The following is a 113,135-nucleotide window of genomic DNA, read 5'->3' on the forward strand; positions in this document are numbered from 1 at the left end:
GCGCCGGCGCAAGATCACTGTGGCAGAGCTGTGCTGCGTGGGTTCCACTGAAGCTTCTATGCTTTCCCTCGGTGATCGGTGAGACTTGCTGTCCTGTTGGGAGGATGGCTGCTTCATTTTTGGCCGCGGGGATGCCGAGATTGGCGTCGTTACGGGAGAAGCGAGGTCAACGAGTGCTGTCGTCCCTTCGGGGGCGCTGGTCGGGTCTGCTTTCACCGAATCACTTTGGTGATCGGCTTCAAGTGCTTTAGGTGATGTTGCCGTTCTTGCGGCCGAGGCTTTCGGTTTCGACACCGAGTGGATGGAGCGAGAGCCTGGATCATCAACCGTGCGAAACCTATGTGCCTTGAGGTAGTTCAACGCATCTTCGCGACGGATGAAGATGTTCTTTCCTGCACGGCCCTCGTCGATGTGATGCTGGTTGAATGCGATGAGCTTGCCGGACGCGATTTCTTGCTGAAGTGCGAGGCGATGCTTCTCCTGAATCTGGAGTATCTGGTGGCCGTTGGCGGCAACCGTTTCTTCGCTCACAAACACGGGCCTCCAAGGGAGGCGATCAGGATGCTTCAGATAGGCATCCATGAACACCTCTCGCTCTCTTGGGGGCATACCGGCGTGTGGTGGCAGACCTGGCAAGATTCGAAGCAGCGTTGCTCGTTCTGCCGCTGACATATCGGATTGGATCTCTAGATCCGAGGTCGGCAGCTTTACGAGCTTCTTCTGGAGCCAGGCATAGTCTTCGGCTTCTCGCATGCTGGGGCAGATGGACTTGGCGATTAGCCGAGTGAAATCCCAAAGATCGATGGGATCATCGAGGGGAAGTTGGATGTCAGTCTTCTGCACGCCGGGCCTTCTCGAAAAGTTCCTTCCGTCCTTTCGATTGCTCGAAGGGAGGGCGTCGGGCCCTCACTTCAACTGTACCAATCTTGACTTCCAGAAAGGGCGTGGAAGTCAAGAAGACGGCCGCGCGAATTTCCGCGCATGGCGCGAGGGCCGCTACCGCGGTAGCGGCCGACTAGTGCGGGTGAAAGGGCTGCCGCGGCTATCCGGCTGACCATGCGGTTTGGCCGGTCGCCGAGTCCGTACGCGCACGCCTCATTTGCACCTGAGTCGACGGAACATGCCTATCGATATTCGCGGAATACCGCGGGGCGCAAGCAAGGTGCTTAGTCCGACATCGCGTCGCGGAATGGCAACAAACTCGCTCAGCCAGGACCCTCAAGGGATTCGAACCCCAAATTCAGGGGAACGACGAGGGGAACAAGTGTTGCATTGAATGGGTTATCTTCAATCCTCCTGTGATGTAGAAGAATAGATTGGATTCCCTTCACCCGCTCCAGCCAACATTCCTCGGCGCCCGGCAGCCTCTCAATCGATGCCGTGCTGCCGCAGCACCTCGGCCTCATCGCCGGTGATCCAGCCGAACACCTTCGCGCTGTCGCCCTCGAGCCGCACCAGATAGACATTGGTGAAGTCGATCACCTTCTGCGCGCCCTCGACCTTGTAGATCGCTCTCCACGCCACGCGGGCGAGCCCGTGCATGTCGTCGATGGCCGAGATGTCCAGGTTGCGCACGGTCATCCGCTGCACGCCGGTGTCGCGGTAATGCTTGAACCCCTTCGCGGACACGCGCCTGAGTTCTTCATCGTTCTTGCCCGTGAAGACGCCTGCGGGCGAGGCGGCAATGAAGCACGCGGCGTACAGCGCCGCCACGGCTTCGAGGTCGGCTTCGCCGGTCAGTCCCGCATTGAATTCCCGCTCATAGCGGTCGAACAACGCGCGCGTCGCGGATTGGATCGGGTGGGCTTCGGCTCCGTTGAGCATGATGGCGGGCACTCCTTGTCGATGGCGTTTCCGACCGGATGCCCGTCATGCCATGCCCGTATCAAGGTCGAATTTCGGTGACCTTCGCACCCTGCACCGACGCACCAGCCTCCAGGCCCACATTGGTCATCACGAAGGCGACCACGGGTTGCCGGAAGGTGCTGCTGTCGACGACGCCGTTGGCACCGTAGCGTGCCAGCGCCACCGTCGCGTCGACACCCACCGTCCAGCCCCGGCTCTGGCGGAACTTGTCCAGCGCCTCCCTGGAGGTGAACACGTAGAACACGGCCTTCGACTGCGCACCGGCCTGGAAGCCGATGGAGCCGGCGGTCGTGCTGTAGTAGCTCTGCGTGCGGCCGCCGCTGCGCAGGGCACCGCGGCCATAGTCGGCGCCGATGCCGAAGCTTCCGCCCACCACGGACGGGAAGACCAGCACGCCCTGCGCGCCAGCGACGAGCGCGCGCGAACCGGCGACGGTGTCATAGAGGCGGGCCAGCGATGCGTCGACCTGGGCGTCGATGGCCGATGCCGACGAGGCCGGGATGTCGTTCGCTGCGCCGCTGGGGCGGGTGACCGTGCAACCGGTCACGGCGAGGCTCGCCGCGATGGCTGCGGCTGCGAGCAGGTGGAAAGGTGCGACGTGCATGGCAAGTCCTCCAGGAAGAAAGGGAAGGGACAGTGAATCGGGGTGAAGGACCTCGCCTGGTCAGACCTTCTCAGGCCTCGACGGGTTGCGAGATGCCGCACAGCGCCTCGGCGGCCGGCTTGACCTTGGGCTCCTTCACCGCGACATCGGCCAGCGCCAGGATGCCCACCAGCCGCTTGTCGCGGTTGACGATGGGCAGGCGCCGGATCTGGTGCTCGGCCATGAGCTGCGCCGCATGATCGACGGCGTCGTCCTCATAGGCCCAACGGATGCCGTCCGACATGACGTCGCGCACCTTGGCGTTGCCGTCGTGCCCTTCGGCGATGCCGCGCACGGCAATGTCGCGGTCCGAGATCGCGCCGATCATGCGGTCGTTCTCGCCCACCGGCATCATCCCGAAGTCGCCGTCGCGCATGCGCCTGGCGGCCTCCGCGAGGGTGGCGTCGGGACTGATGACCTCGACATCGCGGGTCATCACAGCGTTGACTTTTCGCATCTGGAATCCTTTGAAGAAGAAAAAAGCAGGGTGGGCTACAGGTCTAGTCTTCTGCGCGTTGCGATGTGTAGGACAACCGCCGAAAAGCCGGTGGTGCAAAGGAAGAACGCGCGCATGCCGCAGCCTGGGCGTGTCCCCATGTCGCGAAGGGCATAGGGCTCGCCGGGGTTGATGACCGTCGCTGATGCGTGCCCGCCACAGCGCCCCTGCGGCGGCTGTGACCAATCGCGGCAATATCGTTACGGCCTGTTGAACGCGACGCCGAAGCCGCGTTGTCGACGCCGCGCGCGCAGCGGGCCGCTTCATCGGACCTGGCCCCGTGCGACGCCCGTGGGCCTTCGAGACAAACGCGATCGCGCGCTGTTCCGTGCGTGCCGACACGCCCAGCCCGTGTCAACCCCCACCGCCGCAACACCTATGTAGGACTTCGCCCGGTCCGCGGCCGAAAAGTAGATGTGAAGTTCGCACATCTTGTTTCTCCCGGAAGCAGGGTCGGCCGCGCTTTGGGCGTACCTTTATTGCACCGCAGCACGACAAATCGAGGCGCGGACCGAGGGGTCGGGAGGTTGATTCGAGTCTCTTTCTTCACCAGACGGCATGCCGTTCGCCGGCATGCCGTCGATGTTTCCAAGAGGTGGTTATGCGAGTGTCCAGACCCATTCCTTTTCCGTCGGAACCGGGCCGACCGCGCGCCCCGGGTGCCGGAAGTGCCCGGCGCCAGCGGGGCGCCTTCGTTCCCAAGCTGGCGGCCTATGTGCTGCTGGCCTTCGTGCTGTGGCTGATGGTCGCCACGCTGGTCGAGCCGCTCCTGTCCTCGCAGGCCACGCGGGCCGTGCTGCAGGCGCCGGTCGGCATCGTCACCTCGCCGATCAACGGCGTGGTGACGCAGATGGCGGTGCGCACGCGCGATGCGGTGGCGCCGGGCACGCTGGTGGCCACGGTGCGCAACCCGACCGTCAGCCAGGAGATCCTCACCACGCTGACCACGCAGCGCCTGGCCCTGCAGAGCCAGCTGTCGCAGCTGGGCAACCAGTACAAGTCCGACAGCCAGGAGATGCGCTCCATCGGCCAGCAGGCGCAGGTGACCCGCCAGGCCTCGCTGGCGCAGACCTGGGACGCCTGGGAGATCGCACAGCGCCAGCGCGACGTGGCGCACAGCGTGGTCGCCGAGCAGGAGAACAAGGTGCGCACCAACGAGGCGCTGCTGAAAGAAGGCGCCATCAGCGAACAGGTGATGAACGCGTCCGAGGCCCAGCTGAGCACCGCGCGTGCCAATGCGGCGGTGGCCGAGCAGGCCTTCGCGGGACAGGCGCAGACGGTGGTGAGCGCGGGGCAGGGCGCCTTCGTGGGCACCAGCGGCAACAGCCTGTTCCAGACGCTCGCGAGCCGGCGCGAAGCGCTGCGCAACAGCAGCGACCGCGCGCGCCAGGACGGCACCGCGATCGTCAAGCAGCTCACGCAGATCACGCAGCTCGAGGACGAAGAGCGCCGCCGCGTCGACAAGCTCGCCGCCTACGAGGTCAAGGCGAGCCAGTCCGGCATGGTGCACACGGTGCTGGCGCCCGAGGGCGCGTATGTCACGGCGGGCTCCTCGCTGGTGCGCGTGACCGACTGCAGCCGGATCGGTGTCGTCGCCGTGTTCCCTGCGCGGCTGGCCAAGCGCCTGAGCGTTGGCTCGAAGCTCGACGTGAAGGTGGCCGAGAACGTCGCGGTGCCGGCGCGTGTCGAGCAGCTGCTGCCCGTGGCCTCGGATGCACTGCAGAGCACGTACAGCGTGCCCTTCCCCTTTGCCGAGCAGGGCTCGATCTATGCGGTGGCGCGCATCGAGGCGCCCGAGCCGCCGCCCTCGGAAGACGGCAGCCGCCAGACCCTGTGCGTGCCGGGCAAGGTGGTCTCGGCCAGCCTCGCCAAGGCGTGAGAAAGCATGTCGCGCAGCCCACCGAGAACGCCATGCCGATCCCTTTCTCTTTCCGTGCCGTGGCACGGTGCGCCGCCGCATCGATGGCGCTTGCCGGCGTCGCTGCTGCTGCCGCGCCTTCGCCTTCACCCGGCACCACGCAAAAGGCCCTTGCGCGCGAGAGCTGCGACGGCCTGCGCCGCGCCGTCGCGCACGACCAGGGCGGCGCGACGTCGGGGCCGTTGTTCCTGACCAGCTACCGCCCGGCGAACGCACAGGGCGAGCCGCCGTTCGAGCCCGCGCTGGCGGGCGCCGCCTTCACCTACGACAACGCGCTGGCCGGCATCGCACTGCTGGCGTGCGGCGAGCGCGCCGCCGCGCGGCGCATCGGCGACGCCGTGGTGCGGGCGGTGGCGCACGACCAGACGATGCCCGACGGGCGCGTGCGCAATGCCTACCGCGCCGGGCCGGTCACCGAGGAAAAGCCCGCGCTGCCCGGCCGCTGGGACGCCGGGCGCAAGCAGTGGATCGCCGACGCTTACCAGGTCAGCACTGCCACCGGCAACGTGGCCTGGGCCGCGCTGCTGCTGCTGAACCTGCACCAGGCCGAACCCACGCCCGCCTACCTGGCGACCGCGCGACGGCTGCTGGCCTGGACAGAACAGAACACGCGCGCCCGGAACGGCCCCGACGGCTACAACGGCGGGCGCCACGGCTGGGACCACGCGCAGCGCGCGCAGACCTGGAAGTCGACGGAGCACAACCTGGACATCGCCGTGGCGGCGGCGTGGGCCGCACGGGCCGTGCGCGCCGACGGCCAGCCGGACGGACCCGAGCCACGCCAGGCGCGCACCGCGCTCGACTTCGTGGGCCGCATGTGGAACCCGTCGGAGCAGCGCTTCCACATCGGCACCAAGGAGGATGGCGCCACGATTTCCACCGAAGGCTCCGGCCTCGATGCGCAGCTGTGGCCTTTGCTCGCGGCGCCCGAGGGCTCCTGCGCCTGGGTGCGCAGCCTCGACTGGGTCGAGAAGCACCACCGCGTCGGCGCGGGCTACGGTTTCTCGCGCGAGCCCGACGGCATCTGGACCGAAGGCAGCGCGCAGGCGGCCGCCACGCTGGTGGCCCGCAAGGGCGCGGCGCCCGAGGCGCTGTGGCAGCTGCTGGCCTCGCAGCGCGCCGGCAACGGCCTGTACTACGCCACGCCGAGCGCGCGCATTGCCACCGGCCTGGCCATCGGCCCCGATTCGACCGGTGCCGATTTCTTTTACTACCGCTGGCCGCACCTGGGCGCGACCGCCTGGATCGCCCTGGCCGCCACGGGTTTCAACCCCTTCACCGGCAAGACCGCCGCATCGGAAGTCCCCTCATGTCCAGCCTGATCGCCACACCGGAATTCCAGCTCAACGCCCTGGTCGGGGGGCTCGCCTTGCTCCTCATGACCTGGGCCAGGGTCGAGCGCATCACCCACCGCGTGCTGTTCGGTGCGCTCACCGCGTTGCTGCTGCTGCGCTACGCCGTCTGGCGCGTGGTCGCCACGATGCCGCCTTCGGACCTGGGCTTCGAAACCCTGTTCGCCTGGGTGTTCCTGGGCTTCGAGCTCACGGCCATCGTCTACACGCTGATGTCGATCCACATGCTCATGCGGCGCCGCGACAACCGCGCGCAGGCCGACCGGGGCGAGGCCGCGCTGCGCGAACGCCATGCGCGTGGCGAGGAGGTGCCGGCCGTCGATGTCTTCATCTGCACCTACAACGAAGAGCTGGCCGTGCTCGAGAAGACCATCATCGCCGCGCAGGCCATCGACTATCCGCGGCTGAACGTCTGGGTGCTCGACGACACGCGGCGCGACTGGCTGCGCGAGTACTGCGAGCGCCGCGGCGTGCACTATGCGCGGCGGCCCGACAACCGCCACGCCAAGGCCGGCAACCTCAACAACGGCCTGCGCCTGTCCGCGGGCGTGACCGACGCGCCGTTCATCCTCGTGCTCGACGCCGACTTCGCGCCGCAGCGCCAGATCGTCTACCGCATGCTCGGCCTGTTCGAGGACCGCCGCGTGGGGCTGGTGCAGACGCCGCAGTTCTATTACAACGCCGACCCCATCCAGCACAACCTGCGCGCCACCGACAGCTGGGTCGACGAGCAGCGCGTGTTCTTCGACGTGCTGCAGCCCGCCAAGGACGCGGTCGATTCGGCGTTCTGCGTGGGCACCTCGTTCATCGTGCGGCGCGACGCGATCACCGAGGCCGGCGGGTTCCCGGTGGGCAGCGTGTGCGAAGACATCCACACCACCTACCTGCTGCTGCGCCACGGCCGCATCACGCGCTGGCTGGGCGAGCGGCTGTCCAATGGGCTGTCGGCCGAGAGCATCATCGACTACATCAACCAGCGCAGCCGCTGGTGCCTGGGCACCGTGCAGCTCGCGCTGCTGCCCGACGGGCCCCTGCGCGGCCCGGGCTACAGCCTGTCGGCGCGGATGCACTTCCTGCACGGGCTGCTGCACTGGCTGGGCAAGCCCTTCATGGTGCTGGTGCTGCTGGCACCGGCGCTGTACTGGTATGCCGGCGTCTCGGCCTTCCATGCCACGCCGCAGGCCTTCGCGGCCTACGGCCTGCCGTCGCTCGTGATGTTCTGGGCCTACAGCTACTGGGTCAGCCAGCGGCGCTGCCTGCCCGTGTTCAGCGAGGTGAGCCAGCTGGTGGCGGCGATGGCCGTGAGCGGCACGCTGGCGCGCGCGATGCTGAAGCCCTTCGGCCATCCGTTCAAGGTGACGGCCAAGGGGCTGGACCGCTCGCGCACCGTGGTGCACTGGAAGCTGGTGGCCGTCTTCGGCGGCCTGCTGGTGGCGCTGCAGGGCGCGGCCGCGATGGCGGCGCTGGGCGGCGAGGCGCTGACGCCGGGCGACCAGCTCAACCTCGTGTGGACCGGCATCGCGCTGGTGCTGTGCCTGAGCGCGCTCATGGCCTGCGTCGACCTGCCGCGCCCGCAGCAGGAAGAGCGCTTTCCCTGGCGTGCGCGGGCACGGGTGCGCACGGCGGCGGGCGAGGGTGAGTCGCGCTTCGTCAACATCGCGGCCGACGGCGCGCTGCTCGAAGGCCGGGGGCCGCTCAAGCGCCTGCGCGTCGGGCAGCCGCTGGAGGTGCACGTCGAGCCTGTGGGCTGGCTGCCGGCCCACCTTGCCGCGCGCGGCAGGGCGGGTGCCGAGCTGAAGTTCGCCGCCACCGAGGCGCAGCGTGAAGACCTGGTGCGCCACGTCTTCAACGTGCCGCCGAGCCACGTGGCCGTGCAGGTGCGGCCGTGGCAGGCGGCGTCGGCGCTGTTCGCGAGTGCGGGCATGCGCGCGCCGGGCGCGGGCTTTGCGCGCCTGTCGCTGCGCCTGCTCTTCGCGGTGCTGGCGGTGTGCATCGTGCTGGTGACGACCGGGTGCAACCTCACGCCGCCGCTCAAGAACCCCGACCTGTCAGTGCCTTCGCAGTGGCCTGCGGGCACGACGGCGCCGGGCGCGCAGCCCGTGGACTGGCGCAGCTTCGTGCAGGACGAGGAGCTGCGCGGCCTGATCGCCACGGCGCTCGAGCAGAACCGCGACCTGCGCGCCTATGCCGCGAAGGCCCGCGAGGCGCGCGCGAACTATGCGGGCAACCGCGCTTCGCTGTTCCCGGCGCTGGGCCTGTCGGCGCATGCCCAGCGCGCGCAGACCACGCCGCAGGGCTCGCTCAGCCCGGTCGGCAACCTGCCGTCGGACGGGCGCGTGTCCAACAGCTTCGACGTGCAGGCGGGCGTGATGTCGTACGAGCTGGATTTCTTCGGCCGGCAGCAGAGCACCGCGCAACAAAGCGGCGCGCTCGCCGAGGCCGGCGACAAGGACCACGCGGCCGCGCGCATGAACCTGGTGGGCGAGGTCTCGAACGCCTACCTCACGCTGCGCGCCGACCGCGCCCTGCTCGCGCTGGCCGAGTCCAACGAGGCCGCGCTGAACGCCAATGCCGACACGATCGGTCGCGCCCGCGCCGTGGGCGGCGCCGCGCAGCTCGACGTGTACCGCGTGCAATCGCTGCTGCAGACCGCGCGCGTGCGGCAGGAGGAATACCGCATGCGTGTCGCGCAGGACCTGCAGTGGCTCAACGTGCTGGTCGGGCGCCCCGTGCCGCCCGAGACGGGCAGCGCGCGGCCCTGGCCCGAGCGCTCCACGGCGCAGGTCGCGGCCGGGTTGCCGTCGAGCCTGCTGCAGCGCCGGCCCGACCTGCTCGCGGCCTATGCGCGCGTCGAGGCCGCCAACGCCGGCGTGGGCGCGGCCAAGGCCGCGATGCTGCCGACCATTTCGCTCACGGCGCTGGCCGGCGGCGTCAGCAAGGAGCTGTCGACCCTGCTCAGCAGCGGCAACAGCAGCTGGGCCGGTGTGCTGGGCGTGTCGCTGCCGATCTTCGACTGGGGCCGCCGGTCCGCCAACGTGAGCGCCAGCGAAGAGCGGCTGGCCGCCGCGATGGCCGGCTACGAATCGGCGGCGCAGGTCGCCTTTCGCGAGGTGGCCCATGCGCTGATCGCCAGCGACCACCTGCAGCCGCAGCTGGAGGCACAGCAGGCGCGCGTGCAGGTGCTCGAGAAGGTGGCCGGCATTTCGCGCACGCGCTTTCGCAGCGGCATGGAAGACTACTTCTCGAGCCAGGATGCGCAGCGCGAGCTCTACACCGGGCAGCAGCAGCTGATCGAACTGCAGCTCAAGGCGGCGGTGAACACCGTGAACCTGTACAAGGCGCTGGGCGGGGGCTGGGGCAGCGCGTAGTGCGTGGCGTCGGCGAAGAGCGGCGATTCAGTTCACTGCACCTCGTCGCACCACACCCTGAACCCATCCAGCTCGTTGGGCCCGAAGGTGTTGGACAGTGCGACGTCGCTGGCGTCGCGCCCTTGCGCGATCAGCACGCGGCCGATGCGGGGCACGTTGTTGCGCGCGTCGAAGGTGTACCAGCGGTCGCCCAGGAAGGCCTCGAACCAGCCCGCGAAGTCCATCGTGCCGTGCGGCGGCGGGGTGCCGACATCGCCGAGGTAGCCGCTGCAATAGCGGGCCGGAATGTTCAGGCAGCGGCACAGCGTGATGGCCAGGTGCGCATAGTCGCGGCACACGCCTTGCCCTTCCTTGAAGGCTTCGAACGCCGAGCGGGTGCGCCGCGCATGCGGGTAGCCGAACTCGATGTGCTGGTGCACGAAGTCGCACACCGCCTGCACGCGGCCCCAGCCGATCGGGCCGTTGCCGAAGCGCTGCCAGGCGAAGTCGGACAGCAGGTCGGTTTCGCAGTACCGGCTGCCCAGCAGGTAGAGCAGGGTGGACTCGGGCAGGTACTCCACCGGCACCTGCGGCGCCGAGGGCACGACGATGTCGGGTGCGCCGCTGTCGTGGACCACGGTGTCGGTGCTCAGCACGAAGCGGCCCGCGGGGGCGACCAAGCGTGTGCACCAGTTTCCGAACAGGTCACGGTACGCGGTGGTGGGAACGGCCGGTTTCGTGAGCAGATGGTCCGGACGCAGGAGGTCCGAGGCGCGCGAGTAGTGAATGCTGAGGGCCAGGATCATCGGCGTCGGCCGGGGAAACTGGTAGGCGATCTCGAAACCGAGCTGGATGTTCATCGGCCCATGATGCGCCTTCATTTGCGGGCGCGCTGGAATTCGCGGTGCGATGCCAGCGCGCGGCGGCTTTCAGGGGGAGTCGCCGGACCCCGACGTGGCGTGGCGCTGCTCGGCATAGGCCTTCAGCGACCGCATGGTCCGGGGCAGCCCCTGTCGGACCTGCTTGGCGACGCCCGGCCCGAACAGGAAGGCCAGGGCGCCGGTGAACCACACGCGGTGCACCACGTCCGAGCCGCTGTCCGTTGCGGACACCGTGTGCTTGAAGTGCATGCGGAACAGGGGGATGTAGCCCTGCGCGGTGAATGACTGGCCTTCGGAGCGCTCCGTGACCACCATCGGAACGCCCATGCCTTTTTGCGGAACGATCCGGCCCTTGGTGCCCACGGCGAAGGGGCCGTCGAGTCGAGCTTCCTTGGTGTCCGGGTCCCACAGGTGCCATCGGTCGACCTCGCTCCAGATGCGGTCGATGACCCGGGGCGGGACGGCGATGTGGATGCGTTCTTCGATGTGCATGGGAGGAGGGGGTGAAGGGATCGTGGAGCCTAACGCATGCCTTGCGGCTTCAGTCGTCAGCGCTCCTTGCGCAGGATGGCTTCCAGCGCCTCCATGGCTTGCGACGCCGAGGGACTGAGGTAGCCGCCGGCGCGCCGCACGATGCCCACGCGGCGGGTCGATCGCCATCCGCCGACGGGGCTGACCGGCACGAACTGCGCCGCGACCGGCGGCTCTTTCAGCACCGAACGCGGCACGGGCATCAAGGCGCCCAGCGAGCGCACCAGCGCCAGCTCGCGCTGGGACGAACGCGAGGTGCCCACCGGCGCGGGCGGGTCGAGCCGGTGCGCGCGGAAGTTCGCTTCGAACTCGGTGTGCGTCGAGGTGCCGGGCGCCATGACGATCCACCGCGCCTGCGCGAGTTGGTCCCAGCCCACCTCGCGCCGGGTGCGCGCCATCGGATGGCCGATCGGCGCCATGGGCAGCAGAGGGTCGTCCCGCAGGCCTTCCCATGCCAGCACGGCCGCCGGTTTCTTGTGCAGGCCGGTCAGGGCGAACTCCAGCTCGCCCATGGCGACGGCCCGCGTGAGCGAGTCGGAGTTGCCACCCGACAGGTCCACGCGGATCCCGCGCTCGATGAGCGCGGCCACCACCGGCAGCACCCAGCGGTCGGGAATGCCGTCGCCGACACCGCAGCGCAGCACGCCGGCGCGCGCCTGCCGCAGGTCGCGCAGTTCCGCATGCAGGTCGGCGGCATCCAGGTCGATGCGCTGCGCCCGCTTCAGGAAGGCCTGGCCCAGCTCGGTGGGGCGCATGCCCCGGGCCAGCCGTTCGAACAGCTTGACCTTGGTGGCGCGCTCGAGCCGCGTCACGGCCTTGCTCAGGGTGCCCGGTGAAATGCCGAGGCAGGCCGAGGCATGGCTCAGGCCGCCTTCGCGCGCGATCACCACGGCCAGATGGAGGTCGTTCAAGTTCATGGTTTTCCAAAGTGGAAAAGGTCGCCACGGAATGTAGGTTGCTGCGCGCCGGGCGGCAACCTATCGTTCAGCCTGGACACCACCAGGAGACACACCCATCATGCTTCGCAGTTCATTCTTCCTGGGCGCCCTGTGGGCCCTGGGGACTGCTTCGGCCTGCGCACAAGCGGCCTATCCTTCGCGCCCCATCACGCTGGTGGTTCCGTTCGCCGCGGGCAGCGGCACCGACATCGGCGCGCGCGTGCTGGCCAAGGACCTGACGGACATCCTGAAGACGCCCGTCATCGTCGACAACAGGCAAGGCGCCAACGGCGCGCTGGGAACGGCGACCGCAGCGCGCGCGAAGCCCGATGGGTACACATTGCTGATCGGCTCGGCCACGACCAACGCCGTCAATTTCTCGTTCTTCCCGGCCAGGCTCGGCTATGAACCCGGGTCGTTCGAGATGGTGGCGGGCCTGGGCACCAGCCCGATCTCGCTGTACGTCGCGGCCAACGCCAAGTGGCGCAACCTGGCCGACCTGATGACCTACGGCAAGGCCCATCCGAATGCGCTCAGGTGCGGCAGCGGCAACGCCGTGACGCAGGTGGCCTGCGAGATTTTTCGCAAGTCGGCGGGCATCGACGCCGTCACGGTTCCCTACAAGTCGAACCCGCAATCGCTGGCGGACCTGGCCGGCGGGCACATCGACTTCGCGTTCTCCGACGCGTCGGTGGCCAAGGTCTTCATCGACGGGAACAAGCTGAAGCCGCTGGCCGTGGCCGCCGCGCGGCGCTATCTGGCCACGCCGGACGTCGGCACGTTCCGCGAACAAGGCATTGCCGATTTCGAGATCACCGGATGGACCGCCGTGTTCGTGCCCGCGGGCACGCCCGCGCCCATCGTCGAGACGCTGCATGCGGCCATCCGCAAGTCGTCGGCGTCGCCGGAGTCGGTGCAACTGCGCGCCAGCAGCGGAACGCAGCCGCTGGCGTTCAATCCCGAAGAGGGCCGCCGCTTCGCCAGGGAAGAGATCGCCCGCTGGGCGCGCTATGTGAAGAACAGTGGCGTCAAGCCGGAGTGACGTGATGACATCGACCCCCACACCCCTGGCCGGCTTGCGCGTCATCGACTGGACCCACGTGCTGGCCGGCCCCTTCGCCGGCTACCAGCTCGGCCTGCTCGGCGCCGAGGTGATCCGCATTGAGCGCGCCGACGGCGACGACATGATTCGCGCCAAGGGCCTCGATGCCGAACTGACCGCGCTCGGACTGGGCGAGACCTTCGTGACGCAGGGCGCGGGCAAGCGCTCGCTGGCCATCGATGCGCGCGACCCGCGGGCCAAACAGGCGCTGGCCGAACTGATCGGCAGCGCGGATGTGCTGCTGGAGAACTTCCGGCCCGGCAAGCTGGCGGCGCTCGGCTTCGATCCGCAGCAACTGATCGCGCGCCATCCGCAGCTGGTCGTCTGCTCGATCACCGGCTTCGGCCCTGCATCGGACCGGCGCGCCTACGACCACGTGATCCAGGCCGCGAGCGGCCTGATGGCGGCCAACGCCGACCGCGACGGCAAGCCGCAGCGCGTGGGTTTCCCGCTCGTCGACTACGCCGTGGGCCAGCAGGCGGCGCTGGCGGTGATGAGCGCGCTCTACCGGCGCGACCGGCCGAGCGGCGAGGCGCGCACGCGCGGTGAATGGCTCCAGGTGTCGATGATGGGCGCGGCGCTCACGCTGATGGCGCCCACCTACGCCGGGCCGCTGGTCAGCGGCATGGAGATGCCGCGCAGCGCATCGACCGCGTTTTCCGGCAGCCCCCTGTCGGGCACTTTCGAGGTGGCCGACGGCCAGCTGGCCATCGTCTGCAATGCGGCCGACCAGGCAAGGGGGTTGCTGAACGCGCTGCGCGAAACCGGCACGGACGCCTCGCTGCTCTCGTCGCTGCACGAAGCCGCCGAGCTGCGCGACGTGCCGCGCGCGCAGGCGCTGCTGGGCCAGGCGCTGGGTGGACGGAGCACGGCCGAATGGGATGCGCTGCTGACCCGCCACGGCGTGCCCGCCACGCCGGTGGTGCGCCCCGCACAGGCGGCGGCACAAATGGCGCGCGACTGGCCGTACGTGGAGCTGCCCTTGCCGAACGGCGCGCGGCGGGTGCTGGTGCCAGGCATCGGCTTCACGTCCAGCGAGCCGCTGACGCCTTCGCTGCGCGCGCCCGTGCGTCGTGGCGCGGACACACGCCGCCTCCTGGCCGAAGCCGGGCTGGAGGCGCCGACCATCGCGGCCATGCTCGCCGACGGCGCGGCGAGCGAGCCTGCGGACTGAGCGCCGCGGTGGTCCCGCCGGGGCTGCGGCGCGTCCCGATTCAGCGCGGAAAGTGTGGCAAAAACGCCGAGAAAAATATTTCTCCAGGTTTTTCAGCGTCGCTGCCTGTTTCGCAGGCACCGTGTTGCAGGCCCCGCCAGGCAAGGGTTTCGCGCGCTGCGCACACGGTTTTCCACAACATTGTCCCCATCGGGATTGGAAAACCCGTCACTTCGATGTGCTAGGGGCGCGAACCGGGCAGGGGCAGCCGCAGCCAGACGGTCGTGCCGGCACCGGGGGTGCTGTCCGCGCCCAGGGTGCCGTTGTGTTTCTGGACCACCGCGCGCACGACGGAAAAGCCCAGGCCCATGCGCCGCGTGCCCGTGCCCTTGGTCTCGCCGGGGGCGGCTTCCGGCGCGGTGGGCGCGCGCCGTCCGCGCGGTGCGTGGAGCAGGGCGTCGAGCTGTCCGGGCGTCATGCCCGAGCCCTGGTCGCTGACGGAAATCCGCACGCTGGCCGCGTCCGCGCCGTCGGCGCCGGGTTCGATGGCCATGCCCAATTCCACGCGGCGGCCGGACGGGCTGTGGCGGATGGCGTTGTTCAGCAGGTTGACGATGGCGCGGGTCAGCAAGGCCCCGTCGGCGCGCAGGATCGTGTCGCCGGCGGCGTCGTCGATGCGGGCTTCGACACGCACGCCATGGGACTGCGCGTAGTGCCACACCTGGTCTCTGGCATCGAGCAGCACGGCGCCGACATGCGTGTCCGCAAAGCGGTAGTCGTCCGATTCTGCGAGCGCGAAATCCATGAAGCCCTCGGCCATCGCGAGGGTGCGCTCGGCTTCGCGGCCGATGGCCGAACGCATGTCGGCATCGGCCGTGGGATGCATCGACAGGATGCTGAGGATCGTGACCTGCGGGCTGCGCAGGTCGTGCGACAGGAACTGGCGCCACTCGTCGCGCTGGCGCTGCGCTTCGCGCTCGGCCGTGAGCTCGGGCAGCATCACGACCCAGCCCCGGTCTTCGGGCGCGTCGCCGCTGAAGGCCGCGGCCTCCAGGCGGAACACGCGCGCGTCGGGGGTCGCGTATTCGCCGTGCAGCCGGTCGGTCCAGTGGGCGGCGTCCGTGCGGGCCGGCGCGCCGCTGGCGGGCGGCACGGCCAGCGGCGCGATCAGCTCGGGCAGGCGCACGCCGCGCAGCGCGGGCGGTGCCATGCCATCGTCCTCGTGCGATGGCATGGCACCGGCGCCCAGCAGCCGGAAGGCCGCGGCGTTGCCCGACCCGATGCGCCCCTCTTCGTCGCAGATCAGCATGGCCACGGGCATCGCCTGCATGGCCTTGTCCATGAGCTGCTGCATGCGCCGCAGGCGTGCAATGGCGCGGTCGAGCGCCTGCTTGGGATGCTCCGCCGGATCGGCGGGCGCCGGCGAGCGGGCCGGCATGACTTCGAAGGTGCCGCCGGGGAGGGCGTCGAGCACCTGCGCGCGCTTGCGCAGATAGACGAACTGCGATTCGAGGCGGCGCCAGCTCCACAGCAGGTAGAGGATGGCCAAGCCGAGCATCGGCGCGACAGGCGGCAGCCAGTGGTGCCACGCCAGCATGGCGACGCTGCTGATCAGCAGGCACGCGCTCGCGAGGCCGGCGGCGATCGGCAGTGCGTGCCGGCCCCGACGGACCAGCAGCCACAGCGCGAGCCACAGCGGCACCACGGTCCAGGCCGCGTGCCACAGCGGCGGCGACACGCTCACGTTGCGCCCGTGCATCAGGTTGTCGATGGCATTGGCATGCACCTCCACGCCGGGCAGCACGCCGCGGATGCCGGCGTTGGGCGTGAGCGTCTGGTCGCCGAGGCCGGGCGCGGTGGCGCCCACGAGCAGCAGCTTGTCGTGCAGCAGCTCGGCGGGCACTTCGCCGCGCAGCACGCTCACGTAGGGCACGGTGCGGTAGCTGCCGCGCGGGCCGGCGAACAGCAGGCGCAGCGGGCTCTGGCGCAGCCAGTCGACCGGCGTCGCTTCGGGGTCGACCACGGCCGGCGGGACGCGATGCGCCATCAGCGCGCCCACGTAGGGCTGCAGCTGGTTCGGATAGCCCTCGAGCAGGTACAGCGTGCGCGCCACGCCGTCGGTGTCGGGCGCGAGGCCGGCATGCCCCACGCCGCGGGCCTGGGCGGCAAAGTCCGGCAGCGGCGGCAGGAAGCCCGGCCATTCGTGGCTCGTGAAGGCCAGGGGGCTCGCATGCAGCAGCGGCAGGTACACGGGCAGCAGGCCCATGGCCTGCGCCAGGTGCGCGTCTTCGCGCGGGTCGGCGCTCGGCTCGGTCAGGAAGAGATCGAGCAGCACCGCGCGCGGCGCCGCCGGCGCGAGCCGCTCGAGCAGGCGCGCGTGGGTCGCGCGGCTCCAGGGCCAGCGCCCGAGTTCGCGCAGGCTGTGCTCGTCGATGGCGATGATCAGGATGTCGGCCGACGCCCGGTGCGAGGCCAGGATCAGCAGGCGGTCGTGGATGTACGCATCCATCTGCAGCAGGCCCGGGCGGTGCGCCAGGCCGAGCATGGCCAGCGGCAGCAGCAGCGCCATCAGCAGGCGTTCGACGACGAGGCGCATGCGCGTGGCCCCGCTTCAGCGCACCGGGATGTCGAAGCTTCCGCCGAAACCGGTGGCTGCGGACGCAGCACCGTCGGGGGTGGCCTGGCGCGCGCGCCAGTGGTAGCGCCCGCCGAGCGCGAAGGGGCCGACCGTCATGCCGGTGGCGTAGACCGCGGGCTCGTTGACCAGCAACACGGCGAAGTCGGGGCTGCGCGAGAGTTCGAAGGTGTAGCGCTGGCCCGCGATGCCCGGCCAGCGGACCTCCACGCGCCCGTCGGGCAGTGCGGTCGACGTGCTCTGGCCGCCCGCGCCGCCTTCGACCGTGGGCAGGTAGACCGTGCCGTCGCCCGGCAGCCCTTCGAGCCGGGCGGCATCGAAGGCCGTGAGGCGCAGCTGGTACAGGCCCGATGGCAGTTCTGCCGGCACCGTGAAGGAAGGTCCCGGGCCGCGTTGTTCGTACACCGGCAGCAGGAAGCGCTCGTCGCGCGCCAATTGCAGGCGGTAGGTTTGCGCGCCCGCAACGGGCGTGAAGCGGAACGTGCGGTCGTTGCGCGCCGTCGTTTCGGGCACCAGCTGGGGCGCCGGCAGCAGGCCCTGCGCTTGCGACGGGCCGCTCTCCAGCAGCACCGCGCCGCGGCCTTCGCGCAGCACGAGCGGCGGTTCGGCCTGCGCGGTGCGCTGCACCACCACTTCGCCCGAAATCACTTCGCCCGTCAGCACGCCGTCTTCGTCGCGCACGCGAAAGTGCGTGCCGCGCACGCCCAGGCCCATCGACCGCGCGCGGATCTCGAACTGCTGGTTCGGCTGCTGCTTGTGCACCTGCGATTCGACGCGGCCTTCGATGAGCCGCAGCCGCACCGTATTGGCATCGATGGCCAGCACCTCCAGCGCGCTGCGCGAGGGCAGCACGACGCGGCTCCCACCGGCCACGCCCAAGGTCACGAAGGCATCGGTGCCAGTGATGAGCGTGTCGCCGGCCTGGATCGGCAGGCCGGGCGTGAGGACCTGTTCAGGCACACCCGCGCGCTTGCGCGAGGCCCGGCCTTCGACCGCAGTGACCACTGCCGAACCCTCGGGCACGAGCCGGCCATCGGCAAAGTACAGCACCGTGCCCGGTTGCAACAGGCGCGGCTCGCCCACCTGGTTGCGTTGCTGCACTTCGGGCCAGCGCAGCGGCGTGTCCAGCTGCTGGCCCGAGATGCCCCACAGGGTTTCGCCGGGCTTCACCACGTGCGGCGACTGCGCACCCGCCGCCGTGGCGACGAGCAGCGCGGCGCAGGCCAGGAGGCGGTGCAGGCGGAACGGGGGGGGGTGCGTCGTCGCCATCAGGAATCCGCCTGCGGTGCGTGTTGCGTGGCCTCGAGCCGGTAGCCGCGGCCGTACACCGTGCGCAGGCTCAGTCCGCTTTCGGCTTCGAGGCCGAGCTTGCTGCGCAGCCGGTAGATGTGGCTGTCCAGCGTGCGCGAAGGCAGTTCTTCGTTGCTGTAGCCGGCGCTTTCGAGCAGATGCGCGCGCGACACCGTGTCGCCCATGTGCTGGAACAGCGTCAGCGCGAGCTTGAATTCGCGGTCGGTGAGGGCATGCCGCTGCGGCGCGGCGTCGTCGCCCGGGGCCGGGTGGATCAGGACGCTTTGCGACACCCGTTCGAACTCCCAGCGGCCGAAGCGCTCGCCGTCGGACGGCGCGAGCGGCACGCGCCGGGCCATCAGGCGCTGCACGCGGGCGCGCAGTTCGAGCGGTCGGAAGGGTTTGACGATGTAGTCGTCGGCGCCGAGGTTCAGCGCCTGCACCACGTCGTGCTCGGAAGCGCGCGAACTCAGCATGAGCACCGGCACCTTGTCGGTCTGCCACTTGCGCAGCCACTGCAGCAATTCGACGCCGGCCAGGCCGGGCACGTTCCAGTCGAGCACCAGCAGATCGAAGCTTTCGCGCCGCAGTGCCTGTTGCAAGGTCGACCCGTTCGAAAACGTGATGCACGTCACATTCGTCTCGCCAATTGTTAACAGCTGCTCGAGTGTCCGCACGAGATGCGAGAGCTGGTTCGGGTCGTCTTCAAGGATGGCGATGCGCATGGACTCCAAGGGTGGCGGCGGCAATTTTGACAGTGAATCCACACCCGAAATCTGACGAATTCCGTAGCGTGAACGTTAGCAACATTGTTGGCGATGGTTATGAAGTAGTAAAGAAATTCACAAATGCAGCCTAAAGCTGGCTGCAAATCTGACCAAACCTCACGCCGGCCCTTCGACCCTCGAAGGCCGTCGACATCATCCGCCCCCTGTAGCGCCACCCGGCGCTCCGATCACTCCACATCTCCGGTCATCTCCGCTCGCCATGTCGCGATCCTGCGGGGTACAGCCGGCTTGCATCCGAGGAACAGGGGAAATGAACAAGTCTTATCGATCCATCTGGAATGAGGCGCTGGGCGCTTGGGTTGCCGCGTCGGAAATTGCTTCGGCCCGAGGCAAGAGCTCCCGCAGCAAGAAGGTGCTTGCTGCTGTCTCGTTGGTCCTGGCCGGCATGTCGGGGGCCGCTCTGGCGGAGTTTTCGCAGGGGCTCGAGGGACAGTTCTGCAGCCGCCCTGTCAGGGGCTCCGGCACATGGACCTGCAATGTGCCCAACGCTACCGGCGGCTTTGCCACGGTGAGCGGTGTTCCCGACCTGGGGCCCAACCCCGATTTCACCGCCCTGACGGCCTGGGTGTCCGCCAACCTGGGTGCGAACGCCATTGCGCTCGGCTCGCAAGGGACGAAGGCCAGCGGCGCCAATGCCATCGCCATCGGTACCGACGCCGTTGCGATGGGCGACGGATCGACCGCGATCGGCTATGGCAGCAGCGCCAAGTATGCGAATGACGTTGCGGTCGGTCGCGCCAATGTGGCGGTCGGGAATTCCATGAATACCGTCAGGCCGGCCGTTGCGATGGGTTTCAACAACAAGGCGCTCCAGACAGATGCCGTGGCGCTCGGCTCGGGGAACAACGCCTGGGGAGAGAGCGGTGTGGCGGTCGGCCACAGCAACGCGGCGGGCAACGCCGGCTCGGCCTTCGGGTATGGGAATGAAGCGACAGGTGACTTGACGCTTGCCATGGGCGTGTTTTCCCGCGCGACGAACCTCTATTCCATGGCGGCCGGGGCGCAAAGCGTTGCGGAAGGCGTCTACGCGACCGCGCTCGGCGGAGCCAACGTGGCTCGCGGCGACAACGCCACCGCAGTAGGTACGGGCAATGCCGCCGACGGCGAGTCAAGCACCGCCGTGGGCAAATGGAACACTGCCAATTCAAGCAGCGTGGACTCCACCGCCATCGGCTCCGGCAACACGCTGGGCTTGTGGAACGGCGGCGGCACGCTGCCCGAAGGCGGTGAGCGCTCCACTGCCGTCGGCTATGGAAACACCGTGAAGGCCAATGAGGCCGTCGCCCTCGGCGCGAACAACACCATCGACCAAGGCGCGGACCGGGCGGCGGTACTGGGGTCGAGCGCAACGGCCAAGGTGGCCGACGGCGTGGCACTGGGCTCGAGCGCGGTGGCCGACACCAAGTCCTTCACCGACGATGCGACCCGCGCGGGTTACGTGCCCGCTGGCGCAACTGCGGCTCAGAAGACGGCCATCAATGCGACCAACAGCACGTTGGCGGCGGTGAGCGTGGGTGACGCAGCCAACGGCAAGTACCGCCAGATCACCGGTGTGGCAGCCGGCACCGAGAACGGCGATGCGGTGAACGTGGCGCAGTTGAAGGCAGCACAGGCAGCCGCGACCACGCATTACTACAGCGTGAACGACAACGGCACGCCGGGCGGCAACTACGACAACAACGGCGCCACCGGCACTAACGCCATGGCTGCGGGCGTGAACGCCGCGGCCAACGGAGCCAACACAGTCGCTGTCGGCGTGGGCGCCCAGGCCAATGGCCTCAACTCGCTCAGCGTGGGACCGAATGCCGGCCGGGGCTCGAGCGGTGCCTTCAACGCCGCGTTCGGGAGTCAGGCGGGAAGGAACGTGACCGGAACTAGCAACGTCGCTCTAGGTGGCAACGCGGGCAACCGCGTCACCGGTGACTTCAATCTCGGCGTGGGAGAAGGCGCGGGTGGGGACGTGCAAGGTGCCTATAACACCGCACAGGGCTACTACGCCGGTGTTGGCGTCGAGGGCCAGATGAACCTCGCTTCCGGCTTGTTTGCGGGCGCGTTTACCAAGGGCGACAGCAATGTGGCGCTGGGCTCCGTGGCGGGCCTCGGTGTCGAAGCCAACGACACGGTGAGCATCGGCAGCGCCGCGGTGGCCGGCGCCGAACGCGGCATCGCCATTGGCAAGGAGGCGCTGGCCGGTGCCCAGGGCAAGTTCGACTCGATCGCTATCGGCACCAGCGCCGTCAGTGGCAACGATGCCATAGCCATTGGCGGCGGAGCGACGGCTTCCAATGACCGGGCGATCGCCATCGGCATGAATGCAGGCCAAGCCGCAGGTGCTGGAGTCAACCAGCTTTTCATCGGCTTGAACGCAGGAGCGAATTCGTCAGGCGATGAGATCGTTGCGATCGGGCAGGGCGCAGCGACAGATGCCGTTGGCTCTCAAAATGTTTCGGTTGGTTCGCAGGCCGGGACGCGGATGAAGGGCAAGGACAACGTCAACGTTGGCATCAATGCAGGGGTTGGATTAACGGGCGACGAGAACGTCAATACAGGCGTCCTCTCGGGTTATGGCGCCACAGGGAGCGGCAATGCCTATGTCGGGTGGGAGGCCGGGCGGTCAGCCAAGGGCGACGACAACGCAGCGGTCGGCCGTCAAGCCGGCTATGGTGTCCGGGGAGACGCCAACGCCGCCAGCGGTTACGGGGCGATGTACGCGGTGCAGGGCAACCAGAATGCCGCTTCGGGTGCGATCGCAGGAGCCTACAGCGTAGGCAACAACAATGTAGCCTCCGGCAGTGCAGCGGGGGTTGCGATTGCTGGCAACAACAATGTGACGATTGGACAGTCGGCGGGGACCGGCTATGTTGTTGACACCACGGCTCGGACGTTCACTGATCGCAATGGCAATGCCGTCACGGCTACGCCGAGCACTCTGGCGCTCAACGATGTCGTGGCCATTGGCAACAGGGCCATCACCGACGCCGATCGCACAATCGCAGTGGGTAAAGGTTCGACGGCCAGTGCTGTGGATGCCATCGCCATTGGCAGTGGCGCTAAGGCTGTCGGTGCTCAGTCGATCAGCATCGGCACCGGCAACGTCGTCAACGGCAACAACAGCGGCGCCATCGGCGACCCGACCGTGATCGACGGCGCCAACAGCTACAGCGTGGGCAACAACAACACGCTGGGCGCTGCGGCGAACAACACCTTCGTGCTGGGCAACAACGTCAATGTCAACGTGGCCAATGCCACGGCACTGGGCGATTCGACCAGCGTGACGGTGGCTGATGGCGTGGCGCTGGGCAGCAAATCGGTGGCGAGCACGGACAAGGGCGTGGCGGGCTTCGACCCGGCCACGGGCCTGGCCTCGACGGACACCTCGGCCACGTGGAAGAGCACGCTGGGTGCGGTGAGCGTGGGCGGCAATGGCCAGACGCGGCAGATCACGAACGTGGCGGCGGGCACGCAAGCCACCGATGCGGTGAACGTCGCGCAGCTGAAAGCGGGACAGACGCACTACTACAGCGTGAACGACAACGGCGTGCAGGGCGGCAATTACGCCAACGACGGCGCCACCGGCATCAACGCACTGGCGGCGGGCGTGGGCGCCCAAGCCAACGGCGAGCGCAGCGTGTCCATCGGCTACCAGGCCGGCGTGGGTGCCAGCGCCGGCCTGGCCGGCCAGAACAACGTGGGCATCGGCACCGAAGCGGGTGGCGGTGTCGTGGGGTCCAGCAACACCGCCGTGGGGTCCGCTGCGGGCAAGGACGTGGCGGGCAGCTCGAACGCGGCGTTCGGCATCGCGGCGGGCCAGGGCGTCCAGGGCGACTACAACCTGGCGATGGGTGTCTACAGCGGCATCGGGACCAAGGGCACCTACAACACCGCGATCGGCGGCAGCGCGGGCCAGGCCGTGAACGGCAACGACAACATCGCCATGGGCGACCTGTCGGGCTCCTCCGTCGTCGGCGATGCAAACATCGGCATCGGTGCCCTGGCCGGCGCTGGAACAACAGGCAGCAGCAACATCGCCATCGGCAGCCTGGCAGGCATCGTCGACACCGCGACGTTTGCCGGCATCACTGCCAACAACACGGTGAGCATCGGCAACAGCGCCGTGGCCAGCAAGGACGACGGCGTTGCCGTCGGTCATGGCGCGCAGGCTGCCGCCGTCAACAGCGTGGCGCTGGGCGCGGATTCGAAGGCGACGCAGGACGCAGCCGCACTGGCGCTCAAGAACGCCTATGTGCCGGCAGGCGCGACGACCGTGGCCGGCACCGCGCCGGTGGGCGAGGTGTCGGTGGGCAGCGCGGGCAAGGAGCGGCGCATCACCAACGTGGCAGCCGGGTCGGACGACACCGACGCAGTGAACGTGAGCCAGCTCAAGGGCGCGCAGACGCACTACTACAGCGTGAACGACAACGGCACGCAGGGCGGCAACTACGACAACAAGGGCGCCACCGGCCTCAATGCGATCGCGGCAGGCGTGGATGCCGTGGCCGCGGGCGTGGGCACCGTGGCGGTCGGCAACTTGGCCGGCTCGGGCAGCACGGCGGCTGGCAACTCGCACAACACCTTCGTCGGGTACGCCGCGGGCCGGCAGGTGGCGGGAGCGGACAACACGGCCGTCGGCAACAGCGCCGGTGTGTCGGTGGCGGGCGGGAACAACACCGCGCTCGGGTTGAGCGCGGGCGCCCGCGTCACCGGTGACTCCAACATCGGCATCGGCGTGAACGGCGGGGCGGTCACGACCGGTTTCTCCAACGTGGGCATCGGAAGTTCCGCGGGGCAGGGCACCAACGGCGCCTTCAACGTGGCGCTGGGCGGTCTTGCCGGCGGCGGGGTCCAGGGCAGCGCCAACGTCGCGATCGGCTTGAACGCGGGCGAGAGCGTCAGCGCCAGCAACACCGTCGCCATCGGCACCCGTGCCAAGGCCACGGGCGAGAGCGGCGTCAGCATCGGCACCGATGCCAGCGCCACCTACGCGAACGCGGTGGCACTGGGTGCCAACAGCACCACGGCCTCGGACCTGGCGACGTTGAACGCGAACGCGGCCTACGTGCCGCCGGGCGCAACGTCGGTCGCCGGAGCGGTGCCGGTGGGCGAAGTGTCAGTAGGCGGCGTGGGTGCCGAGCGGCGCATCACCAACGTGGCGGCCGGCGCGGTCGATACGGATGCGGTGAACGTGAGCCAGCTCAAGGCCGTCGATGCGACCGCCAACGCGGGATGGAATGTGGCTGCCAACGGTGAAGCCACGGGCGGCAATGTCGCACCGGGCGCCAAGGTCGACTTCAGCAACTCGGACAGCAACATCGCGATCACGCGCACCGGCACGGATCTCGACTTCAAGCTCGCTGACGATGTGAAGGTCAACAACAGCGTGACGGTGGGCCAGAGCGTGCTCAACACCACGGGCCTGACGGTGAACGATGGAACGACGACCACGGCCGTTGCGGCCGGTGGCGTGACCAGCGGGACGGTCAAGCTGAGTGGGGTGACGAACGACATTCAGGGGCTGAGCAACAAGACGCTGACCGATCCGAGCTTTGCGACGGTGGGCCGTGCGGCCACTGAAGAGCAGCTCAAGATCGTCAATGACACGGCCAGTGCAGGTTGGAACGTGGCGGCCAACGGCGAGGCCACGGGTGGCAATGTGGCGCCTGGCGGCAAGGTGGACTTCAGTAACTCCGACAGCAACGTCACGATCACCCGCAGCGGTACGAATCTTGACTTCAAGCTCGCTGACGACGTGAAGGTCAACAACAGCGTGACAGTGGGCCAGAGCGTTCTCAACACCACGGGTCTGACGGTCAACAACGGCACGACCACCACCGCGGTCGCGGCAGGCGGCGTGACCAGCGGGACGGTCAACCTGAGTGGCGTGACCAACGACATCCAGGGTTTGAGCAACAAGACGCTGACTGATCCAAGCTTTGCGACGGTGGGCCGTGGGGCTACGGAAGAGCAGCTCAAGATCGTCAACGACACGGCCAGCGCAGGCTGGAACGTGGCAGCGAACGGTGAGGCCACGGGTGGCAATGTGGCGCCTGGCGGCAAGGTGGACTTCAGTAACTCCGATAGCAACGTCACGATCACCCGCAGCGGTACGAACCTCGACTTCAAGCTGGCGGATGACGTGAAGGTCAACAACAGCGTGACCGTGGGCCAGAGCGTGCTGAACACCACCGGTCTGACGGTCAACAACGGAACGACCACCACCGCGGTCGCGGCAGGCGGCGTGACCAGTGGCTCGGTCAACCTGAGCGGCGTGACGAACGACATTCAGGGTCTGAGCAACAAGACGCTGACCGACCCGAGCTTTGCGACCGTGGGCCGTGGGGCCACGGAAGAACAGCTCAAGATCGTCAATGACACGGCCAGCGCAGGCTGGAACGTGGCGGCGAACGGCGAAGCCACGGGAGGCAACGTCGCACCGGGCGGCAAGGTCGACTTCAGCAATTCGGACAGCAACGTCACGATCACGCGAAGCGGTACGAACCTCGACTTCAAACTGGCCGACGACGTCAAGGTCAACAACAGCGTCACGGTGGGCCAGAGCGTGCTCAACACCACGGGCCTGACGGTGAACGACGGCGCGGGCAACGTCACGACGACGTCGGCGACGGGCACCACAGTGACCAACGGCACGACCACCACGACGATGGCTGCCGGCGGTGTGACCAGCGGGACGGTCAGCCTGAGTGGCGTGACGAACGACATCCAGGGCTTGAGCAACAAGACGTTGACCGACCCGAGCTTTGCGACGGTGGGCCGTGCGGCCACTGAAGAGCAGCTCAAGATCGTCAACGACACGGCCAGCGCAGGTTGGAACGTGGCGGCCAACGGCGAGGCCACGGGTGGCAATGTGACGCCTGGCGGCAAGGTCGACTTCAGCAACTCCGACAGCAACATCGCGATCACGCGCACCGGCACGAATCTCGACTTCAAGTTGGCGGACGATGTGAAGGTCAACAACAGCGTGACCGTGGGCCAGAGCGTGCTCAACACCACGGGCCTGACGGTGAACAACGGCACCACGACCACCGCAGTGGCCGCAGGCGGCGTGACCAGCGGCAGCGTGAACCTCAGCGGTGTCACCAACGACATTCAGGGTCTCAGCAACACGACGTTGACCGACCCGAGCTTTGCAACCGTGGGGCGTGCGGCCACTGAAGAGCAACTGAAGAAGGTCAACGACACCGCCGGCGCAGGCTGGAATGTCGCAGCCAACGGCGAAGCCACGGGCGGCAACGTTGCACCGGGCGCCAAGGTCGACTTCAGCAATTCAGACAGCAACATCGCCATCACGCGAAGCGGTACGAACCTGGACTTCAAGCTGGCCGATGACGTCAAGGTCAACAACAGCGTGACCGTAGGCCAAAGCGTGCTCAACACCACGGGCCTGACGGTCAACAACGGCACCACGACCACTGCGGTGGCCGCAGGCGGCGTGACCAGCGGCAGCGTGAGCCTCAGCGGTGTCACCAACGACATCAAGGGTCTCAGCAACACGACGCTGACCGATCCGAGCTTCGCGACGGCGGGACGTGCAGCGACCGAAGAGCAACTGAAGAAGGTCAACGACACCGCCAGCGCAGGCTGGAATGTCGCGGCCAACGGCGAAGCCACGGGCGGCAATGTCGCTCCTGGCGGCAAGGTCGACTTCAGCAACTCCGACAGCAACGTCACGATCACGCGCAGCGGCACGAACCTCGACTTCAAGCTCGCTGACGACGTGAAGGTCAACAACAGCGTGACGGTGGGGCAGAGCGTGCTCAACACCACGGGTCTGACGGTGAACGATGGCACGACCACCACGGCTGTTGCAGCCGGCGGCGTCACCAGCGGCACCGTCAAGCTCAGCGGCGTCAACAATGACATCCAAGGCCTGAGCAACAAGACACTGACCGACCCGAGCTTCGCGACCGTGGGCCGCGGGGCCACGGAAGAACAGCTCAAGATCGTCAACGACACGGCCAGCGCGGGTTGGAATGTCGCAGCCAACGGCGAAGCCACGGGCGGCAACGTCGCACCGGGTGGCAAGGTCGATTTCAGCAACTCGGACAGCAACATCGCCATCACGCGCACCGGCACGAACCTCGACTTCAAGCTGGCCAACGACGTGAAAGTCAACAACAGCGTGACCGTGGGCCAGAGCGTGCTCAACACCACGGGCCTGACCGTGAACGACGGCACGACCACCACGGCCGTCGCGGCGGGTGGCGTCACCAGCGGCACCGTCAAGCTCAGCGGCGTCAGCAATGACATCCAGGGCCTGAGCAACAAGACGCTGACCGACCCGAGCTTCGCGACTGTGGGCCGTGCTGCGACGGAAGAGCAACTGAAGCAGGTCAATGACACCGCCAGCGCAGGCTGGAACGTGGCGGCCAACGGCGAAGCCACCGGCGGCAACGTCGCGCCGGGCGGCAAGGTCGACTTCAGCAACTCGGACAGCAACATCGCGATCACGCGCACGGGCACGAACCTGGACTTCAAGCTCGCCGACGACGTGAAGGTCAACAACAGCGTGACGGTGGGCCAGAGCGTGCTGAACACCACGGGCCTGACGGTGAACAACGGCACCACGACCACCGCGGTGGCCGCAGGCGGCGTGACCAGCGGCACCGTCAAGCTCAGCGGTGTCAGCAACGACATCCAGGGCCTGAGCAACAAGACGCTGACCGACCCGAGCTTCGCGACCGTGGGCCGCGCGGCCACCGAAGAGCAGCTCAAGCTGGTCGACGCCACGGCCAGCAAGGGCTGGAACCTGAGCGCGAACGGCGAGGCGACGCCGCAGAACATCGCGCCCGGCGGCACGGCCAACTTCGCCAACGGCGACAACATGGTCGTCACGCGCAACGGCAACACGCTGACCGTGGCCACGGCCAAGGACGTGAAGTTCGACAGCGTGACCACCGGCGACACGGTGATGAACAACGCCGGCGTGACCGTCGGCCCGAACGTCACCCTCGGCGCCACCGGCCTGACCATCGTCGGCGGTCCGAGCGTGACCACGGCGGGCGTCGACGCGGGTGGCAAGGTGATCACGAATGTCGCGCCTGGCGTGGCCAACACCGACGCGGTGAACGTCAGCCAGCTCAAGGACACGGTCGCCGAGAGCAAGACCAAGTACTACAGCGTGAACTCGACCGGCGGCGGCAACGAGAACAACGACGGTGCCACGGGCGCCGACGCTATCGCCGCAGGCAAGGACGCGCAGGCAACGGCCGTCAATGCTGTGGCGATGGGCACGGCGGCGCAGGCCGCGGGCATCGGCGCCACGTCGATCGGCAATGCCGCCTGGGCGATGGGCGACCGCAGCACGGCGGTCGGCTACTTCTCGACTGCCGACGGCATCGACAGCGCGGCCTTTGGCGCCTGGGCGCGGGCTGCGGGCAACGGCAGCGTGGCCGCGGGCGCGGCCTCGAACGCCTCGGGCGTGGCAAGCGTCGCGATGGGCGCGGCGAGCGCCGCGGTCGGCGATGTGAGCGTGGCAGTGGGTGCAGGCAGCACGGCCACCGCGACGGGTGGTGCGGCATTGGGCGCAGGCTCGGTGGCAGACCGCGCGGCGGGCGTGAAGGGCTATGTGCCGCCAGAGGCGACCGCGGCACAAGCGGATGCCATCGCGGCCACCACCAGCACGACGGGTGCGGTGGGCGTGGGCGACGCGGCCAACGGCGTGTTCCGCCAGATCACCGGCGTGGCCGCCGGCTCCGCACCGAGCGACGCCGTGAACGTGGCGCAGCTGCAGGCGGTGGCCAGCCAGGCCGCGGCGGCGGGCAGCAAGTGGATCACCGGTTCGCCGACGACCTACGTGGCGCCCACGTCCACGGGGACCGACAGCACGGCGGTGGGTTCGGGCGCGGCCGTCAAGGCCGACCAGGGCGTGGCCATCGGCACGGGCGCCGTGGTCACCACGAAGAACAGTGTCGCGCTGGGCAACGACTCGACCACGGCCGAGGCCAAGCCCACCAAGGAGGTCACGCTCCAGGGCACGACCTACCAGTTCGCCGGCGCCAAGCCGGTGGGCGTGGTGAGCGTCGGCTCGAAGGACGCGGAGCGCCAGATCACCAACGTCGCGGCCGGCGAGATCAGCGCCACCAGCACCGACGCGGTGAACGGCAGCCAGCTGTACGCGACGAACCAGGCGATCAACAACATGACCACCGGTGGCGGCGGCATCAAGTACTTCCACGCCAACTCGAAGGCGGCCGACTCGAACGCCGCCGGCGCCGAGAGTGTGGCCATCGGGCCGAACGCGGTCGCGCTGGGCAACAACGCCATCGCCACCGGCAACAACGCGCAGGCCAAGGCGGCCGGCAGCATCGCGCTGGGTGCCAACAGCACGGCCAGCTCGGCCAACAGCGTGGCGCTGGGCGATGGCGCGGTGGCCAATCGCGCGGGCATGAACGGGCAGCGCGAGATGTTCTCGAACACGGTGGTGCAGTCGGCGCAAGGCGCGGTGTCGGTCGGTGCGGCCGGCAACGAACGCCAGATCACCAACGTGGCCGGCGGCACGCAGGCCACCGACGCGGTGAACGTGCGCCAGCTGCAGGCCGTGCAGCAAAGCGCGGTGCGCTACGACACGAACGTGGACGGAAGCGTCAACTACAACAGCGTGACCATGGGCAACGGGGCCTCCACCGGCCCGGTCACGGTGCAGAACGTGGCGCCGGGCGTGGCGCCCACCGACGCGGTCAACGTGCAGCAGCTGAACCAGGCCGGCGCCGCCGGCATGGCCTACACCGACGCGCGCACCAACGCGCTGGGCAACGAGCTGCGCAACACCGCCAAGAACGCCTATGCCGGCGTGGCCGCCGCCATGGCCGTGCAGATGCCGGGCACCTCGGTGCCGGGCAAGACGGTGATGCGCGTGGGCTACGGCACGTTCAAGGGTGAGAGCGCGGTGGGCATCAGCTTCCGCCGCACGGCCGAGAACAACGGCTGGAGCGTGACCGGCGGCGTGGGCATGAGCCGCGCCGGGGCCGCGGCCACGGTCGGCGCCGAGTGGGTCTTCAATTGAAGCGGGAGAGAAAAAGAATGAAGCAGATGAATCGAACCCTGTCCGCCGTCGCCCTGGCGGCGGTGCTTGCGGCCCTTCAAGGCTGCGCCTCGCCCGGCGCCGCCATCGACAAGGACGCGCAGGCGCGCGCCGCGGCCGAGAAGCCGGCGCCGCCCAAGCCCGAGGAGTTTCCCGACCTGGGCAGCGCCAAGTGGAAGCAGGGCGCCTTCCCCAGCGTCGACAAGTTCCAGCGCGTGCGTCCCGGCATGGGCAAGGACCAGCTGCGCGAGCTGCTGGGCTGGCCGCACTTCAGCGAAGGGCTGTGGGGCGTGCGCGAGTGGAACTACATCTTCCACTTCTATACGGGCAAGGGCAGCGACTACACCACCTGCCAGTACATGGTGCGCTTCAACGGCAACGAGCTGATGACCGGCGGCTGGTGGAAGAACCCCGACTGCGCCTTGCTCGCGCAACCGCCGCTGGCCACGCCGATCCCGGCCAGCACCAAGCTGGCACCGCCGCAGAAGGTCACGCTCAATGCAGACGGCCTGTTCCGCTTCGACGGCGCCTCGCTCACCGACCTGCAGCCCGCAGGGCGCACGCGGCTGGAGCACCTGGCCGTCGAGCTGCGCAACAACTTCCGCTCGCTGCACTACATCGTGGTGACCGGGCACACCGACCGGCTGGGCGGCGACGCCTACAACGAGGCGCTGTCGCTGGAGCGCGCCAACACCGTGCGCGACCTGCTGGTGCAGCAGGGGCTGGACCGCAAGCTGATCCGCACCGCGGGCATGGGCAAGCGTCAGCCGGTGGTGTCCGACTGCGAAGGCAGCCGCAGCACGCCGGCGCTGCTGCAGTGCCTGCAGCCCAACCGGCGCGTCGAGCTCGACATCGCAGGGGAGCAGTGACGATGAACGCGCCTGCTCCCTCGGGGTACCGGATCGCGCTGGTCGATTCCGACGCCTTGCAGCGCGCCTGCACCGGCAACTCGCTGACGGCGCTGGGGGCCGACTTCATCCCGTTCGTGCGCATCGCCGACCTGATCCAGGTGCTGGAGGTGGGCCAGCGCTTCGACGGGGTGATCGTGGGGCTGCACGCCGACGCGCAGAAGACGGTGGCGCGCGTGCCCGCGATGCACCAGGCGGCCGACTGGATGCTGCCGCTGCTGTACCTCACGCACCGCTCGGAGCTGGAGAGCGTGGAGTCGGTGCCGGTCGCGGTGCGCGCGCAGCGTTCTTTCGAGCTGCTGCTGACGCCCGTGTCGAACGAAGACCTGGGCGCCTGGCTGGCGTCGCTGGACGGCCGGCTGAAGCCGGCGCGTCTGATTCGCGTGGGGGCGGACGCCTGACGCGCGCCCGGGGCCCGGCCCGATGCAGGGCCGGGCCTGTCAGCAATTCACGGCAAGGGCGGCATGGCGTGGCCGGCCTCTTCGTGTGAACTCCCTCTCCTTGACGGGTTCGCGCCCAGGCAACACCGACACCAGCCGGTAGCCCTGCTTGTAGACCGCGCGCAGCTCGTAGCCGTTCGCGGCGCACAGGTCCAGGCGCTTGCGGATGTTGGCCGCGCACACGTCCAGCACGCGCGTGCCTTCGTAGGGCGTGGTCTTGTCCCAGATCGACTGCCACAGCCACTCGCGCGTGATCACCTGCCCGGCGTTGCGGAACAGCGTGACGGCAAAGGCGTACTGGCGCGGCTGCAGGCGGATGCGCCGCTCGTGCAGCAGCACCGTGTGGGCCATGTCGAGAAAACGGTAGGGGCCCCAGCTCGCCGCGCCGAGGCTGGCGGTCTGCGCGGCCTGCCGGGCGCGCAGCAGCAGGGTGCGCATGCGCCAGGCCAGTTCGTTGATGGCGTCGTCGATGCCGGCGCCGTGCAGCTCGATGAAGTCGTCCCAGCCCGGCGCGTCGCGCCAGGGCATGAGCTGCTCCCAGCGCCTGTCGCGCACGATGAGCAGCGTCGGGATGTTCAGCGCCCGGCAGGCGGCGAAGAGGCTGCGCGAAGCCAGCTCGTTCTCGACCACCAGGAGCAGCAGGTCGATCGGCTGGCCGCTGTCCAGCAACGCAAAGAAGTCGCCCGCACTCGAGAACCGCAGGGTGTCGTAGCCCAGGCGGGGCAGGCTGTGCAGCAGCTGGGGTCCGGTGGTGCCTTGCGGGTCGAGCAGGGCCACGCGCGTGGTCACCGGCATGGCTCAGGACGCCTTCTTGCCGTCCCGGACCGCCAGCACCACGATGCCCACGGCGCACGCCGCGAACAGCACGCCCGTCGGCACGGCGCCCAGGGTGCCCATCAGCCAGCCGTACAGGTCGGTCAGCATGGCGATGAGCCGGTTGCCGCGGGTCTGGCGGCTCAGGTCGTTGGCAATGAATGCGTTGAACGACAGCACTGAGAAAACCAGCGCCACAAAGCCAGCCACGATCCACTTCACGATGTTTTGCTCCCTTGGTCCCCGGCGCGGCGCAGGCTGGCCGCCCGGGTCGTTCGATGCTAGCGGGGGCTTCGGGATGGGAGTCTGATGAATTCTTTCAGCGCCGTTCGGAGCGGCGGTGGACCGGTCTCGGAGGGGAAAGCGGGCGGGAAAAATATTTTTCCGGGTTTTTTACCTTCGCTGCCTCTTTCGCAGGCACCGCGTTGCAGGCCCCGCCAGGCAAGGGTTTCGCGCGCTGCACACACGGTTTTCCACAACATTGTCCCCACCGGATTGGGAAAACCCGTCATGGCGATGTGGTAGGGCGACGGTCGGCCCGGTGGCGGGCAAAAAAATACCCGCCGGAGCGGGTATCTCGAGGGGCCCCCGAAGGGGCGCGCTCTAAGGCAAACAGAGAGCTCTTCTTTTGCGGCCCTGTTGCGTGACAGCAAGTGCATCCTCGGCGAGGACGCGCGCCCAGCATGTCAGCTGAAAAATGTCGTAACCGTAGGACAAGTTAAAAAGTGTGAAGAATTTGGCACTTTTTCGAGCTTCGGGGGATACCCTCGGTCCGAACGATCGTGCAGAACTGTCGGTGTTGTCCGACAAGCCGGGGGCGGTCCGGGCCCTAAATTTTGCGGACTCGCTTCAAGTGCGGGTTCTCTGTGCGTGACAGCAATCCAGAGATTCAGCCCAGCATCGTGCTGGGTTTTTTTTGCGCGTTTTCCGGCGTTTTCTGGGGTTTGGGGCCCGTCAGCGCAGGAAGACATGCTCCATGAACTGCCGGATCGGGTACTGGATCACCGTCTGCACCCGCGCCGGCAGCTCCAGCGGCCGCATCAACATCTTCAGCGTGGCGCCGGGGCTCAGGTGGGTGCGGATGGTGCGGTTCATGTGCGCGCTCAGCTGCTGCACGTAGGCCGCGTCGCCGGCGCGGTGCGGGGCGCGGGCCTGCAGCACGTGGCGGACGGCGCAGTCGGCGTCCTCGCTTTTCAGCTCCAGCGTGCGCCGGCCGATGGTGCCCATCACGCGGAAGCGGTTCAGCCGCTCCTGCGCGCGGTAGCGGCGGAAGAACCGGTAGAAGTGCTTGTAGTGGTTGACCTCGTCGGTCGCGATGCGCGTGGCCAGGTCGCGCAGCACCGGCTCGGTGGTGCTGCGGGCCATGGCCCGGTAGTAGGTGGCGGTGCCGGTCTCGACCACGCAGCGGGCCGTCATTTCCAGGGCGCGGGTCGGGGCCAGCAGCTCGACCTTGCAATACGTGGCGTACTCGTCGAGGAAGCCGCGGTAGGCGGTTTCCCAGGGAAATTCGGGCCAGACGTGGTCCACGTAGGCGCGCAGGGCCCGGCCGTGCTGCAGCTCTTCCTGCTCCCAGTGGTTCGACAGCCACTCGGTGACCTCGTCGTCGCCCCGGAAGAAATCGACCAGGTTCTGCGTGTACAGGTCGGAGCCGCTCTCGATGAAGGAGGCCGACGCCACCAGGTAGAAGAGGTTCTCGTCCGTGCGCACCTGCTCGCGTGCGATGCGGGAGAAATCGAGGTCTTCGATCTTCCAGTGTTCCGACGCCTGACCCGCCATGCGTGCTCCTTGATTCATGTTGCCGATGAAAACAGGGAAGAAACAGGCTGCAGCCGGGGAGGGCGCGCACCGCTTCAGCCGTCCATATTAGCCCCGGCTCCCGGATCGCGCGTGCGCAAGGCCCGCGGCGGGCCCGGGCACCATGCGCAAACCTATAATCGATTGTTCAAGCAAATCAAGCAGTTAGGCCGGTTCAACGCAGTGGTTTCGACGCAGGGTCGCCATCGCCAGGCCGCCCCCGACAGCAGACGAAATCCAAAGATGAGCCAGCCCACATTCACGGTCGCGGACATCCGCAAGACCTTTCTCGATTTCTTCGCCTCCAAGGGCCACACGGTGGTGCCTTCGAGCTCGCTGGTGCCGGGCAACGACCCGACGCTCATGTTCACGAACTCGGGCATGGTCCAGTTCAAGGACGTGTTCCTCGGCGAAGACAAGCGCCCCTACGTGCGCGCCGCCTCGGTGCAGGCCTGCCTGCGTGCCGGAGGCAAGCACAACGACCTCGAGAACGTGGGCTACACCGCGCGCCACCACACCTTCTTCGAGATGCTGGGCAACTGGAGCTTCGGCGACTACTTCAAGCGCGACTCGCTGAAGTGGGCCTTCGAGCTGCTGACCCAGGTCTACAAGCTGCCGGCCGAAAAACTCTGGGCCACCGTCTACATCGAGGACGACGAGGCCTACGACATCTGGACCAAGGAAATCGGCCTGCCGCCCGAGCGCGTCGTGCGCATCGGCGACAACAAGGGCGGCCGCTACATGTCCGACAACTTCTGGATGATGGCCGACACGGGCCCGTGCGGCCCGTGCTCCGAAATCTTCTACGACCACGGCCCCGAGATCCCCGGCGGCCCGCCCGGCTCGCCCGATGAAGACGGCGACCGCTACATCGAGATCTGGAACAACGTGTTCATGCAGTTCGACATGCAGCCCGACGGCTCGGTCAAGAAACTGCCGGCACCCTGCGTCGACACCGGCATGGGCCTGGAGCGCCTGGCGGCGATCCTGCAGCATGTGCACAGCAACTACGAGATCGACATCTTCGACGCGCTCATCAAGGCCGCCGGCCGCGAAACGGGCACGCAAGACCTGTCGAACAACTCGCTGCGCGTGATCGCCGACCACATCCGCGCCACCTCCTTCCTGGTGGCCGACGGCGTCATTCCCTCGAACGAAGGCCGCGGCTACGTGCAGCGGCGCATCGTGCGCCGCGCCATCCGTCACGGCTACAAGCTGGGCCAGAAGAAGCCCTTCTTCCACAAGCTGGTGCCCGACCTCGTGAAGCTCATGGGCGACGCCTACCCCAAGCTGGTGGCCGACGAGAAGCGCATCATCGATACGCTGAAGGCCGAAGAAGAACGCTTCTTCGAAACGCTGGCCAACGGCATGGAAATCCTCGACGCGGCGCTGGCCGGCGACGCCAAGGTGCTGCCGGGCGACGTCGCCTTCAAGCTGCACGACACCTACGGCTTCCCGCTCGACCTGTCGGCCGACGTGTGCCGCGAGCGCGGCCTGAGCGTCGACGAAGCGGGCTTTCATGCCGCGATGGAAAAGCAGAAGGCCGCGGGCCGTGCCGCCGGCAAGTTCAAGATGGACCGCAACGTCGAGTACACCGGCGCGGGCAACACCTTCACCGGCTACGACCACCTCGAACAAAACGCCAAGGTCGTCGCGCTGTACCTTGAAGGCGTGGCCGTCGACGCGCTGAAGGAAGGCCAGAGCGGCATCGTGGTGCTCGACACCACGCCCTTCTATTCGGAAAGCGGCGGCCAGGTCGGCGACCAGGGCGTGCTCGTGGCCGAAGGCGTGCAGTTCGGTGTCGACGACACGCAGAAGATCAAGGCCGACGTGTTCGGCCACCACGGCACGCAAACGCAAGGCACGCTGAAGGTCGGCGATGCAGTCAAGGCCGCGGTCGACACCGCGCGCCGCGCCGCCACCATGCGCAACCACTCGGTCACCCACCTGATGCACAAGGCCCTGCGCGAAGTGCTCGGCGACCACGTGCAGCAGAAGGGCTCGCTGGTCGACGCCGACAAGACGCGCTTCGACTTCGCGCACAACGCCCCCGTCACGCGCGAGCAGATCCTCGAGATCGAGAAGCGCGTCAACGCCGAGATCCTGGACAACGCGCCCACGCAGGCCCGCGTGATGGACCTCGAATCGGCCCAGAAGACCGGCGCCATGATGCTGTTCGGCGAGAAGTACGGCGAGACCGTGCGCGTGCTCGACATCGGCACCAGCCGCGAACTGTGCGGCGGCACCCACGTGGGCCGCACGGGCGACATCGGCCTGTTCAAGATCGTGAGCGAAGGCGGCGTGGCCGCCGGCGTGCGCCGCATCGAGGCCGTCACCGGCGCCAACGCGCTGTCGTACCTGCAGGACCTCGAATCGACCGTGCACAGCGTGGCCGCCACGCTCAAGTCGCCGGCCGCCGAGCTGCAGGGCCGCCTCTCGCAGGTGCTCGAGCAGGTCAAGACGCTCGAACGCGAAGTGGGCGCGCTCAAGGGCAAGCTCGCATCGTCCAAGGGCGACGAACTCATCGCGCAGGCGGTGGATGTCAACGGCATCAAGGTGCTCGCGGCCAAGCTCGACGGCGCCGACGCCAAGACGCTGCGCGACACCATGGACAAGCTCAAGGACAAGCTGAAGACCGCCGCCATCGTGCTGGCTGCCGTCGACGGCGACAAGGTGCAGATCGCCGCCGGTGTCACGGCCGACAGCATCGCCAAGGTCAAGGCCGGCGAGCTGGTCAACTTCGTGGCCCAGCAGGTCGGTGGCAAGGGCGGCGGCAAGCCCGACATGGCCATGGCCGGCGGCACCGACGCCGCGGGCCTGCCGGCCGCGCTGCAATCGGTGCAGGCCTGGGTCGCCCAACGGACCTGAGGTCCTTTCCGCTCACCACCCACACAGCACTTCATGTCCGACGCGATCCCCGGTGAAGTGCTCGTGATGGGGGCGGGCACCATCGGCTGTTTCATCGGCGGCAGCCTCGCGGCGGCGGGCGTGCCCGTCACCTTCGTCGGCCGTCCCCGTGTGCTCGACAAGCTCGCGCGCCACGGCCTCACGCTCACCGACCTCGACGGCGCCAGACACAAGCTCGCGGCGCCCACGCTGCGCCTGTGCGAGCAGGTGCCGGTGGGCGCTCGGCCCGCGCTGGTGCTGCTGTGCGTGAAGAGCGGCGCCACGGCCGAGGCGGCGCGCGAGCTGGCCTTTGCCTTGCCGGCCGGCACCACGGTCGTCTCGCTGCAGAACGGCATCTCGAACTGCGCCGCCGCGGGGCAGGCCGGCCCGTCGCTCAACATCCGCGCCGGCATGGTGCCGTACAACGTGGCCGAGATCGACGACGGCGCCTTCCACCGCGGCACGCCCGGCCGGCTGGCCGCGGAAGACGACCCCGCGCTGCGTGACTGGCTGCCCGTGTTCGAGCGAGCCGGCGTGCCGCTCGACCTGCATGCCGACCTGCTGCCGGTGCAGTGGGGCAAGCTGCTGCTCAACCTCAACAACCCGGTCAACGCACTGTCGGGCCTGCCGCTGCGCGACGAGCTCATGCAGCGCGGCTACCGCCGCTGCTTCGCGGCGCTGATCGACGAAACGCTGGGCGTGCTGCGCACCGGCGGCATCGTGCCCGCGCAGGTGGCGGCCGTGCCGGCGCGGCGCTTGCCCGGACTGCTGCGGTTGCCCGACTGGCTGTTTCGCATCGTCGCGGCGCGCATGCTGCGCATCGACGCCAAGGCGCGCTCCAGCATGGCCGACGACCTCGCATTGGGCCGTCGCACCGAGATCGACGCACTGAGCGGCGAGGTGGTGCGGCTCGCGCAGGAGCACGGCCTGAGCGCACCGCGCAACGCGCGCATGGTCGCGCTGCTCGAGGCCTGGCCGCAACAACCGAAGCGCTGGACGGCGCGCGAACTGCAGGACTCGCTGGGCCTGTAAGCGCCGACCCTGTACTCTCAGGCCCATGGCGGCTTTCAAGAGGGAGGGGTTGTCATGCAGGTCCTGATTCTCGGCAGCGGTGTCATCGGCACCTCGGTGGCGTACTACCTGGCGCGCGCCGGGCACGCGGTGACGGTGCTGGAGCGCCAGCCGGCGCCCGCGCTCGAAACCAGCTTCGGCAACGCGGGCGAGGTGTCGCCCGGCTATTCGGCGCCGTGGGCCGGGCCCGGCGTGCCGGTCAAGGCGATCAAGTGGATGCTCATGCAGCACAGTCCGCTGGTCATCAAGCCGATGCTCGATCCGGCCATGTGGCGCTGGGGCCTGTCGATGCTGCGCAACTGCACGCAGGCGCGCTACGAACTCAACAAGGGCCGCATGGTGCGGCTGGCCGAATACAGCCGCGACTGCCTGAAGGCGCTGCGCGCCGACACCGGCATCCGCTACGACGAGCGCATGCAGGGCACGTTGCAGCTCTTTCGCACGCAGGCACAGCTCGACGGCACCGCGAGGGACGTCGAGGTGCTGAAGGCGTCGGGCGTGCCCTACCAGGTGCTCGACCGCGACGGCTGCGTGTTGCATGAACCCGCGCTCGGCGCCGTGAAGGACAAGTTCGTCGGCGGCCTGCGCCTGCCGGGCGACGAGACCGGCGACTGCTTCAAGTTCACGCAGGCACTCGCCAAGCTGGCCGAAGCCGAGGGCGTGCAATTCAGATTCGGCGTGAACATCCAGGCCCTCGAACACGAAGCGGGCAAGGGCGTGACCGCGGTACGCACCGACCAGGGCCCCTTCACCGCCGACCGCTACGTGGTCGCGCTCGGCAGCTACTCGCCCGCGCTGGTGCGGCCCTTGGGCATCGACCTGCCGGTGTACCCGGTCAAGGGCTTCTCGATCACGGTGCCCATCACCGACGCGAGCGGCGCGCCCGAATCCACCGTGATGGACGAGACCTTCAAGGTCGCCGTCACGCGCCTGGGCGATCGCATCCGCGTGGGCGGCACGGCGCAGCTCTCGGGCTTCGACCTGGCGCTCGACGCGCGGCGGCGCGACACGCTCGAGCACGTCGTGACCGACCTGTTCCCGCGCGGCGGCCCGGTGCGCGACGCGTCCTTCTGGACCGGCCTGCGCCCCATGACGCCCGACGGCACGCCGGTGATCGGCGCCACCCGCGTGCCCAACCTGCTGCTGAGCACCGGCCACGGCACGCTCGGCTGGACCATGGCGGCCGGCACCGGCCGCGTGATGGCCGACCTGGTCGCGGGCAGGGCGCCCGAAATCGAGATGGAAGGCCTGACCGTGGCGCGCTACGGCGGGTAGCCGCTCCACGCTTTCCCCCTCGAAGGGCGGCCCGAAACGGCCGCCCTTTTTCGTGGGCCACGCACCCCGGTGTCACCTCAACTAGGGTTTTTACCTAGTCATGAAGTTGTCTTCGTCGGTATTCTCGCGGTGTTCCATTAATAAATCGTTGTTTCTTTAGTGAAACAAACCACCGATTCCACGGACCCTCGATGACACACACTCGCCGCCTCGCCATCGCCGCTGCCGTCTCCCTGGCCGCCGCTTGCGCTTCCGGACTCGCCTGGGCAGACACCTACCCCAGCAAGCCGATCACGCTGGTCGTTGCCTATCCGGCGGGTGGCGACACCGACGCCCTGGCGCGCCTGTACGCCGAAAAGCTCTCGGCCCGCGTCGGCCAGCCCGTGGTGGTCGACAACCGGCCCGGTGCCAGCGGCATCATCGGCAGCGCCTACGTGTCCAAGGCCGCGCCCGACGGCTACACGCTGCTGCTCGCGCCCAGCACCTTCTCGATCGCGCAGCTGGTGCTCAAGACCGGCAGCACCTCGGGCTACGACGTGCTCAACGGCTTCACGCCGATCGTGCAGACCGGCAATCTGCCGCTCTTCCTCGTGGCCAGCGGGGCCAAGGGCTACACCGGCCTGAAGGACGCGGTGGCCGCGGCCAAGGGCGGCAAGTCGCTGAGCTACGCCAGCCCGGGCAGCGGTTCGCCGATGCACATCCTGGGCGAAATGTTCGCCCGCGCCTCGGGCACCAGCCTGGCGCACGTGCCCTACAAGGGCGTGGCGCCCGCCGTCAACGACGTGCTCGGCGGCCACGTGCCGGTGACCTTCATCACGCTCGGCCCGGTGGCGCCCTACATGCCCAACGGCAAGATGGTCCCGCTGGCGGTGGCCTCGCGCGAGCGCTCGCCGCTCGCGCCCAAGGTGCCGACCTTTGCCGAGCTGGGCTACAAGGACGTCGAGCTCACCGCCTGGAACGGCCTGTGGGGCCCGCGCAACCTGCCGCCCGAGATCGTGAAGACGCTCAACGGCCACTTCAACGAGATCCTGAAGATGCCCGAGATCGTCGCGCGCATGGCCGTGCTGGGCACCACGCCCGTGGGCGGCGACGCCGACGTGCTGGCCAAGACCAACGCCGCCGACTTCGCGCGCTTCGGCAAGGTCATCAAGGAACTCGGCATCCAGGCCGACTGAACTTCACTGAGACGCCCGCCATGACCGACCTCAAAGCCATCGCCGATCCCTCCAGCCTGCAGTCGCTGCTGGCCGAGATGCCCGCCAACCTGCTGGCCGGCCGCCGCGTGCTCGTGACCGGCGGTGCGCGCGGCCTGGGCCTGGCGTTCGCGCAGTGCGTGGCCGCGGCGGGCGCGAGCGTGGTGCTGGCCGACATCCTCGGCGAGCTGGCCGAGACCGAGGCCCAGGCGCTGCGCGAGGCCGGCCGCACGGCGCACGCGCTGGCGATCGACCTGTCGGACCCGGCCTCCATCGAGGCGGGCGCCGCCGAGGCGGTGCGCCTGCTCGGCGGGCTCGACGGCCTCGTCAACAACGCCGCCATCACCAATTCGGGCGGGCGCGACGCGCACCAGCTCGAGATCGACATGTGGGACCGTGTGATGAACGTCAACGTGCGCGGCAGCTGGCTCATGGGCCGCGCCTGCCGCCCCGCGCTGGCGGCCAGCGGCCGTGGCGCCATCGTCAACCTCGCGTCGGACACGGCGCTGTGGGGCGCGCCCAACCTGCTGGCCTATGCCTCGAGCAAGGGCGCCGTCATTTCCATGACGCGCTCGCTGGCGCGCGAGTGGGGCGGCGACAACATCACGGTGAACGCCGTGGCGCCCGGCCTCACGCTGGTCGAGGCCACCGAGTACGTGCCGATGGCGCGCCATCAGAAGTATCTCGAAGGCCGCGCCATCCCGCGCGAACAGCAGGCGGCCGACGTCTGCGGCGCGACCGTGTTCCTGCTGTCCGGCCTGGCGCGCTTCGTCACCGGCCAGCTGCTTGCCGTCAACGGCGGCTTCGCGATGCACTGAACCCGTCACCACCGACCGAATTTCCCGACCAAGGAGTAGACCCATGAGCGATTTGTCCGAACAGCAGAAGATCAACAACACCCTGGCGCAGCCCGAGGGCAGCAGCCTGGCCGAGTGGATGAACACCCGCATCGCCCGCTACGAAACCCGCAAGTACGACTGGGACGCGCTGAAGTTCCAGGCCGACTTCGACCCCAAGTTCCGCCGCGCGCAGATGCGCTACGTGGGCACCGGCGGCACCGGTGTCGCGGCCGACACCAACACCGTGCCCTCGGAGCACTTCACCTTCTCGACCATGGTGATCCCGGCCGGCCACGAAGGCCCGCCGCACATTCACACCGACGTGGAAGAGGTGTTCTTCCTGATCCGCGGCAAGCTCAAGGTCGTGATCGAGAAGGACGGCGAGCGCTTCGAAACCATCATGACCGACCGCGACCTGATCTCGGTGCCGCCCGGCGTGTACCGCGAAGAGATCAACATCGGCGACGAAGACGCGCTGATGTGCGTGATGCTCGGCGCCAAGAAGCCGGTCACGCCGACGTACCCCGCCGACCACCCGCTGGCCAAGATCAAGCGCTGAGCGAACCAGCGAGCGAACAGGCCATGAGCACCGTCGACATCTCCGCGCAGACCCTGCCGGCTTCCGAGCTGGCGCGGCTCGACGCGCGCTTTCCGGCCCGCGACGTCGCGGTGGGCGGCGGCGCGGTGGTGTCGGTGCGCGAATGCGGGCAGGGCCCCGTCATCGTGTGCCTGCACGGCATCGGCTCGGGCGCGGCCTCGTGGCTCGACACCGCGGCGCTGCTGGCGCCGCAGGCCTGCCTCATCGCCTGGGACGCACCGGGCTACGGCCGCTCGACGCCGCTGGCCTCGGCCGCGCCGACCGCCGCCGACTACGCCGCGCGGCTTGAAGAAATGCTCGACGCGCTGTCGATCCGCTCCTGCGTGCTGGTCGGCCATTCGCTGGGCGCCATCGTCGCCGCGTCGGCCGCCCGCAGCGAGTCGAGCGCCAGTGAGCGCATCCGCCGCCTCGTGCTCGTGAGCCCCGCCATCGGCTACGGCGCCGCCGCGCGCATCGACGCCCGTGCCAAGGTGCGCGCCGAACGCCTGGCCACGCTCGACGACCTCGGCATTGCCGGCATGGCCGCCAAGCGCGCGGGCCGGCTCGTGTCCGACGGTGCCAGCGAACACGCCCGCCAGTGGGTGCGCTGGAACATGGCGCGCCTGAACGACCACGGCTACCGCCAGGCCGTCGAGCTGCTGTGCAACGCCGACCTGCTGGCCGACCTGCCGCCGCCGATGCCCGTGCGCGTGGCCTGCGGCGCGCTCGACGTCGTCACGCCGCCGGCTGCCTGCGAAGAAGTCGCGCGCCGCTGCGGCGTGCCCCTCGAATTGGTGGACGATGCGGGTCACGCCGGCTATGTGGAACAACCGCAGGCCGTCGCCGCCTTGCTGCGCGAATCGCTCGCCGGCTGACCCGACACGAACAAGACAACCGAGAGGAATTCCAAGATGGCCACCGACAACGAAGTGATGGAAGAGGGCGCAGACCGCTACAACGTGCCCGCGCTGGAGCGCGGCCTGCGCGTGCTGTGCGAGTTCAGCCGCGAGAGCCGCACGCTCTCCGCGCCCGAGCTGGCGCGCCGTTTCGACCTGCCGCGCTCGACCGTCTTCCGCCTGCTCACCACGCTGGAGAACATGGGCTTCCTCGAGCGCGCCGAGGGCGGGCGTGACTACCGCCTGGGCCTGGCCGTGCTGCGCCTGGGCTTCGAATACCTGGCCTCGCTGGAGCTCACGCAGCTGGGTACGCCGCTGCTCAACCGCCTGTGCGACGAGCTGCGCACGCCCTGCAACCTGGTGGTGCGCGACGGCCGTTCGATCGTCTACGTCGCCAAGGTGGCGCCGGCCACGCCGTTCGCCAGCTCGGTCACGGTGGGCACGCGCCTGCCGGCCCACGCCACGGTGCTGGGCCGCATCCTGCTCGAAGACCTCACGCTGCCGCAGCTGCGCGCGCTGTACCCCGAAGACAAGCTCGAGACCTTCTCGCCGAGCACGCCCAAGACCGTGAACGAGCTGTTCGACATGGTGCAGGCCGACCGCCAGCGCGGCTATGTGCTGGGCGAGGGCTTCTTCGAATCGAACATCTCGACCATCGCCGCACCGGTGCGCGACCACAGCGGCCACATCGTGGCGGCACTGGGCGCCACCATCACCTCGGGCCACATCGACGAGAACCGCATGGACGAGATGGTGCAGCGCGTGCGCGGCACCGCCGACGAGATCTCGGGCCTGCTCAATTACTCGCCCGCGCGCACCAGCAAGGTGGTGCCGCTGCGCAGCGCCTGACGACTGATTTGCGATCGACCATGACGACCTTCGCCCCTTCCTCCTCTTTCTTCGCCGCCGACGCACTGGCCGGCCGCGTGGCCGTGGTCACGGGCGGGTCGTCGGGCATCGGCCTGGCCACCGTCGAGCTGCTGCTGGGCTGCGGCGCCGCCGTGGCGCTGTGCGGTCGCAATGCCGAACGGCTCGATGCCGCCGTGGCCGGCCTGCGTGCCCAGTACCCCGACGCCAAGCTGTTCGCGCAGACCTGCGACGTGCTCGACGCCGCCTCGGTGCGCGCCTTCGCCGCCGCCAGCGAGGCCGCGCTCGGCCCGGCCTCGATGCTGGTCAACAACGCAGGGCAGGGGCGTGTCTCCACCTTCGCCGACACCGACGATGCGGCCTGGATGCAAGAGCTGAACCTGAAGTTCTTCTCGGTCATCCACCCGACGCGCGCCTTCCTGCCGCAGCTCACGGCGCAGCGCTCGGTGCTGGGCGATGCCGCCATCGTCTGCGCCAACTCGCTGCTGGCACGCCAGCCCGAGCCGCACATGGTCGCCACCTCGGCCGCGCGCGCGGGCCTGCTGAACCTCGTGCGCTCCATGGCCACCGAGTTCGCGCCGCAGGGCGTGCGCGTCAACGGCATCCTGATCGGCCTGGTCGAGTCGGGCCAGTGGCGCCGCCGCTTCGAGGCGCGCGAGGACAAGTCGCAGGACTGGGCTGCCTGGAGCCGCCAGCTCGCCACCACCAAACACATCCCGCTGGGTCGCCTGGGGCTTCCGACCGAAGCCGCGCGCGCGATCCTTTTCCTTGCTTCACCGCTCGCGTCGTACACGACCGGCAGCCACATCGACATCTCCGGAGGCCATTCCCGCCATGCATAACCCCAACAACACCGTCACGGTCGGCGCCGTCGTCGCCGCGTTCCTCGAGCAGTGCGGCGTCAAGGCAGCCTTCGGCGTGATCTCGATCCACAACATGCCGATCCTCGATGCCTTCGCGCAGCGCGGCACGGTGCGCTTCATCTCGGCACGCGGCGAAGCCGGCGCGGGCAACATGGCCGACGCCTATGCGCGCTCCACCGCCAGCCTGGGTGTGTGCATCACCAGCACCGGCCCGGCCGCGGGCAACATCGCGGGCAGCATGGTCGAGGCGCTGACCGCCGGCGCGCCGCTCTTGCACATCACCGGCCAGATCGAGACGCCGTACCTGGACAAGGGCATGTCGTACATCCACGAGGCGCCCGACCAGCTCACCATGCTCAAGGCGGTGTCGAAGGCCGCGCTGCGCGTGCGCAGCGTCGAGACGGTGCTGGGCACGCTCAAGCGCGCGGTGCAGCTCGCGATGACGGCGCCGACCGGCCCGGTGAGCGTGGAGATTCCGATCGACATCCAGTCGGCGCTCACGACCATGCCGGCCGACCTGTCGCCGCTGCCCATCGAGCGTCCCGTGCCTTCGGCCCCCGGCCTTGATGCACTGGCCGCGCGCCTGGCCACCGCCAAACGCCCGCTGCTGTGGGTCGGTGGCGGTGCCCGCCATGCGCGCAGTGCGATCCAGCGCCTGCAGAAGCTGGGCTTCGGCGTGGTCACGACCACGCAGGGCCGCGGCACGGTGCCCGAGGACGACGCCGGTTCGCTCGGCGCCTACAACATCCAGAAGCCCGTCGAGGCCTTCTACCAGACCTGCGACGCGATGCTCGTGGTCGGTTCGCGCCTGCGCGGCAACGAGACGCTCAAGTACGAACTGAAGCTGCCGCGCCCGCTGTACCGCATCGACGCCGATGCCGCCGCCGAAGGCCGCTGCTACGCGTCCGAGGCCTTTGTCTGCGGCGATTCCGCGCTGGCCCTCGACGGCCTGGCCGATCGCCTCGAAGCCGCGAAGTACCAGGCCGACCCGCAGCTGCTGGTCGACCTGCGCGCCGCGCACGACCAGGCGGTTGCCACGCTGCGCGACGGCCTCGGCCCGTACGCCGAACTCGTGCGCCAGCTGCAGTCGGTGGCCGGCCGCAAGTTCAACTGGGTGCGCGACGTCACGGTGTCCAACAGCACCTGGGGCAACCGCGAGCTGCGCGTGTTCGAACCCAGCGCCGGCGTGCATGCCACGGGCGGCGGCATCGGCCAGGGCATGCCCATGGCCATCGGCGCGGCCATCGGCGCGGCGGTGACGGGCTCGGGCCGCAAGACCTTCTGCCTGGCCGGCGACGGTGGCTTCATCCTGAACCTGGGCGAGCTGGCCTGCATGGTGCAGGAGAAGGCGCCCATGGTCATCGTGCTCATGAACGACAAGAGCTACGGCGTCATCAAGAACATCCAGGACGCGCAGTACGGCGGGCGCCAGTGCTACGCCGAGCTGCACACGCCCGACTACGACCTGCTGTGCAAGTCGATCGCGCTGCCGCACGCCCGCGTGAAAGACCTGGCCGACCTGCCGGCCCAGCTCGACCAGGCGCTCGCCGCCGACGGCCCGTTCCTGCTGGAGATCGACATGCTGTCGATCGGCGGTTTCAAGACCAGCTTCGCCGGCCCGCCGACCAACACGGTCACGCAGATTCCCGCGCTCGGCGCGGCCAAGTGAGCGAACGCGGAGCCCCACGCATGACCACTGCCATCACGCGCATCGCACTCGTCGGCTGCGGAGCCATCGGCACCTCGGTGCTCGAACTGCTGCGCGGCGATCTCGCCCTGAAGGTGGTGGCCATCGTCGTGCCGGCCGAAGGCATTGCCGCCGCACAGAAGGTCGCGCCCGACGCGCAGGTGGGCAGCGCCGTGCCCGCCGACGGCATCGACCTCGTGGTCGAGACCGCCGGCCATGCCGCCATCGAGGAGCACGTGCTGCCCGCGCTGGCGCGCGGCACGCCTTGCGTGGTGGCGTCGGTGGGCGCGCTGTCGGCCACGGGCTTCGCCGAGAAGCTCGAAGCCGCCGCCGTCGCCGGCCGCACGCAGGTGCAGCTGATTCCCGGCGCCATCGGCGGCATCGACGCGCTGGCCGCGGCCCGCATCGGCGGCCTGGACAGCGTGCGCTACACGGGGCGCAAGCCGCCGCAGGCCTGGAAAGGCACGCCGGCCGAGCAGGGCCGCAACCTGGACACGCTGGCGCACGAAACCATCATCTTCGAAGGCAGCGCGCGCGAAGCGGCCTTGCTCTATCCGAAGAACGCCAACGTGGCGGCCACCGTCTCGCTCGCGGGCCTGGGCCTGGACCAGACGCTGGTGCGCCTCATTGCCGACCCGGCCACCACCGAGAACGTGCACACCGTCGAAGCCGAAGGCGCCTTCGGCAGCTTCGCGCTGACCATGCGCAACAAGCCGCTCGCGGCCAACCCCAAGACCTCGGCCCTGACCGTGTACAGCGCCGTGCGCGCGCTGCGCAACCGCGTCGCGCCGCTTGCCATCTGACCTTCCGAGTCACCCCATGATCTCCACCGAACTCCTTCCGATCTGCATCGCCGGCGAATGGCGCCTGGGCGGCGGCGACGTCTACGAAAGCCTGTACCCGGCCACCGGCGAGCCCATCGCGCGCCTGAAGGCCGCGAGCCTGGCCGATGTCGAAGAAGCCATCACGCGCGCCGACCACGCCTTTCGCACCAGCGGCTGGGCCCAGCGCCTGCCGCACGAGCGCGCCGCCGTGCTGCACCGCGTGGCGCAGCTGATCCGCGAAGAGGGCGAGTCGCTGGCGCAGAAGCAGCGCCTGGACAACGGCAAGCCGATCAGCGAAACCCGCAACCTCGTGGCCAGCGCCGCGGGCACCTTCCAGTTCTTCGCCGCCGCGCTCGAGACGCTCGAAGAAACCATCACGCCCTCGCGCGGCGCCTTCGTCACGATGAGCGTGCACGAGCCCATGGGCGTGGTCGCGGCCATCACGCCGTGGAACTCGCCGATTGCCAGCGAAGCCCAGAAGCTGGCGCCCGCGCTGGCGGCCGGCAACGCGGTGGTCGTGAAGCCCGCCGAAGTCACGCCGCTCATGGCGCTGGAGCTGGCGCGCATCTGCGAGCTGGCCGGCGTGCCCAAGGGCATCGTGAGCGTGCTGCCGGGCAAGGGCTCGGTGATCGGCGACGCGATCACCAAGCACCCGCTGGTCAAGCGCGTGTCGTTCACCGGCGGCACCACCACCGGCAAGCACATCGCCCACATCGCGGCCGACAAGATGATGCCGGTGTCGCTCGAGCTCGGCGGCAAGTCGCCCACCATGGTGCTCGACGACGCCGACCTCGACCATGCGGTGAACGGTGTGCTCTACGGCATCTTCAGTTCGTCGGGCGAGTCGTGCATCGCGGGCTCGCGCCTGTTCGTGGCGCGCGGCATCTACGACGAGTTCCTCACGCGGCTGGCCGAAGGCGCCAACGCACTGCGCGTGGGCGACCCGGCCTCGGAGCGCACGCAGATGGGGCCGCTCATCACGGCCAAGCACCGCGAGGGCATCGAGCGCTACGTGGACCTGGGCGTGTCCGAAGGCGGGCGCATCCGCACGGGCGGCGTGCGCCCGCACGGCGCCGACTACGACAAGGGCTACTTCTACCAGCCGACGATCCTCGAAGGCCTGACCAACAACGCCCGCATCAGCCAGGAAGAAATCTTCGGCCCGGTGCTGGTCGCGATGCCCTTCGACAACGAGGAAGAACTGATCGCGCAGGCCAACGACAGCGTCTACGCATTGGCCGCCGGCGTGTGGAGCCGCGACTTCAAGCGCGCCTGGAAGCTGGGCCGCGCGGTGCAGGCCGGCACGGTCTGGGTCAACACCTACAAGCAGTTCTCGGTCTCGACGCCGTTCGGCGGCTGGCGCGACAGCGGCCTGGGCCGCGAGAAGGGCCGCGAAGGCATCTTCCAGTACATGGAACAGAAGAGCATGTACTGGGGCACCAATGAACAACCGCTCCCGTGGGCGAACTGAACAGGAGCACACGATGAGCGTACTTGGCATCGACCAGATCACCTACGGCGCGGACGACCTGCCCGCCTGCCGCCAGTTCTTCCAGGACTGGGGCCTTTCACTCACGTCCGAAGCCGCCGACGAACTCGTCTTCGAGTGCCTCAACGGCTGCAAGGTGGTCGTTGCGGCGTGGGACAAGCCCGGCCTGCCGCCCGCGATGGAAGAGGGCCCGACGCTGCGCGAAGTGGTGTGGGGCGTGGAAAGCGACGCCGACCTGGACCGCTACGCCGCCGCCATCGCGCAAGACCCGGCCTTCACCGACACAACGGTCGACGGCGCACGCCGCATCGGCTGCACCGACCCCAACGGCCTGGCCGTGCGCCTGCAGGTCAGCCGCAAGCGCGCGGTCGAGGTCGATTGCGGCGCCATGAACACCTGGAACGCCAAGCCGCGCGTGAACCAGCCCGCGCCGATCTACGAACGCGCCACGCCGATCGAGGTCGGCCACGTCGTGTTCTTCGTGAGCGACGTGAAGGGCACGAGCGCGTTTTATGCGCAGCGCTTCGGCTTCGTGTCGTCCGACGGCTATCCGAACCGCGGCGCCTTCATGCGCTGCGCGCCCGAGGGCGGCCACCACGACCTGTTCCTGCTGCAGATCCCGTCGGGCAAGCGCGGGCTCAACCACGTGGCCTTCACCGTGCGCGACATCCACGAGGTGTTCGGCGGCGGCCTGCATTTCTCGCGCTGCGGCTGGGACACGCAGCTGGGCCCGGGCCGCCACCCGGTGTCGTCGGCGTACTTCTGGTACTTCAAGAACCCGGCCGGCGGCCTCATCGAGTACTACGCCGACGAAGACCAGCTCACGGCCGACTGGCAGCCGCGCGAGTTCGAACCCGGCCCGACCGTGTTCGCCGAATGGGCGGTCGATGGCGGCCTCGATGGCCACACGCGTCGCCAGAAGAACGCGGAAGGCCCGAAAGGTGCTTTCCTGACCGAGAAGAAATGAATCCGGTGACCCTCATGCAACGACGTTTTTCTTTCTCCCTGCTGGCCGCTGCGGCGCTGGCCATCGCCTTGCCCGCGCACGCACAGAGCGACGTGCACAAGCAGCTGTCGAGCGACCGCTTCACCATCGTCTCGCCGTTCCCGCCCGGCGGCCCGGTCGACACGCTGGCCCGCATCCTGTCGGACGGCCTGGCCAAGCGCTACGGCCAGGCGGCCGTGGTCGAGAACATGGTGGGCGCGGCGGGCAACATCGGCATCGACAAGGTCAAGCGCGCCAAGGGCGACGGCCACACGCTGCTCGTGGTGCCGGCCGGCAACCTCACGATCAACCCGACGCTGATGCCGAACTTCCCGTTCAACATCGAGAAGGACTTCGTGCCCGTCACCATGCTCGCCAAGGCGCCCAACGTGCTGGTGGCGTCGCCGGCCTCGGGCATCAAGAGCGCGAAGGAGCTGGTGGCCATGGCCAAGGCCAAGCCCAACACGCTGTCGTACGCCTCGCCCGGCGTGGGCAGCGGCCTGCACCTGGCGGGCGAGCTGTTCAAGCAGCAGGCCGGCATCGACCTGCTGCACGTGCCCTACAAGGGCACGGCGCCCGCGCTCAACGACGTGCTCGGTGGCTCGGTGCCGCTGATGTTCAGCAACCTGCCCGCGACCATGCCCTTCATCAAGAACGGCAAGCTCGTCGCGCTGGGCGTGACCGAAGCCAAGCGTAGCGCCGCCGCGCCCGACATCCCCACGCTGGCGGAGCAGGGCATCCAGGGCGTCGCCGTGACCTCGTGGTACGGCCTGCTGGCCCCCAAGGGCACGCCGCCCGCGGTGGTCGAGCAGCTCGCCAAGGACGCGGCCGAGATGCTGGCCCAGCCCGACGTGCGCGAGCGCCTGAAGGCGCAGGGCATGACCGACGCGGCCATGAAGCCCGCCGAGTTTGCCGCCCACATCCGCGATGAGACGGCCGTCTGGGCCCGGATCATCAAGGCCCGCAACATCGTGGCCGAGTGAGCCACCCCCAAGAACAAAGAGAGACAGAGACCATGCAGACAAGTGAATCCACCATCGGCATCGTCGGTGCCGGTATCGGCGGCCTGGTCGCCGCCATCGCACTGCGCCGCGCGGGGCACGACGTGGTCGTGTTCGAGCAGGCGAAACAGTTCGCCCGCGTCGGCGCCGACATCAACCTCACACCGAACGCCGTGCGCGCACTCGACGGCCTGGGCGTGGGCGACGCCGCCCGCGTGACGGCGGCACGCCCGTCGCATCGCATCAGCCGCACCTACGACAGCGGCGAAGAAACCTCGCGCCTCGAAATGGCCGACTCGGCCGAACAGCGCTACGGCGCGCCGCAGCTCACCATCCATCGCGCCGACCTGCTGGCCGCGCTGGCCGACATGTTCCCGGCCGAGCGCGTGGCGCTGGGCAAGCGCGCCGAGACCATCGCGGCCGACGACAACGGTGTGACCCTGTCGTTCAGCGACGGCACCAGCGCCCGCGTGGGTGCGCTCATCGGCGCCGACGGCATCCACTCGGGCGTGCGCACCGCGATGTTCGGCGCCGAGAGCCCGCGCTTCACGGGCATCGTCGCCTACCGCGCCGTGGTGCCCGCCGAGCGCGTGGCCGGCGTGCCCAACCTGGGCGCCTTCACCAAGTGGTGGGGTCCGAACCCGCAGAGCCAGATCGTCACCTTCCCGCTGAACCGCGGCAAGGACATCTTCATCTTCGCCACCACGCCGCAGGACACCTGGCACCTCGAGTCGTGGACCGCGCCGGGCAGCGTCGACGAGCTGCGCGAGCAGTACGTGGCCTACCACCCCGAGGCGCGCGCGCTGCTCGACGCCTGCGACACGGTGCTCAAGACCGCGCTGTACGAGCGCGACCCCATGCCCGCCTGGGCGCAGGGCCGCATGGCGCTGCTGGGCGATGCCGCGCACCCGATGCTGCCCTTCATGGCGCAGGGCGCCGGCATGGCGATCGAAGACGCCGTGGTGCTGTCGCGCCACCTCGACGGCGTGGCCATGGCCGGTATTCCCGCTGCGCTGCAGGCCTACCAGACCGCGCGTATCGAGCGCGCCAGCCAGGTGCAGCTCGGCTCGCGCGGCAACAACTGGCTGCGCGAAGGCGGCAACGCCGACTGGGTGTACGCCTACGACGCCTGGGCCGTGCCGCTGGGCGTGCCGGCGCAAGGCGCTGCTGCCGCTGCCGTCTGAAATTTTTCCCCTCGCTTACGGAGGCTCACGATGCAACAAGACCGCTTTCTCCAACCGCACCAGGCGCGCCAGCGCCCCGCGACCACCTACGAAGACCTGCTGGGCGACGTGATCGAACGCGCCTACGCCGACGGCATCCACGACCTGCCGGGCCTGGTGCAACGCCTGAACGACAGCGGCCTGGCCACGCCGGGCGGCCTCGCATGGACCGAGGCGCTGTACCGCAAGGAAATGGCCACGCTGGCCGCCTGAGGAGAACCATCATGACCATCGCCATCCATCCCGTCGCACCGGCCCCTGCCGATCCGGTCGACCACCTGCTCGAGATCGGCCTGAAGGACCTCTGGTACCCGATCTGCCCTTCGCACTTCATCAAGGAGAACCCCATCTCCCTGCGCCGCCTCGGCCGCAAGATTGCGCTGTGGCGCGACGGCGAAGGCGTGCTGCATGCGCTGGAAGACCGCTGCCCGCACCGCGGCGCGCCGCTGTCGCAGGGCGTGGTGCTGGGCGACCGGCTCTCGTGCCCGTACCACGGCGTCGAAGTGCGCCACGACGGCGTGGTCACGCGCGTGCCCGGCAGCCCGGGCTGCAAGCTCGAAGGCTCGCGCGCCACGCGCCACTTCCATGTGCAGGAGCGCGCGGGCGCCGTGTTCCTCTACAACTCGAAGGAGCCGGTCGACGTGCCGCCGCCGCTGGTGCTGCCCGAGCAGCTGACCGACGAGGCCGAGTACTCGAACTTCCTGTGCTACACGGAGTGGAAGGGCGACTACCGCTACGTGCTGGACAACGTGATGGACCCGATGCACGGCACCTACCTGCACAAGCAGTCGCACTCGATGGCCGAAGGCGACTCCAGCGCCAAGTTCGGCGTGCGCCCGACCGACATCGGCTTCGTGTTCGAGAAGGAAGGCCAGCGCAACGTCAACTTCGACTGGACCGAGTGGGCCGACACCGGCATCCACTGGATGCGTCTGGAGATCCCGTACCCGAAGACCGGCGGCCCCGGCGGCAACTTCATCATCATCGGCGCCTTCTCGCCCATGGCCAACGGCATGACCGCCACCTTCTTCTGGCGCGCGCGCAAGCTGGCGCCGGGCTGGGAGCGCGACACCTGGCGCTTCCTCTACAAGAACCGCCTCGAGGCGCGCCACTGGCACGTGCTGGAACAAGACCGCGTGATGCTCGAAGAGATGGAAGCCGACGCCAACCAGCACGAGAACCTGTACCAGCACGACCTGGGCATCGTCCGCCTGCGCCGCCACATGCGCAACCTCGCGCAGGCGCAACTGGCGCAAGCCGAGGCCGCCACGGCCTGAACTGAAAGCAAGCGAGCATCGCCATGTCTTCTCCCACGCTGAACGCCCTCGTGCACACCATGCGCTACGAGGCCGACGGCATCGTCAGCGTCGAGTTCCGGCCGGCCACGCCGGCGGTGGACTTTCCCGCCTTCGAGGCCGGCTCCCACATCGACCTGCACCTGCCCAACGGGCTGGTGCGCAGCTACTCGCTGTGCAACCCCTCGAGCGACCGCCAGCGCTACGTGGTGGGCGTGCTCAACGACCGCAAGAGCCGCGGCGGCTCGCGCTACGTGCACCAGCAGCTGCGCGTGGGCATGACGCTGCCCATCTCGGCGCCGCGCAACAACTTCAAGCTGGAAGAGGGCGCCGAACGCTCGGTGCTGGTGGCCGGCGGCATCGGCGTGACGCCCATCTGGTGCATGCTGCAGCGGCTCATCGCCATCGGCAAGCCGGTGGAGTTCGTGTACTGCGCGCGCACCCGCAAGGAAGCCGCCTTCTGCGACGCCATCGAGGCGCTGGCCACCGAGAAATCGGTGCAGCTCACCTGGCACTTCGACGACGAGAAGGGCGCGCCGCCCGACCTCGCATCGATGCTGGCCGGCAAGGGCGTCACCAGCCACTACTACTGCTGCGGCCCCACGCCGATGCTCGACGCCTTCGAAAAGAGCTGCGAGCAACTGGGCTACGCCAACGCCCACATCGAACGCTTCGCCGCCGTGCATGTGGAGGCGCCCAGCGCCACGCAGACCTGCGTGGTGCAGTGCGCAAAGAGCGGCAAGAGCGTCGAGGTGCCTCCGGGCAAGTCGATTCTCGACAGCCTGATCGACGCTGGCCTCAACCCCGACCACAGCTGCAAGGAAGGCGTCTGCGGCGCCTGCGAAACGGCGGTGCTCGAGGGCGAAGTCGATCACCACGACGGCATCCTCACCAAGATCGAACGTGCGTCCAACAAGACCATGATGATCTGCGTCTCTCGCTGCAAAGGCGAGCGGCTGGTGCTGGATATCTGAGCAACAAGGCCACAACCGACAAGACGGCCGAGAAGAAAACCAACCGAGACATTCAATGAAAAAGTACTTGATCGCGATGGCTGCGGCCACCGCGGCTGGCGGAGCGCTGGCCCAATCTTCCGTGACGCTGTTCGGCGTCGTCGATGCCTCCGTGGTCTACACGCGCGGCAGCGGCAACGGATCGGCCCACAAGACGCAGCTGGGCAACAGCGGCAACATGTTCAGCCGCCTCGGTTTTCGCGGCACGGAAGACCTCGGCGGCGGTTACTCGGCCAACTTCTGGCTCGAGATGGGCCTGCAGAACGACAGCGGCACGGGCTTTCCGTCGAACTCGAACAACCAGGCCAGCGGCAACGGCACGCCCGGCGTGCTGAGCTTCAACCGCCGCTCGACCGTGAGCCTGGCCGGCCCCTTCGGTGAAGTGCGCCTGGGCCGCGACTACGTGCCCGCCTTCTGGAACACCGCGATCTTCGACCCCTTCGGCACCGGCGGCGGCATCGGCGCCAACCAGATCTACTTCTCGGGCCTGGGCGGCCTGGTGGCACCCACCGGCACGCGCGCCTCGAACAGCATCGGCTACTTCCTGCCGGCCAACCTGGGCGGTTTCTACGGCCAGGTGATGTACGCGATGGGCGAGAACGATTCGACCTCGGTGCTGCCCGGCACCCAGGTGTCGAACAAGCGCGACGGCCAGCACACCGGCGCGCGCTTCGGCTACCAGAGCGGCGGCCTCAACGTGGCGCTGGCCACCGGCCGCACGCGCTACGCCGCCGGCGACCTGCGCGTGACCAACCTGGGCGCGTCCTACACCTTCGATGCGGCGCTCATGAACCTCAAGCTCACGAGCGAGCTGTACAAGGAATCGAAGGGCAGCACCGATGCCAAGGGCGTGCTGGTCGGCTTCCAGCTGCCCATCGGACCGGGCGAGATCAAGGCCTCGTACGCGCGCTACAAGCTGGAGCCCGCCAACGCGGTGCGCGAGCCCACGTCGTCGAAGCTGGCCATCGGCTACGTGCACAACCTGTCCAAGCGCACGGCGGTGTACGGCACCATCGCGCGCATCAGCAACAAGAACGGCGCGACGCAGGCCCTGGCCGGCGCCATCACCATGCCCAACCGCGCCTCCAGCGGCGTCGAGTTCGGCATGCGGCACATGTTCTGACGCGGGAGGGCCGGCATGCGCGCAACCCCCGTCTGGCCGCAGGTGCGGCGCCTCGCAGCGCTGGCCCTCGGATCGCTGCTCGTGGCCGGCTGCGCCGGCATGTCGCCGACCGCGCCGCCCGCGCCCGGCCAGCTGCTGCTGGCCAGCCCTGACAAGCTGCACGGCCTGCCCGACGCAGGGCGCAACTGGGTCATGTCGTACGCGTCCACCACCTTCGACGGCGCGAACGCGGTGGTCGTCGGCCAGGTGGCGCTGCCGCGTACGCCCGCGCCCGCCGGCGGCTATCCGGTGATCGCCTGGGCCAACGGCTCGACCGGGCTCGCGCCGCAGTGCGCGCCCTCGCTGGTCGTGAACCGCGAGCGCGATGCCTACCTCAACGCCTGGGTGCAGCAGGGCTATGCCGTGGTGCGCACCGACTACGCAGGGTGGGGCGCCTTCGGGCCCGTGCCCGACCTGCACAGCCGCAGCAACGCCGAGAACCTGGCCGATGCCGTGGCGGCCGCGCATGCGCTCGACGGCACGAAGCTGCGCCCCGACTGGATCGCCGTGGGCCACAGCAAGGGCGGCGGCGCCGTGCTGTGGGCCGCCGGCCTGCCGGACCGCAGCGCCGGCCGCTACCCGCTGCGGGCGGCGATCGCCATCGCGCCCACGGGGCCCGGCGTGCTGCGGTTCATGGACAGCGTGGTGCGCGGCGAAGCGGTCGCCGTCCCGGCGCTGCCCTTCGTGTCGCTGACCGTGATGAGCGCCAAGGCGATAAACCCGGCCATCGACGTGCAGGCCCTGGCCTCGCCCGCGCTGCGCCCGCACCTCGACGCGATGGGTTCCGCCTGCCTTTCGGGGCTGTTCGCGATGCCGCCGCTGCCGCCGGGCCCGTACCTGAAGCCCGGCGCGGCGTACGACGCGATGGCCCGGCTGCTGGCCGCGCAGGATGCCTCGTCGCTCACGATGCGGGTGCCCGTGTCGGTCATCCAGGGCGAGAAGGACGAGACGACGGTCACGCCCGACACCACGGCGGCGATGGTGCGCAGCCTGTGTGCGCGCGGCGCGACCGTGCAACTGAAGCAGTACGCCGGACAGACCCACCGGTCGGTCATCGGCGCCTCGCAATCCGACGCGTTCGGGTTCGCCCGAACGGTCCTCGACGCAGGCAGGCCGGCGAGCGACTGTCCCTGAAGCCGCACCGGCCCCCGTGCAACCCACCTGAGAAGAATCCCATGTCATCCAAGGCCATGCGCTGGTACGGGGTCGTCACCCTGTTCGTGATCGTCGCGATCTCCTACGTCGACCGCATCAACATCGCGGTGCTGATCACCGATGCGGCCTTCCTGAAGCACGTGGGCATCGACGCCTCCGACCGCGTGAGCCAGGGCCTGCTGGCCACGGCCTTCATGCTGGGCTACGGCATTTCGGCCTTCGTGCTCACGCCGTTCTGCTCGGCGCTGTTCGGCGTGCGGCGCAGCCTGATCTACGGCCTCGTGCTGTGGGGCGTGGTGACCTGGGCCTCGCCGATGTTCAACAGCTACGGCCTGCTGCTGGCCTCGCGCGTGCTGCTGGGCGTGTCGGAAGGGCCGCTGTTCTCGCTGGCCTCGTCGTACATCAAGGCGCACTTCCAGAGCCATGAGAACGGCAAGCCCAATGCGCTGGTGAACATGGGCACGGGCCTGGGCCTGGCGGTGGGCTACCCGCTGGTGGGCTACCTGCTCACGCAGTTCGAATGGGACAGCTCGTTCCACGTGCTGGGCGTGCTCAACATCGTGCTGGGCATTCCGCTGGTGCTGGCCTTCGTGCGCATGCCCGCGGGGCACGGCGACGGCATCAAGCCCTCGTCGCTGGGCGATGCGATGGCGCGCGTGGCGGGCATCGTGAAGGGCGCGTTGCACACGCGGCACCTGTTCCTCATCACGCTGCTGACCTCGGCGGCGCTGGCCTATCTCTGGGGCAGCAGCAACTGGCTGCCGACCTACCTGCGCGAGGCGCGCGGCTTCTCGCTGCGCGAGATGGGCTGGATCGCCTCGCTGCCGCAGTACGCCACCGTGCTCGCGGTGTTCACGGGCGGCGTGCTCATCGACAAGCTCGGGCGCGACCGCGTGCCCTTCATCTTCATGGGCGCGAGCGCGGGCGTGGCACTGTCGGTGCTGCTGGCCATCAATGCGCGCGACCCGTACATGGCCGCGACCTGCCTCGTGGCGGCGAACTTCTTCTGGGGCCTGCAAAGCCCCGCCATTCCAAGCACCGTGCAGCACTGCTCGCGGCCCGAGCACACGGCCAGTGCCTTCGGCGTGACCAATGGCGTGGGTAGCCTCGTGGCGGGCTTCATGCCGGCGCTGATGGGCGGCGTGATCACCGCGGTGTCGCACAGTGGCGGCGCAGCGCACACAGCAGTCACCGCGGCCTCGTCGGCGGCGGGTTTCTTCGCGGGCTTCGCACTGCTCATCGGCACGCAGGTCGTCGTGTTCGCATGCGGCTTTCTGCTGTGGTGGCGCGAGCGCGCGCAACGCACTGCTGCAGTCTCTGGTTCACAGCTTTCGTAGCCTTGGTCGCAGCTTGAACCTTCGTACTGTGGCCGCTTCGTCACAGTGAAGGCCCCGTGTTTTTGTCATCTGCGTGAGCAGGTGTTTCGCGCGCAGAACCATCTTCGTATCGCATGGCACGCGTCGCGTGCCATGACGCCATTCGGCCTATCGCGCGCGAACAATTGGAGAGAGAAAAGTTCCGCGGATCGTTGAGCTCATTGCATCGATCAGCTACAACTGCGTGCACTTCAACGGACGAGGGAATGCGCGTGAAATCAACCACAAGAGCCGCAGCCAGTCTTGCCGTCGCCATCGCTTTCGCCATGGCCCCGGCCGTTCACCTGACGGGTGAACGCATCGCGTCAATGCACGGGCACTGAGCCCGGCCCGCGACACCCCACCGCGTTCACACGCTCCCCCCCAACACCCCGCGTCCTGACGGGAATGGCGCCGCTCGCCCCGCGCATTCTGGGACCACCGCAGCACATGCGGTGCGGTCCGGCCTGAGCCTGCGTTCCTGACGAACGGTTTGTTCGCCGGGAGGGCGCTGTGCTGCCCGCATTTCCTGTTGATCTGTCGTTCCACTCATCCCGCGCGCGTCACGTGCATCGCCGGCTATCCGCCGGTGCCTGCGGTGCGGCGCATGTTCCTTACCAAGAGTACCCAGAGGCGATCATGAAATCACTGAATACACCTGTCGTTCATTGCCTGGCCCTCACGGCCGTGACCCTTGCCGCGCTGACGGCCTGCGGCGGCGGCGGAGACAGCGGCGGTGGCGCATCCTTCGGCGGCTCCGGCCTGAACGCGCCGTCGCTGGCCAACGCGCCCGCGGCCGACGGCGGCGACACCACCAAGAAGACCCCCGACGACGGCGTGCCCACCGCACGCGATTCGGCGGCGGCTGCGGTCGACCGCTCGGCCCGGCCGATGGAACTGCCCGACACGGTCTGGCCCGTGAACTACAAGCTGTGGTTCCGCCCCGATGCGGCGCTCAAGACTTTCGTGGGCCGCGCCGACGTGGAGATCGACGTGCTCAAGCCGGTCGACGCCATCGTCGTCGCCGCGCACGACCTCAACTTTGCGCGCGGGCGCACCACGCTGCGCAAGGTGTCCAAGCCGGGCGAGGTGATCCCGCTGATTCCCACGCCGCAGACGCGCGGCGACTTCGTGCAACTGCGCCTGAACGACGGCCAGATCGCCAAGGGCAAGTACCTGCTGCACATGGAGTGGGACGGCAAGATCCAGTTCTCCGATGCCGAGTACTGCACGCCGGAAGTGATGGCGAAGAACCCGCTGTGCTCGGCCGCGTCGGGCATCTTCAAGGTGGGCCTGTCCACGCCCGAGGGCGTGAGCAGCGACGCCATCGTGACGCAGGGCGAAACCAACTTCGCGCGCCAGTGGTTCCCGGGCTGGGACGAGCCGGCCTTCCGCCACACCTTCGAGATCTCGGCCGAGGTGCCGGGCGACTGGAAGACCGTGTCCAACGGCGCGCAGACCGAGGCCGTGAAACTGCCAGACGGCTACCAGCGCGTGGCCTTCGAGAAGACGCCCTCGATGCCGATGTACCTGGCCTTCTTCGGCGGCGGCAAGTTCGACATCCTGGCCGACACCTTCAAGAACCCGCTGGACGGCAGCGACATGGCGCTGCGCTGGTTCACGCCGCCGGGCCGCTCCGACTGGGCCAAGTTCGCGATGGAGTGGACCAAGGTGTCGATGGACTACTACTACAAGTACACCGGCATCTCGTTGCCCTTCAAGAAGTTCGACACCGTGGCCGCCAACGACAGCTACGACAACAAGCCCAACACCGGCTTCGGCGGCATGGAGAACTGGGGCGCGATCTTCGAGTTTGCCGACGCGGTGCTCACCAAGCCCGGCGACAAGCCCACGCTGTACTCGGTGACCGTGGTCACGCACGAGGTGGCACACCAGTGGTTCGGCGACCTGGTCACGCTCGACTGGTGGGACAACGTGTGGCTCAACGAGTCGTTCGCGCGCTGGTTCGAACGGCGCACCACGATCAAGTTCCACCCCGAGTACTACAGCTTCTCCGACTACGTGCTGGACAAGCACAACGTGATCGTGGCCGACCTGAAGCCCTCGGCCGTGCCGGTGCAGCGCAACCTGAACGACGCGGGCTCCTTCGGCTTCATCAGCCCGGCAATCTTTGTCTACAACAAGGGCAGCCACGTGCTGGAGATGGTGCAGAACTACATCGGCGAAGAGGCGATGCAGAAGGGCCTGCAGATCTACCTGAAGGACTACGCGTTCGGCAACGTCACGCCCACGCGGCTGTGGACCTCGCTGGAGAAGGCCGCCGGCGGCAAGAAGGTGAGCGAAATCGGCGACAGCTTCATCCGCCAGACCGGCATTCCGCTGCTCACGGTCGATGCGCAGTGCGCCGGCGACCGCACCTACGTCAACATCACGCAGGAGTCGTTCCCCAACCAGAACCAGTTCCCGGCCTCGACGTGGACCATTCCCGTCACGCTGGCGTACGGCGACGCGATGGAAAAGCGCGAGACCTTCGTGATGTCGAACAACGCCACGCAGGTCGAGCTGCCGGGCTGCACCGCGGTGCTCGCCGGGCCGACAGGGCAGGACTACTACGTGAGCAACTACAGCGCGCAGTCCTGGAGCAACCTGCTGGCCAAGGTGCAGAACTTCGCGGGCAACAAGCCGCTGCTGCTGAACATCGAGCGCGATGCCTTCCGCCTGCTGGGCGTGGGGCGCATCACGCAGGCGCAGTACGACCAGATCAAGGGCGTGCTCAACCTGCCGGCACCGCTGCTCGCCAAGACGCAGCAGAGCCAGCAGAAGATGGCGGCGGTGGAGGCGGGCGGCGAGGAGGAGTACCCGCACGCACTGCGCTTCCAGGGCAAGCTGCCGCTGCGCGAGAACCAGAAGCGTTGAGTTGAACTGAACTCACTTTCGTGAACCCTCGCATGTGCCGCTCGGCGGCGCATGCGTCACTTCATTCGAATTCCATGAAAACTTTTCTGAACTCTTTGCTGGCAGTGGCCTGCGTGTCACTGCTCTCGGCCTGCGGCGCGCGCGGCGGGCCCGAGACCGAACTGGTCGGCGTTTACGCCGTCGAGCGCAACGGCGTGCTCAAGGAGGTCGTCAAGATCGAGCGCGACGGCGACCGCTACATCATGCGCGACAAGGTGCGCACCCCCGAATGGAGCGAACCCAAGATGCAGCTGCAGCCGGTGACGCGCGAGCGCTGGAGCCGCATCACCACCGACACGGAGAACACGTCCTTCGTCGGCATCTCGAGCGACCAGCTCGGCATCTTCAAGGTGCCGCCCGGGTGGCAGAAGAACGGCTTCAAGACGCAGACGGGCTACTTCCTGTTCTATTCGCAGGGGCCTGTGGAGGCGCACAAGTTGTGATGTCCAGGGCGTCGCTCCCGCCGACGAGGTACCTTGCTCCGCGAATGTCCCCCGGCCTGCGGCCTCCTCCTTGATTTCGCTGCGCAAGGCACCTCATCGACGTGAGCGAGTTCAGAGCGGTTGTTGATCAGCCAACACAGCAACAGCGCCCAGCGGGTGCAGGACACTGGGTGCTTCCCGCAGCGAAATCAAGGAGGAGGGGCGAAGCCCCGGGGGACATTCGCGGAGGGAAGTACCCGGTGGCCTGTGCACGCGCCCTGAACAGGAGCGCCTAGTTACGGCGCAACGATCGCGCCTTCGATGCGATGGCGTTTCAACGCATCGGCCACAAAGCCAGAAGCCTTCATCTCCTCGACGAAGGCAGCAAGCAGCGCCTGCGCCTCGGCCCCGCGACTTGCCGGCGTGCCCATCGCCTGCTGGATCACCATGAAGCGCCCCGGCAGCACACGCACCCCCGGTGCCCGGGCAGCCTCGCCTTCGAGCAGTTGGCGAATGCCCGCCGCCACCTCGACCTCGCCCGCGCGCAATGCAGCGAGCGCAGGCCCCGCGCCCGGCAGGCGCACGATCTCGGCCGCCTTGATCTCGCGCGTGAGGAACAGGTCGTAGGCGCTCCCAGAGCCAACCGAGATGCGGTGGCCTTCGGCATCGACCTGCGCGTTGTCGGTCAGCGCAGAAGATTCGGGCACGAGGTAGCTGCCCTCGATCAGCACATAAGGCGCCGTGAAGCGCAGCCCTTCGCTGCGCGCCGGATCGACCGCGAAGAAGCCGATGTCGGCCTTCTCGTTCTTCACCGCGTCCACCGAGGCCGCGGCCTTCTCGAACACCACCAGCTCGATGCCCACGCCGAGCCGCCGGGCGAACTCCCGGGCCAGGTCGATCGACACGCCGAACGGCTCGCCCGTGGTGGCGTCCTTGTTGGCCAGGATCGGGTTGCCGAGGTTGATCGAGGCGCGCAGCGTGCCGCTGGGCGCGAAGGCGGTCACGAGGGCGGAAGAGGGCGATGTGGTCATGGCGTCCGTTCGTCGGGAAGGCGGAAGGAGGGGATGAAGGCTGCCAGTTTACGGGCCGCGAAGCCGCCGCTTCAGCGCGCGGACAGTGGCTCCAGCCCCGTCTTCGCGATCGTCGGCGCCGCCGCCGGCGCGTTGAGGTAGCGGATCAGCTGGCGCGCCGCCTCGGGCTGTTTCGAGGCCGTGGCCACGCCGGCCGAGAACACCGTCACGCGCTGCACCTCGGCGGGCAGCGGGCCGATGTAGTCGATGCCCTCGATGGGCAGCAGCTCGCTCACTTGCTGCAGGCCGAGGGCCGCGTCACCGCGCGCCACCACGGTGCCCACGCGCTCGCTGAGGATGCGCTTGCTCTTGGGCTTCACCTGGTCCTCGATGCCCAGCGTCTTGAGCAGCTCGGTCTCGTAGTAGGTGCCGCTCGCGCTCGCCGAGTAAGCGATCGACGGCGCCGCGAGCAGCGTGCGCTTGAGCGCGTCGACCGTGCCGATGTCCGGCTTGGGCGCGCCCTTGCGCACCGCAAAGCCGATCGATGAACGCACCAGGTCGACCTGGCTGCCCGCCACCACCTTGCCCTGCGCCACCAGCGCATCGAGCGCCGGGCGGGCCAGGATCACGACGTCGGCGGGTTCGTTGCGCCCGAGGCGGCTGGGAATCGAATCGCTGGCGTTGCCCATCGACGCGCCGTAGGCCGTCTTCACGCTGCGCCCGGTGCTGCGCTCGAAGCCGGGGCGCAGCTCGTTGTAGGCGGCGGTGAAGCCGCCGGAGGTCATGACGTGGATGTCGCCTGTCGCGGCGGGTGGGGGGCTGACGCAACCGGCGAGGACGAAGGAGGCGGCCAGCGCCAGGGCGGCACGGCGGGTCAGGGCGGAACGGAGGGCGAAGGTGGTCACGGCGTGTGTCTCCTGATGAAGGGTGCCGTCCCATCGTAGAGGCCGAGGCTGTCAATCGGCCTTCAGGAAATTCGGGGTTACTACCAGCCTAGCGCGGCGGCTTGGGCGGCGCCGCATCTTTGGCGGGCGCAGCCGCCGCCGGCAGGCGCCCCCGTTTCGCGAGCCCTTCGCGCAGCAGGAACTCGACCTGCGCGTTCGCGCTGCGCAGCTCCTGGGCCGCCAGCCGCTCGATCTCGGCCCACAGGGCCGGATCGATGCGCAGCGGGTAGGACTTCTTACCGGGACTGGCCATCAGGGAACAACGACGTGGCGGCGGTGAACAGGTGCCGTGGATGCATCAGGTGTAGAGCGTGCCCGTGTTGACCACGGGCTGGGTTTCGCGGTCCGAGCACAGTACCACCAGCAGGTTCGACACCATCGAGGCCTTGCGCTCGTCGTCGAGCACGACGAGGTTGCGCTCCGACAGCCCCTTGAGGGCCGCCTCGACCATGCCCACCGCACCCGCCACGATCTGGTGCCGCGCGCTCACGATCGCCACCGCCTGCTGGCGCCGCAGCATCACCTGGGCGATCTCGGGCGCGTAGGCCAGGTGGGTGAGCTTGGCATCGAGCACCTCGACGCCGGCGCTGGCAAAGCGCTGGTTCAGCTCGGCCTTGAGGGCGTCGGCCACCACGTCGAGCCCGGCGCGCAGTGTGACCTCGTCGCTTTGCAGGTCGTCGCCGCTGTCGTAGGCGTAGAGCGTGGCCAGGTGGCGGATGGCGGCTTCGGACTGGATGGCGACGAACTTGTTGTAGTCGTCGATCTCGAACACGGCCTGCGCCGTGTCGTGCACGCGCCAGACCACGGCCGCGCCGATCTCCACCGGGTTGCCGCGCTTGTCGTTCACCTTCAAAGGCGGCGTGTTCAGGTTGCGCGCGCGCAGCGAAATCTTCTGGCCGGCCTGGAACGGGTTGGTCCAGCGCAGGCCCTCGGTGCGGTCGGTGCCCTGGTACTCGCCGAACAGCGTGAGGATGATGCCCTCGTTGGGCTGCAGCATGTACAGCCCCGGCAGCAGCGCCACGCCCGCGACGATCAGCAAGACGTTCATGGGCAGCGGCATCATCCGCTGCACGAGGGCCCAGGCGCCGACCGCAAGGATCAGCAGCGCCACGGCGACGATGCCGTATCCGTTGACGGACCGATACGGCCGCTCCCTGCGGACCGGGCGAGGGATGGACGGGGTCTGCTCGTGCATGAAGGCCTCCTGTTGAAAGTGATATCACTTTAATATCCTTTTGGAGGTCGTCAAGGCTTTCTTTCGGCCTGCCTTCGCCGGTTCGGCCGCCTCGCGCAGGCACTGCGCAAACTGCGCGACGAGGGGCGGGCTGGCCCGTGGCTTGCGCTGCAGCAGCCCGATCTCGCGATGGAACGTGGCCTCGCCCAGGGACAGCATGCGCACGCCCGGCGGCAGTGGAAGGTGGGCCTCGACCCACGGCACGAGCGCAACGCCCAGGCCCTTGGAGGCCAGGTGGATGAGCCCGGAGATTTCGTCGACCTCGATGGCTTCGCTGACCACGAGGCCTTCGCGCTGGAGGAATCTTTCGACCATGCGTCCGCCGAACGATGCACGGTCGTAGCGCAGGAACGGCTGTTCCAGCAGCAGGGTGCGCCAGTTCCTGCCCGGCACGTTCGCGGGGGCAATGAGCACATAGGGTTCGCGCACCAGGGTCTGCCACGTCAGCTCGGGAAGAATGCCGAAGGGCGGCCGGATGATCACGGCCGCGTCGATGCTGCCGGCGTCCAGGTCGTCCATCAGCCGCATCGACACGCCGGGCGAGATGTGCACGCGCAGCAGGGGGAAGCCGGCGCGCAGTTTCTCGAGCGCGCGCGCCACCAGCGTCGGCTGCGCGGACGCAATGGCGCCGATGCGCAGCAGCCCGGCGTTCGCGGCGTCGTCGGGCAACTCGCCGAGCTTGGCGTAAAGCGCGCAGATTTCTTCCGCCCGTCCCAGCGTGGTCTCGCCCGCCGCATTCAAGGTGGCAGAGCGGCCTGTGCGATCGAAGAGCGGGAACCCGAGGGATTCCTCGAGCCGCTTGATCTGGCTGCTGACGGCCGATTGGGTGAGGCCGATGCGCTCTCCCGCCGCGGCGAATGTGCCGTGGCGACACACGGCGATGAAGGTTCGAAGCTCGGTGATCATTCGGTATTCATCGAAATGGGTGGTGCTCAGCGATGAAATATATCGTTTTCGGTTATGTGGCTCGCTGCTTAGAGTCCGTCCACCCTGAACTCCTTGATCGATGAACCCCATGAGCACCCCCACTGCACGCATCCCATTCCACCTGGCCTTTCCCGTGCGCGACATCGCCGAGGCGCGCGCCTTCTACGGCGAGTTGCTCGAATGTCCCGAAGGCCGCAGCTCGACCGAGTGGGTCGACTTCAACTTCCACGGCCACCAGATCGTGGCGCACCTGGCACCCGACGAATGCGGCCACAAGACGCACAGCGCTGTGGACGGCCACGACGTGCCCGTGCGTCACTTCGGCGCCGTGCTGCCGATGGACCTGTGGCAGGCGATGGCCGACAAGCTCATTGCACGCCAGACGAAATTCGTGATCGAGCCCTACATCCGGTTCAAGGGCGAGCCCGGCGAACAGGCGACGATGTTCTTTCTCGACCCGTCGGGCAACGCCATCGAGCTGAAGTCCTTTGCGGACCTGGATTCGCTGTTCGCCGTCTGAAAGCGCCGACGTGAAAACAACCCACTGCCTTCTGGCGGCCGCAACGGCCGCGGCGCTCCTGCTGAGCGCCGGGCGTGCATCCGCCCAAACCGACGTGCTGAAGAAGATCAGGGAGTCTGGCGCCATCACCATGGGTGTGCGCGACGCCTCGGGCGCCATGTCCTTCACCCTGGGGCCCGGCAGCTACACGGGCTTTCACGTCGAGGTCTGCGAACGTGTCATTGCCGACATCGGGAAGGCGTTGCAGATCGGCAAGATCCACGTGAAGTACCAGCTCGTCACGCCGCAGAACCGCATGCCCCTCGTGCAGAACGGAACGGTCGACATCGAGTGCGGTACCACGACCAACAATGCGGCGCGCCAGAAGGACGTCGCGTTCGCCCCGACGCTCTATGTCGAGGGGGTTCGCATCGCGGTCAAGGCGACATCCGGCGTTGCTTCTGCGGCTCAGCTCGCCGGCAAGGCGGTGGCCGTCACGACGGGGAGCACCTCCGTCCAGCTGCTGAGAAAACTCAAGCGCGACAACGCCCCGGAGATTGCGGAGGTGTACGCCAAGGACAACAGCGAAGGGTTCCTGCTGCTCGAATCGGGCCGCGCGGAGGGCTTCGTCGCCGACGGGCAGATCCTTGCCACCTTGATTTCCAGGAGCAAGGAGCCGGCGCAGTACCGGCTGCTCGACCAGGTGCTCAGCGTCGAGCCGATCGCGATCATGATTCCCAAGGGGGATGCCGCGTTCAAGAAGCTGGTCGATCAAAGCGTCCTGGCGTTGGCAAGGAGCGGGGACGCCGCGCGGCTCTACGACAAGTGGTTCATGCAACCCATTGCGCCGCACGGCGCGAAGGTGGGGCTGCCGGCCAGCGCCCTGACCAAGGCCGCCTGGGCCAACCCCAGCGACAAGCCGATGGAAGACTACGAGGTGCGATAGGGTCGCACGCGCAAGGCAATGCGGTCGAATCAGGCGATCAGGTCGAAGCAGCAGCCCGCGTAGTACGGCTTGTCGCCGCCATCGACGAAGGGCACCTCGATCGGCTTGCCCTCGTTGCGCCACACGTCGCGCTTGCGGTAGCCGGCGCGTGCCAGGTCGGCCAGCAGCTCGTCGTGGTGCTGGATGCGGTAGGCGCACACGGCCACGCCGATGCTGTTGAGCGTGTAGATCGTGCGCTCGGGGTGCACGGCCGTGGTGTTCATGACGATGCGCCGGGGCTTCACGGCGAGCGCGGAAAGAATCGCGTCCATGCGCATCGGCAGGTACTGCAGGCTGCCCGACACGTACAGCACGTCGCAGCCGCTCGCGTCGCGGTAGTCGGTGGTGAAGCCGAGCTGCGCGGTCGCCTCGCGCTTGACGGCCATTGCGCGGCCGCTCTCGACCACGCCGGGCACGTCGCACACCGTCCAGCGCAGGGTGTCGGGGTAGCTCAGCACGCGCCGGAAGGCGTAGTACTTGATGCCGACGTGCCCGCCCAGGTCGAACACGCGCGTCAGGCCCGCATCGATGGAACGGCCCAGCCAGAAGAGGCCGGGATAGTCGTAGAAATAGATCTGCGGGCTGTAGAGCTCGCCCGCGTCGGCGTTGGCGTAGCCGACGGCCTTGGAGGGCGGCGCGCCGGCCTCGGCCGCCTCGAAGCTCTCGAACGACCCCATGAAAAGGTTCTCGTCCGTGTTGTTCAGGAACTTGCGCCGGTAGGCGCTTTCGCGGGGCGGGAAGGTCAGCAGGCTTGAAAGCATCTCTCTCTCCTGTGGCTTTCGCATTCTGAGCGCAACCGGCGCCTTTGGGGGGCGATAGCCCACCGCCGCGGGGGCGGTTACCCCGTGGGGGTTTACATGCCGCTCGCCAGTGCCGCAGCCGCCGCGCGGGTCTCCACCCCCAGCTTCTCGAAGATGTGCTCCAGGTGCTTGTTCACCGTGCGCGGGCTGGTGCCCAGGATCTCGCCGATGTCGCGGTTGGTCTTGCCCTTGGCGAGCCAGGACAGCACCTCGGTCTCGCGCGGCGTGAGGGCCGCGTCGGCCAGGCGCGCGGCCGGCCCTTCGCGCTGGATGGCGAACAGCAGCATGGTCTCGCCCAGCGCCGCCGCGCCCAGGTTGCGCACCGACAGGCGCATGCCCGTGGCGGTGCCGATGGCGATCGACGCACCCGGCGCCAGCGCAGGCTCCACCGAGGCGGGCAGGCGCCCCGGCGCCACCGGGTCTTCGAGCGCGTGCAGCCACAGCGCGGCCTGCGGCGAGCGCCAGGCGATGCGCCCGCGCGTGTCGACGAACACCACGCCCATGCCCGCCACGTCGACCGCGTCGCGCGCCATGCGGGTGATGCGGGCGTTGCGCGTGTGGGTGTGCAGGCGCGCCAGCACCTCCTGCGCGCGGATCGGCTTCACCACGTAGTCGACGCCGCCGCACTCGAAGCCCTCGACCACGTGCGCGGTTTCCGACAGGCCGGTCATGAACAGCACCGGGATGTGCGCCAGCGCCGCGTTGGCCTTGATGCGCCGGCAGGTCTCGAAGCCCGAGAGGCCGGGCATGAGGCCGTCGAGCAGGATCGCGTCGGGCACCACCAGCTCGAGCCGCTGCAGCGCGGCCTCACCGTCGGCCGCCACCAGCACGGTGTAGCCGCTGGCCTCGAGCGTGTCGCACAGCATGCCCAGGCTGCTGGGGGCGTCGTCCACCACCAGCACGACGGGGCGTTCGGATTCATGACCGGGCGAGGGGAGTGTCTGCATCTTCTGCCAGTGCGTTGCGGAGGTTGTCGAGTTCGAAGCGCGCGACCATGCCGCGCAGCCAGGTGCAGGTGGCCGCTGCGGCGGGCGAGGCCGCGGCCAGCCGGTCGAGCGCGGTGTGCAGGCCGCGCACGTGGCCCATCTGCACCAGGCGCATCAGGTCGGCACGGTCGTCTTCGCCGAGCGCGAGCAGGGGCGGGCGCGGCGGCGCCAGGTCGGGGTCGGCGGGCGGCGGCATCGCATCGCCGATCGCCAGCCATTCGAGGCCCAGGTGCCGCTCCAGCGTGGCGATGAGTTCCGACTCGATCACCGGCTTGCCCACGAAGGCCTGGCAGCCCGCGGCGCGCAGCCGGTCGGTCTGGTTCTCGAACATGTTGGCCGAGACGATGATGATCGGCAGCTCGGCAAAGCCCGAGGCCCGCACCGAGCGCGCGGTCTGCCAGCCGTCCATGTCGTCCATCGTCAGGTCCAGCAGGATGGCCGAGGGCAGCTCTTCGCGCAGGCTGTCGAGGCACTCGGTGCCGCTGGCGGCCTCGCGCACCGTGAAGCCCAGCGGCGCGAGCATGCCGGCCAGCATCTGGCGCTGCACCGGCTGGTCGTCCACCACCAGCAGCGTGCGGCGCTCGCCCAGGTAGCCCGACACCGGTTCGCGTGAGCCCGCCTGGGGGCCGGGGTCGGAGACCTCACGCAGGTACACGCGCACGCTGAAGGTGCTGCCCGCCGACGAGGTCGACGCCAGCTTGAGCTCGCCGCCCATGAGCGAGGTGAGCAACCCCGTGATGGTCAACCCCAGCCCCGTGCCCGGCTCGCCGCGCCGGCGGCCCGCAGCGCCGCGCTCGAAGGGCAGGAAGATGCGCTGGCGGTCCTGCGGCGCCACGCCGATGCCGGTGTCGACCACGTCGAAGCGCAGCACCTCGCGCCGCGCGTCGACGTGCAGCGTGACGGTGCCGCTGTCGGTGAAGCGCACGGCGTTGGTCAGCAGGTTGATGAGAATCTGGCGCAGCCACTTCACGTCGGCGTGCACCCACGGCGGCAGCCGGCCCGCATGCGTGTAGACGAACGCCAGGCCCTTGGCCTCGGCCTGCGGGCGCACCATCTGCACCACCTGGTCGAGAAAGGCGGGCAGCGCGAGCGGCGAGGGCTCCAGCTGCAGCCGGCCGGCCTCGATGCGCGCCAGGTCGAGCAGCCCGTCGATGAGGCCCAGCATGTGCTCGCCGCTGCGGTGGATGGTCTGCACCGCCTCGCGCGGCGGCAGGGCCGCGTCGCCGCCCTTGAGCAGGATCTGCGAGTAGCCCAGGATGCTGTTGAGCGGCGTGCGCAGCTCGTGCGTCATGCCGGCCACGTAGCGGGTCTTGGCCTGGTTGGCGGCCTCGGCCGCTTCCTTGGCGGTCTGCAGCGCGGCGTCGGTGCGGCGGTGCGCTTCGATCTCGAGCGCAAGCAGGTTGTTGTGGCGGTTCGACTCTTCCTGCGCCATCTGCCGGCTCTCACTGCCCAGCACCACCCACCACGCGGCCACGGCGGCGATCACCGAGAGCAGCGCGAACACTTTCAGAAAAGCCGTCGCCATCGCCGAATCGATGGTGCCCGCAATGGCCTCCTGCGCGTAGACCACGCCCACCACCGTGGCCAGCAACGCGATGAGCGAGGTGGCGACCAGCAGGTAGTGCGCGAAGCGGAAGTTCAGCCGCGCCGACAGCGCCGGCGGCAGCAGCGCCTGCAGCCAGCCGCTCATCTGCTCGGCGGCGCGCGAGTCGGTCTTGCAGCGGTCGTGGCAGCGCGATTCGAGCGTGCAGCACAGCGAGCAGATCGGCGCGCTGTAGGCCGGGCAGTGCGCCATGTCTTCCGACTCGAAGCTGTTGTCGCACACCGAGCACTTCACGCTCTGGCCCGGCGTCCAGCGGTCGATGTCGGTGCGCGCCAGGTAGTAGCGCCCGCGCGTCCGCCACGCCAGCAGCGGTGACACGGCCATGGCCGTGGCCAGCGCGATGAAGGGCGAGAAAGCCCGCGCCCACTGGCCGAGCGCACCCGAGTAGGCCAGCATCGCCAGCGCCGCCGCCACCAGCATCGCGACCAGGCCCACGGGGTTGATGTCGTACAGGTGCGCGCGCTTGAACTCGATGGTCTTCGGGCTCCAGCCCAGCGGCTTGTTGATGACCAGGTCGGCCACCAGCGCGCCGACCCAGGCGATGGCGATGTTGCTGTAGAAGCCCAGCACGTGCTCCAGCGCGGCGAACACGCCCAGCGCCATCAGCAGGATCGCGATGGCCACGTTGAACACCAGCCACACCACGCGCCCCGGGTGGCTGTGCGTGAGGCGCGCAAAGAAGTTCGACCACGCGAGCGAGCCCGCATAGGCGTTGGTCAGGTTGATCTTCATCTGCGAGACCACCACGAACAGCACCGTGATGCCCAGCACCCACGCCGGGTCGCGCAGCACGTACGAGAAGCCCGTGAGGTACATCTGCGTCGGCTCGATCGCGTGGTTGGCCGGAATCTCGTGCTGCAGGGCCAGGAAGGCCAGGAACGCGCCGCCCATCATCTTCAGCATGCCCGGAACGATCCAGCCCGGCCCGGCGACCAGCACGGCGGTCCACCAGCGCCCGCGGTTGGCGGCGGTCTTCTCGGGCAGAAAGCGCAGGTAGTCGACCTGCTCGCCGATCTGCACCACGAGCGAGAAGGCCACCGTGGCGGCAGCGCCGAACATCAGCGGATCGAAGCCGCTGCTGTCCGAGGTGCGGCCCACGAGGCCGGTGAAGTCGGCGTACAGCTCGGGCTTCTTCACCATCACCGCGATGAAGGGGCAGACGAACAGCACGATCCAGATCGGCTGCGTCCACAGCTGCAGCCCCGAGATGAGCGTGATGCCGCGCGCCACCAGCGGAATGATCACGATCGACGACACCAGGTACAGCAGCCACAGCGGCCAATCGAGGTACATCTGCAGCGCCAGCGCGAGGATGGCCGCCTCGAGCGCGAAGAAGATGAAGGTGAAGCTCGCGTAGATCAGCGAGGTGAGCGTGGAGCCCAGGTAGCCGAAGCCCGCGCCGCGCGTGAGCAGGTCCATGTCCACGCCGTGGCGCGCCGCGTAGTACGAGATGGGCAAGCCCGTGAGGAAGGTGATGAGCCCTACCACCAGGATCGCCCACAGCGCGTTCGAGAAACCGTAGCTCAGCGCGATGGCGCCGCCGATGGCCTCCAGCGCCAGGAACGAGGTGGCGCCGAAGGCCGCGTTGGCCACGCGGAACTCCGACCACTTGCGAAAGCTGCGCGGCGTGTAGCGCAGCGCGTAGTCCTCCAGCGTTTCGTTTGCGACCCAGGCGTTGTAGTCGCGGCGGATGCGAAAGATCTTCTGTCCGGAGACGGATGTCATGGCGGGTTCTCGCGGCGGCGGCAACGGTGGCATGCGGCAGGTACAGCAAGAAGCGCTCCCTGCTGTCCCGTGCCTTGTCTGCTCGCGAGTCTGCGGCCCGGGCAGGGGCGCATCGCTACGTTGAATGACGTATTCGCGAGTACGCAAGTGATTTCTAAAGTACCAGCCATGGTGCTCGCAGCACCGTCCGATGCACTGCGATGGTGCGCGGCTCACTCTTCTTTCAACCTGCCTGGAGTTCCTGATGTCGCGTGATTCCGATCCTTCTTCCCTCGATGCCATGGCACTGCGCCGCCGCCGCCTGCTGCAGGGCGCCGCCGCGCTGCCCGTGATGGGCCTGAGCGGCCTGAGCTTCGGCCAGGGTCAGTTCCCCACGGCCAAGGTCAACACCACCAAGCTCGCGGTGACCGACACCGAAGTCACGGTGGGCCAGCTGCATTCGTCCACCGGCACCATGGCCATCTCGGAGACGGGTTCCATCCAGGCCGAGCAACTGGCCATCGACCAGATCAACGCCATGGGCGGCATCCTGGGTCGCAAGATCAAGGTCATCAAGGAAGACGGCGCCTCCGACTGGCCGACCTTCGCCGAGAAGTCGAAGAAGCTGCTGGTCAACGACAAGGTTGCCGCCGTGTTCGGCTGCTGGACCAGCGCCTCGCGCAAGGCCGTGCTGCCGGTGTTCGAAAAAGAGAACGGCCTCTTGTACTACCCGACCTTCTACGAAGGCCTGGAGCAGAGCAAGAACGTGATCTACACGGGGCAAGAGGCCACGCAGCAGATCATCTGGGGCCTCGACTGGGGCGCGAAGGAGAAGAAGGCCAAGACCTTCTTCCTCGTCGGCTCCGACTACATCTGGCCGCGCACCTCGATGAAGATCGCGCGCAAGCACATCGAGAACTTCCAGAAGGGTTCGGTCAAGGGCGAGGAGTACTACCCGCTGGGCCACACCAACTTCAACTCGCTGATCAACAAGATCAAGGTGGCCAAGCCCGACTGCATCTTCGCGGCCGTGGTGGGCGGCTCGAACGTGGCCTTCTACAAGCAGCTCAAGGCCGCGGGCATCACCGGCGACAAGCAGTTCCTGCTGACGCTGGCCGTGACCGAGGACGAAATGACCGGCGTGGGCGGCGAGAACTTCGCAGGCTTCTACTCGTCGATGAAGTACTTCCAGACGCTGGACAACGAGAACAACAAGAAGTTCGTGGCGGCGTTCAAGGCCAAGTACGGCAAGGACGCGGTGATCGGCGACGTGACGCAGGCGGGCTACCTGGGACCGTGGCTGTGGAAGGCGGCGGTGGAGAAGGCGGGCAGCTTCGACATCGACAAGGTGGTGGCGGCGTCGCCGGGCATCGAGCTGAAGACGGCGCCGGAGGGCTACGTGAAGCTGGATGCGAACCACCACTTGTGGAGCAAGGCGCGCATCGGGCAGGGGCAGCTCGACGGCAGCTTCAAGGTGGTTGCGGAGTCGGGCGAGTTGATCAAGCCCGATCCGTTCCCCAAGGGGTATCAGTAACTCCCCCGAAGCGGCTCACTTCGTGTAGCCGCCTCCCCCTCAAGGGGGCGACACCTGCGGCCCGGCAAAGCCGGTTCCGCGGTGTCTCACGACTTGTTCCCTGACCCTTACCGGATATTGCGCAATGAGCCTCTCGGACATGATGAACATCGGCCTGATGCAGGGCTTCGCGGGGCTGAGCCTCTTCGCGGTGCTGCTGCTCATGGGCCTCGGGCTCGCGATCATCTTCGGGCAGATGGGCGTGATCAACATGGCGCATGGCGAGTTCATGACCATCGGCGCCTATTCGATCTTCCTGGCCGCGCAGGTGACCGAGCGCATGGCGCCTTCGCTCATGCCGTACTACTTTCCGATCGCGATCGGGCTGGCCTTCGTGTTCGCCTTCATCGCCGGCTGGCTCGTGGAGTGGGCGCTGATCCGCCACCTGTACAAGCGGCCACTCGACACGCTGCTGGCCACCTGGGGCGTGAGCCTGGGGCTGCAGCAGATCTTTCGCACCTTCATCGGCCCGAAGGAAGTGAGCCCCACGCTGCCCGAGTGGCTCATGGGCTCGTGGACGCCGCACGAAGGCCTGGACATTCCGATCAACGGCCTCTTTGTGCTGGCGCTCACGGCGCTGGTCACGGGCGGCGTGCTCATTGCCTTGCACAAGAGCCGCTGGGGCCTGCGGGTGCGTGCCACCGTGGCCAACCGCACGATGGCCAACGCCACCGGCATCGACACCAAGAAGACCGACCGCCTCACCTTCGCCATCGGCTGCGGCATTGCCGGCGTGGCGGGCGCGGCCTTCACCACCATCGGCTCGACCGGGCCGACCTCGGGGTCGCTGTACATCGTCGACGCCTTCCTGGTCGTCACCTTCGGCGGCGCGGCCAGCCTGCTGGGCACTGTGGTCTCGGCCTTCGGCATTGCGCAGACCCAGTCGATCTCGGAGTTCTTCATGACCGGCTCGATGGCCAAGGTGCTGACGCTGTCGCTGATCGTGCTGATTCTCATGATGCGACCGCAGGGACTTTTCGCAGTCAAGGTCCGCCGCTGAACCCGATTCCTGTTTTGGAGAACGTTCCGATGAATTTCATCAAGGCCTCGATCCTGCGCTACCAGCTCGGCAGCCTGCTGCTCCTGGTGCTGCTGCTGGCGGTCGTGCTGCCGCTCTCGCTCGACATCTTTCGCCTGAACCTCGTGGGCAAGTACCTCACCTATGCCTTCGTGGCCGTGGGCCTCGTCATGGTGTGGGGCTACGGCGGCGTGCTGAGCCTGGGGCAGGGCGTGTTCTTCGGCATCGGCGGCTATGCGATGGCGATGTTCCTGAAGCTCGAAGCCTCCGACCCCATCACCACCAAGATCCAGTCGACGCCCGGCATCCCGGACTTCATGGACTGGAACCAGATCACCGAGCTGCCCGCGCTGTGGCTGCCGTTCAAGAGCCTGCCGCTGAGCCTGGCGCTGGTGGTGCTGGCGCCGATGGCGCTGGCCTGGCTCATCAGCTTCGCGATGTTCAAGCGCCGCGTGGGCGGCGTGTACTTCGCGATCATCACGCAGGCGGTGGCGCTGATCTGCACCGTGCTCATCATCGGCCAGCAGGGCTACACGGGCGGCGTGAACGGCATGACCGACCTGAAGACGCTGCTGGGCTGGGACACGCGCACCGACAGCGCCAAGTACATCCTCTACTACGTCTGCGTGGGCCTGCTGGTGCTGAGCATCCTGCTGTGCCGCTGGGTGCAGACCAGCAAGCTGGGCACGCTGCTGCTGGCCATGCGCGACAAGGAAGACCGCGTGCGCTTCTCGGGCTACGACGTGTCGAACTTCAAGGTCTTCACCTTCTGCCTGGCGGCCGGGCTCTCGGGCATCGGCGGCGCGATGTTCGCGCTGCAGGTGGGCTTCATGTCGCCCAGCTTCGTGGGCATCGTGCCCTCGATCGAGATGGTGATCTTCTGCGCCGTCGGTGGCCGCATGAGCCTGGTGGGCGCGGTGTACGGCGCGTTGCTGGTGAACGCGGGCAAGACGCTGTTCTCCGAGAGCTTTCCCGACCTGTGGCTGTTCCTGATGGCCGCGCTCTTCATCGGCGTGACCATGGCCTTCCCGATGGGCCTGGCCGGCCTGTGGGAAGACACGATCAAGCCGTGGTGGGCTTCGCGCCGGCAGGCCCTGCGCGACGCCGCGACGAAGCCACCGCCCGCCGCCGTGTCAGCCCCTTCACCCGTCGCCGCGCCGCAGGCCGAGCCCGTGCTGCCCGAAGGCATCGGCCGCCAACGCGCCTGACCGACACCGGAACCCCACCCCATGAGCAACACCGACTTCGCACTCGCCGTGGAAGACCTCAGCGTCTCCTTCGACGGCTTCAAGGCCATCGACGACCTGACGCTGTACATCGACAGGAACGAGCTGCGCGTGATCATCGGCCCGAACGGCGCCGGCAAGACCACGCTGCTCGACCTGATCTGCGGCAAGACACGCGCCAGCGCCGGCAGCATCAAGTTCAAGAACACCGAGCTCACCAAGATGGCCGAGCACAAGCGCGTGCGGCTGGGCATCGGCCGCAAGTTCCAGACGCCGTCGATCTACGAGAACCTCAGCGTGTTCCAGAACCTGGAGGTGTCGTTTCCGAAGGGGCGCTCGGTGTTCGGCGCGCTGGCCTTCCAGTGCGACGACGAGGTCAAGGGCAAGGTGCAGGCCATCGCCACGGAGATCGGCCTGGCCGACAAGCTCGGCACCGAAGCAGGCCTCCTGAGCCACGGCCAGAAGCAGTGGCTGGAGATCGGCATGCTGCTGATGCAGGAGCCCGAGCTGCTGATGCTCGACGAGCCCATTGCAGGCATGAGCGCGCGCGAACGCGAACTCACCGCCGACCTGTTGCAGCGCATCTGCCGCAACCGCGCCGTGATCGTCATCGAGCACGACATGGCTTTCGTCAAGCAGATCGCGCACAAGGTCACCGTGATGCACCAGGGAAAGATCCTCGCCGAAGGGCCGATGGAGAAGGTGCAGGCCGACCCGAAGGTCATCGACGTTTATCTGGGCCACTGAACCATGAGCACCATCATGCTGAAGGTCGACGACCTGCACACCGCCTACGGCCAGAGCGAGGCGCTGCACGGCATCTCGTTCGTGGGTCATGCCAACGAAACCATCGCCATCATGGGCCGCAACGGCATGGGCAAGACCACGCTGTTCAAGAGCCTCATGGGCGTGCTGCCGATCAAGAGCGGACGCATCGAGGTGGCGGGGCAGGACGTGTCGCGCGACGAGAGCTTTCGCCGCGTGGCCAAGGGCATCGCCTACGTGCCGCAGGGCCGCATGATCTTCCCGACGCTGACGGTGGAAGAGAACATCCAGACGGGCCTGGAGAACTCGAAGACCCGCCGCATCCCCGAAGAAATCTACGCACTGTTCCCTGTGCTGTGGGACATGAAGAGCCGCAAGGGCGGCAACCTCTCCGGCGGCCAGCAGCAGCAGCTTGCGATTGCGCGCGCGCTCGTCACCGACCCCAAGGTGCTGCTGCTCGACGAGCCCACCGAGGGCATCCAGCCTTCGATCATCAAGGACATCGCCAAGGCGCTCAACGAGATCCGCAAGCTGCGCGGCATCACCATCGTCGTGTCCGAGCAGGTGCTGAGTTTCGCGATGGACGTGGCCGACCGGCTGTTCGTCATCGAAGGCGGCCGGCTCGTGCACGAGACCGCGCGCGACAAGACCGATGTGGAACACATCAAAGCCTATCTCTCTGTCTAACCACAACCCCAGGAGCCACTGCACATGACGGACACGCTGATCAAGGTCGACCTGACCAAGCCGCCCACGGAGAACGAAAACATCCACAACCGCTGGCACCCGGACATTCCGATGGCCTGCTGGGTCAACCCGGGCGACGACTTCATCCTCGAGACCTTCGACTGGACCGGCGGTTTCATCAAGAACAACGACAGCGCCGACGACGTGCGCGACATCGACCTGAGCACCGTGCACTACCTTTCGGGCCCCGTGGGCGTGAAGGGCGCCGAGCCCGGCGACCTGCTGGTGGTCGACCTGCTGGACATCGGCGCCAAGCAGGACAGCCTCTGGGGCTTCAACGGTTTCTTCTCGAAGAAGAACGGCGGCGGTTTTCTCACCGATCACTTTCCCGAAGCGCAGAAATCGATCTGGGACTTCAAGGGCATGTTCACGAGTTCGCGCCACATTCCCGGCGTCAACTTCGCGGGCCTGATCCACCCCGGCCTGATCGGCTGCCTGCCCGACAAGCCGATGCTCGACCTATGGAACGAGCGCGAAGGCAAGCTCATCGCCACCGGCCCAGACCGCGTGCCCGGCCTCGCGAACCCGCCGTTCGCCGGCACCGCCCACATGGGCAAGATGACCGGCGAGGCGAGGGCGAAGGCGGCAGCCGAGGGCGCGCGCACCGTGCCGCCACGCGAACACGGCGGCAACTGCGACATCAAGGACCTGTCGCGCGGCTCGAAGGTGTTCTTCCCCGTGTACGTCGACGGCGCGGGCCTGAGCGTGGGCGACCTGCACTTCAGCCAGGGCGACGGCGAGATCACCTTCTGCGGCGCCATCGAGATGGCCGGCTGGGTGCACATGAAGGTCACGCTCATCAAGGGCGGCATGGCCAAGTACGGCATCAAGAACCCGATCTTCAAGCCCAGTCCCATCACGCCGCAGTACAACGACTACCTGATCTTCGAAGGCATCTCGGTCGACGAGAGCGGCAAGCAGCACTACCTCGACGTGAACGTGGCCTACCGCCAGGCCTGCCTGAACGCCATCGAGTACCTGAAGAAGTTCGGCTACTCGGGCGCGCAGGCCTATTCGATTCTGGGCACCGCACCCGTGCAGGGCCACATCAGCGGCGTGGTCGACGTGCCCAATTCGTGCGCCACGCTGTGGCTGCCCACGGGCATCTTCGACTTCGATATCAACCCGAACGCCTCGGGGCCGGTGAAGTTCATCGACGGCAGCGTGGACATGCCGCTGTCGCACGACCTGCGCTGAAGCCATGCCGACCTACGACTACGCCTGCGGACAGTGCGGCGGCTTCGAATCGCTGCGGCCTTCGGGCCAACGCGACGAGCCCGCTGCCTGCCCCGATTGCGGCACGGCCTCGCCGCGCGTGTTCACGGCCGCGCCGCGCCTGGCGCTGATGGCCGCCGACACGCGCCACGCGATGGCCACCAACGAACGCGCGCGGCACGAGCCCGCGAGCTCGCGCGACTATGCGCGCCTGCGGCATCCCTCGGGCTGCGGTTGCTGCGCGGGATCGTCGCGGCGCAGTGCCACGCAGACCGCGCCGAACGGGGCGAAATCGGCCCCGTCGCGGCGGCCCTGGATGATCTCGCACTGAGGGTCCGGCGTGCATTCCTTGCATGCGCTAGGCGCATGCAAGGAATGCCGGCAGCGAGAACTTTCTCGTGCGTTCCCTCTGGAGGAGAGGGTTCCGGGTACCGCATCGCATGCGCGGGCGGCGCGCGATTGTTTCAATCCCGTGAACGCCGCGATTCCTTTTGCTGCGGTTTTTTGGGGCGCTTCAGGTTCAAACTTCATCCCATCAACACACCACCTGAAGGAGATTGAAATGAATGCCTCGAAGACCCTCGCCGCCGTTGCGCTCTCGCTCCTGGCTGTTGCCGGTGCCCACGCCGAAACCTATGACGGCGTGCACACCGTGCACTCGACCCTCTCGCGTTCGGACGTCGCGTCGCAAGCCGTGGCTGCCGCCCGTGCCGGCAACGAGTACAGCGACGGCGCCACCGCCGGCGCACAGACCTTCACCTCGACCGCCGACCGCTCGACGATCCGCGCTGAAGCCGTCGCCAAGGCCCACGACCCGCTCGCCAGCCTCGACCGCCGCGCGTTCTACCGCGACGAAGTGCCGGCTGCGTACAAGAAGCCCAGCGTGTCGTTCACGCGCCAAGCTGGCCTGTAATCAGGCGACTGTGGCAAGCCGGTGCCTGCATCGGCTGGCTGAAGACCGAACGGGCCCTTGCGGCCCGTTTTTTCGTTGGGACGTCGCGCGTCAGGCGGCGTGTGCAAGGACGTTGACAAGCTTCCCGAACGGATCGCGGACATAGAAACGGCGCACACCCCAGGGTTCGTCGACCGGGCCGTATTCGATGGCAAAGCCGGCAGCCCGCATGCGCGCAAGCGCCGTGTCGACATCGTCGACTTCGATGGAAAGGTCAGGCACCGGCGTGCCCGAACCGCCTTCAGACGCAAAGCTGACCTGCACGCTCATCTCGGCCTGTGAACCGTAGGTGCGTATCCAGCCGTGGTCCATCAGCAGATCGAGGCCGAGCACGTCGGCGTAGAAGACCTGTGCGCGTGCCACATCCTGCGTCGCGAAGTTGGCGACCAGTCGTTTGACTTTCATTGTTTGGAACTCTCTTCGACGGTTTCGGGTGCGATGCGGAAAGCCTTGGGCTTGCCGCCGGATTCGGCATGGAGCAGGTCGCCTTCGATGCGGATGCGGGTCCACGTGTCGATGATGCCGTCGGCGCCGATCAGCTCGATGCTGTCGCCAGACAGTACCCGGTAGCGAAACGATGGCGCGCACTGCGGGCCATCGTGCGTGCCCAGCACCGCGCGAAGGAATCCGTTCGATGCGAACCAGTAGATCTCGACCTGGGTGTCGGAGATGAGTTGCAGCCGGCGGTCGATGGGGAGGGCGGTGGTCATGAGAGATGAGGGGGCGGGGGGTCACCACAAGGCAGCCAACTTCGAATGAGGAACGGCCGAATATAGAAGACCCCGCATGTGCCTGGCCAGCCGCGTGCGTGAAACCGCCATGGTTGCCGGGTAAGCTCGCGGCCCATGAAGCGCAACAGCACTCCCCGCACGTCCAAGTCCACCGGCGGCAAGGCTGCCGCGGCGCCCGCCGCCGAGGCATCCGACGTTCCGGTGTCCGCTGTGCTGGCACGCATCGAAACCCTCTGGTCGTCGCTGGGCCCCGTGGGCCAGCGCATCGCCGACTTCATCGTGAAGAACCCGCGCGAGGTGGTCCACATGTCGGTGAGCGAGGTGGCGGAGCGCACCGGTTCGAGCGAAGGCAGCATCGTCGGCCTGTGCAAGAACCTCGGCGCCACGGGCTTCCAGCAGATCAAGATCGCGCTGGCGCAGGAGATCGTGCGGCCGGTGCAGTTCATCCACGAAGACCTCGACCCGCAGGACAAGGCCGACGCGGTGATCCGCAAGATCTTCCAGAGCAACGTGCAGACGCTGCACGACACGCAGTCGATGCTCGACGCGAAGGCGATGGAGCGCGCGGTGCAGCTGTTTCGCAAGGCCGAGCGCATCGAGATCTACGGCATCGGCAGCTCGGCCACCATCGCCGAGGACGCGCACTACCGCATGCTGCGCATCGGCCTCAATGCCAAGGTGGTGGTCGATTCGCACGTGCAGGCCATCAGCGCCTCGCTCACGAATGCGAAGACGGCGGTGCTGACCATTTCGCATTCGGGAAGCACGCACGAGACAGTGACGGCCACGCGGCTCGCGAAGGAGGCGGGCGCGGCCACGGTGTGCATCACCAACTTCGGCAAGTCGCCGATCCAGGCCTTTGCCGACGTGCTGCTGTTCACCATGGCACGCGAAACCAACTTCCGCACCGAGGCGATGACGAGCCGGCTGGCGCAGCTGGCGATCATCGACGTGCTGATCGCCTGCCTGGCGCTGTCGGACTACGACACCTCGGTGCGCACGCTGCGCCAGACCTTCGACGTGCTCTCGCTCAAGCGGTACTGAGGCGCGGGTTCCACTGCTTCTGAGACGGGCGGCACGAGCAGGCCGGCCACCGTGGGCGCCACCGCCCCCGGCGATTCACCCACCAGCACGCAGGCCAGGCCGAGCCGCGCGGCGCCTTCGCCGTCGGTCAGCGGGTTGTCGCCGACCACCACCGTGCGCCCGGCGCTCGCGCCAAGGCGGCGCAGGCCCTCCTCGAACAGCAGCGGCGCGGGCTTGCCGACCACGCACCACGGCTGCACGCCGCTGGCCGTGACCACGGCCGCGAGCAGCGCGCCGGTCTCGGGCACCACGCGGCCGTGCGGGCCCGGGTGCGTGGCGTCGGCATTGGTCACCATCAGCCTGGCGCCGCGGCGCAGGGCGTTCGCGATGACCGACAGGCGTGTGTGGCTGAAGTGCATGTCGAGCGCCAGCAGCACGACGTCGGCCTCGGCCTCTGCTGACACCAGCCGGCAGCCCTGCGCGCGCGCATAGCGCTGCAGGGCAGGGCTGGCGGCCAGCAGCACGCGCGCCTGCGGATGCTGCTGCACCAGCTGGCGCACCGCGAGTTCGCCGGCCAGCACGATGCGCTCGGGCGGCACGCGCAGGCCCAGTTTGCGCAGCCGCACCGACAGGCCCTGCGCCGTGTGCGTGGAGTTGTTGGACACGATGGCGTAGCGGTCGTGGAAGTGCGCCAGCAGGCGGGCCGCGCCGTCGATGGCTTCCTGCTGGCGCACCAGCGTGCCGTCGAGGTCGACCAGCAGGTGGCGGGCCTGCGCCAGCGCATGGACGGCGCCTGCGTTCGTGGTCCCTGTTGTCGTGTGATGCGTGCTCATGGATCTCCGGGAGTGGGGCCGTCTTGAGGGGCTCGGCCGTGGCGGCGGATTCTATTGAATATTGCTCAGTGATATTTGAATTTTGAAATGAGCTTATTTCATTTCCCTGTCATCTGCGGCTCCTAAAGTTCTCTTCATCGGGGCGTTGCAACCGCACGCCCACCGCTTTCCAAACGAAGGAACCGACCATGAAAAAGCTCCTGGCCCTTGCGGCTGCCGCCCTCTCGCTGACTGCCGCGCTGCCGCTGGCCGCGCAGGCCCAATCGGTGGCCGACGGCTCGCGCGAGCGGCCGCTGCGCGTGCTGCTGATCCCGGCCGACGGCGGCACCGAGTCGGGCACCAAGGCCGACTACGCGCCGGTGTTCAATGCCATCACGCGCAGCACCGGCCTGAACTTCGACCTCAAGGTCGGCCAGTCGTACGGTGCGGTGGTGGAGGGCATGTGCAACCAGCTCGCCGACATCGCGTTCTTCGGCCCCGTGTCGTATGTGCAGGCGAACAAGCGCGGCTGCGCGCAGCTGCTGGCCGTGGGCGTGGAGAAGGGCGCCTCGGTGTACTACGCGGGCATGTTCGCCAAGGCCAATGCGCCCATCGCCTCGGTCAAGGACCTCAAGGGCAAGCGCGTGGCCTTCGGCGACGTCAACTCGGCCTCGAGCTTCACCTTCCAGGTCGCGATGCTGCTCGACGCCGGCATGGACCCGGCCAAGGACCTCGGCGCCATCCGCATGACCGGCAGCCACGCCAGCAGCCTGGCCGCGCTGGTGCAGGACCAGGTCGACGTGGCCTCGCTCTCCTTCGACTCCTACGAGAAGGCGGTGAAGCAGGGCGTGGTCGACCCGAAGACGGTGAAGGTGGTCGCGCGCAGCATGGCCATTCCATACCCGCCGCTGGCGCTCAACTCCAAGCTGCCCGAGCCGCTGAAGGCGAAGCTGAAAGACGCCTTCCAGACCGTGAACAAGGCCCCCGGCGTCACGCCCGACATGATCCGCGGCTACGGCGGCGGCAAGATCGACGGCTACGACACCAAGTTCTCCGAGGCCGAGTTCAACGTCGCCGCCGAAAAGCTCGGCCTGCTGACCGACGAGCTCAAGGGCCGCATCCTCGCCAAGTCCGCCGAGCGTTGAGCGTCGCCATGCTGAATTTCGAATCGGTCGCCATGCACTACGCCGACGGCACGCGCGCGCTCGACGGCGTGTCGCTGCAGGTGCCGGCGGGGCAGTTCTGCGTGGTGCTGGGCGCCTCGGGCGCGGGCAAGTCGACGCTGCTGCGCATGGCCAACGGGCTGGTCAAACCCACGCAGGGCGCGGTGCAGGTCGAGGGCGTGCAGATCGCTGCCCACTCGCTGGCCCGCATCCGCCCGCGCATCGGCATGATCCACCAGCAGTTCAACCTGGTGCTGCGTTCCACGGTGGCCGACAACGTACTGGCCGGCGCGCTGCCCGCGGTGCCGACATGGCGCGCGCTGCTCGGCCTGTTCACCGACGCGCAGCGTGCCAAGGCCTGTGCGCTGATCGAATCGGTCGGGCTGCAGGAGCAGCACCTGCTGCGCCGCGTGAGCGAGCTCTCGGGCGGACAGCAGCAGCGCGTGGGCATCGCGCGCGCCTTCATGCTCGAGCCGCCGCTGGTGCTGGCCGACGAACCGGTGGCCAGCCTCGACCCGCAGACCAGCCACGACGTGCTGTCGCTGCTGCGCACGCAGGCGCGCGAGCGCGGCACCACCGTGCTGTGCAGCCTGCATCAGATCGAGCTGGCCTGCGAGTTCGCCGACCGCATCGTCGCGCTGCGCCACGGCGCGGTGGTGTTCGACGGCGCGCCTGCGGCCTTCGACCCGAAGGTGTTCGACGCGGTCTACGGCCGCACGCCGGCGCCCGCGCGGCCCGCGCCCGAAACGCCGCTGCCGCTGCATGCCGGCGCGCTGGAGCTGGTGCCATGAGCCACCCCGCATCCGCCTGGGAGCTGCCGCGCCCCTTCGGCGCGCGCAGCCTCGCCGTGCTGCTGCTCGTGGTGGTGGTCGGCTTCTTCGCCGGCCAGCGCGTCGAAATGGGCCGCATGCTGTCGCTCACGGGCGAGGGCGTGCTCGCGGCCGTCGGCCTGCGCGAGCAGTCGCAGGTGCTGTCGGGCCTGGGCACCATCGCCAGGTCGCTCTTTCCGCCGCAGGTGTCGGAGCGCACCGAGGTGTCGCGCATCGAGGGCTTCGACCGCGAGCGGCTGCCGTGGTTCTCGCATGTCGAGACCGAGGAGTCGCGCCAGCCCAAGCTCAACCCGCAGACGCTGCAGATGGAAGAGGTGGTCGACCGGCGCGAGGTGCTGGTCGAGCCCTTCGGCTACCTCTGGCACGTGGCGGTGAAGATGCTCGAGACCTTCGAGATCGCCATCTGGGCGACGCTGCTGGCCATCGTGCTGAGCGCGCCGCTGGCCTGGTGCAGCGCGAAGAACTACACGTCGAACCGCGCCGTCTACACGCTGGCGCGCGGCGTGGTCGGCATGTTCCGCGCGGTGCCCGAGCTGGTGAGTGCGCTGTTCCTGGTGCTGGCCTACGGCTTCGGTCCCATCGCCGGCGTGCTCGCATTGGCACTGCATTCGGCGGGCTTCCTCGGCAAGTTCTACGCCGAAGACATCGAGACCGCCGACGACAAGCCGCAGGAGGCATTGCGCGCCATCGGCGCCAACAAGTTGAAGGTGATGCGCTTCGCGGTGCTGCCGCAGGTGATGCCGCAGTTCATCGCCTACACGCTGTACATCCTCGACCGCAACGTGCGCATGGCCACCGTGGTGGGGCTGGTGGGCGCGGGCGGCATCGGCCAGGAGCTGAAGGGCCGCTACGACATGTACAACTACGCGCACGTCGGAACGATCCTGATCGCGATCTTTCTCACGGTGCTCGTGCTCGACAGGGTCGCAGCCCGGCTGCGCAGCCGCTATGCCTGAGCGCTGACACCCATCCATCCGCCCACTTCGGGCACCCGACTTCATTTCGTTTCTTCCCGTTCCGGTGCAAGCCCTTCGAGGCCTGCACGGCCCGGCTTCGCCCGGCTTTTCTTCCCACGCCCCTTCGATCCAGAAAAGGACACCTTCATGACCTCACGTTCTTCCCGGTATGGCCTCGCTGCGGCGGGCTTTCTCCTGTGCCTGAGCCTTGCCGCATGCGGCGGCGGAAGCGGTGGTGGCGGCGGCCTGCCGGTGCTGCCGCCCACCGGCCCCACGCCCCCGACCACCACGCCGGAGCAGCCCGGCCCGACGCCGGCGCTGAAGTGCGCGCCCTGAGCCGCGCGCGGCCTTCATCCACACGCCTTCCATTTCTTCTGTTTTTGTCCTCGCGTTGAAAGACTCCCCATGAACCCCTCCAACCGTCGCGATTTCTTCCGCAAGTCGGCCGGCGCCGTCGGCGCGGCCTCGGCCCTCACCCTGCTGCCGCCCACGATCCGCAAGGCGCTCGCCGTCGAGGCCGCGGTCGACACCGGCACCATCAAGGACATCAAGCACGTCGTGATCCTGATGCAGGAGAACCGCAGCTTCGACCACTACTTCGGCACGCTGCGTGGCGTGCGCGGTTTCGGCGACCGCTTTCCGATTCCGCTGGCCAACGGCAAGTCGGTGTACTTCCAGTCGAACCCCGCGGGCGGCGCGGAGATTCCGCCGTTCCGCCGCGACTCGACGATCGCCAATGCGCTGATCGGCTCGGGCACGCCGCACAACTTTCCCGACCAGCAGGCCGCCTGGAACCAGGGAAAGATGGACCGCTGGATCCAGTTCAAGAACCAGGCCACGATGGGCTACTACCTGCGCGAGGACATCCCGTTCCAGTTCGCGCTGGCCGATGCCTTCACGGTGTGCGACGGCTACCACTGCTCCATCCTCACCGGCACCGACCCGAACCGCATCGTGTTCTGGTCGGGCTCCAACTTCAACCCGGAGCTGCGCAAGAAGGGCATCAACAGCACCGACACCGACTCCGAGCCGGTGAACTCGCGCTGCTGGCCCAACCCGTCCAACTGGGTGGCGGGCCGCCCGCAGCAGGCCGACGGCTCGGGCCAGAAAGACCCGATCAAGGGCGACTACAACTACAAGTACGTCAACAACGCCTTCAAGTGGGACACGCTGCCCGACGTGCTGCAGAAGAAGGGCGTCAGCTGGCACATCTACCAGAACATGAACAACAACTGGACGGGCGCCATGCACGGCTGCCTGGCCTTCGAGAGCTTTCGCACCGCGCAGCCGGGCTCGCCGATCTATGAGCACGGCCTCACGGGCGGCCCCGAGGCGGCCGACGGCGCCACCAACTTCCTGGCCCAGCTCAAGCAGGACGTGATGACGGGCAAATTGCCGGACGTCTCGTGGGTGCTGCCCACGCAGGCGCTGGCCGAGCACCCCGGCAGCAGCGAAGGCACGGCCGGCGCTGCCGACTTCATCGCCGACGTGCTGGACGCGCTCACGTCCAACCCGGCGGTGTGGAGCAAGACCGCGCTGTTCGTGACCTTCGACGAGAACGACGGCTTCTTCGACCACCTGGCCATGCCGGCCGTGCCCTCGTACGACGCCAACGGCACGCTCATGGGCAAGTCGACCGTGCCGCTGGAGGGCGAGTACTTCGACGCCTCGGTGGGCAGCTACCTGGCCGCCGCCGACAACACCACCACCGGCAAGATCCGCCCCTGGGGCCTGAGCTCGCGCGTGCCGATGTACGTGGTGTCGCCGTGGAGCAAGGGCGGCTGGGTCAACTCGCAGGTGTTCGACCACACCTCGGTCGGCCGCTTCCTCGAGAAGCGCTTCGACATCACGGTGGACGCGATCAGCCCGTGGCACCGCGCCGTGTGCGGCGACCTCACGACCTGCTTCGACTTCGTGAGCCCGAACGACCCGGTCGTTCCCAAGCTGCCCGACACGAGCAACTTCCCCGCGATCAATGCGGCGCAGCGGCTGCTGCCCACGGCCCCCGTGAGAAACGCCCCCGCCACGCCGCAGCCGCTGTACCAGGAGACCGGCACGCGCTTCTCGCGCGCGCTGCCTTACGAGCTGCACAACAGCGCGCGCGTCGAGCCGCGCGGTCTGGTGCAGCTGGTGTTCGCGAACTCCGGCACACAGGGCGCCGTGTTCCATGTCTACGACAAGCTGCACCTGGATCGCATTCCGCGCCGGTACACGGTCGAGGCCGGCAAGCAGCTGGCCGACTACTGGAACACCGGCGCCAGCGACAGCGGCAAGTACGACCTGTGGGTCTACAGCACCAACGGCTACGTGCGCAGCTTCCAGGGCGACGCACTGGCCTTCGACACCGCCGGCTTCAAGCCCGAGGTGCAGGTCTGCTACGAGCCGGTCGACGGGCAGGTCTACCTGAAGGTGCACAACTCGGGCAAGGCGGCCGGCAAGGTCACGGTGACGGCCAACGCGTACCGCAACGACGGCCCCTGGACGCTCGAGGTCGCGCCGGGCGCCACCGGCATGCTGCACTGGAGCCTGGACAAGAGCGGCTACTGGTACGACTTCACCGTCACCGCCGGGCACACCGAGCGCCGCTTCGCGGGCCGCGTCGAGACCGGCAAGCCCGGCGTGAGCGATCCGGCCATGGCCCTGCACCTGAAGGCCTGATCGTCATGAAGTTCAAGAAAAGAACGCGCAGCAAGACCCTGCTCGGGCTGGCCGTGGCCTTCGGCTCGGTGGCCGGCATGGGCATCGCCTCGGCCCAGCCGATCACCTGGGACCCGGCCAAGGGCAACCTGGGCATCGGCGACAAGGCCGGCACCACCGGCGTCACGGGCAGCAACGACCTGGCCTTCGGCAAGGGCGCGGGCAACAACGTCAGCACCAACTGGAACCTGGCCATCGGCGAGGGCGCCGGCACCGGCGTGTCGGGCAAGAACGCCAACCAGGCCATCGGCTACTACGCGGGCACCAACGTGGTCGGCGGCTGGAACCAGTCGATGGGCCGCAGCGCGGGCCAGAACGTGACCGGCGACTACAACAACGCCGTCGGCTTCTGGGCTGGCACCGACGTGAAGGGCAACGGCAACGAGGCCTACGGCAGCAACGCCGGGCGCAACGTGACCGGCAACGCCAACCAGGCCTACGGCGGCGACGCGGGTCGCAACGTGACCGGCAGCAACAACCTGGCCACAGGGCAGGGCGCGGGCAGCGGCGTCACCGGCTCGGGCAACCAGGCCTCGGGCCAGATGGCCGGCGCCCAGGTGGCGGGCAGCAACAACGTGGCCATGGGCCAGGCCGCGGGCGGCGGCGTGCAGGGCAACCAGAACCTGGCGCTGGGCACGGCGGCCGGCCAGGGCGTGGTCGGCAGCCACAACATCGCGCAGGGCAGCGGTGCGGGCCAGAACGTCATGGGCAGCGGCAACATCGCCATCGGTGCCGACGCCGGCGTGTACGTGAACGCGAACCAGGCGATCTCGCTGGGCAGCGCGGCGCGCGCGAGCGCCGACAACGCCATTGCCCTCGGCAGCAACGCATCAGCCTCGCATGCCAACAGCGTGGCGCTCGGCGCGGGCAGCACGACCACGCGCGGCGCGCAGTCGAACTACGTGGCCGTGGGCATGAGCGGGCTGCAGTCGTCGACCGGCGAAGTGGCGCTCGGCAACCGTCAGCTCACCGGCGTGGCGCCCGGCAGCGCGCCCGACGACGCGACCAACGTGGGCCAGGTGCAGGGCATGGTGCAGCAGGGCGTGAGCGCGGCCAACGCGTACACCGACACCGTCGCCGCGCAGGGCCTGCCGCTGGGCAAGGCCTACACCGACTTCACGGCCGCGCGTCTGCAAAGCCAGATGGATGAGAACGCGCGGCGTGCGTATGCCGGTATTGCAGGTGTCGCCGCCATGGAAGCTGCGCCGGTCGTGCCGGGGAAGATCAGCTACGCCGTGGGGCTCGGCAACTTCCGCAGCGAAAGCGCGATGGGCGGATCGATCCGTCGCACCTCGCAGGATGGGCGTTACAGCGTGACGCTGGGTGTGGGCGCGAGCAGTTCGGGCGTGGTGAGCCGGGTGGCGTTCACGGGGGTGTTCGACTGAATTCGTTCAGGGCGACGATCCCGCCGACGGGGTACCTTGCTCCGCGAATGTCCCCCGGCCTTCGGCCTCCTCCTTGATTTCGCTGCGCAAGGCACCCCATCGACGTGATCGTCATCAGTGGGGTCGTTGATTGGCCAGCACACCACCGCCGCTTCCCGTGCGCAGGACACTGGGTGCTTCCCGCAGCGAAATCAAGGAGGAGGGCGAAGCCCGGGGGACATTCGCGGAGGGAAGTACCCGGTGGCCTGTGCACGTGCCCTGAAAAAAACTCACTCCCGCGTCAACACGAAGCGCTTCTGAATCCCGCCAGCCGCAGAAGGCGCGACCCACAAGTCGAACTCGCCCGGCTCGATCACAGGCTTCATGTCCCGCCCCAGAAACTGCAGGTCGTCATTGCCGACAGTGAACTCGACCACCTCCGATGCCCCCGGCGCAATCCGCACCTTGCGGAAGTTCTTTAGCTCGCGCACCGGCCGCGTCACGCTCGCAGCGCGCTGCGCCAGATACAGCTGCACCACTTCTTCCGCCTCGCGCGCCCCCGTATTCGTGACGGTGGCGCGCACACGCAGCGTCTGGCCGATGGCGAGGCGATCGGTGCTCAGCTCGACCTGGTCGTAGCGCACCGGCGCATAGCCGATGCCGAAACCGAAGGGGTACAGCGCCTCGTTCGTCGCGTCCAGGTAGCGGGTCTTGAAGGCCGTGCCCGGCGCGCTCTCAGGCGAGGGGCGGCCGGTGCGCTTGTGGGCGTAGTAGTAGGGCACCTGGCCGGCGGTCTGCGGAAAGCTCACGGGCAGGCGGCCCGAGGGGTTGGCGTCGCCGAACACCACGTCGGCGATCGCGTGGCCGGTCTGCACGCCGAGGAACCAGGTCACGAGAATGGCGCGCGCATTGCGCACGGCCCCCTTGAGCGCCATCGCGCGGCCGTTGCTCAGCAGCACGACCACCGGCTTGCCCGTGGCGGCCACGGCCTCGGCCAGGTCCTGCTGGGCCTGCGGCAGGCCGATGTCGCTGCGCGAGCGCGACTCGCCCGACATCTTCTGGCTCTCGCCGATCGCCAACACCACCACGTCGGCCTCGCGCGCGGCGGCCACGGCGGCCTCGATGCCGCCGGGCAGCGGCGACTCGACGTTCGCACCGCGCGTGACGGTCAGCCGCGAGGCCTCGGTGCCCAGCGCGGCATGCAGGCCTTCGTCGATGCCCACGGGCGCGGACTGGCCCGGGAACAGGCTCCAGGAGCCCATCAGGTCCTTCGTGCCTTCGGCGAAGGGGCCGATCAGCGCGATCTTCTGTGGGCCCGTTTTCGCGAGCGGCAGCAGCTGGCCCTCGTTCTTCAGCATCACGATGGAGCGGCGCGCGCTCTCGCGGGCCAGCGCGATGAACTCGGGGTTCTCCACGCGCTGCGCGGCCGGCGGACCGTCGAGGCCGCGCATCGGGTCGTCGAAGAGGCCGAGCTTGAGCTTGACTCGCAGCACGCGCCGCACGGCCTCGTCGAGCCGCGCCATCGGCACCTCGCCGGAGGCCACGAGGTCGGGCAGGTGGCGGATGTACAGGCCGCTTTGCATGCTCACGTCGGTGCCGGCCATGAAGGCCAGTTTGGCGGCCTCGCGGCCGTTGGCGGCGTGGCCGTGTTCGATGAGCTCTTCGTCGGCCGTGTAGTCGGACACCACGAAGCCCTTGAACTTCCACTCGTCGCGCAGCACGCCGGTGAGCAGCGCGGGGTTGGCGGTCGAGGGCACGCCGCCGATCTCGTTGAAGGCGCTCATGACCGACAGCGCGCCCGCATCGAGCGCCGCGCGAAACGGCGGCAGGTAGACCTCGCGCAGCGTGCGCTCGGAGATTTCGCTCGTGTTGTAGTCGAGCCCGCCCTCGGCCGCGCCGTAGGCCGCGAAGTGCTTGGGCGTGGCCAGCATCGAGTCGGCGTTCGCGAGGCTGCTGCCCTGGAAGCCGCGCACGCGCGCCGCCGCGAACTGGCGCGCCAGGTACGGGTCTTCGCCCACGCCTTCGAGGCCGCGGCCCCAGCGCGCGTCGCGCGCGATGTCGACCATGGGGGCGAAGGTCCAGCGGAAGCCGTCGGCCGTGGCCTCGACCGCTGCCGCGCGCGCGGTGCGCTCGGCCAGCGCGGGCTCCCAGCTCGAGGCCTCGGCCAGCGGCATCGGGAAGATGGTGCGAAAGCCGTGGATCACGTCGGCACCGAAGATCAGCGGAATGCCCAGTCGCGACTCGCGCACCGCCACCTGCTGCAGCCGCCGCTTGCCCTCGAGGCCGGCGTTGTTGAACAGGCCCGTGAGCCGCCCGTTGCGCACGTCCTCCGTCTCCTGCTGCCCGTTGCGCCAGCCGGCCTGCGGGTTGTTCGGGATGTTGATGTCGGCCGGGCCGTAGAGGCTGAGCTGGCCGGCCTTTTCCTGCGGTGTCATGCGCGCGATCAGCGACTCGATGCGGGCTTCGGCTGCGTCGGAGGGCTGGAGGTTTTTCGGAACGGACGCCGCGATGGTGGGGAGCGAGAGGGCGGACAGGACGAGGGCGAGAACGGCGGCTTTTCGAACATGCATGGCCGCCTATTCTGCAGACAACGCGCGCCGGCCCCGGCCAGCGGGTTTCCGCCCTGGGCGTAGGGCCTTGTCCGACCCCGGCCGCTTCAGGCCATGCCGGTCAGTCCGCACCCAGCCGCAACCGGCTGGGCAGTCGCTTCTCGATGGCGAACTTCAGCAGCGCCGCGCAGCGGAAGATGCCGTGCGCGAACTTGCCGTAGGGCAGCGTGAGAAAGAGCGCCATCACCACGCCCAGGTGCACCGCCAGCAGCAGCGCCATGAAGCGGGTGTCGCGCCAGGCCAGCAGGGCCAGGCCCGTGAGGCTCGTGAGCAGCAGCAGCGCGATGAAGCCGCGGTCCATCGGCCGCTGCGCCGCGTCGCCGTGCGCGGCATGGCGCCGCAGGTTGAGCCACAACAGGCCGACGGGGCCGATCACGAGGCCGATGCCGCCCGTGGTGCCCAGCAGCACGGGCAGGCTCGTGAGCGCATAGGGCGCATGCAGGTCGAACAGGTAGTGGTAGAGCGTTGCCACGCAGGTGGAGGCGAAGCACAGCATGAAGCCGTAGAAGGTGAAGTGATGGAAGCGCCGGCGCCAGAGCGTGAAGCGGTCGTCTTCGTTGTTGCAGCCTTCGCCATGGCCGCCATCGAGATACTTCAGGCGCAGCGCGTCGTGCGCGGCTTCGGCGCTGGCTGCGCGGCGCACACCCGGCAGGTCGGGCGCGTTGCCCGGGTCGTTCGCGGGCGAGACCTCGCGCCAGAAGCGGCGCGTGCCCATGGCCAGCGCGAACATCACGAACAGGAACACCGCGCCGAACACCAGTGCCAGGAAGTTGTGCGGAAAGATCGCGTAGAAGTTGCCCGCGAGCGGCGCGTGCACGAGCGAACCCGACATCGCCACGGCCAGCACGAGGAACAGCGCGAGCCCACCCGCTAGTGCCAATGCGACGGTGAGCCCGGCCCGCTTGTAGAGCGCGCCCATCGCGGGCGGCCAGGCGTAGTCGTGGTAGGTCTGCAGGCGCACCTGCGCCATCGCCTGCGGCACGTTCACGGCGAATTCGTGCGGGGGCGCGTACTGGCAGGCATGCAGGCAGGCGCCGCAGTTGTGGCACAGGTTGGCGAGGTAGTGCGTGTCGGCCTTGCCGAATTCGAGCCGGCGCGTCATGGCGGGGAACACGGCGCAGAAGCCCTCGCAGTAGCGGCAGGCGTTGCAGATCTGCAGGATGCGCGCGACCTCGCCCTCGGAGGCGGTGAGCGGCAGGGCGGGCTGGATCGGGATGACGCGCGACGGGGTGCTGCCGATGCCGTCGGCTTCCGCACGGGCGCGTGCGACGAGGTCAGTGAGCTGCTGCAAGGGCGGCCTCCGGGGAATTCTTCGAAACGTTCTTGGCGGCCTTCGCGGCCTGCGTCCCGGCGATGCGCCCGAAGGCCGTGCCGATGCTCATGCCCACGCCGGCCGTGTAGCCTTGGCCCAGCACGTTGCCGGCCATCATCTCGCCGGCCACGAAGAGGTTGGGGCTCGGCCGGCCGCCGAAGCGCACGGCGGCGGTCTCGTCCACTTTCAGGCCGAGGTACGTGAAGGTGATGCCGGGGCGCAGCGGATACGCATGGAAGGGCGCCGTGTCGATCGGGCGCGCCCAGTGCGTCTTGGCGGGCGCGAGGCTTTCGGTGTGGCAGTCGTCCAGCGCCGTGTGGTCGAAGCGGCCGACGCGGCAGGCGGCGTTGTAGTCCTGCACGGTGCGCACGAAGGTGGCTTCGTCCAGGCCGATCTTCTGCGCGAGTTCGCCGAGCGTGCTGGCCTGCGTGCCGGGGAACACGGGCGGCATGAAGCGCCCGACCGCCTGCTGGTCGATGACCGACCACGCGATCTGCCCCGGTTGCTGCGCCACGAGCCGGCCCCAGATCGCATAACGCTTGGGCCAGAAGTCCTCGCCCTCGTCGTAGAAGCGCTGCGCGTCGCGGTTGACCACCACGCCGAGCGATACGCAGTCGATGCGCGTGCAGATGCCGCCGTCGTACAGCGGTGCGCGCGCGTCGATGGCGACCATGTGGCCCTGCGACGGATCGCCGATGGGGTCGGCGCCCGCGTCGATCATGTGCCTGAGCAGCACGCCCTGGTTGAAGCGCGTGCCGCGGATGAGGAAGTTGTCGGCCGGCCATTCGCCGCGCTCGTTCCGGCCCCACGCTTCGCGCAGCCATTCGCGGTTCGATTCGAAGCCGCCCGAGGCCAGCACGCAGCTCTTCGCCGCGATGCGCTCGCCAGTCTCGGTGCGCACGGCCACGAAGCGCTCGCCGTCGAGTTCGACCGAAGCGACGGGCGTGTCGTAGCGGATCTGCACGCCGAGCGCTTCGGCGCTGCGGTAGTAGGCGTTGACGAGCGCCTTGCCGCCACCCATGAAGAAGGCGTTGGTGCGCGCCACGTGCAGCGCGCCCGACAGCGGCGGCTGAAAGCGCACGCCGTGGCGGCGCATCCAGTCGCGGCAGTTCGACGAGGCGCGAATCACGAGGCGGGCCAGGTGCTCGTCGGTGAGGCCGCCGGTCACCTTCAGCAGGTCTTGCCAGTACTCCTCTTCAGGGTAGGCCTCGACCAGCACGTCCTGCGGCGCGTCGTGCATGCAGCGCAGGTTGCGGGTGTGCTGCGAATTGCCGCCGCGCCATGCTTTGGGCGAGGCCTCCAGCAGCAGCACCGAAGCGCCGGCCTCGCGCGCCATCAGCGCGGCGCACAGCGCGGCATTGCCGCCACCGACAACCAGTACGTCTATCACTCGTGGGTCTCCTTGGAATGCAGGAGACTTTAGGCAGCGAGGCCTTCACGCGAAAGGCCGAAAGAGGCAACAGGTGTTCAGCTTTCGAGAAGACTTGCACCGGCCCAGCGGCCTTCGCTGACCAGCGTGCGCGCCGTTTCGGCGACCACCACGCGCGCGGCCAGCGCGGCGGGCGAGAGCTCATCGTCCGACAGGCTCACGAGCAGGTTGCGGCGCCCCACGTGCGCGTCCGAAATCTGCGTGAGCTCGAGGTCGTCGCGGTCGTGCCGCGCCGTGGCGGCGCCGGGCTGGATGGTGGCGCCGTGGCCGGCGCGCACCGCGTCCATCAGCAGTGCCAGGCCGTCGACCTCGGCCACGATGCGCGGCGCCACGCGCGCCCGCGCAAAGGCGGCCATCAGCGTGGCGCGCAGGCCGTGGCTGTCGCTGGGCAGGATCAGCGGCACCTCGGCCAGCTGCGACAGGCGCACCTTCTTGCCCGTGGGGCGCGGCGTGAGGGTGGGCGACGCGATCACGAAGAGCTTTTCGGCCAGCAGCGGCGACACGCTCCAGCGCCGTGGCGTGTCGGTCTGGAACAGCACGGCCAGGTCGAGCTGGCGCGCATGCAGCATGGTCGTGAGGTGGCCCGACAGCGCCTCGACCATGTGCAGCCGCACCTCGGGGTAGCGCGCCTGCATGGCCTGCATCAGCGGCACGCCCAGCACGGTGGCGGTGGTGGGCGCCAGGCCCACGCTCACATGGCCCGACAGCCGCGCCTGCTGCGCCGCGCGCACGGCGTCATCGGCGTGGCGCAAGGTGAGCTGCGCCTGGTGCAGGAAGGCCAGGCCGGCGTCGGTGGGCATGACACCGGTCGAATGGCGGCGCAGCAGGCGCGTAGAGAGTTCGCTTTCGAGCCGGCTGATCTGCTGGCTCAGCGCCGAGGTGACCACCCCCAGCTCCACGGCCGCGCGGCCCATGCTGCGCAACTCGCAGACCTTGACGAAGTAGCGCAGTTGTCTCAGTTCCATCCGCGCATCATGGCGCAGGCACGGCGGCGGGCTGGCCGCGCCGAAGCAACAGCCATCCGAACAGTGGGGCGGTGATGTACATCACGACCGAGTAGATGGCGGCCGGCAGCGCGAGCGGAAAGCTCCCGAGCACGCTCACTGCGATGAAGATGGCGAGCGTGGAGTTGTGGATGCCGATCTCGTAGCTGATGGCGGTGGCCAGCGGCTTGTCCAGGCCGGCGGCGCGGCTCAGGTAGTAGCCGGCCAGCAGGCTCACGAGGTTGAACAGCAGCACCGGCACGCCGATCTCGGCGAACGTGGTGGTGATGTTCTTCCACTCGTTGGCGATGGCCAGCACCGTGACCACCGCGAGCACCACGGCGCTGAAGACCTTGGTCGGCTTTTCCATGCGCGCCGCGAAGCCGGGCTTTCGCGACGCGACCACCATGCCGATCGCCACCGGCACCAGCACGATGGCGATCACCTCGACCAGCTTGCGCGTCTGCAGCGGCACCACCTGGCCGCTTTGCGCGAAGTGGCCGATGGCCCAATTGGCGATGAGCGGCAGCGTGACGATCGACAGCAGCGTGTTCACGGCCGTGAGCGAGATGTTCATCGCCACGTTGCCGCCGAACAGGTGCGAGAACAGGTTGGCCGAGATGCCGCCCGGCGAGGCCGCCAGCAGCATGAGCCCGATGGCGAACACCGGCGACAGGCCGAAGCCCACGATGATCGCGTAGCAGGCCAGCGGCAGGCCGATGACCTGCAGCACGAGCGCGATGGTCACGGCCTTCGGGTGCTTGAACAGGCGCCGGAAGTCGTCGAGCGAGAGCGACAGCCCCAGCCCGAACATCACGAGCGCGAGCGCGCCGAACAGGAACCGGGTCACGATGAGCGTGGTGTCCATGCGGTGGTGTCTCCTCTTGGGTTCTTCTGCTTAAAAAAATGGCTGCCGGCACCCGTCGCGCGGGCGCTGGCAGCCGTGGAAACCGGGATCGACGTCTGTCTTATTGTTTGTAGCTGTCGTCGATGCGGTCGAGTTTGCGGATCAGCGAAGGCCAGACGAACATGCCGCCCAGGCCGCCGCTTTGCACCTTCATGGCCTGGCCCACGCCGTCGATGATCCTCGGGTCCACATGCGTGAGTTCACCGCCGCCGGCCTGCGCGGCGATCTGGATCTGGCAGGTGTTTTCGAAGGTGTACATCGAAAGGAAGGCGTCGGCAATGGTCTTGCCGCAGGTCAGCAGGCCGTGATTGCGCAGCATGAGGAAGTTGGCGTGGCCCATGTCGGCCTGCAGGCGCGGCTTCTCGTCGTCGCGGAAGGCCACGCCTTCGTAGTCGTGGTAGGCCAGCGAGGCCAGCACGAAGGTCGACTGCTGGCTGATGGGCAGCACGCCGTTCTTCTGCGCGCTCACGGCGATGCCGGCCCGGGTGTGGGTGTGCAGCACGCACTGGATGTCCTCGCGCGCGGCATGCACGGCGCTGTGGATCACGAAGCCGGCCGGGTTCACGGGGTAGGGCGAGTCGATGATCTTGTTGCACTGCTGGTCGACCTTGACCAGGCTCGAGGCCGTGATCTCGTCGAACATCAGGCCGTAGGGGTTGATCAGGAAGTGGTGCTCGGGGCCGGGCACGCGCGCGCTGATGTGCGTGAAGACGAGGTCGCTCCAGCCGTACAGCGCCACCAGGCGGTAGCAGGCGGCGAGGTCGACGCGCAGCTGCCATTCTTCGGCGGAGACGAGCTTCTGGATTTCGGAGGCGGAGGTGGCGTTCATCGGGTGTCCTTTGTCTTGATCAAGCGGTGGTCGGCTCTTGCAGCACCGTCTTGTAGACGCTCTGCTTGGGCTGCGCCATCAGGCGGCGCAGCATGGGCTCGAACTCGCTGATGGGCAGGGTCTCGGCCTTGGGGTCGAAGGCCGGGTTGTCGTAGAGCGCGCAGAACTCGGCGGTGCGCTCGTAGTGCGGGTGGTCCTTGAAGCTGTCGCGCATGTCGCGGTCCAGCCCGATGTGGTGGAAGAAGTAGTGGCCCTGGAAGATGCCGTGGTTCTGCACCATCCAGTGGTTGGCCTCGCTCACGAAGGGCTTGAGGATGGCGGCGGCGATGTCGGGATGGTTGAAGCTGCCCAGCGTGTCGCCGATGTCGTGCAGCAGCGCGCACACCACGTACTCCTCGTCGCGGCCGTCGCGCAGCGCGCGCGTGGCGGTCTGCAGCGAGTGCGTGTAGCGGTCGACCGGAAAGCCGCCGTAGTCGCCTTCGAGGATCTGCAGGTGCTTGATCACGCGCGCGGGCAGGCCGCCCGCGAACTGCATGAACTCGCCGCCGATCAGTTGCCAGTCTTCGCGCGTGCTGTCCTGCATGCGCTTGAAACTTGCCCGTGCGTTCATCGTGTGGGGTCTCCGTTCTTGGGGGATGGCGGCCACTGTAGACCTGCGCTTGACCTTCAACTGTCAAGAATTTGACAATGCGAGGTTCTGGTAAACCCGCCTCAGGCGCCTTTTTCCCCTCTATGGCCACCTCGACCAAGCCGCGCCTGTCGGCCGCGCACCGCGCCGCGCTCGACGGCAACCCGTGGTTCACCAGCATGCCGCGCGCGCAGCGCGACGCGCTGCTGGGCGCGGCCGAGCTGCTGCATGTGCGGCGCGGCACCATGGTGTTTCGCCAGGGCGATCCGATCCATGCGGCGGGCGGCGGCTTCTACGGGCTGGTGGGGGGCACGATCAAGATTTCGTCGCTGCGCCAGGACGGGCGCGAAGCCATCCTGGCGGTGCTGGAGCCGGGCAACTGGTTCGGCGAGATCACGCTCATCGACGGCTCGCCGCGCACGCACGACGCCACCGCGCTCGAAGCGCTCGACCTGCTGGTGGTGCCGCCCGAGGCCTTCGTGCGGCAGATGCGCGACGTGGTGTTTTCCAACGCCATCGCGGCCATGCTGGCCGCGCGCGTGCGCATGCTCTACGGCCTGGCCGAAGACGCCACCTTGCGCAGCCTGCGTGCGCGCGTGGCGCACCGGCTGCTGGTGCTGGCGCGCGGCGACGCCACGCAGTCGGTGCACCTGCGGCACGAACTCATGCTGTCGCAGGAGGCGCTGGCCATGATGCTCGGCGTGACGCGCCAGACGCTGTCCAAGGAGCTCAACGCGCTGGCCACCGAGGGCGTGGTGTCGCTGGGCTACGGGCGCATCGAACTGCTGTCGCTCGAGGCACTGCAGGGGCTGGTGCGCACGGGCTGAGGGTCTTGTCACAGCGCAGGCAGGGCGCAGGCGTATAAGACTTTCCCGGCCCGTCATTCCGGCGGTCCGGTGTCTTATTTCTTCACTGGAAGGTGGCGAATCATGAGCAACAACAAACCGACGGTCGTCCTGGTCCATGGTTTCTGGGGTGGTGCGGCGCACTGGCACAACGTCATCGTGGAGCTGCTGCGCAAGGGCCACACGGCCATCCGCGCGGTCGAGCTGCCGCTGACCTCGCTGGCCGACGACGCCGAACGCACGCGCAAGATGGTGGCGCAGGTGCAGGGGCCGGTGCTGCTGGTCGGCCACTCGTACGGCGGCGCCGTGATCACGCAGGCCGGCGACCTGCCCAACGTGGTGGGGCTGGTCTACATCGCCGCCTTCGCACCCGACGCGGGCGAAAGCCCCGGCGGCATCACGCAGGAGCATCCGCCGGTGGCCGTGCCCAATCTCGCGCCCGACAGCGACGGCTACCTGTGGGTGATCCCCGAGAAATACCACGAGAGCTTCTGCCAGGACCTGAGCGCCGAAGAGGGCCTGGTGATGGGCCTGACGCAGAAGGCGCCGCTGGCCAGCACCTTCGGCGACACCATCACGGCACCGGCCTGGAAGAAGAAGCCGTCGTGGTACCAGATCTCGAGCGAGGACCGCATGATCTCGCCGGTGAACCAGGAGCGCATGTCGGCGCGCCTGGGCGCGAAGAAGGTCATCACGCTGGCGGCCAGCCACGCCTCGCTGGCCTCGCAGCCGCAGGCCGTGGCGGCGCTCATCGACGAAGCCGCGAGCGCCTGAGGCCGGCTACGCGCAGCGCCCGGCGCGCTGCGCACCCGTCGGGCGGGCCCGCCAGCCGAGGAACGCCACGGCGCAGGCCGCCGCGACCACGATCGCCACGGCCACGCCCATCACCGAGAAGAAGGCCTGGTCGAAGGCCGTGTGCGCGAGCGCCACGAGCTGCGAGGCGATCGGCGCGGGCAGCGTTTCGGCCGCCAGCAGCGCGGCGTCGATGCTGTCGCCGGCCGAGGCCGGCACGGCCAGGCCGTCGGGAATCACCAGCGCGGCGGTGTAGCTCGCCGAGAGCACGCTGCCCAGCAGCGCGATGCCCAGCACGCCGCCGAGTTCGTACGACACCTCTTCGATCGACGCCGCCATGCCGGCGTGTTCCACGGGTGCGTTGTTCATGACCGCGTTGGACGCCGCCGTGATGGTCGCGCCCACGCCCAGCCCCAGCAGCACCAGGATGGCCGGCTTGAGCAGGCCTGCGGCATCGACCGCCAGCGCCAGCGCGCACAGCGCCAGCGCCGTGGTCACGAGGCCGCCCAGGATGACGGGGCGCGAGCCGATGCGTGCCAGCAGCAGGCCCGCGAGCGGCCCCGCCACGAAGGCGGCCAGCGGCAGCGGCAGCAGGGTGAGGCCCGCCTGCAGCGGCGTGAGGCCGACCACGAGCTGCAGCCGCTGGCTGAACACCAGCTCGACACCGATCAGCGCCACCGAGGCCACGATGGCTGCGATCACGCCGCCCGAGAAGTAGGCGTTGCGGAACAGGCGGAAGTCGATCAGCGGGGCGCTGCTGCGCCGCTGGCGCCGCACGAACAGGGCCATGGCCACCGCGGCCAGCGCGCCGGTGATGGCGGCCGTTGTGGCCGAGGGCGCGAACTTGGTGAGTTCCTTGATGGTCAGCACCAGGAAGACCAGCCCCGCCAGCACCTGCACCGAGCCGATGAAGTCCCACGGGCGCGTGCCGGTGTTCTTCTGCGTCGGCAGCAGCCACAGGGCCAGCACCAGCGCGAGCACCACCACGGGCACGTTGATGAGAAACACAGAACCCCACCAGAAGTATTCGAGCAGCACGCCGCCCACGACCGGCCCGAGCGCCGCGCCGCCCGAGGCCACCGAGGCCCACACGCCGATGGCCACGGCGCGCTCGCGCTCGTCGGTGAACACCAGCCGCAGGATCGCCAGCGTGGCCGGCATCATCATCGACGCGCCCACGCCCAGGAGGGCCCGCGCGGCGATGAGGACGGCCGGGTTCGGCGCGTAGGCCGCGCACAGCGAGGCGATGCCGAACACGGAAAGACCCGCGACGAACATGCGCCGGTAGCCCACGCGGTCGCCCAGCGCGCCCATGCCCAGCAGGAAGCCGGAGACGACCACGGTGTAGGCGTTGAGGATCCAGAGCTTCTCGGTGGCCGACGCGGCCAGGTCGTGCGTGAGCGTGGGCAGCGCTGTGTAGAGCACGGTCATGTCGACCACGATCAGCAGCAGCGCCATCGAGACGATGCCGAGCGTGATCCATTTCTTGGCGGTGGGGTTCAAGCCGTTCATGGCGTGGCCCTCCGGTCGTGCGGCTGTGCGGTGGTGCCGTCCAGTTCCTTGAGCATCGTCACGGACACCGTCGTGCAGCCGCGGGCGTGGAAGAAGTCGTGCGCGCGGGCATTGCCGATGCCGCTTTCGAGAAAGAGACGCTGGATGCCGTGGCGCTGCAGCTCGGCGCAGACCCAGTCGAACAGCTGCCCGCCCAGGCCCATGCCCTGGAAGCGCGCGTCGACCACGAGGTCGTCGAGCGTCGCGAAGCTGCGGGCGGCGCGGCGGGTGTCGTCGATGGACACCAGCGCGAAGCCGGCCAGAGCGCCGCCGGTTCGGGCGACGGCCACGCGTGCGTGGGCGGTGGCCGGGTCCAGCGCCAGGGTCTCGTGCACTTGCGCCATGAAGACGGCGGGCAGGTCGGCGCGCCATTCGCCGGGGGCCACGGCGCGCCGCTCCTGCAGCTCCGAGTGGGAGATGTAGGCAGGGGAAAGTTGCTGCAGGAACAGGGCGGTCAACGCCTGCGCCTGGGAAGGATCGCTGCACCAGCTCAGTTCGAACGCCGGTGTCGTCTTGTTGTTTGCATTCGTCATGGCGCCATGTTGCTCCATTAAAATGAATGAATAAAGATGAAATCCATCTGATAAATAGATGAGTGGGTGGCCAAAATGGAATGGACCGTCGACCAATTGCGCCAGTTCGTGACGACCGCCGAGTGCGGTTCGTTTTCGGCCGCGGCGCGCCACCTGGGCAAGGCCCAGTCGGCCGTGAGCACCGCCATCGGGCTGCTCGAGGTCGACCTCGGCGTGGCCCTGTTCGACCGCTCGCGGCGCAACGCGCAGCTGTCCGACGCGGGCCGGGTGTTGCTGCTGGAGGCGCGCGAGCTGCTGCGACAGGCCGAGCAGCTCGACCAGCGTGCCCGCTCGCTGCACGAGGGCGACGAAGCCGCGCTGTCGCTGGCGCTGGACGAGGCCCTGCCGTACACCGCCATCGGCACGCTGATGCGCGAGCTGTCGATGAAGTTTCCGAGCCTCGAGCTCACGCTGCTCAACGGCACCGCGACCGAGGTGGCCGACTACGTCGAGCAGGAGCGCGCCAGCGTGGCTTTTCATTTCGACCGCGGCCCGGTGCGCGCCAGCTTCGACCAGCGCCACATCGGCAGCGTGCGCCAGGGCGTGTTCGTGGCCAGCGACCATCCGCTGGCCGACGGCCGCACCGTGCGGCGCCAGGACCTGGCGCGGCAACGCCAGCTGCTGATGCACGCGGACGACGTGCACGAGGTGGCCTACAGCCCGCGCGTGTGGCGCTCCGACAGCTTCTACAGCACGGCCGAGATGGTGGCCGACAACCTGGGCTGGGCCGTGCTGCCCATCAACATCGCGCGCTACGAGGGCTTCAGCAAGGCGCTGAAGGAAGTGCCGTGCCCGTCGCTGGCCTTGCCGCGGCTGTCGGTGCGCATGCTGTGGCTGCAGGGGCGCCCGCTCGGCGCGACGGCGCTGTACGTGCAGCAGCGCTTCACCGAGCTGCTGCGCGACAGCGCGGTGTGAGGCGCGTCAGCGGAGCACGCGGCCGTCGGCGGAGATGCTGATGAGGTCGATGCTGCGCACGTTGTCGCGCAGGCCGGGGCGCAGGTTGATGCGGAAGCCGCCCACGTCGTAGTCGGTCATCGCCGTCATCGTGCGCTGCAGCGTCGCGGTGTTGAAGCCGCGGCCCGCGCGGCGCACGGCCTCACCCGCGGCCTTGGCGGCGATGAAGCCCTCGAGCCCTTCGTAAGACGCGGTCTGGTCGGAGTTGTCGACCGTCGCGAGGTACTCCTTGACGATCGGAATGGCCGAGGGGCGCGGCGAGGGCACCACCTGCGAGATCACGATGCCGCCGATGTCCTTGCCCAGCTCGGCGTAGAGCGGGTCGATGCCGACGATCGAGAAGGCCATGAAGTTGCCCGTGTAGCCGCTCTTGCGCAGCTTGCGGATGGCGCTGGCCGTGGTGCCCGAGAGCGACACCAGCACGATGGCCTGGGGCGTCTGCTGCTGCACGGTCTTCAGCGCGGCGTCGAGCTTGTCGGCGCCCGCGGGCACCAGCGCGCTGGCGACCAGCGGCGGCAGCTTGAGTTCGGTGACGGCCTGCTGCACGGCGGCCAGGCCGGCGCGGCCCATGGCGTCGTCGTCGCCCACCAGCGCGATGCGCTGTTGCCCCACGGTGGCGCACTGGCGCACGATCTTGAGGGCCTCGTCGATCATGCCGGGGCGCACATGGAACACGTTCGGATGCTCGGGGCCGCGCAGCGTGTCGGAGGCGGCGAAGGGCGCGAACAGCAGGCTGCCCTGCTGCGTGGCGACCTTGGCGCCGGCCTCGCTGCTGGCGGTGCCGACAAAGCCGAACAGCATGTCGGCCTTGTTCGCGCCCAGCAGCGTACGGGCGTTGGTGGTGGCACGCGCGGCGTCGTAGCCGTCGTCCAGTTGCAGCAGCTTCAGCTGCAGGCCGGTGGCGGCGTTGCGCGTGTTGAAGTCGCTCACGGCGAGCCGGCTGCCAGCCGCGAAGGCGTTGCCGATCTCGTTGGCGCTGCCGGTGAGCGGCACCGACTGGCCGAGCAGGACGACGCGGGCCCCGGCGGCGGCCGGGCGTGGCGTCTGTGCCAGCAAGGGACGGGTGACGCCGAGGCCGCTTCCCAGAAGCAGCGTTGCGGAGGCTTTTCCCAGCCATGTCCTGCGAGACGCGTTCATTGGCTACCTTTTGCTAACAATAGTAAAAAAGTGTAGCAATTTCGAGGCCAGGGCGGAAGGCGCGGGTGCTCCAGAATTGCCCTGATGAAAACAACTGTGTCCTGGGTTCTGGGAGGGATGTGCGCGGCGCTCGCCGGTTGCGTGGTGCCGCCCCCATCGAAGGTGGTGGAAAAGGCGCTGCCCGCGCCGGAGGTCTTCGTGCCCGTGGCGGCGCCGCAGCCGCCGCAACCGATGATCAAGCCGCCGCCCCTGCCGCCGCCATCGACGATCGAGCCGCCACCGCTGCCACCGGCGGGGCCGCCGATGGCATTGCCGTCGGGGCCGACCCTCATGGCGGCGCCGCGCGCCGATTCGCGGGCCGCGGCGGACGCTGTCGTGACGGAGCCGGTGATCCGCCAGCGCCGCTATCCCAGCTACCCGTCCGCGCTGGTGGAAGAGGGCATCGAGGGCCTGGTGATCACGGCCTTCTTCGTCGGCGTGGACGGCAAGCCCGAAGACATCCGCGTCGAACGCTCGCCGCACCCGCTGCTGTCGCAGGCGGCGACCGATTCGCTCAAGGGATGGCACTTCGACCCGGCGCGCACCGCGGACGGGCGTGCGGTGCGCGCCCGCATGCGGCTGCCGTTCCGCTTCAAGCTCGTCGAGTGAGCGGGGGGAGGTGACGCGCGCTCAGGCGCGCTTTTCGAACACCAGGTCCCACACGCCGTGGCCCAGCTTGAGGCCGCGGTTCTCGAACTTGGTGAGCGGGCGGTACGCCGGCTTGGGCGCGTAGCCGGTGTCCGGCGCGGTGTTGCGCAGCAGCGGCTCGGCGCCCAGCACTTCGAGCATCTGCTCGGCGTAGGGCTGCCAGTCGGTGGCGCAGTGGATGTAGCCGCCGGGGCGCAGGTGCTGCGCCAGCTTGGTCACGAACTCGGGCTGGATCAGGCGGCGCTTGTTGTGGCGCTTCTTGTGCCACGGGTCGGGAAAGAACACATGCACGCCGGCCAGCGTGCCGGGCTGCAGCATGTGGTCGATCACGTCGACCGCGTCGTGCGCGCAGATGCGGATGTTCGAGATCGACTGCTCGCCGATGCGCTTGAGCAGCGCGCCCACGCCGGGCTCGTGCACTTCGCAGCACAGGAAGTTGGTCTCGGGCAGCACCGTGGCGATGTGGGCCGTGGCCTCGCCCATGCCGAAGCCGATCTCCAGCACCGTCGGGCCCACGCGGCCGCCGAAGGCCGCCGTGAGGTCGAGCCGCTCGGGCGTGTAGGGCACGAGGAACAGCGGGCCCAGCTCGGCGAAGGCGCGGGCCTGGCCGTCGGTGGTGCGGCCGGCGCGCTTCACGAAGCTCTTGAGGCGGCGGTGCAGCGGGTGCGGCTTGCCGTCGGTGGCGTCGTCTTCGGGGGATGCGGGCAGGTCGTCGCCGGGCGGGAGGTCGTTGGACACGGTGTCGGGAATGTTCATGAGGGCCGCGAATTGTAGAGATCGCGCCATTCGGGCACCCAGCCGGCCAGGGCGGCGGTGCAGTGGCCGGCGGCCGTGGGGCGCAGGCCGAGGGCGCGCGCGGCGGTGTCGAGCGCGGCCAGCGCGGCCTGCGGCGTGGCGGTGTCGATGGCCGTGGCGCCGTTCTGCTTGGAGAGCTTGTCTCCGTCGGCGCCGCGCACCAGCGGCGTGTGCAGGTAGCTCGGCGTGGGCAGGCCGAGCGCCTGCTGCAGCAGGATCTGGCGCGCCGTGTTGTCGGCCAGGTCTTCGCCGCGCACCACGTCGGTCACGCCCTGTTCGGCGTCGTCGACCACCACGGCCAGCTGGTAGGCCCAGGGGCCGTCGGCGCGGCGCAGCACGAAGTCGCCGACCTCGCGCTGCACGTCCTGCTGTTGCGCGTCGAGGCGGCGGTCGTGCCAGTGCAGGTCGCCGGCCGGCATGCGGTGCGCGGCAAAGCGCCAGGCGCGCGCGGGCTTGCCGTGCAGGCCGTCGCGGCAGGTGCCGGGGTAGACGCGCTCGCCGTGGCGCTCGTGCGCATGGCCGAGCCGGGCCAGGGCCAGGTCGATGTCCCTGCGCGAGCAGCCGCAGGGGTAGGTGAGGCCGCGCGCCTGCAGTGCGGCCAGCGCCGCCTCGTAGTGCGCGGTGCGCTGCGTCTGCCACTCGGGCGGTTCGTCGGGGAGCAGCGCGCAGTCGGCGAGTTGCCGCAGGATGTGTTCGCCCATGCCGGGCAGGCAGCGCTCGGTGTCGGCGTCCTCGATGCGGACCAGCCAGCGCGCACTGTCGCCGCGCGCACGCACGTCGAGCCAGCTCGCGAGCGCGGCCACCAGCGAGCCGGCGTGCAGCGGGCCGGTGGGCGAGGGGGCGAAGCGGCCGGTGGCCCGCATCCTTTCTTGGAGGACTTAGAGAACGGCCAGGGCCAGCGAGAGGCCCGAAACGAAACCGTCTTCCACGCGGTGGCCGATGCACCAGTCACCCGCGATGCCGATGCGCGCCTTGGCGTCCCACAGGTGGGTCTGGCCGACCGGCACTTGCGTCTGCGCCTCGGGCCAGCAGCGCGCCTTGGCGTGGCTGGGCGTGGCGTGGATGCCCGTGATCTCCGAGAAGGCGCGCAGCAGCTTGGCCTCGATGCGGGCGGGCGTGTCGCGCAGGTGTTCTTCCGACCACTTGGCGCTGGCCTGCAGGGTCCAGCGCTCGACGCGCTCGCGGCCGGGCTTGGACGATTCGCGCGCCAGCCACGCCACGCGGTGGTGGGTGCTGCGCGCCACGTTCCATTGCGGGCCGAGGTGCGACATGTTGGCCTGGTTGGCCTGGGGGAAGGCGATCATCAGCGTCCAGCAGGGCGCGATGCGCACGGGTTCGATCTTGCGGCTCAGCGGGGCCGAGCGGTCGCCGCCGGCGAGCAGTTCGCGGGTGCGCGCGGGCGGCACGGCCAGCAGCACGGCGTCGAAGCCGGAGTAGACATGCTGCGAATCGTCGGCGCCGGCGGTGCGCAGCTGCCAGCGGGTGGCGTCGAGCGCGTCGGGCTCGATGCGGGTGACCTGGGTGTCCGTGACGAGGTGCTCGCCCAGCGGCGCGGCCCAGTGGGCCACGAGCGCGTCCATGCCGGGCTGGGCGACCCAGTGCGGCTCCAGCGAGGGCAGCGCCGCCTCGGCCACGCGGCCGTGGGCGTCGAGCACGCGCACGAGGTTGGCGCTCCAGGGGCGGCACAGCGCGGGCGTGGTGGCCAGCACCTGGGCAAAGCGCGGATCGCGCACGGTGAAGTATTGCGCGCCGCTGTCGAAGCGGCCAAAGGCGGTGTCGATGCTCGCCATCCGCCCGCCCGGCGTGGCCTCGCGTTCGAACACCGTGACACGGTGCCCGGCCTGCATCAGCGTGCGGGCACAGGCCACGCCGGCAATGCCGGCGCCGATCACGGCGAAATGGCGGGCGGCGGCGGGAGTTCGGTGGCGGTCGGCGGTGGCGCGGGCTTTGGCTTTGGGCATGACGGACTCTTTTCTTTTGACAGGGTGATGACTGAGGAGGCCGTGCACACTCTACCTCGGTCTGCGCGCGTCGCCGGGCTGGGGGCGACCCTTATGACGCCGTCATCGCGTGGCGTTCAGTGGCCCCGGTGCCGTTCGAGCAGCGCCTTGCGCGTGCCCTCGTGCTCGAACTGCGCGAGCCACCATTCGAGCGCGCGCCCCGGCTTGCCCGCGCTGCGCACGCGCCACGCGCAGTGCATGGTGCCCAGCGGCGGCTGGCGTTCGGTCTGCAGCTCGACAAGATGGCCGGCCTCGATGTAGGGCCGCGCCATCGGCTCGGGCAAAAAGCCGCCGCCCAGGCCGTGCAGCTGCGCGGCGATCTTGGCCTGCATGCTGGGCACGGTGAGCACGTCCTGCCCGCCGACGAGGTTCACCGTCATGCTCGGCCCGCTGCGCACCGAGTCGGCCGCGGCCACCGCGCGGTGCTGGCGCAGCACCGCGTCGCTCAGCGGCTGCGGCAGGCGCGCGAGCGGATGGTGCGGCGCCACCGCGAACACGAAGCGCAGTTCGCCGATCGGCCGGCTGCGGATGCCGGTGGCGGTGAAGGCCAGGCTCGCGGCATCGAGCACCGCGCCGATGGCCAGGTCGGCCTCGCCGCTGGTCAGCGCCTCGATGGTGCCGAGCAGGGTTTCGTCGCGCAGCTTCAGGCGCGTGGGCGGCTCGAGCGCGAAGAAGGCGGTGCACAGGTCGAGCAGCGGGTCGCGTGCGATCACGCTGTCGACCGCGATGGTCAGCATCGGCTCCCAGCCGGTGGCCACGCGCTTCACACGGTTGGCCACGGCGTCGATCTCGCCGAGCAGGCGCGCGGCCTCGCGCAGCAGTTCGGCGCCGGCCTCGGTGATGCGGGCCTGGCGCGCGCTGCGGTCGAACAGCAGCACGTCCAGGGCGTCCTCGATCTGGCGCACGCGGTAGCTCAGCGCGCTGGGCACCAGGCCGAGCGCGCGCGCGGCGGCGGCGAAGCTGCCGGTGGTGGCCACCGTCTGCAGCATGGCCAGCGCGTCGGGGGTGAGGACGTCTCGGGCGCTCGTCATGGGGCGGGCTCCATCATTCAAATAATTTGAATGATGCCATCAAAACCGGGCGTCTTTCAGAGGGGGATGGAGGTCCAGAATTCTTCTCATCCGCTGCGCATCCGGCGCGGCCCACGACGAAAGCCCCGGCGCCCGAACCGGGTGGGGCAGCAAGGAGTTCGATATGTTGCAAGTGCGTAAATCCCAGGAACGCGGTTATGCCGACCATGGCTGGCTGCGCTCGTTCCACAGCTTTTCCTTCGCGGGGTACTACGATCCGGCCTACATGGGCTTCGGCAACCTGCGGGTGATCAACGAAGACCGCGTGGCGGCGGGCGCCGGCTTCGGCACCCACGGCCACCGGGACATGGAGATCATCAGCTACGTGCTCTCGGGCGAACTCGCGCACAAGGACAGCATGGGCAACATCGAATCCATTCCGCCGGGCGACGTGCAGCGCATGAGCGCCGGCCGTGGCGTGATGCACAGCGAGTTCAACCACAAGGCCGACCAGACCACGCACTTCCTGCAGATCTGGATCGAGCCCAAAGAACGCGGCATTGCTCCCGGCTACGAGCAGAAGCAGTTCAGCGACGCCGAAAAGCGCGGCACCCTGCGCCTGGTGGCCTCGCCCGACGGCCGCGACGGCTCGGTGACGGTGAACGCCGACGCACGCCTGTTCGCCGGCCTGTTCGACGGCAGCGAAACCGCCAGCCTGGCGCTCGACCCGCAACGCAAGAGCTACGTGCACCTGGTGCGCGGCGAGCTCGAAGTCAACGGCCAGAAGCTCGTGGGCGGCGACGCCGCGATGCTCGAAGGCGAATCGCAACTCACGCTCGGCGCCGGCAAGGATGCCGAAGTGCTGGTGTTCGACCTGACGGCCTGAGACGGCGTCTTTTTCTTCCTTGTTTCCCTGTTCCTTCAATAACCACCGAGGAGTTTTCACCATGGCCATTACCACCACAACCACCGCCCCCAACGCTGCCCAGGACACCCTGGCACTCATCGGCCGCGTACTGCTCGCTGCGCTGTTCGTGCCCGCCGGCTTCGGCAAGCTCATGGGCTTCGCCGGCACCGTGGGGTACATCTCCTCGGTGGGCGCACCGCTGCCGCAAGTGGCGGCAGTCATCGCGATCGTTGTGGAGCTGGGGCTCGGCCTGCTGCTGCTGGTCGGCTTCAAGACGCGCGTGTCGGCGATCGTGCTGGCGATCTTCACCGTGGCCGCGGCCGTGATGTTCCACAACTACTGGGCCATGCCCGCCGACAAGGCCTTCGTGAACCAGCTGATGTTCTTCAAGAACATCGCCATCGCAGGCGGCCTGCTGGCTTTCGCCGCCTTCGGCGCCGGTCGCTTCAGCATCGATAAAAAGTAAGCTCGCTTCACCCCAGGCCGCGCACACCTCGTGGGCGCGGCCTGCTGACTTCATCGCTTCTTTGAGGAAATCCGTTTCATGGCAAACATCGTCGTTGTCTTCCATTCCGGCTACGGCCACACCCAGCGCGTGGCCCAGGCCGTGGCCGACGGGGCGGGCGCGCAGCTGCTCGCCATCGACGCCGACGGCAACCTGCCCGCCGATGGCTGGGAGACGCTGGCCGCGGCCGACGCGATCATCTTCGGCTCGCCGACCTACATGGGCGGCGTGAGCTGGCAGTTCAAGAAATTCGCCGACGCGTCGTCCAAGGTCTGGTACACGCAAGGCTGGAAAGACAAGCTCTTCGCCGGCTTCACCAACAGCGCCACGATGAACGGCGACAAGGTCACGACCATGACCTACCTGTGGACGCTGGCCATGCAGCACAGCGGCATCTGGGTCAGCATGGGCATCCTGCCGACCAACAACAAGGCGGCCACGCGCGACGCGATGAACTACGTCGGCGGCTATGGTGGCCTGCTCACGCAGTCGCCTTCGGACGCGAGCCCGGCCGAGATGCCCAAGGGCGACCTCGAGACGGCACGCGCCTTCGGCGAGCGCGTGGGCGCGGTGGCAAGATCACGCGCATAACGCCCCACCGAACTTCGCCCACAAGGACACCACGATGACCGACACCCTCCCCGAAATCCAATTGCTGCGGCCCCACGACAAGGACCTGGGCGGTGGCTTCAACGTGCGGCGCGTGCTGCCGGCGGCGCAGCGCCGCTCGGTCGGGCCCTTCGTGTTCTTCGACCACTTCGGCCCGGCCACCGAGCAGCCCGGCAACGCGCACGACGTGCGCCCGCATCCGCACATCGGCCTGTCGACGGTCACCTACCTGTTCGAGGGCGCGATGATGCACCGCGACAGTCTCGGCAGCGTGCAGGAGATCTTGCCCGGCGCCATCAACTGGATGACCGCGGGGCGCGGCATCGTGCACTCCGAGCGCAAGCCCGAGCGCCTCTTGGCCGACACTTTCGTGAACCACGGCCTGCAGCTGTGGGCCGCGTTGCCGCAGGCCCATGAAGAGGTCGAACCCAGCTTCGAGCACACGCCGGCCGACGCCATTCCCGAGCTGACGGTGCAGGGCGTGCCGGTGCGCGTGCTGGTGGGCGAGGCCTTCGGCGTGCGCTCGCCGGTGAAGACGCTGGCGCAGACGGTCTACCTGGACATCGCGCTGCCGGCCGGCGGCCGTTTCGAGCTGCCCGCGCTGGCGCCCGAACTGGCGGTCTACATGGTCGACGGCGATGCGCGCGTGAACGGCGAGCCGGCCCCCGCCCACACGATGGCGGTGCTGCCCGACGGGCAGGGCGCGGTGTTCACTGCCGACGCCGCCGTGCGCCTGATGGTGATCGGCGGTGAGCCGCTGGACGGCCCGCGCTACATCACCTGGAATTTCGTCTCGAGCCGGCGCGAGCGCATCCTCGAAGCCGGCGCCGATTGGGCTGCTCAGCGCATGGGCCACGTGCCCGGCGAGACCGAGTTCATTCCGCTGCCGGGCAAGCCCTTCGGCGTGCGCGAGCCCGACACGGGCACCAGGCCGGTCTGAGTCTTCTGTTTATTGCTTGATGCCGATGTCCGGGTCTTCCGAGGCCCGGGCGCTCGCATCGGAGGCGCGCGCGCTGAGGTCGGGCGCCAGGGCCCGGCGGCCGTCGAACACGAAGCAGTCGCCGTGGTAGTGCGCGCCGCCGACGTCCTCGAAGTACTTGAGGATGCCGCCTTCGAGCTGCAGCACGTGCTCCACGCCTTCCTCGCGCATGAGGATGGCCGCCTTCTCGCAGCGGATGCCGCCGGTGCAGAAGCTCACCACCGTCTTGCCCTCGAAGTCGGCGCGGTGCGCCTTCAGGGCGGGCGGGAATTCGGTGAACTTGGTGATGCGCCAGTCGATCGCGCCGTCGAAGGTGCCTTCGTCGACCTCGAAGTCGTTGCGCGTGTCCAGCATCACGATCTCGCGGCCCTCGTCGTCGTGGCCCTGGTCGAGCCAGCGCTTGAGCGTGGGCGCGTCCACGCCGGGCGCGCGGCCGGCGGCGGGCTGGATCGCGGGGTGGTCCATGCGGATGATCTCGCGCTTGAGCTTCACCAGCATGCGCCGGAAGGGCTGCGTGGCCGACCAGCTTTCCTTGGTTTCGAGGTCGGCAAAGCGCGCATCGGCGCGCAGGTCGGCCAGGAAGGCGTGGATGGCCTGCGCCGTCCCCGCCAGAAACAGGTTGATACCTTCGGGCGCCAGCAGGATCGTGCCCATCAGGCCCAGGGCCTGCGCGCGCTCGCGCAGGGTCTCACGCAGCACGGGGCTGTCGTTGATGCCCACGAACTTGTAGGCGGCGATATTCAAAATCTCTTGCACGGGGCGGGATTGTAGGGATCACCGCACCACATCGTGGGGTGGCGCTTCCTACAATCGACGGATGTTTGTTCACCTGCGTCTGCACACCGAGTTTTCCGTCGTCGATGGCACGAATCGAATCGACGAAGTCATCAAGGCCGCCGCTGCCGACAAGCAGCCCGCGCTGGCCATCACCGACCTGAACAACCTGTTCGGGACGGTCAAGTTCTACAAGCAGGGCCGGGGCAAGGGCGTCAAGCCCGTCATCGGCGCTGAAATCTTCATCGACGGGCTGGGCAAGGAGCCCGGCGCGCTGACCCGCCTCATTCTGCTGGTGCAGAACATGGAGGGCTACCTCAACCTGTCGGAACTGCTGGCCCGGGCCTGGACGCAGAACGTGAGCCGCGGCCAGTCGCAGGCGGCCTGCAAGCTCGAATGGCTGCAGGAGCTGCAGGGCGGGCTGATCGCGCTGTCGGGCGCGCAGGCCGGGCCGCTGGGCCAGCCGCTGCTGCAGGGCCAGGAAGAGCGCGCCGCCGAACTGGCGCTGCAACTGGCGGGCATGTTCCCGCACCGCTTCTACATCGAGCTGCAGCGTGCCGGCCGTCCGGAAGACGAGCCGCACGTGATCGCCGCCGTGAAGCTCGCGGCCCGCCTGAAGCTGCCGGTGGTCGCCACGCACCCGGTGCAGTTCGCCGAGCGCCAGGACTACGAGGCGCACGAGGCGCGCGTGTGCATTTCCGAAGGCGAAATCCTCGGCAACCCGCGCCGCGTGCGCAAGTTCACCGAAGAGCAGTACTTCAAGTCGAGCGCCGAGATGCAGGCGCTGTTCGCCGATGTGCCGAGCGCGCTGGCCAACACGGTCGAGATCGCCAAGCGCTGCAACCTCACGCTGGTGCTCGGCAAGCCGCAACTGCCCGACTTTCCCACGCCTTTCATCAGCGAAGGCGTGCGCATGCCGATCGATGACTTCTTCCGTCAGGAGTCGTTCGCCGGCCTGGAAGTGCGGCTGAAGCACCTGTACCCCGACGAAGCCAAGCGCGAGGCCGAACGGGCACGCTACGTGGAGCGCCTGGAGTTCGAGATCAACACGATCCTGAACATGGGCTTCCCCGGCTACTTCCTGATCGTGGGCGACTTCATCCAGTGGGCCAAGAACAACGGCTGCCCCGTGGGTCCGGGCCGGGGCTCGGGTGCGGGTTCGCTCGTGGCCTACGCGCTGAAGATCACCGACCTCGACCCGCTCGAATACAAGCTGCTGTTCGAACGTTTCCTGAACCCCGAACGCGTCTCGATGCCCGACTTCGACATCGACTTCTGCCAGGGCAACCGGGACCGCGTGATCGACTACGTGAAGGACAAGTACGGCCGCAACGCCGTGAGCCAGATCGCCACCTTCGGCACCATGGCCGCGCGCGCGGCCATCCGCGACGTGGGCCGCGTGCTCGACATGAGCTACATGTTCTGCGACGGCATCAGCAAGCTGATCCCGAACAAGCCGGGCATGTCGGTCACGCTGCAGTACCCGCCCGCGACCAAGATCGAAGGCGACAAGAACAACTACGCCATCGAGATGGAGCCGCAGCTGGCGGAGCGCATCGAGAAGGAAGAAGAAGTCCGCATGCTGGTCGAGCTCGCGCAGAAGCTCGAAGGCATGACCCGCAACATCGGC

General features: G+C 68.6%; 96 protein-coding genes and 1 pseudogene (2 of these 97 running past the window's edge). 58 read left to right on the top strand and 39 right to left on the bottom strand.

Going from position 1 to position 113,135, the window contains the following annotated elements; translation table 11 throughout:
* The 4 genes from AC1RAA_RS02105 to AC1RAA_RS02120 form a co-directional block, all read right to left on the bottom strand.
* Nucleotides 1-843: the 5' portion of a helix-turn-helix transcriptional regulator gene (locus AC1RAA_RS02105; RefSeq protein WP_235926620.1), read on the bottom strand. 180 nt of this gene lie to the left of the window's left edge; the window shows 843 of its 1,023 coding nt (coding positions 1-843); it begins with the start codon at nucleotides 841-843; its stop codon lies beyond the left edge, outside the window.
* A gap of 525 nt (nucleotides 844-1,368) precedes the next feature.
* Nucleotides 1,369-1,824, bottom strand: a complete 456-nt coding sequence (locus tag AC1RAA_RS02110) for a nuclear transport factor 2 family protein (protein WP_492726211.1) — start codon at nucleotides 1,822-1,824, stop codon at nucleotides 1,369-1,371.
* Between the two features lie 61 nt (nucleotides 1,825-1,885).
* Complete coding sequence (locus AC1RAA_RS02115; protein WP_095744962.1) at nucleotides 1,886-2,470, bottom strand: BPSL1445 family SYLF domain-containing lipoprotein; 585 nt, start codon at nucleotides 2,468-2,470, stop codon at nucleotides 1,886-1,888.
* A 70-nt stretch (nucleotides 2,471-2,540) separates the two neighbouring features.
* The gene (locus AC1RAA_RS02120; RefSeq protein WP_062480639.1) at nucleotides 2,541-2,966 is read right to left on the bottom strand and encodes a CBS domain-containing protein; all 426 of its coding nucleotides are present in this window, start codon (nucleotides 2,964-2,966) and stop codon (nucleotides 2,541-2,543) included.
* A 640-nt stretch (nucleotides 2,967-3,606) separates the two neighbouring features.
* Here AC1RAA_RS02120 and AC1RAA_RS02125 point away from each other — a divergent pair.
* Genes AC1RAA_RS02125 through AC1RAA_RS02135 form a run of 3 tightly spaced genes read left to right on the top strand, consistent with a single transcriptional unit; the run spans nucleotide 3,607 to nucleotide 9,643 of the window.
* Nucleotides 3,607-4,884: an HlyD family secretion protein gene (locus AC1RAA_RS02125; RefSeq protein WP_492740533.1), complete on the top strand. Its 1,278-nt coding sequence runs from the start codon at nucleotides 3,607-3,609 to the stop codon at nucleotides 4,882-4,884.
* A gap of 32 nt (nucleotides 4,885-4,916) precedes the next feature.
* A complete protein-coding gene (locus AC1RAA_RS02130; protein ID WP_492726213.1) occupies nucleotides 4,917-6,245 on the top strand; it encodes a hypothetical protein in 1,329 nt (442 codons plus the stop codon).
* Nucleotides 6,233-9,643: an efflux transporter outer membrane subunit gene (locus AC1RAA_RS02135; RefSeq protein ID WP_492726214.1), complete on the top strand. Its 3,411-nt coding sequence runs from the start codon at nucleotides 6,233-6,235 to the stop codon at nucleotides 9,641-9,643. Before AC1RAA_RS02130 ends, AC1RAA_RS02135 begins: the two co-directional genes overlap by 13 nt.
* A 32-nt stretch (nucleotides 9,644-9,675) precedes the next feature.
* On the opposite strand, the gene AC1RAA_RS02140 is transcribed toward AC1RAA_RS02135, so the two are convergent.
* The 3 genes from AC1RAA_RS02140 to AC1RAA_RS02150 all read right to left on the bottom strand — a co-directional run bounded on the left by AC1RAA_RS02140 (nucleotide 9,676) and on the right by AC1RAA_RS02150 (nucleotide 11,951).
* Nucleotides 9,676-10,482 (bottom strand): transglutaminase-like domain-containing protein, encoded by an 807-nt coding sequence (locus AC1RAA_RS02140; protein WP_492726215.1) that lies wholly within the window; start codon nucleotides 10,480-10,482, stop codon nucleotides 9,676-9,678.
* A 69-nt stretch (nucleotides 10,483-10,551) separates the two neighbouring features.
* Nucleotides 10,552-10,995 (bottom strand): SRPBCC family protein, encoded by a 444-nt coding sequence (locus AC1RAA_RS02145; protein ID WP_447743553.1) that lies wholly within the window; start codon nucleotides 10,993-10,995, stop codon nucleotides 10,552-10,554.
* Nucleotides 10,996-11,051: 56 nt separating this feature from the next.
* Nucleotides 11,052-11,951 (bottom strand): LysR family transcriptional regulator, encoded by a 900-nt coding sequence (locus AC1RAA_RS02150; protein ID WP_492726217.1) that lies wholly within the window; start codon nucleotides 11,949-11,951, stop codon nucleotides 11,052-11,054.
* Nucleotides 11,952-12,051: 100 nt separating this feature from the next.
* Here AC1RAA_RS02150 and AC1RAA_RS02155 point away from each other — a divergent pair, with 100 nt between their 5' ends.
* Nucleotides 12,052-13,014 (top strand): Bug family tripartite tricarboxylate transporter substrate binding protein, encoded by a 963-nt coding sequence (locus AC1RAA_RS02155; RefSeq protein ID WP_492726219.1) that lies wholly within the window; start codon nucleotides 12,052-12,054, stop codon nucleotides 13,012-13,014.
* A 4-nt stretch (nucleotides 13,015-13,018) separates the two neighbouring features.
* On the top strand, nucleotides 13,019-14,248 hold the full coding sequence (locus tag AC1RAA_RS02160; RefSeq protein WP_492726221.1) for a CaiB/BaiF CoA transferase family protein: 1,230 nt from the start codon (nucleotides 13,019-13,021) through the stop codon (nucleotides 14,246-14,248).
* A gap of 220 nt (nucleotides 14,249-14,468) precedes the next feature.
* Here AC1RAA_RS02160 and AC1RAA_RS02165 read toward each other — a convergent pair whose 3' ends face one another.
* The 3 genes from AC1RAA_RS02165 to AC1RAA_RS02175 are packed head-to-tail and all read right to left on the bottom strand — an operon-like array spanning nucleotide 14,469 to nucleotide 18,877.
* Nucleotides 14,469-16,823, bottom strand: coding sequence for a CHASE2 domain-containing protein (locus tag AC1RAA_RS02165; RefSeq protein WP_492726223.1), 2,355 nt, complete (start codon nucleotides 16,821-16,823; stop codon nucleotides 14,469-14,471).
* A gap of 15 nt (nucleotides 16,824-16,838) precedes the next feature.
* Nucleotides 16,839-18,131, bottom strand: coding sequence for a FecR family protein (locus tag AC1RAA_RS02170; protein WP_492726225.1), 1,293 nt, complete (start codon nucleotides 18,129-18,131; stop codon nucleotides 16,839-16,841).
* Nucleotides 18,131-18,877, bottom strand: a complete 747-nt coding sequence (locus AC1RAA_RS02175; protein WP_062474555.1) for a response regulator transcription factor — start codon at nucleotides 18,875-18,877, stop codon at nucleotides 18,131-18,133. The genes AC1RAA_RS02170 and AC1RAA_RS02175 overlap by 1 nt, the downstream gene beginning before the upstream one ends.
* Before the next feature lie 313 nt (nucleotides 18,878-19,190).
* Here AC1RAA_RS02175 and AC1RAA_RS02180 point away from each other — a divergent pair.
* The 4 genes and pseudogenes from AC1RAA_RS02180 to AC1RAA_RS02195 form a co-directional block, all read left to right on the top strand.
* Nucleotides 19,191-19,313 (top strand): annotated as a pseudogene (locus tag AC1RAA_RS02180) (ESPR domain-containing protein); the annotation flags it as partial.
* Nucleotides 19,314-19,418: 105 nt separating this feature from the next.
* Nucleotides 19,419-29,960 carry a hypothetical protein gene (locus AC1RAA_RS02185; protein ID WP_492728310.1) on the top strand — a complete coding sequence of 3,514 codons (10,542 nt, stop codon included), beginning with the start codon at nucleotides 19,419-19,421 and terminating at the stop codon, nucleotides 29,958-29,960.
* Nucleotides 29,961-29,986: 26 nt separating this feature from the next.
* Nucleotides 29,987-30,847: an OmpA family protein gene (locus AC1RAA_RS02190; protein WP_492726227.1), complete on the top strand. Its 861-nt coding sequence runs from the start codon at nucleotides 29,987-29,989 to the stop codon at nucleotides 30,845-30,847.
* A gap of 2 nt (nucleotides 30,848-30,849) precedes the next feature.
* Nucleotides 30,850-31,287, top strand: a complete 438-nt coding sequence (locus tag AC1RAA_RS02195) for a hypothetical protein (RefSeq protein WP_095947536.1) — start codon at nucleotides 30,850-30,852, stop codon at nucleotides 31,285-31,287.
* 39 nt (nucleotides 31,288-31,326) lie between these two features.
* On the opposite strand, the gene AC1RAA_RS02200 is transcribed toward AC1RAA_RS02195, so the two are convergent.
* From AC1RAA_RS02200 to AC1RAA_RS02210, 3 genes are all read right to left on the bottom strand, one after another.
* Complete coding sequence (locus AC1RAA_RS02200; RefSeq protein WP_235944108.1) at nucleotides 31,327-32,121, bottom strand: winged helix-turn-helix domain-containing protein; 795 nt, start codon at nucleotides 32,119-32,121, stop codon at nucleotides 31,327-31,329.
* A 3-nt stretch (nucleotides 32,122-32,124) separates the two neighbouring features.
* Nucleotides 32,125-32,361, bottom strand: a complete 237-nt coding sequence (locus tag AC1RAA_RS02205) for a hypothetical protein (RefSeq protein ID WP_095744972.1) — start codon at nucleotides 32,359-32,361, stop codon at nucleotides 32,125-32,127.
* 732 nt (nucleotides 32,362-33,093) lie between these two features.
* Complete coding sequence (locus tag AC1RAA_RS02210) at nucleotides 33,094-33,915, bottom strand: ferritin-like domain-containing protein (protein WP_492726229.1); 822 nt, start codon at nucleotides 33,913-33,915, stop codon at nucleotides 33,094-33,096.
* A gap of 261 nt (nucleotides 33,916-34,176) precedes the next feature.
* On the opposite strand from AC1RAA_RS02210, the gene alaS reads away from it, so the two are divergent.
* The 23 genes from alaS (at nucleotide 34,177) to AC1RAA_RS02325 (ending at nucleotide 60,948) form a co-directional block, all read left to right on the top strand.
* Complete coding sequence (alaS, locus tag AC1RAA_RS02215; RefSeq protein ID WP_492726231.1) at nucleotides 34,177-36,801, top strand: alanine--tRNA ligase; 2,625 nt, start codon at nucleotides 34,177-34,179, stop codon at nucleotides 36,799-36,801.
* Nucleotides 36,802-36,834: 33 nt separating this feature from the next.
* Nucleotides 36,835-37,851, top strand: coding sequence for a 2-dehydropantoate 2-reductase (locus AC1RAA_RS02220; RefSeq protein WP_070060324.1), 1,017 nt, complete (start codon nucleotides 36,835-36,837; stop codon nucleotides 37,849-37,851).
* A 54-nt stretch (nucleotides 37,852-37,905) separates the two neighbouring features.
* Entirely contained in the window at nucleotides 37,906-39,165 is a 1,260-nt protein-coding gene (locus AC1RAA_RS02225) for a D-amino acid dehydrogenase (RefSeq protein WP_492726233.1), read from the top strand.
* 191 nt (nucleotides 39,166-39,356) lie between these two features.
* Nucleotides 39,357-40,340 carry a Bug family tripartite tricarboxylate transporter substrate binding protein gene (locus AC1RAA_RS02230; protein WP_492726235.1) on the top strand — a complete coding sequence of 328 codons (984 nt, stop codon included), beginning with the start codon at nucleotides 39,357-39,359 and terminating at the stop codon, nucleotides 40,338-40,340.
* A gap of 77 nt (nucleotides 40,341-40,417) precedes the next feature.
* Nucleotides 40,418-41,176, top strand: a complete 759-nt coding sequence (locus tag AC1RAA_RS02235) for an SDR family oxidoreductase (RefSeq protein WP_487847343.1) — start codon at nucleotides 40,418-40,420, stop codon at nucleotides 41,174-41,176.
* Nucleotides 41,177-41,219: 43 nt separating this feature from the next.
* Nucleotides 41,220-41,756: a cupin domain-containing protein gene (locus tag AC1RAA_RS02240; protein WP_062474577.1), complete on the top strand. Its 537-nt coding sequence runs from the start codon at nucleotides 41,220-41,222 to the stop codon at nucleotides 41,754-41,756.
* Between the two features lie 23 nt (nucleotides 41,757-41,779).
* Nucleotides 41,780-42,649 (top strand): alpha/beta fold hydrolase, encoded by an 870-nt coding sequence (locus tag AC1RAA_RS02245; RefSeq protein WP_492726237.1) that lies wholly within the window; start codon nucleotides 41,780-41,782, stop codon nucleotides 42,647-42,649.
* 36 nt (nucleotides 42,650-42,685) lie between these two features.
* Nucleotides 42,686-43,519: an IclR family transcriptional regulator gene (locus AC1RAA_RS02250; protein WP_070060330.1), complete on the top strand. Its 834-nt coding sequence runs from the start codon at nucleotides 42,686-42,688 to the stop codon at nucleotides 43,517-43,519.
* Nucleotides 43,520-43,539: 20 nt separating this feature from the next.
* The gene (locus AC1RAA_RS02255; RefSeq protein ID WP_492726239.1) at nucleotides 43,540-44,379 is read left to right on the top strand and encodes an SDR family oxidoreductase; all 840 of its coding nucleotides are present in this window, start codon (nucleotides 43,540-43,542) and stop codon (nucleotides 44,377-44,379) included.
* A complete protein-coding gene (locus AC1RAA_RS02260; protein ID WP_492726240.1) occupies nucleotides 44,372-46,069 on the top strand; it encodes a thiamine pyrophosphate-binding protein in 1,698 nt (565 codons plus the stop codon). Before AC1RAA_RS02255 ends, AC1RAA_RS02260 begins: the two co-directional genes overlap by 8 nt.
* A gap of 20 nt (nucleotides 46,070-46,089) precedes the next feature.
* Nucleotides 46,090-46,890 (top strand): aspartate dehydrogenase, encoded by an 801-nt coding sequence (locus AC1RAA_RS02265; RefSeq protein WP_492726241.1) that lies wholly within the window; start codon nucleotides 46,090-46,092, stop codon nucleotides 46,888-46,890.
* A gap of 16 nt (nucleotides 46,891-46,906) precedes the next feature.
* Entirely contained in the window at nucleotides 46,907-48,382 is a 1,476-nt protein-coding gene (locus AC1RAA_RS02270) for an aldehyde dehydrogenase (protein WP_062474590.1), read from the top strand.
* A 13-nt stretch (nucleotides 48,383-48,395) separates the two neighbouring features.
* Nucleotides 48,396-49,367, top strand: coding sequence for a VOC family protein (locus tag AC1RAA_RS02275; RefSeq protein WP_492695782.1), 972 nt, complete (start codon nucleotides 48,396-48,398; stop codon nucleotides 49,365-49,367).
* A 14-nt stretch (nucleotides 49,368-49,381) separates the two neighbouring features.
* Complete coding sequence (locus AC1RAA_RS02280; RefSeq protein ID WP_492726243.1) at nucleotides 49,382-50,368, top strand: Bug family tripartite tricarboxylate transporter substrate binding protein; 987 nt, start codon at nucleotides 49,382-49,384, stop codon at nucleotides 50,366-50,368.
* 32 nt (nucleotides 50,369-50,400) lie between these two features.
* A complete protein-coding gene (locus tag AC1RAA_RS02285; RefSeq protein WP_492726245.1) occupies nucleotides 50,401-51,570 on the top strand; it encodes an FAD-dependent monooxygenase in 1,170 nt (389 codons plus the stop codon).
* A gap of 30 nt (nucleotides 51,571-51,600) precedes the next feature.
* Nucleotides 51,601-51,822, top strand: a complete 222-nt coding sequence (locus AC1RAA_RS02290; RefSeq protein ID WP_062474598.1) for a recombinase-like helix-turn-helix domain-containing protein — start codon at nucleotides 51,601-51,603, stop codon at nucleotides 51,820-51,822.
* Between the two features lie 11 nt (nucleotides 51,823-51,833).
* Entirely contained in the window at nucleotides 51,834-52,886 is a 1,053-nt protein-coding gene (locus AC1RAA_RS02295) for a Rieske 2Fe-2S domain-containing protein (RefSeq protein ID WP_062474600.1), read from the top strand.
* 23 nt (nucleotides 52,887-52,909) lie between these two features.
* The gene (locus AC1RAA_RS02300; RefSeq protein WP_492726247.1) at nucleotides 52,910-53,878 is read left to right on the top strand and encodes a PDR/VanB family oxidoreductase; all 969 of its coding nucleotides are present in this window, start codon (nucleotides 52,910-52,912) and stop codon (nucleotides 53,876-53,878) included.
* A 55-nt stretch (nucleotides 53,879-53,933) separates the two neighbouring features.
* Nucleotides 53,934-55,040 (top strand): porin, encoded by a 1,107-nt coding sequence (locus AC1RAA_RS02305; protein ID WP_492726249.1) that lies wholly within the window; start codon nucleotides 53,934-53,936, stop codon nucleotides 55,038-55,040.
* 15 nt (nucleotides 55,041-55,055) lie between these two features.
* Nucleotides 55,056-56,213 (top strand): alpha/beta hydrolase family protein, encoded by a 1,158-nt coding sequence (locus tag AC1RAA_RS02310; protein ID WP_492726251.1) that lies wholly within the window; start codon nucleotides 55,056-55,058, stop codon nucleotides 56,211-56,213.
* A gap of 41 nt (nucleotides 56,214-56,254) precedes the next feature.
* Nucleotides 56,255-57,571: an MFS transporter gene (locus tag AC1RAA_RS02315; protein ID WP_492726253.1), complete on the top strand. Its 1,317-nt coding sequence runs from the start codon at nucleotides 56,255-56,257 to the stop codon at nucleotides 57,569-57,571.
* Between the two features lie 657 nt (nucleotides 57,572-58,228).
* On the top strand, nucleotides 58,229-60,466 hold the full coding sequence (locus AC1RAA_RS02320; protein ID WP_492726255.1) for a M1 family metallopeptidase: 2,238 nt from the start codon (nucleotides 58,229-58,231) through the stop codon (nucleotides 60,464-60,466).
* 74 nt (nucleotides 60,467-60,540) lie between these two features.
* Entirely contained in the window at nucleotides 60,541-60,948 is a 408-nt protein-coding gene (locus AC1RAA_RS02325; protein WP_492726257.1) for a lipoprotein, read from the top strand.
* Nucleotides 60,949-61,223: 275 nt separating this feature from the next.
* On the opposite strand, the gene AC1RAA_RS02330 is transcribed toward AC1RAA_RS02325, so the two are convergent.
* The 5 genes from AC1RAA_RS02330 to AC1RAA_RS02350 form a co-directional block, all read right to left on the bottom strand.
* The gene (locus AC1RAA_RS02330) at nucleotides 61,224-61,958 is read right to left on the bottom strand and encodes an ABC transporter substrate-binding protein (RefSeq protein WP_492726259.1); all 735 of its coding nucleotides are present in this window, start codon (nucleotides 61,956-61,958) and stop codon (nucleotides 61,224-61,226) included.
* Between the two features lie 71 nt (nucleotides 61,959-62,029).
* The gene (locus AC1RAA_RS02335) at nucleotides 62,030-62,842 is read right to left on the bottom strand and encodes a substrate-binding domain-containing protein (RefSeq protein WP_492726261.1); all 813 of its coding nucleotides are present in this window, start codon (nucleotides 62,840-62,842) and stop codon (nucleotides 62,030-62,032) included.
* Nucleotides 62,843-62,930: 88 nt separating this feature from the next.
* Nucleotides 62,931-63,134 carry a type II toxin-antitoxin system antitoxin gene (locus AC1RAA_RS02340; RefSeq protein ID WP_492726263.1) on the bottom strand — a complete coding sequence of 68 codons (204 nt, stop codon included), beginning with the start codon at nucleotides 63,132-63,134 and terminating at the stop codon, nucleotides 62,931-62,933.
* Nucleotides 63,135-63,179: 45 nt separating this feature from the next.
* Entirely contained in the window at nucleotides 63,180-64,076 is an 897-nt protein-coding gene (locus tag AC1RAA_RS02345) for an SPFH domain-containing protein (RefSeq protein ID WP_095947562.1), read from the bottom strand.
* A 24-nt stretch (nucleotides 64,077-64,100) separates the two neighbouring features.
* Nucleotides 64,101-65,021, bottom strand: coding sequence for a LysR family transcriptional regulator (locus tag AC1RAA_RS02350; protein WP_492726266.1), 921 nt, complete (start codon nucleotides 65,019-65,021; stop codon nucleotides 64,101-64,103).
* Nucleotides 65,022-65,130: 109 nt separating this feature from the next.
* Here AC1RAA_RS02350 and AC1RAA_RS02355 point away from each other — a divergent pair, with 109 nt between their 5' ends.
* Nucleotides 65,131-65,562 carry a VOC family protein gene (locus AC1RAA_RS02355; protein ID WP_062474623.1) on the top strand — a complete coding sequence of 144 codons (432 nt, stop codon included), beginning with the start codon at nucleotides 65,131-65,133 and terminating at the stop codon, nucleotides 65,560-65,562.
* Nucleotides 65,563-65,572: 10 nt separating this feature from the next.
* A complete protein-coding gene (locus AC1RAA_RS02360) occupies nucleotides 65,573-66,487 on the top strand; it encodes an amino acid ABC transporter substrate-binding protein (RefSeq protein WP_253252381.1) in 915 nt (304 codons plus the stop codon).
* A 29-nt stretch (nucleotides 66,488-66,516) separates the two neighbouring features.
* Here the strand turns inward: AC1RAA_RS02360 and AC1RAA_RS02365 are convergent, their stop codons facing one another.
* The 3 genes from AC1RAA_RS02365 to AC1RAA_RS02375 form a co-directional block, all read right to left on the bottom strand.
* Nucleotides 66,517-67,287, bottom strand: a complete 771-nt coding sequence (locus AC1RAA_RS02365) for a TIGR04325 family methyltransferase (protein ID WP_492726269.1) — start codon at nucleotides 67,285-67,287, stop codon at nucleotides 66,517-66,519.
* 92 nt (nucleotides 67,288-67,379) lie between these two features.
* Nucleotides 67,380-68,273, bottom strand: coding sequence for a response regulator transcription factor (locus tag AC1RAA_RS02370; protein ID WP_062474629.1), 894 nt, complete (start codon nucleotides 68,271-68,273; stop codon nucleotides 67,380-67,382).
* On the bottom strand, nucleotides 68,245-71,640 hold the full coding sequence (locus AC1RAA_RS02375; protein ID WP_492726271.1) for a hybrid sensor histidine kinase/response regulator: 3,396 nt from the start codon (nucleotides 71,638-71,640) through the stop codon (nucleotides 68,245-68,247). Before AC1RAA_RS02375 ends, AC1RAA_RS02370 begins: the two co-directional genes overlap by 29 nt.
* A 244-nt stretch (nucleotides 71,641-71,884) precedes the next feature.
* Between AC1RAA_RS02375 and urtA the strand changes: the two genes are divergently transcribed.
* The 8 genes from urtA (at nucleotide 71,885) to AC1RAA_RS02415 (ending at nucleotide 79,076) form a co-directional block, all read left to right on the top strand.
* The gene (gene urtA / locus AC1RAA_RS02380; protein WP_062478305.1) at nucleotides 71,885-73,153 is read left to right on the top strand and encodes an urea ABC transporter substrate-binding protein; all 1,269 of its coding nucleotides are present in this window, start codon (nucleotides 71,885-71,887) and stop codon (nucleotides 73,151-73,153) included.
* A gap of 124 nt (nucleotides 73,154-73,277) precedes the next feature.
* The gene (gene urtB / locus AC1RAA_RS02385; RefSeq protein ID WP_139701702.1) at nucleotides 73,278-74,192 is read left to right on the top strand and encodes an urea ABC transporter permease subunit UrtB; all 915 of its coding nucleotides are present in this window, start codon (nucleotides 73,278-73,280) and stop codon (nucleotides 74,190-74,192) included.
* 29 nt (nucleotides 74,193-74,221) lie between these two features.
* Nucleotides 74,222-75,418, top strand: coding sequence for an urea ABC transporter permease subunit UrtC (gene urtC, locus AC1RAA_RS02390; protein ID WP_492726273.1), 1,197 nt, complete (start codon nucleotides 74,222-74,224; stop codon nucleotides 75,416-75,418).
* Between the two features lie 21 nt (nucleotides 75,419-75,439).
* The gene (gene urtD, locus AC1RAA_RS02395; RefSeq protein WP_095744996.1) at nucleotides 75,440-76,183 is read left to right on the top strand and encodes an urea ABC transporter ATP-binding protein UrtD; all 744 of its coding nucleotides are present in this window, start codon (nucleotides 75,440-75,442) and stop codon (nucleotides 76,181-76,183) included.
* Nucleotides 76,184-76,198: 15 nt separating this feature from the next.
* Nucleotides 76,199-76,888, top strand: coding sequence for an urea ABC transporter ATP-binding subunit UrtE (urtE, locus tag AC1RAA_RS02400; protein WP_062478384.1), 690 nt, complete (start codon nucleotides 76,199-76,201; stop codon nucleotides 76,886-76,888).
* A 24-nt stretch (nucleotides 76,889-76,912) separates the two neighbouring features.
* Nucleotides 76,913-78,145 (top strand): formamidase, encoded by a 1,233-nt coding sequence (fmdA, locus tag AC1RAA_RS02405; protein ID WP_492726275.1) that lies wholly within the window; start codon nucleotides 76,913-76,915, stop codon nucleotides 78,143-78,145.
* A gap of 4 nt (nucleotides 78,146-78,149) precedes the next feature.
* Nucleotides 78,150-78,494: a zinc ribbon domain-containing protein gene (locus AC1RAA_RS02410; RefSeq protein WP_492726277.1), complete on the top strand. Its 345-nt coding sequence runs from the start codon at nucleotides 78,150-78,152 to the stop codon at nucleotides 78,492-78,494.
* A gap of 231 nt (nucleotides 78,495-78,725) precedes the next feature.
* The gene (locus AC1RAA_RS02415; protein WP_492678531.1) at nucleotides 78,726-79,076 is read left to right on the top strand and encodes an alpha/beta hydrolase; all 351 of its coding nucleotides are present in this window, start codon (nucleotides 78,726-78,728) and stop codon (nucleotides 79,074-79,076) included.
* A gap of 90 nt (nucleotides 79,077-79,166) precedes the next feature.
* Here the strand turns inward: AC1RAA_RS02415 and AC1RAA_RS02420 are convergent, their stop codons facing one another.
* Both AC1RAA_RS02420 and AC1RAA_RS02425 read right to left on the bottom strand, forming a co-directional pair.
* Nucleotides 79,167-79,520 (bottom strand): VOC family protein, encoded by a 354-nt coding sequence (locus AC1RAA_RS02420; protein ID WP_070060357.1) that lies wholly within the window; start codon nucleotides 79,518-79,520, stop codon nucleotides 79,167-79,169.
* A complete protein-coding gene (locus AC1RAA_RS02425) occupies nucleotides 79,517-79,825 on the bottom strand; it encodes a hypothetical protein (protein ID WP_492726279.1) in 309 nt (102 codons plus the stop codon). Before AC1RAA_RS02425 ends, AC1RAA_RS02420 begins: the two co-directional genes overlap by 4 nt.
* Before the next feature lie 135 nt (nucleotides 79,826-79,960).
* On the opposite strand from AC1RAA_RS02425, the gene AC1RAA_RS02430 reads away from it, so the two are divergent.
* Nucleotides 79,961-80,890 (top strand): MurR/RpiR family transcriptional regulator, encoded by a 930-nt coding sequence (locus tag AC1RAA_RS02430; protein WP_223301301.1) that lies wholly within the window; start codon nucleotides 79,961-79,963, stop codon nucleotides 80,888-80,890.
* Here the strand turns inward: AC1RAA_RS02430 and AC1RAA_RS02435 are convergent.
* Nucleotides 80,827-81,702, bottom strand: a complete 876-nt coding sequence (locus AC1RAA_RS02435) for an HAD-IIA family hydrolase (protein ID WP_492726281.1) — start codon at nucleotides 81,700-81,702, stop codon at nucleotides 80,827-80,829. The genes AC1RAA_RS02430 and AC1RAA_RS02435 overlap by 64 nt on opposite strands.
* A gap of 188 nt (nucleotides 81,703-81,890) precedes the next feature.
* On the opposite strand from AC1RAA_RS02435, the gene AC1RAA_RS02440 reads away from it, so the two are divergent.
* From AC1RAA_RS02440 to AC1RAA_RS02465, 6 genes are all read left to right on the top strand, one after another.
* Nucleotides 81,891-82,826: a phosphate/phosphite/phosphonate ABC transporter substrate-binding protein gene (locus AC1RAA_RS02440; protein WP_095947575.1), complete on the top strand. Its 936-nt coding sequence runs from the start codon at nucleotides 81,891-81,893 to the stop codon at nucleotides 82,824-82,826.
* 8 nt (nucleotides 82,827-82,834) lie between these two features.
* Nucleotides 82,835-83,635, top strand: a complete 801-nt coding sequence (gene phnC, locus AC1RAA_RS02445) for a phosphonate ABC transporter ATP-binding protein (protein WP_492726283.1) — start codon at nucleotides 82,835-82,837, stop codon at nucleotides 83,633-83,635.
* Entirely contained in the window at nucleotides 83,632-84,630 is a 999-nt protein-coding gene (gene phnE / locus AC1RAA_RS02450) for a phosphonate ABC transporter, permease protein PhnE (RefSeq protein WP_492726285.1), read from the top strand. Before phnC ends, phnE begins: the two co-directional genes overlap by 4 nt.
* Nucleotides 84,631-84,777: 147 nt before the next feature.
* A complete protein-coding gene (locus AC1RAA_RS02455; RefSeq protein WP_095745005.1) occupies nucleotides 84,778-84,966 on the top strand; it encodes a hypothetical protein in 189 nt (62 codons plus the stop codon).
* Between the two features lie 69 nt (nucleotides 84,967-85,035).
* Entirely contained in the window at nucleotides 85,036-87,288 is a 2,253-nt protein-coding gene (locus AC1RAA_RS02460; protein ID WP_492726287.1) for a phosphocholine-specific phospholipase C, read from the top strand.
* Between the two features lie 5 nt (nucleotides 87,289-87,293).
* Nucleotides 87,294-88,712 (top strand): YadA family autotransporter adhesin, encoded by a 1,419-nt coding sequence (locus AC1RAA_RS02465; RefSeq protein ID WP_492726289.1) that lies wholly within the window; start codon nucleotides 87,294-87,296, stop codon nucleotides 88,710-88,712.
* Nucleotides 88,713-88,981: 269 nt separating this feature from the next.
* Here AC1RAA_RS02465 and AC1RAA_RS02470 read toward each other — a convergent pair whose 3' ends face one another.
* The 7 genes from AC1RAA_RS02470 to AC1RAA_RS02500 all read right to left on the bottom strand — a co-directional run bounded on the left by AC1RAA_RS02470 (nucleotide 88,982) and on the right by AC1RAA_RS02500 (nucleotide 97,370).
* Nucleotides 88,982-91,261: a glycoside hydrolase family 3 N-terminal domain-containing protein gene (locus tag AC1RAA_RS02470; RefSeq protein ID WP_492726291.1), complete on the bottom strand. Its 2,280-nt coding sequence runs from the start codon at nucleotides 91,259-91,261 to the stop codon at nucleotides 88,982-88,984.
* A gap of 100 nt (nucleotides 91,262-91,361) precedes the next feature.
* On the bottom strand, nucleotides 91,362-92,591 hold the full coding sequence (gene tcuB / locus AC1RAA_RS02475) for a tricarballylate utilization 4Fe-4S protein TcuB (RefSeq protein WP_492726293.1): 1,230 nt from the start codon (nucleotides 92,589-92,591) through the stop codon (nucleotides 91,362-91,364).
* Nucleotides 92,575-94,002 carry an FAD-dependent tricarballylate dehydrogenase TcuA gene (gene tcuA, locus AC1RAA_RS02480; protein ID WP_492726295.1) on the bottom strand — a complete coding sequence of 476 codons (1,428 nt, stop codon included), beginning with the start codon at nucleotides 94,000-94,002 and terminating at the stop codon, nucleotides 92,575-92,577. The genes tcuB and tcuA overlap by 17 nt, the downstream gene beginning before the upstream one ends.
* 77 nt (nucleotides 94,003-94,079) lie before the next feature.
* Entirely contained in the window at nucleotides 94,080-95,006 is a 927-nt protein-coding gene (locus tag AC1RAA_RS02485) for a LysR family transcriptional regulator (RefSeq protein WP_492726297.1), read from the bottom strand.
* 7 nt (nucleotides 95,007-95,013) lie between these two features.
* Complete coding sequence (locus AC1RAA_RS02490) at nucleotides 95,014-95,892, bottom strand: bile acid:sodium symporter family protein (protein WP_492726298.1); 879 nt, start codon at nucleotides 95,890-95,892, stop codon at nucleotides 95,014-95,016.
* A gap of 100 nt (nucleotides 95,893-95,992) precedes the next feature.
* Nucleotides 95,993-96,760: a class II aldolase/adducin family protein gene (locus tag AC1RAA_RS02495; RefSeq protein ID WP_070060369.1), complete on the bottom strand. Its 768-nt coding sequence runs from the start codon at nucleotides 96,758-96,760 to the stop codon at nucleotides 95,993-95,995.
* Nucleotides 96,761-96,779: 19 nt separating this feature from the next.
* Nucleotides 96,780-97,370: an HD domain-containing protein gene (locus AC1RAA_RS02500; protein WP_139706971.1), complete on the bottom strand. Its 591-nt coding sequence runs from the start codon at nucleotides 97,368-97,370 to the stop codon at nucleotides 96,780-96,782.
* Nucleotides 97,371-97,492: 122 nt separating this feature from the next.
* On the opposite strand from AC1RAA_RS02500, the gene AC1RAA_RS02505 reads away from it, so the two are divergent.
* Nucleotides 97,493-98,215: a Crp/Fnr family transcriptional regulator gene (locus AC1RAA_RS02505; protein WP_492726300.1), complete on the top strand. Its 723-nt coding sequence runs from the start codon at nucleotides 97,493-97,495 to the stop codon at nucleotides 98,213-98,215.
* A 102-nt stretch (nucleotides 98,216-98,317) separates the two neighbouring features.
* On the top strand, nucleotides 98,318-99,007 hold the full coding sequence (locus AC1RAA_RS02510) for an alpha/beta hydrolase (protein WP_095745013.1): 690 nt from the start codon (nucleotides 98,318-98,320) through the stop codon (nucleotides 99,005-99,007).
* A gap of 6 nt (nucleotides 99,008-99,013) precedes the next feature.
* On the opposite strand, the gene AC1RAA_RS02515 is transcribed toward AC1RAA_RS02510, so the two are convergent.
* Together AC1RAA_RS02515 and AC1RAA_RS02520 are read right to left on the bottom strand one after the other, a co-directional pair.
* A complete protein-coding gene (locus AC1RAA_RS02515) occupies nucleotides 99,014-100,537 on the bottom strand; it encodes an MFS transporter (RefSeq protein ID WP_492726302.1) in 1,524 nt (507 codons plus the stop codon).
* Entirely contained in the window at nucleotides 100,534-101,109 is a 576-nt protein-coding gene (locus AC1RAA_RS02520; protein WP_492726303.1) for a GNAT family N-acetyltransferase, read from the bottom strand. The genes AC1RAA_RS02515 and AC1RAA_RS02520 overlap by 4 nt, the downstream gene beginning before the upstream one ends.
* 75 nt (nucleotides 101,110-101,184) lie before the next feature.
* Here AC1RAA_RS02520 and AC1RAA_RS02525 point away from each other — a divergent pair, with 75 nt between their 5' ends.
* Complete coding sequence (locus tag AC1RAA_RS02525) at nucleotides 101,185-102,063, top strand: LysR family transcriptional regulator (RefSeq protein WP_492726305.1); 879 nt, start codon at nucleotides 101,185-101,187, stop codon at nucleotides 102,061-102,063.
* Nucleotides 102,064-102,069: 6 nt separating this feature from the next.
* Here the strand turns inward: AC1RAA_RS02525 and AC1RAA_RS02530 are convergent, their stop codons facing one another.
* The gene (locus AC1RAA_RS02530) at nucleotides 102,070-103,239 is read right to left on the bottom strand and encodes an ABC transporter substrate-binding protein (RefSeq protein WP_492726307.1); all 1,170 of its coding nucleotides are present in this window, start codon (nucleotides 103,237-103,239) and stop codon (nucleotides 102,070-102,072) included.
* An 84-nt stretch (nucleotides 103,240-103,323) separates the two neighbouring features.
* On the opposite strand from AC1RAA_RS02530, the gene AC1RAA_RS02535 reads away from it, so the two are divergent.
* Nucleotides 103,324-103,887 carry an energy transducer TonB gene (locus tag AC1RAA_RS02535; protein ID WP_492726309.1) on the top strand — a complete coding sequence of 188 codons (564 nt, stop codon included), beginning with the start codon at nucleotides 103,324-103,326 and terminating at the stop codon, nucleotides 103,885-103,887.
* Between the two features lie 21 nt (nucleotides 103,888-103,908).
* Here the strand turns inward: AC1RAA_RS02535 and trmB are convergent, their stop codons facing one another.
* The 4 genes from trmB to AC1RAA_RS02555 all read right to left on the bottom strand — a co-directional run bounded on the left by trmB (nucleotide 103,909) and on the right by AC1RAA_RS02555 (nucleotide 107,752).
* Entirely contained in the window at nucleotides 103,909-104,682 is a 774-nt protein-coding gene (trmB, locus tag AC1RAA_RS02540) for a tRNA (guanosine(46)-N7)-methyltransferase TrmB (protein ID WP_062478378.1), read from the bottom strand.
* On the bottom strand, nucleotides 104,679-105,584 hold the full coding sequence (gene gluQRS, locus AC1RAA_RS02545) for a tRNA glutamyl-Q(34) synthetase GluQRS (protein ID WP_492726311.1): 906 nt from the start codon (nucleotides 105,582-105,584) through the stop codon (nucleotides 104,679-104,681). The genes trmB and gluQRS overlap by 4 nt, the downstream gene beginning before the upstream one ends.
* A 15-nt stretch (nucleotides 105,585-105,599) precedes the next feature.
* A complete protein-coding gene (locus AC1RAA_RS02550; RefSeq protein ID WP_492726313.1) occupies nucleotides 105,600-106,682 on the bottom strand; it encodes an NAD(P)/FAD-dependent oxidoreductase in 1,083 nt (360 codons plus the stop codon).
* Between the two features lie 116 nt (nucleotides 106,683-106,798).
* Nucleotides 106,799-107,752, bottom strand: coding sequence for a LysR family transcriptional regulator (locus AC1RAA_RS02555; RefSeq protein WP_492726315.1), 954 nt, complete (start codon nucleotides 107,750-107,752; stop codon nucleotides 106,799-106,801).
* Between the two features lie 163 nt (nucleotides 107,753-107,915).
* Between AC1RAA_RS02555 and AC1RAA_RS02560 the strand changes: the two genes are divergently transcribed.
* The 4 genes from AC1RAA_RS02560 (at nucleotide 107,916) to AC1RAA_RS02575 (ending at nucleotide 110,692) form a co-directional block, all read left to right on the top strand.
* Entirely contained in the window at nucleotides 107,916-108,617 is a 702-nt protein-coding gene (locus tag AC1RAA_RS02560; protein WP_307693843.1) for a pirin family protein, read from the top strand.
* 61 nt (nucleotides 108,618-108,678) lie between these two features.
* A complete protein-coding gene (locus AC1RAA_RS02565; RefSeq protein WP_174254368.1) occupies nucleotides 108,679-109,104 on the top strand; it encodes a DoxX family protein in 426 nt (141 codons plus the stop codon).
* A gap of 78 nt (nucleotides 109,105-109,182) precedes the next feature.
* A complete protein-coding gene (locus tag AC1RAA_RS02570) occupies nucleotides 109,183-109,734 on the top strand; it encodes a flavodoxin family protein (RefSeq protein WP_095947847.1) in 552 nt (183 codons plus the stop codon).
* Nucleotides 109,735-109,768: 34 nt separating this feature from the next.
* Nucleotides 109,769-110,692, top strand: coding sequence for a pirin family protein (locus tag AC1RAA_RS02575; protein ID WP_492726318.1), 924 nt, complete (start codon nucleotides 109,769-109,771; stop codon nucleotides 110,690-110,692).
* Between the two features lie 9 nt (nucleotides 110,693-110,701).
* Here AC1RAA_RS02575 and AC1RAA_RS02580 read toward each other — a convergent pair whose 3' ends face one another.
* Nucleotides 110,702-111,487 carry a sulfurtransferase gene (locus tag AC1RAA_RS02580; RefSeq protein ID WP_062481623.1) on the bottom strand — a complete coding sequence of 262 codons (786 nt, stop codon included), beginning with the start codon at nucleotides 111,485-111,487 and terminating at the stop codon, nucleotides 110,702-110,704.
* Between the two features lie 61 nt (nucleotides 111,488-111,548).
* Between AC1RAA_RS02580 and dnaE the strand changes: the two genes are divergently transcribed.
* Nucleotides 111,549-113,135 carry the beginning of a DNA polymerase III subunit alpha gene (gene dnaE / locus AC1RAA_RS02585; RefSeq protein ID WP_492685481.1) on the top strand. 1,932 nt of this gene lie beyond the right edge of the window, so the window shows 1,587 of its 3,519 coding nt (coding positions 1-1,587); the start codon lies at nucleotides 111,549-111,551; its stop codon lies off the right edge, out of view.

This window comes from Variovorax sp. GW823-FHT04F07 (assembly GCF_058795995.1).

What these genes read in the sequence shown, in the direction of transcription:
- AC1RAA_RS02110 (WP_492726211.1), bottom strand. Translation starts at nt 1,824, where the DNA reads ATGCTCAACGGAGCCGAAGCCCACCCGATCCAATCCGCGACGCGCGCG.
- AC1RAA_RS02115 (WP_095744962.1), bottom strand. Translation starts at nt 2,470, where the DNA reads ATGCACGTCGCACCTTTCCACCTGCTCGCAGCCGCAGCCATCGCGGCG.
- AC1RAA_RS02120 (WP_062480639.1), bottom strand. Translation starts at nt 2,966, where the DNA reads ATGCGAAAAGTCAACGCTGTGATGACCCGCGATGTCGAGGTCATCAGT.
- AC1RAA_RS02125 (WP_492740533.1), top strand. Translation starts at nt 3,607, where the DNA reads ATGCGAGTGTCCAGACCCATTCCTTTTCCGTCGGAACCGGGCCGACCG.
- AC1RAA_RS02130 (WP_492726213.1), top strand. Translation starts at nt 4,917, where the DNA reads ATGCCGATCCCTTTCTCTTTCCGTGCCGTGGCACGGTGCGCCGCCGCA.
- AC1RAA_RS02135 (WP_492726214.1), top strand. Translation starts at nt 6,233, where the DNA reads ATGTCCAGCCTGATCGCCACACCGGAATTCCAGCTCAACGCCCTGGTC.
- AC1RAA_RS02140 (WP_492726215.1), bottom strand. Translation starts at nt 10,482, where the DNA reads ATGAACATCCAGCTCGGTTTCGAGATCGCCTACCAGTTTCCCCGGCCG.
- AC1RAA_RS02145 (WP_447743553.1), bottom strand. Translation starts at nt 10,995, where the DNA reads ATGCACATCGAAGAACGCATCCACATCGCCGTCCCGCCCCGGGTCATC.
- AC1RAA_RS02150 (WP_492726217.1), bottom strand. Translation starts at nt 11,951, where the DNA reads ATGAACTTGAACGACCTCCATCTGGCCGTGGTGATCGCGCGCGAAGGC.
- AC1RAA_RS02155 (WP_492726219.1), top strand. Translation starts at nt 12,052, where the DNA reads ATGCTTCGCAGTTCATTCTTCCTGGGCGCCCTGTGGGCCCTGGGGACT.
- AC1RAA_RS02160 (WP_492726221.1), top strand. Translation starts at nt 13,019, where the DNA reads ATGACATCGACCCCCACACCCCTGGCCGGCTTGCGCGTCATCGACTGG.
- AC1RAA_RS02165 (WP_492726223.1), bottom strand. Translation starts at nt 16,823, where the DNA reads ATGCGCCTCGTCGTCGAACGCCTGCTGATGGCGCTGCTGCTGCCGCTG.
- AC1RAA_RS02170 (WP_492726225.1), bottom strand. Translation starts at nt 18,131, where the DNA reads ATGGCGACGACGCACCCCCCCCCGTTCCGCCTGCACCGCCTCCTGGCC.
- AC1RAA_RS02175 (WP_062474555.1), bottom strand. Translation starts at nt 18,877, where the DNA reads ATGCGCATCGCCATCCTTGAAGACGACCCGAACCAGCTCTCGCATCTC.
- AC1RAA_RS02190 (WP_492726227.1), top strand. Translation starts at nt 29,987, where the DNA reads ATGAATCGAACCCTGTCCGCCGTCGCCCTGGCGGCGGTGCTTGCGGCC.
- AC1RAA_RS02195 (WP_095947536.1), top strand. Translation starts at nt 30,850, where the DNA reads ATGAACGCGCCTGCTCCCTCGGGGTACCGGATCGCGCTGGTCGATTCC.
- AC1RAA_RS02200 (WP_235944108.1), bottom strand. Translation starts at nt 32,121, where the DNA reads ATGCCGGTGACCACGCGCGTGGCCCTGCTCGACCCGCAAGGCACCACC.
- AC1RAA_RS02210 (WP_492726229.1), bottom strand. Translation starts at nt 33,915, where the DNA reads ATGGCGGGTCAGGCGTCGGAACACTGGAAGATCGAAGACCTCGATTTC.
- alaS (WP_492726231.1), top strand. Translation starts at nt 34,177, where the DNA reads ATGAGCCAGCCCACATTCACGGTCGCGGACATCCGCAAGACCTTTCTC.
- AC1RAA_RS02220 (WP_070060324.1), top strand. Translation starts at nt 36,835, where the DNA reads ATGTCCGACGCGATCCCCGGTGAAGTGCTCGTGATGGGGGCGGGCACC.
- AC1RAA_RS02225 (WP_492726233.1), top strand. Translation starts at nt 37,906, where the DNA reads ATGCAGGTCCTGATTCTCGGCAGCGGTGTCATCGGCACCTCGGTGGCG.
- AC1RAA_RS02230 (WP_492726235.1), top strand. Translation starts at nt 39,357, where the DNA reads ATGACACACACTCGCCGCCTCGCCATCGCCGCTGCCGTCTCCCTGGCC.
- AC1RAA_RS02235 (WP_487847343.1), top strand. Translation starts at nt 40,418, where the DNA reads ATGCCCGCCAACCTGCTGGCCGGCCGCCGCGTGCTCGTGACCGGCGGT.
- AC1RAA_RS02240 (WP_062474577.1), top strand. Translation starts at nt 41,220, where the DNA reads ATGAGCGATTTGTCCGAACAGCAGAAGATCAACAACACCCTGGCGCAG.
- AC1RAA_RS02245 (WP_492726237.1), top strand. Translation starts at nt 41,780, where the DNA reads ATGAGCACCGTCGACATCTCCGCGCAGACCCTGCCGGCTTCCGAGCTG.
- AC1RAA_RS02250 (WP_070060330.1), top strand. Translation starts at nt 42,686, where the DNA reads ATGGCCACCGACAACGAAGTGATGGAAGAGGGCGCAGACCGCTACAAC.
- AC1RAA_RS02255 (WP_492726239.1), top strand. Translation starts at nt 43,540, where the DNA reads ATGACGACCTTCGCCCCTTCCTCCTCTTTCTTCGCCGCCGACGCACTG.
- AC1RAA_RS02260 (WP_492726240.1), top strand. Translation starts at nt 44,372, where the DNA reads ATGCATAACCCCAACAACACCGTCACGGTCGGCGCCGTCGTCGCCGCG.
- AC1RAA_RS02265 (WP_492726241.1), top strand. Translation starts at nt 46,090, where the DNA reads ATGACCACTGCCATCACGCGCATCGCACTCGTCGGCTGCGGAGCCATC.
- AC1RAA_RS02270 (WP_062474590.1), top strand. Translation starts at nt 46,907, where the DNA reads ATGATCTCCACCGAACTCCTTCCGATCTGCATCGCCGGCGAATGGCGC.
- AC1RAA_RS02275 (WP_492695782.1), top strand. Translation starts at nt 48,396, where the DNA reads ATGAGCGTACTTGGCATCGACCAGATCACCTACGGCGCGGACGACCTG.
- AC1RAA_RS02280 (WP_492726243.1), top strand. Translation starts at nt 49,382, where the DNA reads ATGCAACGACGTTTTTCTTTCTCCCTGCTGGCCGCTGCGGCGCTGGCC.
- AC1RAA_RS02285 (WP_492726245.1), top strand. Translation starts at nt 50,401, where the DNA reads ATGCAGACAAGTGAATCCACCATCGGCATCGTCGGTGCCGGTATCGGC.
- AC1RAA_RS02290 (WP_062474598.1), top strand. Translation starts at nt 51,601, where the DNA reads ATGCAACAAGACCGCTTTCTCCAACCGCACCAGGCGCGCCAGCGCCCC.
- AC1RAA_RS02295 (WP_062474600.1), top strand. Translation starts at nt 51,834, where the DNA reads ATGACCATCGCCATCCATCCCGTCGCACCGGCCCCTGCCGATCCGGTC.
- AC1RAA_RS02300 (WP_492726247.1), top strand. Translation starts at nt 52,910, where the DNA reads ATGTCTTCTCCCACGCTGAACGCCCTCGTGCACACCATGCGCTACGAG.
- AC1RAA_RS02305 (WP_492726249.1), top strand. Translation starts at nt 53,934, where the DNA reads ATGAAAAAGTACTTGATCGCGATGGCTGCGGCCACCGCGGCTGGCGGA.
- AC1RAA_RS02310 (WP_492726251.1), top strand. Translation starts at nt 55,056, where the DNA reads ATGCGCGCAACCCCCGTCTGGCCGCAGGTGCGGCGCCTCGCAGCGCTG.
- AC1RAA_RS02315 (WP_492726253.1), top strand. Translation starts at nt 56,255, where the DNA reads ATGTCATCCAAGGCCATGCGCTGGTACGGGGTCGTCACCCTGTTCGTG.
- AC1RAA_RS02320 (WP_492726255.1), top strand. Translation starts at nt 58,229, where the DNA reads ATGAAATCACTGAATACACCTGTCGTTCATTGCCTGGCCCTCACGGCC.
- AC1RAA_RS02325 (WP_492726257.1), top strand. Translation starts at nt 60,541, where the DNA reads ATGAAAACTTTTCTGAACTCTTTGCTGGCAGTGGCCTGCGTGTCACTG.
- AC1RAA_RS02330 (WP_492726259.1), bottom strand. Translation starts at nt 61,958, where the DNA reads ATGACCACATCGCCCTCTTCCGCCCTCGTGACCGCCTTCGCGCCCAGC.
- AC1RAA_RS02340 (WP_492726263.1), bottom strand. Translation starts at nt 63,134, where the DNA reads ATGGCCAGTCCCGGTAAGAAGTCCTACCCGCTGCGCATCGATCCGGCC.
- AC1RAA_RS02345 (WP_095947562.1), bottom strand. Translation starts at nt 64,076, where the DNA reads ATGCACGAGCAGACCCCGTCCATCCCTCGCCCGGTCCGCAGGGAGCGG.
- AC1RAA_RS02350 (WP_492726266.1), bottom strand. Translation starts at nt 65,021, where the DNA reads ATGATCACCGAGCTTCGAACCTTCATCGCCGTGTGTCGCCACGGCACA.
- AC1RAA_RS02355 (WP_062474623.1), top strand. Translation starts at nt 65,131, where the DNA reads ATGAGCACCCCCACTGCACGCATCCCATTCCACCTGGCCTTTCCCGTG.
- AC1RAA_RS02365 (WP_492726269.1), bottom strand. Translation starts at nt 67,287, where the DNA reads ATGCTTTCAAGCCTGCTGACCTTCCCGCCCCGCGAAAGCGCCTACCGG.
- AC1RAA_RS02370 (WP_062474629.1), bottom strand. Translation starts at nt 68,273, where the DNA reads ATGCAGACACTCCCCTCGCCCGGTCATGAATCCGAACGCCCCGTCGTG.
- AC1RAA_RS02375 (WP_492726271.1), bottom strand. Translation starts at nt 71,640, where the DNA reads ATGACATCCGTCTCCGGACAGAAGATCTTTCGCATCCGCCGCGACTAC.
- urtA (WP_062478305.1), top strand. Translation starts at nt 71,885, where the DNA reads ATGTCGCGTGATTCCGATCCTTCTTCCCTCGATGCCATGGCACTGCGC.
- urtB (WP_139701702.1), top strand. Translation starts at nt 73,278, where the DNA reads ATGAGCCTCTCGGACATGATGAACATCGGCCTGATGCAGGGCTTCGCG.
- urtC (WP_492726273.1), top strand. Translation starts at nt 74,222, where the DNA reads ATGAATTTCATCAAGGCCTCGATCCTGCGCTACCAGCTCGGCAGCCTG.
- urtD (WP_095744996.1), top strand. Translation starts at nt 75,440, where the DNA reads ATGAGCAACACCGACTTCGCACTCGCCGTGGAAGACCTCAGCGTCTCC.
- urtE (WP_062478384.1), top strand. Translation starts at nt 76,199, where the DNA reads ATGCTGAAGGTCGACGACCTGCACACCGCCTACGGCCAGAGCGAGGCG.
- fmdA (WP_492726275.1), top strand. Translation starts at nt 76,913, where the DNA reads ATGACGGACACGCTGATCAAGGTCGACCTGACCAAGCCGCCCACGGAG.
- AC1RAA_RS02410 (WP_492726277.1), top strand. Translation starts at nt 78,150, where the DNA reads ATGCCGACCTACGACTACGCCTGCGGACAGTGCGGCGGCTTCGAATCG.
- AC1RAA_RS02415 (WP_492678531.1), top strand. Translation starts at nt 78,726, where the DNA reads ATGAATGCCTCGAAGACCCTCGCCGCCGTTGCGCTCTCGCTCCTGGCT.
- AC1RAA_RS02420 (WP_070060357.1), bottom strand. Translation starts at nt 79,520, where the DNA reads ATGAAAGTCAAACGACTGGTCGCCAACTTCGCGACGCAGGATGTGGCA.
- AC1RAA_RS02425 (WP_492726279.1), bottom strand. Translation starts at nt 79,825, where the DNA reads ATGACCACCGCCCTCCCCATCGACCGCCGGCTGCAACTCATCTCCGAC.
- AC1RAA_RS02430 (WP_223301301.1), top strand. Translation starts at nt 79,961, where the DNA reads ATGAAGCGCAACAGCACTCCCCGCACGTCCAAGTCCACCGGCGGCAAG.
- AC1RAA_RS02435 (WP_492726281.1), bottom strand. Translation starts at nt 81,702, where the DNA reads ATGAGCACGCATCACACGACAACAGGGACCACGAACGCAGGCGCCGTC.
- AC1RAA_RS02440 (WP_095947575.1), top strand. Translation starts at nt 81,891, where the DNA reads ATGAAAAAGCTCCTGGCCCTTGCGGCTGCCGCCCTCTCGCTGACTGCC.
- phnC (WP_492726283.1), top strand. Translation starts at nt 82,835, where the DNA reads ATGCTGAATTTCGAATCGGTCGCCATGCACTACGCCGACGGCACGCGC.
- phnE (WP_492726285.1), top strand. Translation starts at nt 83,632, where the DNA reads ATGAGCCACCCCGCATCCGCCTGGGAGCTGCCGCGCCCCTTCGGCGCG.
- AC1RAA_RS02455 (WP_095745005.1), top strand. Translation starts at nt 84,778, where the DNA reads ATGACCTCACGTTCTTCCCGGTATGGCCTCGCTGCGGCGGGCTTTCTC.
- AC1RAA_RS02460 (WP_492726287.1), top strand. Translation starts at nt 85,036, where the DNA reads ATGAACCCCTCCAACCGTCGCGATTTCTTCCGCAAGTCGGCCGGCGCC.
- AC1RAA_RS02465 (WP_492726289.1), top strand. Translation starts at nt 87,294, where the DNA reads ATGAAGTTCAAGAAAAGAACGCGCAGCAAGACCCTGCTCGGGCTGGCC.
- AC1RAA_RS02470 (WP_492726291.1), bottom strand. Translation starts at nt 91,261, where the DNA reads ATGCATGTTCGAAAAGCCGCCGTTCTCGCCCTCGTCCTGTCCGCCCTC.
- AC1RAA_RS02485 (WP_492726297.1), bottom strand. Translation starts at nt 95,006, where the DNA reads ATGGAACTGAGACAACTGCGCTACTTCGTCAAGGTCTGCGAGTTGCGC.
- AC1RAA_RS02490 (WP_492726298.1), bottom strand. Translation starts at nt 95,892, where the DNA reads ATGGACACCACGCTCATCGTGACCCGGTTCCTGTTCGGCGCGCTCGCG.
- AC1RAA_RS02495 (WP_070060369.1), bottom strand. Translation starts at nt 96,760, where the DNA reads ATGAACGCCACCTCCGCCTCCGAAATCCAGAAGCTCGTCTCCGCCGAA.
- AC1RAA_RS02500 (WP_139706971.1), bottom strand. Translation starts at nt 97,370, where the DNA reads ATGAACGCACGGGCAAGTTTCAAGCGCATGCAGGACAGCACGCGCGAA.
- AC1RAA_RS02505 (WP_492726300.1), top strand. Translation starts at nt 97,493, where the DNA reads ATGGCCACCTCGACCAAGCCGCGCCTGTCGGCCGCGCACCGCGCCGCG.
- AC1RAA_RS02510 (WP_095745013.1), top strand. Translation starts at nt 98,318, where the DNA reads ATGAGCAACAACAAACCGACGGTCGTCCTGGTCCATGGTTTCTGGGGT.
- AC1RAA_RS02515 (WP_492726302.1), bottom strand. Translation starts at nt 100,537, where the DNA reads ATGAACGGCTTGAACCCCACCGCCAAGAAATGGATCACGCTCGGCATC.
- AC1RAA_RS02520 (WP_492726303.1), bottom strand. Translation starts at nt 101,109, where the DNA reads ATGACGAATGCAAACAACAAGACGACACCGGCGTTCGAACTGAGCTGG.
- AC1RAA_RS02525 (WP_492726305.1), top strand. Translation starts at nt 101,185, where the DNA reads ATGGAATGGACCGTCGACCAATTGCGCCAGTTCGTGACGACCGCCGAG.
- AC1RAA_RS02530 (WP_492726307.1), bottom strand. Translation starts at nt 103,239, where the DNA reads ATGAACGCGTCTCGCAGGACATGGCTGGGAAAAGCCTCCGCAACGCTG.
- AC1RAA_RS02535 (WP_492726309.1), top strand. Translation starts at nt 103,324, where the DNA reads ATGAAAACAACTGTGTCCTGGGTTCTGGGAGGGATGTGCGCGGCGCTC.
- trmB (WP_062478378.1), bottom strand. Translation starts at nt 104,682, where the DNA reads ATGAACATTCCCGACACCGTGTCCAACGACCTCCCGCCCGGCGACGAC.
- gluQRS (WP_492726311.1), bottom strand. Translation starts at nt 105,584, where the DNA reads ATGCGGGCCACCGGCCGCTTCGCCCCCTCGCCCACCGGCCCGCTGCAC.
- AC1RAA_RS02550 (WP_492726313.1), bottom strand. Translation starts at nt 106,682, where the DNA reads ATGCCCAAAGCCAAAGCCCGCGCCACCGCCGACCGCCACCGAACTCCC.
- AC1RAA_RS02555 (WP_492726315.1), bottom strand. Translation starts at nt 107,752, where the DNA reads ATGACGAGCGCCCGAGACGTCCTCACCCCCGACGCGCTGGCCATGCTG.
- AC1RAA_RS02560 (WP_307693843.1), top strand. Translation starts at nt 107,916, where the DNA reads ATGTTGCAAGTGCGTAAATCCCAGGAACGCGGTTATGCCGACCATGGC.
- AC1RAA_RS02565 (WP_174254368.1), top strand. Translation starts at nt 108,679, where the DNA reads ATGGCCATTACCACCACAACCACCGCCCCCAACGCTGCCCAGGACACC.
- AC1RAA_RS02570 (WP_095947847.1), top strand. Translation starts at nt 109,183, where the DNA reads ATGGCAAACATCGTCGTTGTCTTCCATTCCGGCTACGGCCACACCCAG.
- AC1RAA_RS02575 (WP_492726318.1), top strand. Translation starts at nt 109,769, where the DNA reads ATGACCGACACCCTCCCCGAAATCCAATTGCTGCGGCCCCACGACAAG.